Raw genomic sequence first — 114,705 nt, forward strand, 5'->3', positions numbered from 1 at the left:
ACGGGCCAACTGGCTGAGGTCGATGTGCTGTGCACCACCTTCGGCAATCGCCCGCGCGCCACTTTCGATGCGCGCCAGGGAAAGCAACTGATTGGCCAACTGGGTCAGGCGATCGGTACTCTGCGCTGACTCTTCCAGGGTGCTGCGCCAGACGTGTGGCTCCTGTGCCCGCAGGCCCAGCTCAAGCCGCGCCTTGAGCGCCGCCAACGGCGTGCGCAATTCGTGGGAGGCCTCGGCGATAAAATGCGCCTGCCGCTCGAATAAACCGCGCAGCCGGGCATTGAACTGATTGAGGGCACTGACCAACGGCTGCAACTCGCGCGGTAACTGCGCCTCCGGCAGCGGACGCAAATCATCACTGGCGCGCTCCGCCACCGCCCGGCGCAAACTTTCCAACGGTCGCAAGGCGGCGCTCACCGCAAACCAGACCAACAGCAAGGCGCTGAACGACCACAAGCCCATGCGCCACAGCGTGCCGAACAACAGCTCACGGGCCATGCGCTCACGCGCGTCCTGAGTCTCGGCCACGCGGATTTCAGCGATGCCAGTCAGCGCTGGCTCACTGACCGGCTGCAACAGGCTGACCACGCGCACGCTCTGGCCCCGGTATTCGGCATCGTAAAAATGTGCCAGCGCCGGATAATCATTGGTTCGTGGCGTACCTGGCGGGGCGGCCGGCAGACTTTCGTAACCGGAAACCAGCGCGCCGTTCAAATCCAGCACCTGGTAGTAGATGCGCCCGGCGCTGTCGTAGGCGAAGGTATCAAGGGCGATGTAAGGTACGTCGGCTTCCAGCTTGCCGTCGTCGGCGTACAACCCTTCGGCGATCGCCCGCGCCGAGGCCAGCAAGGTGCGGTCATAGGCCGTGTCAGCGGCGTGCCGGGCACTCCAATAGGCGCTCAAGCTGCTGAGCAACAGAATCAGCGCAAGCAACAGTGCCAGGCGACGTAACAGCCGCCCGCGCAGGCTGCCCGGCTCAGCCACCGACGGCCTCCAGCAGGTAACCCAAACCGCGGAACGTAACGATGCGCACGCTGCTGCCTTCAAGTTTCTTGCGCAGGCGATGGACGTAGATTTCGATGGCCTCGGCGCTGGCTTCTTCATCCAGGCCAAACACTTGGGCTGCCAGCTGTTCCTTGCTCATCACCCGCCCCGGCCGGGCGATCATGGCCTCCAGCACCGCTTGTTCGCGGGAGGTCAGACTGAGGCTTTTGTCCAGCAAGCTGAAACGCCGGGTGCCCAGGTCGTAAACCAGATCGCCACAGCGCTGCTGTTGCTCGCCGCCGAGTACGCTGCGACGCAGCAGCGCCTTGACCCGCGCCTCAAGCTCGCTCAGTTCGAAGGGTTTGGCCAGGTAATCGTCGGCCCCCAGGTTCAGCCCATGCACGCGGTCTTTCACTTCGCTGCGAGCGGTCAGCATCAGCACCGGCAGGGTTTTGCCACGCCCGCGCAAGCGTGCCAACACCTCGAAACCATCCATCCGTGGCAGGCCAATGTCGAGAATCGCCAAGGCGTACTCCTCGGTGCTCAGCGCCAGGTCAGCGGTCACCCCGTCGTGCAGCACGTCCACCGTCCAACCGGCACTCTTCAGCGCCTGGCTCACGCTTGCCGCCAGTTGCGGATGGTCTTCGACCAGCAGAATTCGCACCGTCACCTCCACCAAAGTCTGACTCAAAAACCGCTGCCGACAGCGTTGCTCGCGTTATGCGAGGGCAGGAGTTTACAGGCGCAGCCACCACTGTGAATTGCCCAAATGCCGGTGCATGCCGGCCGCAAAAGAATTTTCGTCGGTGAAAGCTTGGCGAAAGCTTGACCCCCTAGCATCGGTTTCGGGTGGCTCGAACCACCCACCAGAGCGGTTCGCACAGTGGTATGCAGCCGTGACAAAAACAACAATGGAACCCACACAATGCTGACAGCCTCACGTCAGGCGCTGCCGCCTGCTCATTTGCTAAGCCTAGCCGTCACCACGGCCCTGCTCGCGCCAGTCGCCCACGCCGACTTCATCGACGACAGCTCGGCCAGCCTGGAAACCCGCAATATCTATCTGAACCGCGACTTCCGCGAAGGTACTGGCCAATCCAAGCGCGAAGAGTGGGCGCAGGGGTTTATCCTCGACCTGCAATCGGGCTACACCGAAGGCACCGTCGGTTTCGGCGTCGATGCCCTCGGCCTGCTTGGCATCAAGCTGGACTCCAGCCCGGATCGCACCGGCACCGACCTACTGCCGGTGCATGACGACGGCCGCGCCGCCGATGAGTATTCCCACCTGGGCTTGACCGGCAAAGTCAAAGTCTCGGCCACGGAACTGAAGTTCGGCACCCTGATACCCGAATTACCGACCCTCAAGCCGAGCGACGGCCGCATCCTGCCGCAAACCTTCGAGGGCGCGTTGCTGACCTCCCAGGAACTGGAGCGGTTGACCTTCACCGGCGGGCAGCTGAACCAGGTCAAAGACCGCGCCTCCAGCAACAATGAAGACCTCGCGCTGAACAACAAGAACCGCCGTTTCGCCAGCGCCGCCACGGCCGATCATTTCAACCTGGCCGGCGCCGACTACCAGTTCAGCGACAGCATCACCGGGCGTTATCACTTCGCCGAACTGGACGACATCTATCGCCAACACTTTATCGGTCTGCTCGCCAGCCAAGCGCTCGGCCCCGGCACCCTGAGCGCCGATCTGCGCCTCTCGCTCAGCGATGAGGACGGTGCGGCCAAGGCCGGCACGATCGACAACCAGGCGCTCAACGGCATGCTCGGCTACGGTCTGGGTAGCCACAAGTTCAGCCTGGGTTACCAACACATGGGCGGCGATACCGGCTTCGCCTACGTCGATGGCACAGACCCCTTCCTGGTCAACTTCGTGCAGATCAACGACTTCGCCAACGCCGACGAGCGCTCCTGGCAGGCCCGCTACGACTACGACTTCGGCAAGCTCGGCTTCCCCGGCCTGACTTTCATGAGCCGTTACGTCAGCGGCGACAACGCGCAGGTGACCGGCAGCAACGAACGCGGCAAGGAATGGGAACGTGACAGCGAATTCAAGTACGTGGTGCAGAGCGGCGCGCTGAAGAACATCGCAGTACGCGTGCGCAACGCCACCCTCCGCTCCGACTTTGCCCGTGATGCCGATGAAACCCGCCTGATCGTCAGCTACAGCCTGCCGATCTGGTAACGCTAGCCCCACAATAAAACTCCACCGGAGAACCTGCCCATGAGACTCACCCTGACTAGCATCGCTTTAGCGGCAACCTGCCTGGCATTCGCCGGCCCGTTGCTGGCCGATTCCGCTGAACCCAAGCGCCCTGAGTGCATCGCCCCGGCCGCGCCCGGCGGCGGTTTCGATCTGACCTGCAAGCTCGCGCAAAGCGGCATGCTGGACGCCAAGCTGCTGAGCAAACCCATGCGAGTCACCTATATGCCCGGCGGCGTCGGCGCGGTGGCCTATAACGCCGTGGTCGCGCAACGGCCCACCGATGGCAATGCCATCGTCGCCTTCTCTTCCGGCTCGCTGCTCAACCTGGCGCAGGGCAAATTCGGCCGTTTCGACGAGAACGCCGTGAGATGGCTGGCGGCGGTCGGCACCAGCTACGGCGCTATCGCCGTGCGCAGCGACTCGCCGTACAAGACCCTCAACGATTTGGTCAAAGCACTTCAGGAAAATCCGGACAAGGTGGTGATCGGCTCCGGCGGCACCGTCGGCAGCCAGGACTGGATGCAGACCGCACTGATCGCGCGCGCGGCCGGCATCGACCCGCGCAAGCTGCGCTATGTTGCCCTCGAAGGCGGCGGTGAGATCGCTACCGCCCTGCTCGGCGGGCATATCCAGGTCGGCAGCACCGACATCTCCGACTCCATGCCGCACGTCCAGAGCGGCGGCATGCGCCTGCTCGCGGTGTTCGCCGAAGAGCGTATGCCAGAAGCGGCGATGGCCAACATCCCGACCGCCAAGGAACAGGGCTACGACATCGTCTGGCCCGTGGTGCGCGGCTTCTACCTCGGGCCAAAAGTCAGCGACGCCGAGTACAACTGGTGGAAGGACGCATTCGACAAAATGCTGGCTTCCGATGATTTCGCCAAGCTGCGCGACCAGCGCGAACTGTTCCCCTTCGCGATGACCGGCCCGGAACTGGATACCTACGTGAAGAAGCAAGTCGCCGACTACAAGCTGCTGGCTAAGGAATTCGGCCTGATTCAATAACCGACCGCGCGCTGGCCGGCCATGCCTCTCAATTATCGAGAAGGGCCGGACCAGCTCGCTCCTCTGCCTGTTCCCGCGAGGACCTACCCATGCTTTTCCAACGCTTGTTCACCCTGAGCGGGCTCATCGCCTGCGCGGTGCTCGCTGTGTTCGCCTGGCAATACCAGACGGCCTTCTCCTACGAGCCGGTCGGCCCGCGTGCCTACCCGTTGCTGATCCTCGGCCTGAGCGCAATCGGCCTGATCTACCTGACCATTCGCCCGACCCGCCTGAACAAAGGGTACGACGACCACCCGCTGGACAACGCCACGCTGCGCAAGATCGGCCTGTGCATCGTCATGTTGCTGGCCTATGCCGCACTGTTCGAGCCGCTCGGCCTGATCATCAGCAGCACCCTGATCGGCATTGGCCTAGCCATGCTCTACGGCGCGCCCTGGAAACCTGCGGTGCTGGTCAGCCTCGGCCTGGCGATTGGTCTTTACCTGCTTTTCGACAAAGTACTCGACGTACCGCTGCCGCTGGGTTTGCTCAGCGTGCTGGAGTGATGACATGGATACCTTAAGCTTGCTCGGTCAGGGGTTCGGCGTTGCCATGACCCCTTACAACTTGACCGCGGCCCTGATCGGCACCTTCATCGGTACCATTGTCGGCCTGCTGCCCGGCCTCGGCCCGATCAACGGCGTAGCGCTGTTGATTCCCGTGGCTTTCGCCCTCGGTCTGCCACCGGAATCGGCGCTGATCCTGCTCGCCGCCGTCTACCTCGGCTGCGAGTACGGCGGACGCATCTCCTCGATTCTGCTGAACATTCCCGGCGAGGCCTCGACCCTGATGACCACGCTCGACGGCTATCCAATGGCCCGCCAGGGCCTGGCCGGCGTAGCGCTGTCGCTATCGGCCTGGAGTTCCTTCGTCGGCGCGTTCATCGCCATCATCGGCATGGTCCTGTTCGCCCCGCTGCTGGCGCAATGGGCGATTGCCTTCGGCCCGGCGGAGTACTTCGTACTGATGGTCTTCGCCATTGTCTGCCTGGGCGGGATGGCCGGCGATAAACCGGTGAAAACCCTGGTTTCGGCGCTGCTCGGGCTGTTCCTGGCGACTATCGGCATCGACGCCAACAGCGGCGTGTACCGTTTCACCGGCGATAACGTCCACCTGGCCGACGGCATTCAGTTCGTGGTTTTGGTACTGGGCCTGTTCTCGGTCAGCGAGATTCTCCTAATGCTGGAGAAAACCCATCACGGGCAAACAGCGATCAAAGCCAGCGGCCGCATGATGTTCAATTTCAAGGAAGTCACCTTCACCTTCATGACCACCCTGCGTGGCGGCCTGATCGGCTTCGTCTTCGGCGTGCTGCCCGGCGCCGGCGCGACCATCAGCAGTGCGGTGGCCTATATGAGCGAGAAGAACCTGATCGGCCCGAAAGGCAAGTTCGGCCAGGGCGACATGCGCGGCCTGGCCGCACCGGAATCCTCCATCGGCGCCTGCGCCTGCGGCAATCTGATCCCCATGCTCACCCTCGGCGTGCCGGGCTCTGGCACCACCGCAGTGATGCTTGGCGCGCTATCGCTCTACAACATCACTCCCGGCCCGCTGCTGTTCCAGAACCAACCGGACATCGTCTGGGGTCTGATCGCGTCGCTGTTCATCGCCAACATCATGCTGTTGATCCTCAACGTGCCGATGATCCGCGTGTTCACCAGCATCCTCAGCGTGCCGAACTGGGCGCTGGTGCCGCTGATCGCGATCATCACCTCGATCGGCGTCTACGCCGTGCATGCGACGACCTTCGACCTGCTGCTGATGGTCGGCATCGGGGTTTTCGGTTACGTCTTGCGCAAGCTGGATTTCCCGCTCTCGGCGCTGCTGCTCGGCTTTGTGCTGGGTGGCTTGATGGAAGACAACCTGCGCCGCGCGCTGTCGATCTCCAACGGCAACCTGGGCATCCTCTGGGCCAGCCCGATCAGCATCGGTTGCTGGGTGCTGGTGGTAGCCATGCTGGTGCTGCCGATCGTCCGCATCCTGCGCAAGCGCGCCGCCCTGCGCCGCAAGCTGGCCAATGCTTGAAAGAGCTTGGCCTGACTGGTGGGGAACGCCGCTGGTCGGCCTGGCCGGCGGCTACCTGGCCAGCCTGGTCGGCTGGCCACTGCCATGGATGATCGGCTCGTTGCTGGCGGTGATTCTGGTGCGCTGCCTGGCGGGCTGGCAGTTGGCGGAAGTGCCCGGCGCCCGCAAATGCGGGCAATGGATCATCGGCATTGGCATCGGCCTGCACTTCACCCCAGTGGTACTCGAACAGGTGCTGTCGCATAGCGGCATCATCCTGGTCGGCGCGCTGATAACCACGCTGTCCTGCCTGATAGGCGTCTCGCTACTGCGCCGCAGTGGCGAGGATCGCGCCACCGCGTTCTTCGCCAGCATGCCGGGCGGCGCCAGCGAAATGCTCAACCTCGGCGCCCGCAATGGCGCCATCGCCAGCCGGGTCGCGGCCGGGCAAAGCCTGCGTCTGCTGCTGGTGGTGCTTAGCGTGCCCGCGTTGTTCCAGTGGCTGCTTGGTGCCGGAACGCCCGTACATCAAGCCGCAGCGGTGGATTGGCGCTGGCTCGCTCTGCTGTTCCCTGCCGGTGCGCTGGTGGCGGTGTGCTGGCAACGCCTGCGCCAACCGAATCCCTGGCTGCTCGGCCCGCTAGCGGTCAGCGCGGCGATCAGCCTCGGCTTCGATCTGCAGATCGGGCTGCCCGGCTTCGCTAACACGCTGGGCCAGTGGTTGATCGGCAGTGCGCTGGGTTGCCACTTCGACCGGCTGTTCTTTCGCAGTGCGCCCGCGTTTATCGCTCGCACCCTGCTGGCTACCGTCTTGATGATGCTGTTCGCCGCGTTCGCGGCTGAGGTTTTGAGCTGGCTGGGCGCGCTGGATCAGCAGGCGCTGATGCTCGGCATGATGCCCGGAGGCATCGCCGAACTCAGCCTGACCGCCGAGGCACTACAACTCTCGGTACCGCTGGTGACGGCGTTGCAGGTGTTGCGCTTGTTGCTCGTGCTGTTTCTCGCGGAGCCAGTGTTCAGGCTCTGGCAGAAACATCAGCCCTGACTCAGTTCCGGCAGTCGCCAGTCGATCGGCTCGAGGCCGTGTTGCAGGAGAAACTTATTGGTTCGGCCAAAGTGCCCGTTACCGATAAAACCGCGATGGGCGGACAGCGGCGAGGGATGCGGCGAGCGCAGGATCAGGTGCTTGGTCGAGTCGATCAGGCTTTCCTTTTTCTGCGCATGCGCGCCCCAGAGCAGGAAAACCAGGCGCGGTTGATGGGTGCTGACCACTTCAATGACCTTATCGGTAAAGAGCTGCCAACCCTTGCCCGCATGGGAGCCGGCGAGCGCACGCTCGACGGTCAACGAGGTATTGAGCAGCAACACGCCCTGCTCCGCCCAACTCTGCAGGCAGCCGTGCTGGGCGATCTCGATATTCTGGTCGCGCTTCAATTCCTTGTAGATGTTCAGCAGGGACGGCGGCGGTGCCACCCCCGGCTGCACCGAGAAGCACAAGCCGTGGGCCTGGCCGGGGCCGTGATACGGATCCTGGCCAATGATCACTACCTTGACCTGATCCAGCGGTGTCAGGTTGAGCGCATTGAAAATCAGCGGCCGCGGCGGATAGATCTCTTTGCCGGCCGCCGTCTCATCGCGCAAGAACTCGCTCAGCTCGCGCATATAGGGCTTGTCGAATTCCTCGCGCAGGGCGTTCTTCCAACCCGCTTCGAGTTTGATACGGTCATCCACGGCGTTCATCCATCCCCCCAACAGACCTGCGCGCAGCACGGCCTTGATACAAACAAAAAGGCTATGTACCCGTTAGCCGAGCTGCAACCCTTCGTAGGAGCGAGCAGCGCGAGCGAATGCCCTTCAAGCAAAAGCATCGCGGGCAGAGCCCGCTCCTACAGGTTGCGCGCTTTCCAATGCACGCACTGCACTAGCTAATTCAGACATAGCCAACAAAATCGGCAACCTAGAGAAGCGCTCCGGGCAAGTCAAGGCAAGTGCTGATACAGCGCTATCACGCCGTTGGATGCTGATTGCCCTAGCACGCCCAGCAGCCAAGACTGCTGCTGAACCTAAACCGGAGAGATGCCATGGATAGCCCTACCGCGATTACCCGCGAGCGTTTGGAAGAAGCCCTGCAACACTCGCCGTTTGCCCAGATGATCGGCTTCGAACTGACCGAGTTCGCCCCCGGCCAGATCACCCTTGAGGTATTGCCGCGGCGTGAACTGACCCAGCACCACGGCTTCGTCCACGGCGCAGTGGTGGGTTTCATGATCGACAGCGCCTGCGCCTGGGCTGCGGCCTCGGTGGTCGGCGATGTGGTGACCTCCGAGTACAAGGTCAACCTGCTGGCACCGGCAATCGGCGAGAAGTTGATCTGCCGCAGCGCCGTGATCAAGGCCGGCCAGCGCCAGGTGGTAACCCGCGCCGACGTCTTTGCCCTGCGCGACGGGCAGGAAAAGATCGTCGCCACCGGCTTGGCGACCATCGCACGCGTGTAGGTTGGCGCTGAGCAAAGCGATGCCCAACAAGGAGCCGCTTGCGGCTCCCCCAAGCGCTTACCCCTGGTGCAGCGCCCGGTAGTGACTGGGCGCCATGCCGACGACTTTGCGAAATAACCGCGAGAAGTAATACACGTCCTCGTAGCCCAATTGCTCGGCAACCTGGCCGATGCCCTGCTCACCCTCATCCAGTAGGCGGCAGGCGTGGGCCATTTTCAGCCGGATAAAGTCCTGGATCGGCGCATAACCGGTCAGCGCGCGGTAGGTCTTGGCGAAGTGAAAGCGCGACAACTTGAACTGCGCCGCCAGTTGGTCGAGGTTCAACGCGCCGTGCAGATGGGCGCGCATCACCGCCTGCACCGCGTCCACATCCAGCACCCGTCCAGACTTCAGCGTGGCCCTTGCCGGCAGGACCGCCAGCGAAGTCAGCAACACTTGCAGTTGGTGCGCTGCCAGAATGAAATGCGGCAGGCTCAGGCCTTGTCGGCGCAACCCAAGCAGCGCATCGAACTCCGCCAGCAGACGCGGTTGCACGCCAATTCGCCAGATCGGCCCCTTGCCCAGCGGGCGCATAAACTCCGCCGCCAACTCGCCCTCGAAATGCACCCAGTACAGCGTCCAGGGTCGGCTGGCGTCCGCGCCGTAGGCATGCGCGCGACCTTTCGGCAGCAAGATCAAATCACCGCCGCCGACCTCGAATCGTCCATCCTCGGTGTCCAACCAACCCTGGCCGGCGCGACAATAGAGCAGTAGATGATCCTCCGGCTGCGGGCGACTCATGCGATGTTCGCAAGCCTCCGGATAAAACCCGAGCGCCAGCGGGTAACAACCCATCGCCAACGGATGACGGGCCAGCGCCCGGCGTATGCGCGGCGGCGTGATAAAGCGCACACCATTGGCCGGCAATGGCCAGTTAGAGGTTTCGACGCTGCGGCTCATGCGGTTTCATCCTTCGACTCTGACGGTCCGAGCAATGATCAATCCCAAGATCGTCCATCCATCAACCAAGATCGTCAATCCTCAGCACGCCCAACAGTCGCTATAAATATTGGAAACCCCGTCCCGTGGAGAGTGCGATGAGCAAGGTAATTGCGCAGTTGATTGCAGGTGAGTGGACCGAGAGCCGTTCTCGCGAGCTGATAGAAGTGACCGACCCGGCGACTCAGGAAGTCCTGGTCTTGGCCCCCAAAGCCACCCACGAGGAAATCGAAGCCGCCATCGCCAGCGCCAAGGAAACCTTCCTCAGCTGGCGTGAAGTACCGGTATCCGAGCGTGCGCGCTTGATGCTGCGTTACCAGCACCTGCTCAAGGAACACCACGACGAGCTGGCGGAAATCCTCGCCAAGGAAACCGGCAAGACCTTCGCCGATGCCAAGGGCGACGTCTGGCGCGGGATCGAAGTCGTCGAGCAGGCCGCCAACATCGCCAGCCTGATGATGGGTGAAACCGGTGAAAACGTGGCCCGCGGCATTGATACCGCCAGCTGGATTCAGCCGCTCGGTGTCTGCGTCGGCATCACCCCGTTCAACTTCCCGGCGATGATTCCACTGTGGATGTTTCCGCTGGCCATCGCCGCCGGTAACACCTTCATCCTCAAGCCTTCCGAACAGGACCCCATGACCCCCAACCGGTTGGCCGAGCTGTTTATCGAGGCCGGCGCACCGAAAGGCGTGCTGCAGGTGCTGCACGGAGGCCGCGAACAAGTCGACGCCCTGCTCACCCATCCGGATATCCGTGCCATCTCCTTCGTCGGTTCGGTGCCGGTAGGCCAGCATATCTACCGCACCGGCACCGCCCACCTGAAGCGCGTGCAGGCCTTCGCCGGGGCGAAGAACCACATGGTGATCATGCCCGACGCGAATAAGGATCAAGTCCTGAGCAACCTGGTCGGTGCAAGCTGTGGCGCCGCCGGGCAACGTTGCATGGCGATCAGCGTGGCGGTCTTCGTTGGCGAAGCGAAAAACTGGATCCCCGAACTGGCCGGACAAATGGCCGAACTGCGCCCTGGCAGCTGGAATGACCCGCACGCCGCCTACGGCCCGCTGATCAGCCAGCAAGCCAAGCAACGCGTACAACGCCTGATTATCGAAGGCAAGGCCGAAGGTGCCGAGTGCCTGCTCGACGGCTCCCACTGCACAGTGCCCGGTTACCCCGATGGCAACTGGCTCGGCCCCAGCCTGTTCCGTGGCGTGACCACCAAGATGGGCCTGTACCGCGAGGAAATCTTCGGCCCGGTGCTGGTCTGCATGGAGGTCGAGAGCCTGGCAGACGCGATCAAGCTGATCAACGACAACCCCTACGGCAACGGCACTTCGATCTTCACCAGCTCGGGCGGTGCCGCGCGACACTTCCAGCACGACATCGAAGTCGGCCAGGTCGGTATCAACGTGCCAGTGCCGGTACCGCTGCCGTTCTTCTCCTTCACCGGCTGGAAAGGCTCGTTCTACGGGGACCTGCACGCCTATGGCAAACAGGGCGTGCGCTTCTACACCGAGACCAAGACCGTCACCAGCCGCTGGTTCGATGAGAGCCCGGTGAGTGGGCCGAATATGACCATTCATTTGAAGTAGGTGGGTTTATGACAGCCCGGTGAACGAGCTGAATATAAGCTTTCAGTTGAAGTAGGCTAGATAGAGGCGCTCGCGCCGAAACCCAGCTTGAGGCGCAGCTGGGTTTCGCTGCGCTCTACCCCAACCTACGATCTGAACTCCTGCGCATATGGAGAAGACATGGATTTCGACCTTTCTGAAGAACAACGCCTGCTGGTGGAGAGTGCGCGGGCTTTCGCCAGCCATGAACTGGCACCGCACGCCGCCGACTGGGATCGCGACCATCACTTCCCCGTTGACGTGATCCGTCGTGCCGCCGAACAGGGCTATCTGGCCTTGTATATCGGTGAGGAAGATGGCGGCTTAGGGCTCTCGCGGCTGTCGACTTCGCTGATCTTCGAGCAGCTATCGGCCGGTTGTGTCGCCACCACCGCCTTCATGACCATTCACAACATGGCCTGCTGGATGCTCGCCAGTTTCGCCGACCAGGCGTTGAAAGCCGTATGGCTGCCACGCCTGATCAGTGGCGAATTGCTCGCCTCTTACTGCCTGACCGAACCGGACGCCGGCTCCGATGCCGCGCACCTGCGCACCCGCGCCAAACGCGAGGGCGGCGAGTACGTCATCGACGGCAGCAAGTGCTTTATCTCAGGCGCTGGCAGCACCGAAGTGCTGATCGTCATGGCGCGCACCGGTGAAGACGGCGCCAAGGGCATTTCCTGCTTTCTGGTGCCGGCCGATGCCCCCGGCGTTCGCTATGGGCGCAATGAATTGAAGATGGGCTGGTGTGCGCAGCCAACCCGTTCGATCAGCTTCGAGGGCGTGCGCATTCCGGCGGGCAACCGCATCGGCCCGGAAGGCCAGGGCTTTGTCTACGCGATGAAGGGCCTGGATGGCGGCCGCCTGAATATCGCCAGCTGCTCGCTCGGTGCGGCCCAGGCGGCGCTCGAGCAATCGCTGCGCTATGTTGAGGAGCGCAAGCAATTCGGCAAGCCGCTGGCAGAGTTCCAGGCCCTGCAATTCAAGCTCGCCGACATGCTCACCGACCTTACTGCCAGCCGGCAAATGGTGCGCCTGGCCGCGCATAAACTCGACCATAAGCACCCCGAAGCTAGTCTCTACTGCGCCATGAGTAAGCGCTTCGCTACCGACCACTGCTTTGACCTGTGCAATGCGGCGCTGCAACTTCACGGTGGCTATGGCTATCTGAATGATTACCCTTTGGAGCGCTGGGTGCGCGACAGCCGCGTACACCAGATTCTCGAGGGCACTAACGAAATCATGCGTGTGATCGTGGCGCGGCGCCTGCTGGAGCAAGGCGGTATGCTCGATCAACTGCTGTAACGGGATCACCAGGCAGGCTGGGCAGAGCAACGCGAGACCCAGCCCGGTTTTTTTGCACATGCTGGGTTTCGCTGCGCTTTACCCAGCCTACGAAAGGGACAAATCGCTTATGAGCACCGCAGTAGAAGCCTACAACCCCGGTCTCTTCGACCTGACCCACAAACTGACGGTGGAAAAGCACGGGCACACTGCCCTGCTCACCATCAACCATCCGCCGGCCAATACCTGGGATCGCGAATCGTTGATCGGCCTCAAGCAGCTGGTCGAGCACCTCAATCGCGATGACGATATCTACGCCCTGGTGATCACCGGCCAAGGCAGCAAATTCTTCAGCGCCGGGGCTGACCTGAAGCTCTTCGCCGATGGCGATAAAGCCCGCGCCCGCGAGATGGCCCGGCGTTTCGGCGAAGCCTTCGAAACCCTGCGCGATTTCCGTGGCGTGTCGATTGCCGCGATCAACGGCTACGCCATGGGCGGCGGTCTGGAATGCGCCCTGGCCTGCGACATCCGCATCGCCGAGCGGCAGGCACAAATGGCGCTGCCGGAGGCCACAGTCGGCCTATTGCCGTGCGCAGGCGGCACCCAAGCGCTGCCCTGGCTGATCGGCGAAGGCTGGGCGAAACGCATGATCCTCTGCGGCGAACGCGTCGATGCGGAAACCGCTCTGCGCATCGGTCTGGTCGAGCAAGTGGTGGACAACGGGGAAGCCCGCGGCCATGCCCTGCTGCTCGCGGCCAAAGTCGCGCGGCAGAGCCCGGTCGCGGTGCGCACCATCAAGCCGCTGTTGCAGGGCGCCCGTGAGCGTGGGCCGAACAGTTGGCTGCCCGAGGAGCGCGAGCGCTTCGTCGACCTCTTCGATGCCGATGACACCCGCGAAGGCGTCAACGCCTTCCTGGAAAAACGCGATCCACAATGGCGCAATAAATAAACTCTTCAGGTCGGGCGCAGCACTACGGATGCGCCCGCCTTAGACCAGATCACCCGGACGAGACCCGCGAATAATGAACGTAACTTTCGAAGAGCGCGTGAGCCGGCACGGTGCCCGCATCGGCATCGCCAGCCTGGATGCCGAACAAAGCCTGAACGCCCTCTCGCTGTCGATGCTCGAGGCATTGGACGCCAAACTGCACGCCTGGGCCGAAGACCCGGCCATCGCCTGCGTGATCCTGCGTGGCAACGGGCCGAAAGCCTTCTGCGCCGGCGGCGATGTGCGCAGACTGGTCGATGCCTGCCGCGAGCATCCAGGCCAAGTACCGCCGTTGGCCGGGCGCTTCTTCGCCGACGAATACCGCCTCGACCACCGCATTCATACCTATCCCAAGCCGCTGATCTGCTGGGCCCATGGCTATGTGTTGGGCGGCGGGCTGGGGTTGATGCAAGGCGCGGGCATCCGCATCGTCACCCCAAGCAGCCGCTTGGCGATGCCGGAAATCAATATCGGCCTCTATCCGGATGTCGGCGGCAGTTGGTTCCTCAGCCGCCTGCCAGGCAAGCTCGGCCTGTTCCTCGGCCTGACCGCCACACAAATCAATGCCCACGATGCGCTCAATCTCGGCCTGGCCGACCGCTTCCTGCGTGACGAGCAGCAGGACGAGCTGATCCAGGGGCTACTGCAGCTTAACTGGCAAGAACAACCGGCCATGCAGTTGAACAGCCTACTCAAAGCCATGGAGCACGAGGCCAACCAGCAACTGCCGGAAGCCCAGCTGCTCACGCGGCGTAGCATTATCGACAACCTGCTCGATGTGGCCGACCTCCCCAGCGCCTGGCGGGCCATCAGTGCCCTGCAAAACGATAGCGACCCGCTGCTCAGCCGCGCAGCCAAGACCCTGGCAGCCGGTTGCCCGCTCACCGCCCACCTGGTGTGGCAGCAGATCAAACGAGCCAAACATCTGTCACTCGCGCAAGTGTTCCAGATGGAATACACCATGAGCTTGAACAGCTGTCGCCACCCGGAATTCCCCGAAGGGGTTCGCGCTCGCCTGATCGACAAGGACAACGCGCCGCGCTGGCACTGGCCGGACGTCGCCAACATCCCCGAAGCCGTCATCGAGGCGCACTTCCAGCCGACCTGGGAAGGACCGCACCCGCTGGCGGGCTTGTAAGCCACAGCAGGTATGTAGGGTGGTTAAGGCCAGTGGCCGTAACCCACCCTTCGGCCCAAGGGGCCGGCCGATGGAAACAGTTGCAGCAACGGTGGGTTACGTCGCTAAGGCGACTAACCCACCCTACACCTCCTTGAAACCTTGGCCACAAGAGGACCACAACAATGAAAAAAGTCGCCTTTATCGGGCTCGGCCATATGGGCCTGCCTATGGCTCGTAACCTGCTCAAAGCCGGTTTCGACCTCAAGGTCTTCGACTTGCAGCAAAGCGCCGTCGACGAACTGGCGGCCGAAGGTGCCCACGCTGCGAAAGACGCCCGCGATGCCGTGCACGATGCCGAGGTGGTGATTTCCATGCTCCCGGCCAGCCGCCATGTCGAAGGCCTGTACCTTGGCGAACAGGGTCTGCTCGGCTATATCACCCCGGGCAGCCTGGTGTTGGAGTGCTCGACCATCGCCCCCGAGTCGGCCAAAAAGGTCAGTAAAGCCGCCGCCGAAAGGGGCATCGAACTGCTGGACGCGCCGGTCTCCGGCGGCACCGCCGGCGCTGCGGCCGGCACCTTGACCTTTATGATCGGTGGCGAAGTCGGTGCGCTGGATAAAGCCCGTCCGCTGCTGAACGCCATGGGCAAAAACATCTTCCACGCCGGCCTGAACGGCGCCGGGCAAGTGGCCAAGGTCTGCAACAACCAGTTGCTCGCCGTGCTGATGCTCGGCACGGCCGAAGCCATGGCCCTCGGCGTTGCCAACGGTCTCGATCCAAAAATCCTGGCCGAGATCATGCGCCAGAGTTCCGGTGGCAACTGGGCGCTGGAGCGCTACAACCCCTGGCCCGGCGTGATGGAAAACGCCCCGGCGTCCAAGGGCTACACCGGCGGCTTTATGGCGGAGCTGATGGCCAAGGATCTGGGCCTGGCGCAGGAAGCTGCATTAGCCACCGGCAGCAGCACACCGATGGGCTCGCTGGCACTGAGCCTGTATCGCTTGCTGCTCAAGCAAGGCCACGGCCAGGAAGATTTTTCGGTAGTGCAGAAACTGTTCACGTAGGTTGGTGCTGAGCGCAGCGATGCCCAACAAAGAGTCGCCATGCGACTCCCTATTCACGGTCTCGAACTTGGCGGCCCGGCCTTGCAGGCCGGTTGTTGGGCATCGCCTTCGGCTCAGCACCAACGTACCGCTTTACGCGGCGCGGTCCTAGCGTTCCCGCAACGCCTCGGCACGGGCACGAATGATCGGCTTGAGCAGGTAGCTGAGAATGCTCTTCTTGCCGGTGATGATGTCCACCGAGGCGACCATCCCCGGAATGATCAGCAGCGGGTGCTCCACTGAACCCAGGTGGCTCGTATCGGTGCGCAGCTTGATCAGGTAGAAGCTGTTGCCTTCCTCATCGGTGATGGTGTCGGCACTGATCTGTTCCAGCTTGGCCTTCAAACCGCCATAGATCGTGTAGTCGTAGGCCGTGAACTTGACCACCGCTTCCTGCCCCGGATGCAGAAAGGCGATGTCCTGCGGGCGGATGCGGGTTTCGACCAGCAGGGTGTCGTCCAGCGGAACGATCTCCACCAGATCGCTGCCCGGTTGAATCACGCCACCGATGGTGTTGACCAGCAGTTGCTTGACGATGCCGCGTACCGGCGAGGTGACCAGCGTACGGTTGACGCGATCTTCCAGCGCCTTACCGGTGGCTTCGGTCTTGCTCAGTTCGGTGCGCGCCTCGTTCAGCTGGGCCAGAGCCTCGCTGCGGAAACGTCCACGGGTTTCGTCGATCTTGCGCTCGACTTCCTTGATCGCCGATTCGGCACGCGGAATCGCCAGACCGGTGGCGTCCATCAGCCCGCGATTTTCTACTTCGGCACGTTTGAGCCGCAGCACTTCGACCCGGGACATCGCCCCTTCCGCCACCAGCGGTTCGGACATCTGAATTTCCTGCTGCAGCAGATTCAGGCTGCTACGGTATTGCGCCTGCTTGGAAGCGAACTCGCGCAGTTCCTGCTTGCGCTGGATCAGCTGCTCTTCCAGGCCAGCCACTTCGTCATGCAGTTGCTGCTGGCGGCTCTCGTACAACGACTGTTCGCTGGCGGCCAGGCCGGGCGCCTTGGCTCGCGTCTCATCGGTGATAAGCAGCGGACGCCCTTCGGTCTCGGCGCTCAAGCGTTCCAGACGGAGCATCCAGGACAGGCGATCGGCCTCGGTTTCGCCGACATTCGAGGCGAAGCGGGTGTCGTCCAGGCGCAGCAATGGGTCGCCGATCTTGACGATCTGACCTTCGCGAATGAACAGCTCGGCGACTATGCCGCCTTCGAGGTTCTGGATCTTTTGCAGCTTGGAGGAAGGGATCGCCTTGCCGTCACCACGAGTCACCTCGTCGACCACCGCAAAGTGCGCCCATACCAGCAGGAACAGAAAGAAACCGATCAGGCACCAGATGGTCAGCCGCACCACGCGCGGCGCATCTTCGACCAGCGCCTTGCTGACCTCGGGCAGAGGCTGCCCGGCGACCGATTCGGAACCTTTGAAGTAACGCTGGAAGCTGGCTAGCAGCGGCTTAAGCAACACTGATCTGCCCCTTCTTCAAGGCTTCCATAACCGCATCTTTCGGACCGTCGGCAATGATCTGACCTTTGTCGATGATCACCAGACGATCCACCAACGCCAGCATCGAGGCGCGGTGGGTGACCAGCAGCAGCGTCTTGTTGGTGATTACCGCCGCCAGACGTTGCTTGAGATGTTCCTCGCCGGTGTTGTCCATGGCGCTGGTCGGTTCATCCAGCAGCAGGATCGGCGGATCGAGCAGCAGCGCACGAGCCAGGGCGACGTTCTGCCGCTGCCCGCCGGAGAGGTTCTGCCCGCGTTCGCCGACCTGCAGTTCATAGCCTTGCGGATGCAGCCGGGCGAATTCGTGCACCCCGGCGAGCTCGGCGGCCTGCAGCAACTGGTCGTTTTCCACATAGCGCGCGCCGGAGGCGAGGTTGTCGCGCAGCGTGCCGCTGAGCAATTGAATGTCTTGGGGCACATAACCGATGTTGTGGCGCAACTCGCTGATATCCAACTGACGGATATCCACGCCATCCACCAGCAAGCTGCCGGAGTCTGCCTGATAGAGCCCGACCAGCAGCTTGGCCAGCGAGCTTTTACCGGAGCCGCTGCGGCCGATGATGCCGATCTTCTCGCCCGGACGAATCACCAGGTTGATGTTCTTCAGCGCGGCGTTTTGCTGTTGTGGGTAGTTGAAGTCCAGCTGACGCATTTCGATGGCACCCTGCACGCTCTGCCGGGTCAGCGGCCGATCGTCTTCCTGGCGCTCTTGCGGCAGGTCCATCATGTGGTCGATCGACGTCATGGTCAGACGCGCCTGTTGATAACGCGTCAGCAGCCCGGAGAGCTGGGACAGCGGCCCCAGTGCGCGGCTGTTGAGCATGTAACAGGCAATCAGGCCACCCATGCTGAGGTTGCCGTCGATGATCAGGTAGACACCGAAAATGACCATCACCACACCGGCCAATTGTTGAATCAACTGGGTAACGTTCATCGCCAGACTGGAGAGCATGCGCACACGCAGCTCCAGGCCGCTGAGGGTGCCGATGGTCTGCTCCCACAGGTACTGGCGCTCGCTCTCGGCGTTATTCACTTTGACCGCATCGAGCCCGCAGAGCGTCTCGATCAAGCTGGACTGGCGCTCGGCCGAAAGCGCCATGGTGCGATCCATGGTCTCGACCAGGGGCTTCTGCAACAGCCAGCCGATCAACAGCGCCACCGGAAAGGCCAGCACCGGAATCCACACCAAATGCCCGCCGAGCATGGCGATCACCAGCAACACCAGCAAGGTGAAGGGCAGATCGATCAGGGTGGTCAGGGTCAACGAAGCGAGGAAGTCCCGCAGGGTCTGAAACTCATGGATGTTCTGCGCGAAGCTGCCGACCCGCGCCGGGCGATGGCGCATGGTCATGCCGACGATGCGCTCGAACAGCGTGGCGGAAATGATCAGATCGGTTTTCTTGCCGGCAAGGTCCAGGCACAGACCGCGCATGGTTTTGAGCAACAGATCGAACATAAATGCGCCGGAGATGCCAATGGCCAGGACCCAGAGGGTCGCAGTGGCCTGGTTCGGCACTACCCGGTCGTAGACGTTCATGACGAACAATGGCGCACCCAGACCGATCAGGTTGATCAGCAGGCTGGCGGCGACGGCATCGATATAGAGCCAGCGCGAGCGCTTCAGCGTGTCGCGGAACCAGGTGCGGGTCCGCGGGATCAGGTCACCGTGGTTGATATCGAATTTGTGTCGCGGTTGGGCGAAAAACACTTGGCCGAGGTAATCCTCGGCCAACAGTTCCAGCGACACTTTGACCTCGCCGCCCTCGCTCTCGCTGAGCATCAGCCTCGCCCGGCCATCGGCGTCCCAACCAAGCAGCACGGCGCTGCGGCCTTCTTGGAGCAGCAGCATCGCCGGCATTGCGATCGCCGGAATCTGCTCCAGGCGACGGCGTAAAAGCCGGCCTTGCAGACCGACCCTCGCCGCGGCGCGAGGCAGCAGCTCGGCAGTCAGACGCTGCTTGGGCAACGGCAAGCCGGTGGTCAGCGTCGCCCGGCTGGTGGGTTTCTGATGTAAGGCGCAGAGCGATAGCAGACTGTCCAACAAAGGATCGTCGTGCTGCCCGCGTGGATCATGATTGAGTTGCACTCGACTTACTTCTGATTCCACGCTGGCACTCTTTTCTTTAACGGATAAACGTTCAATTCAAACCGGGCAGGTTCACTTGCGTCTTCACTTCGTTCTGCACGACCGACGCTAACGGTGCTACTACGCCCTGACTCTTGAGCAACTCGCCAATGGTGGCTTTGATCCGGTACTGAGTAAACAACTCGGTATAGGTCACATCCGCCAAACGACGTTGTGCAGTGAACAGCTCGTTCTCGCTGTCCAGCAAGTCGAGCAGAGTACGCTCACCCAGGGTGAACTGCTTCTGATAAGAGCTGCGCACGCGGCTGCTGTAGTCGACGTACTGCGCGGCGATCGGTTTTTGCTCGCGAGCGTTGTACAGCGCGTTCCAGGCCAGGCCTACCTCTTCGTTGAGCACGCGCAACGCGTTGTTGCGTATATCCAGTGCTTCGTTGATCTGGTAGGCCTTGGATTCCAGGTCAGCCTTATTGCTGCCACCGGCGAACAGGTTGTAACGCATGCGCAACATGGCCTGCCAATCGTTGGCGTGACCGTTCTGGCCATCCACGTCGTTGTCCGCGCTGCGCGCCAGCTCGGCATCGAAGCGTGGATAGAAGGTCGACTTAGCCGCTTCGTACTGTTTCTCGGTCGCCGCCACATCGGACTCGGCCGAGCGCAGCAACGGGCTGTTTCCCAGCATCTGCCGCTTGGCATCGTCGAGGCTTTCCGGCAACTGGCCTGGCAAACCTTGCGGCAGGCTCAGCTCCGCCGGCGCGGCACCGACCACGCTGAGGTAGTTGGTACGGGCATCCGCCAGGTTGGTCTGTTCGGTGATCAAGTTGTTACGCGCTTGAGCCAGACGCGCATCGGCCTGATCGCGGTCGGCCGTACTGCCGACGCCGCGCGAGGTGCGCAGGCTGATCTGGTCATAGATGCGAAGGTGGCTTTGCAGGTTGTCTTCGGCGAGACGCACCATCTCCTGGCGTTTCAGCACTTCCAGATAGACCTGGGCCACATCCAGAGCAGTGCGCTCAGCGGTGCTCAACAGCGAGTAGGCACGCGAGTTGACCGTGGCCTGCTGGCGGCCGACTTCACTGGAAGTCGCGAAACCATCGAACACCATCTGCTGCAGACGCAGGCTGGACTCACCGCGGGTCAACGTTTCCCAATGATTATTGGAGCTGCCGGCACGGGTCGTCGGGTCATCGGTGCCTTCGCGGCCAATCCCACCGAGCAGATCGACTTGCGGCAGGTAACCACCCTTGGCGGCCTTGAGCTGGTAGTCGGCAGACAGCCGGCTGTTCACAGCGGCTTGTACTTCCGGATGAACATCCAAGGCCTCTTGCATTGCCTCAGGCAGGCTTTGGGATTGCACCTGAAAACTGGCGCCAAGCACTAAGGGCAGAGCAGTGAAGAAACGCATGCGCATTTATTAGCTTCCTTTGAGGCGATGAACGTCCATTTTTGAATGAAGATGCCACGACGAGAACAGGACTGAAGAGCCCATGGGCACTGCGTATACACGGTGCCAGCGCCTCTCGTTGAGATCGCATTACGCCTCAACAATATCAAAGTGACATGACGGGGCGGATTGTTTAGGATGGAGGCGGTTTGGTCAATACTTTGGCATAAACTTAATAACTAACGATCATAAGACAGTTATTTGACGTCAAAATTATAGCTAGATTTCACCTGCCTCTTCCCCGCTGCACAGGCATAACCAAGCCATGAAGCCGCATGGAAGTCACAAGCCAGTTCGAACACGGAGCGTCACCCATGAGCAGTGTTATTGCCATCGTCAAAAGCATTGTTGGCCAAGTCATCGCGCTTACTCCTGAAGGCGCTCAGCGTCTGCTTATCGAAGGTGACCGCCTGTTCAAGGGCGAGCAGCTGGTAACCGGCCCGCAGAGCATGGTCAGCCTGGAGCTGACCGATGGCCGCATCGTGGACCTTGGTCGCGACTCGCAATGGAGCAGCGCCGAGCTGGAGGCGCAGATGCCTGACGCGCAACAGTCGGCAAGCCTGTCCGCCGCCGAACTGCAGCAAGCCATCGCTGCCGGTGTCGACCCGACTCAAGAATTCGCCCCCACGGCTGCCGGCCCTGCGGGTACAGGCGGCGCTGGCGGTGCGGTCGGTGGCGGTCACAGCTTCGTTCTGCTGGAGGCGACAGCCGAGCAACTGGACCCGACCGTTGGTTTTGCCACGCAAGGGCTGGACTTCTCCGCCGATGCCTTGACCGAAGATCTCGGCACTAGCACGCAAGACAACGCCGCCACCGTCGGCAACACCGGGTCGGCCGGCAGCGACACGGTCGCCGTCGACACCTCGGCGCCGCTGGCGCCGAGCCTGACACTGAGCGACGACACCGGCACCTCGAATGCCGACCGGATCACCAAAGACGGCACCCTCAGCGTCGGCGGCATCGAACCCGGCAGCACGGTCGCATACAGCACCAACGGCACCGACTGGAGCAGCACCTTCAGCCCCAGCGAAGGCGCCAACACCGTTTATGTCCGGCAGACCGATAGCGCTGGCAACGTCTCCCCGGCGAGCCCGGCGCTGACCTTTACCTACGACACCAGCGCGCCGACCGTGCAGGTCGAGATCACCGAGGCCGCCCTCAAGGCCGGTGAAACCAGTGGCGTGACCTTTACCTTCAGTGAACCACCGGAAGGCTTCGCGCTCGGTGACCTCAGCTCGGCCCAGGGCACCTTCAGTAACCTGACCGCCACCGGCGATCCGCGGGTCTGGACCGCGACCTTTACCCCAACGGCGGATATCGAGAACACCGCCACCGTCGCCGTCAGCGCCGGCAGCTACACCGATACCGCCGGCAACGCCGGTTCGGCCGGCAGCGACACGGTCGCCGTCGACACCTCGGCGCCGCTGGCGCCGAGCCTGACGCTGAGCACCGACACCGGCACCTCGAACGCCGACCTGATCAGCCGCGACGGCACCCTCCGCGTCGGCGACATCGAGCCCGGCAGCACGGTCGCATACAGCACCAACGGCACCGACTGGAGCAGCACCTTCAGCCCCAGCGAAGGCGCCAACACCGTTTATGTCCGGCAGACCGATAGCGCTGGCAACGTCTCCCCGGCGAGCCCGGCGCTGACCTTTACCTACGACACCAGCGCGCCGACCGTGCAGGTCGAGATCACCGAGGCCGCCCTCAAGGCCGGTGAAACCAGTGGCGTGACCTTTACCTTCAGTGAACCACCGGAAGGCTTCGCGCTCGGTGACCTCAGCTCGGCCCAGGGCACCTTCAGTAACCTGACCGCCACCGGCGATCCGCGGGTCTGGACCGCGACCTTTACCCCAACGGCGGATATCGAGAACACCGCCACCGTCGCCGTCAGCGCCGGCAGCTACACCGATACCGCCGGCAACGCCGGTTCGGCCGGCAGCGATACGGTCGCCGTCGACACCTCGGCGCCGCTGGCGCCGAGCCTGACACTGAGCGACGACACCGGCACCTCGAATGCCGACCGGATCACCAAAGACGGCACCCTCAGCGTCGGCGGCATCGAACCCGGCAGCACGGTCGCATACAGCACCAACGGCACCGACTGGAGCAGCACCTTCAGCCCCAGCGAAGGCGCCAACACCGTTTATGTCCGGCAGACCGATAGCGCTGGCAACGTCTCCCCGGCGAGCCCGGCGCTGACCTTTACCTACGACACCAGCGCGCCGACCGTGCAGGTCGAGATCACCGAGGCCGCCCTCAAGGCCGGTGAAACCAGTGGCGTGACCTTCACCTTCAGTGAACCACCGGAAGGCTTCGCGCTCGGTGACCTCAGCTCGGCCCAGGGCACCTTCAGTAACCTGACCGCCACCGGCGATCCGCGGGTCTGGACCGCGACCTTTACCCCAACGGCGGATATCGAGAACACCGCCACCGTCGCCGTCAGCGCCGGCAGCTACACCGATACCGCCGGCAACGCCGGTTCGGCCGGCAGCGATACGGTCGCCGTCGACACCTCTGCCACTGCCGCACCGACGGTGACCATCAGCACCGACAGCAATGACGACGGCACGCTCAGCAGCTCCGAGCTCGGCTCCGCCACCAGCGTGGCCGTCAGCATCGGCCTGCCGGCCGGCGCCGTCGCCGGCGATACGCTGACCGTCACCGATGGCACCACGCCGCAGACCTTTGTCCTGACACCGGCACAAGTGCTGGCCGGCTCCGTCGCCACCAGCTTCGCCCGGCCGGTCGATGGCCAGCCCCTGAACGTCAGCGCCACCGTCACCGACCAGGCCGGCAACACCTCGGCCCCGGGCAGCGACAGCGCCATCGTTGGCGACACCACGGCCACTGCCGCACCGACCGTGACCATCAGCACCGACGCCAACAACGATGCCGTCCTCAGCAACAGCGAGCTCGGCTCCGCCACCAGCGTGGCCGTCAGCATCGGCCTGCCGGCCGGCGCCATTGCCGGCGACAGCCTGACCGTCAGCGATGGCAGCGGCACGCCGCAGACCTTTGTCCTGACCGACGCGCAGATCGCCGCCGGTGCGGTGATCACCAGCTTCGCCCGGCCGGCCGATGGCCAGCCCTTGAATGTTTCCGCCAGCGTCATCGATCAGGCCGGCAACACCTCGGCTCCCGGTAGCGACAGCGCAAGCGTTGGCGACACCACTGCCCCGACCGTGAGCATCGGCGCCATCGCCGGCAACGACGTGGTCGATGACAGCGAAGACAACAGCGTCACCATCGCCGGCACCACCAGCGGCGTCGAGAACGGCCAGCTGGTCAGCGTGATGATCGACGGCGTCGCCGTCGGCACCGCCACCGTGACCAACAACGTCTGGAGCCTCAGCGGCGTCGACCTCAGCGGCTATGCCGACGGCCAGACCTACAGCGTCACTGCCGACGTCAGCGATGCCGCCGGCAACCCCGCCGTGCAGGCCGAACGCGACATCCGCACCACCGACACCACTGCCCCGACCGTGAGCATCGGCGCCATCGCCGGCAACGACGTGGTCGATGACAGCGAAGACAACAGCGTCACCATCGCCGGCACCACCAGCGGCGTCGAGAACGGCCAGCTGGTCAGCGTGATGATCGACGGCGTCGCCGTCGGCACCGCCGCCGTGAGCAACAACGCCTGGAGCCTCAGCGGCGTCGACCTCAGCGGCTATGCCGACGGCCAGGCTTACAGCGTCACTGCCGACGTCAGCGATGCCGCCGGCAACCCCGCCGTGCAGGCCGAACGCGACATCCGCACCACCGACACCACTGCCCCGACCGTGAGCATCGGCGCCATCGCCGGCAACGACGTGGTCGATGACAGCGAAGACAACAGCGTCACCATCGCCGGCACCACCAGCGGCGTCGAGAACGGCCAGCTGGTCAGCGTGATGATCGATGGCGTCGCCGTCGGCACCGCCACCGTGACCAACAACGTCTGGAGCCTCAGCGGCGTCGACCTCAGCGGCTATGCCGACGGCCAGACCTACAGCGTCACTGCCGACGTCAGCGATGCCGCCGGCAACCCCGCCGTGCAGGCCGAACGCGACATCCGCACCACCGACACCACGGCCCCGACCGTGAGCATCGGCGCCATCGCCGGCAACGACGTGGTCGATGACAGCGAAGACAACAGCGTCACCATCGCCGGCACCACCAGCGGCGTCGAGAACGGCCAGCTGGTCAGCGTGATGATCGACGGCGTCGCCGTCGGCACCGCCGCCGTGAGCAACAACGCCTGGAGCCTCAGCGGCGTCGACCTCAGCGGCTATGCCGACGGCCAGGCTTACAGCGTCACTGCCGACGTCAGCGATGCCGCCGGTAACCCCGCCGTGCAGGCCGCACGCGACATCCGCACCACCGACACCAGCGCCCCGACCGTGAGCATCGGCGCCATCGCCGGCAACGACGTGGTCGATGACAGCGAAGACAACAGCGTCACCATCGCCGGCACCACCAGCGGCGTCGAGAACGGCCAGCTGGTCAGCGTGATGATCGACGGCGTCGCCGTCGGCACCGCCGCCGTGAGCAACAACGCCTGGAGCCTCAGCGGCGTCGACCTCAGCGGCTATGCCGACGGCCAGGCTTACAGCGTCACTGCCGACGTCAGCGATGCCGCCGGCAACCCCGCCGTGCAGGCCGAACGCGACATCCGCACCACCGACACCACTGCCCCGACCGTGAGCATCGGCGCCATCGCCGGCAACGACGTGGTCGATGACAGCGAAGACAACAGCGTCACCATCGCCGGCACCACCAGCGGCGTCGAGAACGGCCAGCTGGTCAGCGTGATGATCGACGGCGTCGCCGTCGGCACCGCCACCGTGACCAACAACGCCTGGAGCCTCAGCGGCGTCGACCTCAGCGGCTATGCCGACGGCCAGACCTACAGCGTCACTGCCGACGTCAGCGATGCCGCCGGCAACCCCGCCGTGCAGGCCGAACGCGACATCCGCACCACCGACACCAGCGCCCCGACCGTGAGCATCGGCGCCATTGCCGGCAACGACGTGGTCGATGACAGCGAAGACAACAGCGTCACCATCGCCGGCACCACCAGCGGCGTCGAGAACGGCCAGCTGGTCAGCGTGATGATCGACGGCGTCGCCGTCGGCACCGCCACCGTGACCAACAACGCCTGGAGCCTCAGCGGCGTCGACCTCAGCGGCTATGCCGACGGCCAGACTTACAGCGTCACTGCCGACGTCAGCGATGCCGCCGGCAACCCCGCCGTGCAGGCCGAACGCGACATCCGCACCACCGACACCAGCGCCCCGACCGTCACTGCCAGCCAGACCTTCAACTACGCCGAGAACCAAGTTGCCGGCAGCACACTCGGCGCCGTCGCCGCCAGCGACAGCGTCGGCGTTACCGGCTATCGCTTCAGCAACGGCACCCAGGTGTCCGCTGACGGCTTCTTCGCCATCAGCAACAGCGGCGCCATCACTCTCACTGCCGCTGGGGCCGCCGCCGGCGCGGCCACCAATGACTTCGAGACCGGGGCTAACAGCTTCACCGTCCAGGTCGTGGCCCTCGATGCCGCCGGCAACTCTTCTCCGGTCACCAACGTGACCCTCAACCTCACCAATCTGAACGAGGCGCCGGCAGGTACTGACAACACTTTCAGCATCAACGAAGACAGCAGCAAAGTCTTCGCCGCCAGCGACTTTGGCTTCAGCGATGTGGATGCCGGCGACAGCCTGCAAGCCGTGCGCATCGACGCTCTGCCGGGCGCCGGTTCGCTGACCCTGGGCGGCGTGGCCGTGAGCGCGGGTCAGGTGATCAGCCTGGCCCAGCTCGGCAGCCTGACTTTCACTCCGGCGGCTAACGCCAACGGCAACAACTACGCCAGCCTGAGCTTCTCGGTCCAGGACGCGTCAGGCGCGTTCAGCCCCGCGCCAAACACCCTGACCCTGAACGTCACGCCGGTGAACGATACGCCGGTCGCCACGGCGACCAGCGCCACCGCAGTGGAAGACGGCGCCGCGATCACCGGCCAGTTGGCGGCCAGTGACCTCGACCAGGACGCCATGCTGACCTTTAGCCTGAACGCCGCCGCACCGGCGGGTTTCAGCCTCGACAGCACGACCGGCAGTTGGACCTTCGACCCGAGCAACGCGGCCTACCAGGCCCTGGCTGCCGGCGAAGAACGGCAAATCAATGTGCCTTTCAGTGTCACCGACGAGCACGGCGCCGCCAGCCAAAGCGTGCTGAACCTCACCATCACCGGCACTAACGATGCGCCGCTGATGCAGGCCAGCCTGGGCAACGTGGCGGGCGTCATCACCAAGCCACAAACCCAGGCGAACCACAGTTTCGCCAGCGCCATCGGGCTGGACGGCTCCTTCGTCCAAGTCGCCAACGCGGATGTGCTGAACTCTACGACCACGCCTTTCGTCTCGATCAACTCGATCGGCAACGGCGCGGCGGACTATTACGTCTTCACGGTCACCCAGGCCGGCAGCACCGCGGTATTCGATATCGACCATGCGCGCGCGGCTGATGGCAGCGGGCTCGATTCGGTCATCCATCTCTGGGATGCAAACGGCACGCGCCTCACCTATAACGATGACGCCGCGATCACCTCTGGCGCCGGTGGTAGCGCACACGATTATGACGCCTACCTGAGCTACACCTTCGCCCAACCGGGCACCTACTATATTTCGGTCGGCAGCTATTTAGCGGGCACCGATCCGTTCAATCCGAACAACTCGATTTCGGCCGGGCTCGGCTATCAACTGCAAGTCTCGCTGACTAACGCCCTGACAGGCGCGACCGGCAGCCTGACCGAGCGGGTGGACGGCTCCGCCAATGAGAACAGCGGCAACCTGACCTCGAGCGGCGTGCTCACCTTCAGCGATGTCGATCTGATCGATACCCATACGGTCAACGCCATCCTGCAATCGGCGAGCGACTCCCTCAACGGCACCACCGCCGCGCGCGGCTCTTTCACCCCGGTCATCAGCGATCCGGCTAGCGGCGACGGCGCGGGCGAGATCAGTTGGACCTACACGGTCGCCGCCGGCGCCCTGGACGATCTGGCCGCCGGCCAGGCCCTGACCCTGGTCTACCGGGTCAGCGTCACCGACAACCACGGCGCCCAGAGCTACCGCGATGTGACCATCAGCCTTACCGGCACTAACGATGCCCCGGTTGTTGGAACAGGCTCAGCCATTGTTTCAGAAGAGGGTCTGACCGGCGCGAATGCAGACAGCTTGGGCAGTACGGACACCACCAACAGCTTGACGGTAACCGGCAACATCAGCATCAGTGACGTCGATGCCGGCAGCAGTTTCATCGTCACCCTCGGCGCACCGAGCACCGCCCTGACCTCCGGTGGGCAGAGCGTTCAGTGGTCGGGCAGTGGCACCAACCTGCTGACAGGCAGTGCTGGTGGCAAGACGATCGTCACTATCGGCATCGACAACCAGGGCAACTACAGCGTCGCCCTCGCCGGCCCGCTGGATCATGCCGGCACCAGCAGCGAGGACCTGCGTTCCTTCGGTGTGACGGTCAACGTCAACGATGGCTCGACCACTACCAGCAACACCTTGACCATTAATGTCGAAGACGACAGCCCGACACTGGGAACGCCGACCGGCGTCGAGTTGATGACCGCTGCCGGAACCATAGCCACAGGCAACCTTGGCCTGTCGATCGGCGCCGATGCAACAGGCTCTGAAGTCCAGTTTTCCAGCATTTCCGGTTCGGTCGATGCCACCGGCAACATTCTGGCCAGCACCTATGACCAAAACGGCACCCTGATCAGCAGCTCTACCTATCTGACCTACCAGGACAGTAAGCTGCATTACGTGAATGCTGCCGATGGCTCGCTGACCGCGATAACCAGCGATGGCACTGCCGTGTTCAAAGTTTCTGCCAATCCGGTTACCGGGGAATACCAGGTCACCAACTTCAAGACACTGGACTCGGCAATCGCCTCGATTTCCAACTTCAACATCTCGGGCGGTAACTCTGGGGTATTCCAACTGGGCGCCGGCAGTCATTTCGAGATGGTCGCCACTGCCACCACCAATGGCATAGTTTCGACGGTAAATACCTCCGCCAACTTCTTCGGGGTTGCGGCCGGTCAGTCAATCGACGCTGAGGACGTACTCAGTTTCACCTTGCGCGACGTCGACACGCAAGCCGCCACCACCATGACCTCGATGTCGTTCAAAACCGACAAGCTGGGCAATGGTGAAACTCTGACCTGGACCGCCTACGCAGCCGACGGAAGCAGCCTGGGCAACGGTACTGTAGCCGGACAGAATGGCAGCGATGCGAGCTTCACCGTCAGTACCAGCCTGTTGAACGGCCATGCATTCAGCAGCATCTCCCTCGGAGCTTCATCCGGCACCAGTTACAAGCTCATGATCAACGGAATCAGCGGCCACGCCAGTGCTTACGACCAATCCATCAAACTTGGCGTTGCTGGGGTGGATGGCGATGGTGACAGTACCACCATCAAGTCACTGAACATCGCCTTTGATGGCGGCTTCACTTCCAGCGAGAGCATTACCGGGACAAGCAGCAACGATGCGATCAATCAAGCAACAAGCACAACGAGCAAACTGATCAGCACCCTTGGCGGCAATGACTATGTCGAAGCCGGCGCCGGTAATGACTTCATCTACCTGGGGGACTCGGGCAACAACAACCACCCGGTCACTGGTCTGGCGGTAACCCGTGCTGATGTGAGCGCAACCAACCTGCTAAACCTGGATGACAGCGCCTTGCTGCTATCCGACAGTACGCTGAGCCTGACCGCCCGCATGACCAGCGCCAGTAGCAGCCAGCCCGCCAGCGAGTGGGCAGACCTCGGCCATGCAGGCAGTGGCAACGACCATGTCTTCGGCGAGGCTGGCGTTGACCTGATCTACGGTGGTGCGGGTTCCGACGTGCTTTACGGCGGCGCCGGGGTGGATGGACTACGTGGTGGCTCGGGCAATGACATCCTCGTCGGCGGCACCGGCAACGATGTCATGCGTGGCGATGCAGGTAAGGACTCCTTCGTCTGGCGTGCCGGCGATACCGGCAACGACGTGATCAAGGACTTCAGCGCCGCCCAGGGTGACCGCATCGACCTGAGCGATCTGCTGCCGGATAACGCCAGCAACGACATCCTCAGCTACCTGCAGGTGAACACCGCAACCTCCACCCTGCAGGTGAGCACCACGGGCAACTTTGCAGGTGGCGCAGATGTGACTATCCAGCTACAAGGGGTAGACCTGACCACCTACGGGGCCAGCTCGGCGCAGATCGTCAACTCGCTGATAGCCGGTGCCGATCCATTGGTGAAGGTCGACCAAAACTAACGACTTCGGTCAGCCCTTGCCCGCAGCCGTGCAAGTGCCTGCGGCTAAGGCAAACAGACAGAGCCAGAAGGATTGCCGATGTTCTACGTACAACGCGATGCCCGAGGTCTGCTGATGCGGGTCGAGGCTGTGGCTTTTACCGAGATGGACCAGACGCTGACCGCCGACGACCAGGAGGTACAAGCCTGGTTCGCCAATCAAACCGTGGAAACCAGCCTGTTGCAGCTGCAACAGAGCGATCTGGACATGATTCGGGTACTCGACGACTTGATTCAGGTCTTGATGAGCAAAGGCGTAATCCGCATCACCGACCTACCGCCGGCGGCGCAATCCAAACTGATGAACCGCACCCAGGCGCGGGAAGCATTGGGTGGGTTGAGTCGGTTGATCAATGATGAAGAGGCTGGGGTGATCTGAGGTCTTTCTCGTTCACCCCATGACCTATAGCTGGCTGTGAGATTGCCTCGCAGGTTGCACCCGTCCTACCAATCTATCGTGCTAAGCCTCCCTCTCCCCCAGCCCCTCTCCCAAAGGTAGAGGGGAGACAAGCAGGCAACGCAGATAAAAGGCCGAGAACAGCAGTCTTTAGCCCGGACTCGAGACCAAGCCTCACCGCCACTGCGCGGGTTCCCCAAACAAGCGCCCCTGTCCACCCTGGAAGCCCATCGCCCTCAGCACCTCCAACTCACCCTGAGTCTCGACTCGCTCCGCGATCAGCGGCAGGTCGATGCTATGGGCCGCGCGCTGCATGGCTTCGATAAACAGGCGCTTATCGTTTTCCTGATCGATGTCACGGATATAACTGCCATCGATCTTCAGGTAAGCCAATCCAAGACGCGCCAGGTTGCCGATCATGCTGAAGCGGCCACCGAAGTGTTGCAGGCTGAGAGAGAAGCCCAACTCGCGCAGGCGGCGGATCAACTGTTCAAGCACTGCCTGTTCCGGTAACTGCGACTCTTCCAATTCGAGGATCAAGCGCGGGCCGAGCTGTGGGTGCTGACGCAAGCGCTCCAGCATACGGTTCAGCGCTTGCGGGTCGCGCAGAGTTGCGGCGCAAAGGTTCAAGGCCAGCGGTTCGCTGTGCCCGGCCATCTGTTGCAGCACCAGTTCCAGCATCACCTGATCCAGCCGCGCCGACCAGCCAAAGCGCTCCAGCCAGGGCAGAAAGCGCCCAGCCGGGATGCTTTCACCCTGATCGTCGAGCAGGCGCGAGAGCACTTTGTAATGCAGCACGCGCTCGGTGTTGCGGCAGTCCACCACTGGCTGGAAGAACAGACGGAAGCGGCCCTCATTCAGCGCCTGATCAAGCAGGCGGTGCCAGACGTGCCGCTCCTCGCCGATACTCGGCACTTCACTGCGTTCGAGACGAACCCAGGTGTGCTCGCCAAGGCCCTCGGCCTGGGTCAGCGCTTCATCCGCCAGGCCAAGCAAGGATTGCGACGAGTCGCCGGGGTTGAACGAAGCGAGGCCCATATAGGCGACCGGCGTGCAATCCGAGGCACCGGTGGCGCGCAGGCTTTCCAGCGCCGCTTCCAAGCGCTGCACCAATTGTTCGGCCTCCTCTCGCACCAGGCCTGGCGCCAGCACGGCGAACTCGCCGCCGCGGCTGCGCGCGACCAGATCACTGGTTTCCGGATACTCCGCGCTCAGACGCAGCAGTTGTTCGCCCACCGCCTTGAGCAATTGGTCGGTGCGCTGCCCGCCCAAGCGCTGGTTCAGCCCGACCAGGTCATTCACCCGCAACAACAGCAGATAACCGGAGCAGGCATGTTCCTCTACGCTCAGCCGCGCATGCAGCTGCATGTCGAAGTAACGTCGGTTGGCCAGCCCGGTCAGGCTGTCTTGATAGGCGTCCTCACGGAGTTTTTCACTGCGTTCGGCCTGTTCCTGAAACAGCGTCTTGAGCTTCTCGACCATCTGGTTCATCGCTTGCACCACGCGCTTCAACTCGGGAGTGCGCGGCAGCTCCGGCAGGCTGAGAAACTCACGGCGAGCGATGGCGCGTGACTGCTCGACCATGTAATCCAAAGGTTTCAGCTGCCGGCGCAGCAGCACCGCGCCTAAACCTGCGCTGACCAGACCACAAAGCAGCAGCCAGCCGAGGCTACCCAAGGCGCTTTGCCAGAGCTTGGCGATGGCGAACATCGGGTGGCTGACCACCTCAACCCGCGCCGCCTGCGCCCAACCACGGCTGACAATGGCATCGCCGCCGGCCGACTGCAGGCCGATCAACTTCACGAACCACGCCGGCACCTGGGTTTCATTCGAAATCCCACTGCGCTCGACCATCACCTTGCCCGTGGCCATATCGACCACGCGGATGCTGGCGAAATAGCCGCTGTCGAAAATCGAACTGACCATCAATTCGACCATCGCCGGATCATCGATATTCGGCGTTAGCGACAGGCCCAACGCCGTGGCCGCATCCTGCGCGTGGGAGCGCAGTTGATTGACGTACTGCGCCCGCGAGCTTTTCAGGCTGACCATAAAACTGCCGCCAAAGGCGATCACGAGAAACAGACAAATCGCGATCAATAATTGCTTGAACAGGGACATCTCAGCTCCTACTTCTAGTAGACCGGCTCCGCGGGAAAGCCTTCCGTGCGCATTTTCTTCAACAGGTCTTGCCAACGCGACAAGCGCTTGCTGTCGCCTACCCGCTTGTTCCCACCCGATCCAGGCAGCCAGAGGCCTTCACCGTTGAAGGCATAGACCGGCAGCAGGTCGTTACGCTGACTGGCCGGCAGAATGGCCGGGTTTAGGTTGTCCAAGACCAGCGGGGTGGCTGCCGGGCTGGCGTAATAGGTCACGACCATGTGCGCCTGATTCAAGCGCAAGGCTTTGACATAGGTAATCCGCAGTTTTTCGCTGGCGACGCCCAGGTGCCGCAGGCTGAAATACTTAGCGATGGCGAAGTCTTCACAGTCCCCAGCGCCTTGGCGTAACGACTCGACCGGCGAGGCCCAATAATCGGTTTCATGCCAGAGACTTTGATCATCCTGAAAGCGCAGCTGCCGATTGAAGAAGCGGTTAACCACTCGCAGCTTTTCTAGCTCGCTGACCTGCGCATGACTAACCAGCAAGCGCTGCCAGTCATCGATGCGCTGGCGCCCCTCACCCAGCGGACCATAGAGCACCTCCGCCCGCCGACTGATCAGGGAAAAATCCCAGTCGGCATGCAGGCTGCTCAGCAACAAGCACGTCAGCAGGCTTGAGCTGGCTGTGGTCAGCCATAGGCAGCAGCGGCTGCGGGGGAATGCGAAACGTACCGCCACTGCGCGTAGTCCATGCGGTCAAATTGAAAGCGTGCGGATGGTGCGTGTTGCACCGAAAAAAGACAATGGCACATTGCAATCAACCACGCCGTGACGAAAGAGGCAGAAGCCTGGACAGCCCCAGCCCCCATGGTCAGACTGCTCAGCATCCAGCCAAGGAGATGCTTCTTGAACCTGTTTTTGCTGCGCTACCGCTTCCGCCTGTTGTTCGCCAGCAGCGTCTGTCTCACCGTCATCGTGGGCTGGCCACAACCACCTAAGTGGTTGGAGTTGGGTGCCTTATTGCTGTTGGTGTTGGCCGGGATCAATACCTTGCGCCATCGGCAGGTGTTCCTGCGGCTGGTCGGCACCATTGGCACACTCAATCTGTTACTGCTGGCTTTCGGCAACTGGCTGACACTGCCGGCGCCGATCACCAACGGCCTGGCGCTGATCTTTCTGTACCTGGCGCTGTTCTTCACCCTGTTCCGCCGAGTGACCCACGAGCGACCGGTCACCAGCGAACTGCTCTACGGCATGACCGCGCTCTACTTGCAAATTGCCCTGGCCTTCGCCTTCGGCTATCAAGTCATCGGCGGCTTCTGGCCGGACGCGTTCTACAGCGAGCAAGGCCCGCTGCAGTTGGATGACTTCATCTATTTCAGCCTGACAACCCTGACCACCCTGGGTTACGGCGATATCCACGCCATCGGCCCCGCTGCCCGCCTGCTGGCAGTCAGCGAAGCCGTGGTCGGCGTGCTGTTCATTGCCCTGGCGGTAGCGCGCAGCCTGAGCTTGCTCAACGACAAGGACGAAAGCTTCTAGACTGGCGCACCCAGCGAACTGCGCGCGGTTAGCGCAGGCTGCGCAGGTGCAACACGCCAAATAACAGCACTTGCAGACGCTCCAACCAAGGCAACGGACGCACGGCCAAGCGGCGGTTGTACAGCAACACCTCAGCGATATGCACCAGCAGCATGACTCCGGCGATCAGCGAGATTGGCCCTTGAAGTGGTCGACCAAAGGGAAACAGCAAATTGAGCACTGCCATCAGCCAAAACATGGCCACCGCACCCTTGGCGAAAGACCCGATATTCAGTGTGCAAAGCTCCGCTTGAGTGTTGGGAAGACCCGTAGCAGTTTGCCGACCCGCTCGATGGCTGCCGTCTGCACTTTCGATTGGAACAGCGCGCTGGTTGGACAGTTGAACGCCCAAATCGCGGCCACGCTGCATACTCCAGATGCACCCCGGCGCCTGGGCCCCCGCTTGCACGGGAGCCCAGGAAATCGGTTTTCCCAGAGGTCGCTTAACTCAGCGCACCGTCAGCGCGAGGGGTGCCTCGGCGAAGTCGAAGCAGCCAAGGAAGGTCTTGATATCCAGCAGACTGCCATCGACCTTCACATCCCCCAGCACGGCCCCCTTGAGTAGGCTGTTCTCGCCGCTGATCACCGTGTCCAGGTAGGTCTTGTCGAGGGTCAGCTTGAGTGTGGTGCCAGCCGGAATGCCCTGGTGCAACTGCACCACACCACGACGAACCTCCAGTGCCCACTCTTCCTTGATATCGGGGAAGCTGAAGCCCAGGGTCAACTGCACATCGTTGGCCTGGTCCGGGTCGACGCGGGTGACCCAGTTCTGCAGGAAGATGTTCACCGGCAGGTTCTTCAGCATGTCCGGCGAGAGGAAGGTGCCGCGCAGACGCTGGGCCAGTGCCAGTGACTGCTCTTCGCCCAAGGAGCCCTCCAGCTCCATGGCGCTCATCAGGTACCAGTTGCGCCAGTTGATATTCATCTGCGCATAGCCGAGCTTACGGAAACTGCGCGCCTTGATATCGCGCGCCAGCTTGTCCTCATGGTCGACGCGAATCGCATAGCCCGCCAGCTCGGCCGCCCACTGATAGTCGCCCTTCAGATAGGCATCGCCAGCTGCCAGCAGCACCTTGTCGCGGCCACCCATCATGCCGATCAGGCGCTTGTCCTTCTCCACTGGCGGGGTTGGATCGAGATCCACCGGGTCACCCTGGAACCAGCCGAGGTAGCCTTGGTAGATCTGCCGCACGCTGTGTTTGACCGTGCCATAGTACTCACGCAGATAGGGTGCATAGCCGGCCAGGTGCGGCGGCAGTTTGACCTTCTCGACCAACTCGTCCGGGGTCAGGCCTTTGTTCATCCAGCGCACGGTCTGGTCATGAATATAGGCAATACCGTCGCGGGTCATGCGCAGCACTTCCTCGACCTTGTCCTGGCCAGTTACCGGCCGGCCGTGCAACGGCACCATGTATTCGGCATTGAAGCTGCGCAACAGATCGAGGCTGTTAACCCACAGCACCGGATCGCGGAACTTGGTGCCGCGCAGGGTGTGGATGTTTGGCAAGGTGGGCCCCTGGTCGACTTCCGCGCTGATCAGCACGCGGTTGTCCGGCAGGTACATGACGATCTCGTCCGGCGCCTCACTCGGCGCCCAACGAAACTGCACCTTGAGGCCGGCGATCGTGGTGTCCAATTGTTGTTTAAAGGTGATGGTCGGCGGAATAAAGGAGCTTGCCCCGCCTACGGCAATCGGGCCGATGCCGCCGTTCATGTCCTTGCGGTCGGCGGCATTCAGCATGGCTCCAAAGGTGTAGGCCGAGCGCATGCCGAGAATCGGCCCGACCAGCGCACCCTGAGTCACCACGTTTTCCAGCAGGGTATCGTGGGCGTAGATCTGCACCTCGCCGCTTTTCACTTGCTCTTCGGTGACGAAGCCTTTGACGCCGTTGATATGGTCCGGGTGGAAGTGGGTGTAGACGATGGCCTTGACCGGCTTGTCGGTGACCTTGCGGAACTCGGCGAAGACCTTGCGCGACTCCTCCACCGACTCGCCGGCGTCGACAATGATGAGCCCGTCCGGCGCCACGATCATCACGCTGTTGGCGATACTCCAACCCACCGCCGAGTAGACGTTGTCGGCGACTTTGTAGATCTGCTTGTTGAACACCTTGGTGTGCTCGGCCAGCTCGGCGTTGATCGAAGGTTCGATGCGCTCTTCTGGCAGATCTGCCAGGGCAGTCAACGGTAAAGCCGCAGCCAGCAACAGGCCACTGAAACGAGTTAGGGAGTTCATAGGCGTTTTTATCAGTTGTTGTTATAGACGCTGGCAGACTGGCAAAGGCAGACTGATAATTCCAATGCAAAATTATCCAGCTTTTAATGCGAGTTCTGCATGAATGATCTACGCCAGCTTCGTCACTTCGTCGCCCTTGCCGAGCACGGCCATTTCGCCCGCGCCGCCGAGTCGGTCAATCTCAGTCAGCCGGCCCTCTCGCGCAGCATTCAGGCGCTGGAAGCCAGCCTCGGTTGCCGCCTGCTCGATCGCGGGCCGCGTAACGCCGTACTGACAGCCTACGGCCAACTGGTGCTGGAACATGCCCGGCGCCTGCTGGGGGCTAGCCGCTCCCTGCAAAATGCCGTCAGCCAGCTAGGTAACCTCGAAGCGGGTGAGTTGCGCCTGGGGGCCGGCCCCTACCCCGCCGCGCGCCTGGTGCCGCGCGCACTCGGGCAGTTTGCTCGGCAGTATCCCAAGGTTCATGTGCAGTTGATCATCGAGGATTGGCGCAGCCTGCGGGAGCGGCTAATGAATGAAGCCATCGAGTTGTTCGTGGCCGATACCCGCGAGTTGCACGACGACCCGCAATTGGCCATCGAGCCCTTGCAGACGCATCCCGGCGTGTTGTTCTGCCGCCCTGGCCATCCGCTGTTGAAACAGCCCAACGTGAGCATTCGCACGCTGGCCGACTACCCGCTGGCCGGCACCCAGTTGCCCGAGCAAGTCGCCAGCGCACTGCGTCAACTCAGTGGCCGCGAGCAGCTATTGGGGATTCAATGCGACAACTTCATGGTGCTCAAAGCCCTGGTCGCGGAAAGCGACGTGCTGAGCATGGCGCCCTGGGATGTGATTGCCGAAGATGTCGAGGCCGGTCGCCTGGACGTACTGCCAATGGCGCCAGGCGAGTTGCCTCAGCGCTCCGCTTACGGCCTGGTCAGCCGCGCCGGGCATAGCCTGTCGCCCGCGGCGCAGGCCATGCTCGAACAACTCCGGAAAGAGGATGCAGCGTTTCCTGCAGGCTAGTAACGGTTCTTCAGCGACCAGCCACTGTGGTTGTCGCGAAGCGGGTTCTGATGGGCTGTACCTGAAACTGCTGGCGGTCGTTCTGGCCCCAGGTCCGCAGGCGTGGGGTGAAGTCGTGGCGGCGCTCGTGGAAGTTGTCGAAGCGCCGGTCAAAGCGCCGGTCGAAGCGCCTGTCGAAACGATGATCTATTCGATGATCGAAGCGCTTGTCGAAGCGCCGGTCGAAGCGATGATCCATTCGATTATCGAAGCGCCTGTCGAAACGATGATCTATTCGATGATCGAAGCGCCTGTCGAAGCGCCTGTCGAAGCGATGATCCATTCGATCGTCGAAGCGCCGGTCGAAGCGCCTGTCGAAACGATGATCCATTCGATGGTCGAAACGACGGAAGTCATGCCGGTGGTGGTCGAAGCGACGATGATCGGAAAGGTAGTAAGGGTAAAAGAACGGCGAGTCATAGTAGAGGTGTATTCGATAATCGCCGCGGTTGTAATAGCGGGGATAGCCGCTGTAGCCGTCGTAGCCATACACCGCGCAACCACTCAGAAACAGACCCACCACCGCCAGCAGCATAGATCGGCAGAACATGATGGCGGCCTCCTTCGACCGCTAAGGGGGCGGCACCAGTGAGTACCGGCACCTACAATCACCTGTACCAAATTTGACAGCGCAGGCACCAGCAGAGTGCTGAGCGGGGTTTGGCCATATTCTGTCGCCAGTTGTTTCAAGCCCCGGCAAGCCGTACCAAAATGACTCTCCGCGCTTCATGAGCGGGCATAAGTCATCGCGAAAAAAACCGGCCCTCCGCCTACGGCCTGGTCTGCCGCGCCGGGCACAGCCTGTCTCCCGCGGCGCAGGCCATGCTCGAACAACTCAGGAAAGAGGGTGCGGCGTTTCCCACACTTGCCGGCTAATTCCACTGCCGACGGTCATGATCGCGGTTGTGGTCTCGGTCGTGATCGCGGTCTCGGTTGTGATCGCGGTTTCGATCATGGTCGCGGTCGCGGTCGCGCCGTGGCGAGCCGACCTGATTGGAAGGCCGGTAACCGTGCCCACGGTCATGAGCTTGCGGCATCTGATAGCCACCCCGATCCCCCTGCTCCCAACCGCGCCTGCTTGAGTGCCTGGTTGGGCTGTAATAGCGCGGTGCCGGTGGCTGATAGCGCGGCGGCGCGACATAACGCTGCTGCTGATATTGGTGATGATCGTAGCGACGCGAGTCGTAACGCCGGGTGTCATAACGCCGAACGTCATGGCTTCGAGAATCGTAACGGCGGTTGCCGTAATCGTAATAGCGCGGGCTGGGGTAAACGTCATAACGCCGCACGTTGTAGCCATTACTGTAGTTGTGACCGCCGTAGCCACCGCTGTAGTAGCGGGGGTAGCTACGATCATCGTCATAGTCATAAACCGCACAACCACCCACAAACAAACTCAACACCGCCAGCAACATAGATCGGCAGAACATCATGGCGGCCTCCTTCGACCGCTAAGGGGGCGGCACCAGTGAGTACCGGCACCTACTATCGCTCCCGCTGAGTTTGACAGCGTGGGCCCAAGCAGAGTGCTGAGCGTGGTTTGGCCATATTCCGTTGCCAGTTGTTTCAAGCCCCAACAAGCCACACCACAGGCTTGGCGCAATGCTCGCCGCTGCGCTGTTTAGCCGGCCTGGCTTATGCGGGGCGCGGGCATTGGCACCCCGATTTGGGGTGTTCCTCGCCTGGAACATGAGGTGCTGGAAACTGTCCAATTTTGCATCTGGTTGAGGTTCGGAGTGCCAGCAAGAATTGCCTTAGGCACCAGGCGCCTAAGGCAATCCAAGGAGTATTCCAATGCGTGATTTAACAGTGATGCTGCTGGGAATGGTGCTGTTATTGACTGGCTGCAGTTTCAGCGCGCCGGGCGTACATGCGCGGATCGGCGAACCTGACGAAATTCACGTCGATATAGGGGGTGGCGGTGGCGGTGGTGGCTACTTCTGCCCACCGGGGCACCGCATGAAAGGTAACTGCTAATGAAGGCGTGGCTCGGATTGATCCTCGCGGCATTCTTGATGGCCACGCAGCCAGCTTGCAGCCTGCGTTTACCAGGCATCGGCATTGATATCGGCTATGTTGACGGCGGCCCGCCGCATTGCCCGCCGGGGCAGGCGAAGAAAGGTCGCTGCTAAGTCGATACTTTCGCCATGGACAGTTGTCCAACGCAGTGTGAACAGCAGCGAAGGCGAGCATCCGCTGGTCTTCCTAACTTTTGCGGTCAGAGGAGGCCGCCATGCTCTTTCGATCTTTGCTTATTGCCATACTGGGGTTGAGTCTTAGCTCTGGCGGGGCCTTCGCCCATGACAGCCGTTACCATGGCTACCCGCGTTACAACGGTGTTTGGGTCTATCCCGATTATCGCCACCGTTATGAGATCCACCTCTACTACAACCCCTACCGCTATCGCCATCCAGAATACTATCGAGACTTTCGTCACGATGGGCGCCACAGTCATCGCTATGATTGGCGCTACGATCGTCGCGATGATCGTCATCAGCAGTTTCGTCATGATATGCGGCGGGGCTGGGGTCAGCAGTGGCGTGGCGATTACCGCTACTAAGGCAAAACGCACCACGACGACGAGGGTGAATGCCTTCGTCGTCGCGAGTGCCTGAGGCCGCCCGCGGCTAGCGCCAAGCTGGAGGAGGGGGGTATTTGCTCTGGCAGTTCGGGGCGGGCCGGCGTGCGAGTATCCATGTTGGGCTGTTTCAGCAGCGGTTGGCCGGCGTCAGAAGAGCGGCACGCCGAGGTGAACCTGCAAGGGCTCGATGGCAAATTGCGGGTCGTCGTGCAACTCGCAGGGATCGGCTACGAACAACTCGATGGCCTCATTCAGCAGTCGTTCACGCAGGCTGCGCCAATCCTCGATGATAAATTGCACGCCCCCCATGGGATACCGCGGGCAAGCCGCACCAAAATGAATCTCTGCGCTTCATTAGCGAGCATAAGTCACCGCGAAAAACCCAGCCCCCCCACCTGCAGCCCTGACCTGGCAGGGTTCTCACGACTTGGCACGGCTCTCGCTTAGCAGTGGTTGTGCAGGAGTCACCCGAACCCCTGGGTTCGCGGCACTACAATTTGCAATGGATGACTAGGGTTCCGGCTCGCCGACTTATGAATGCAGGCGAGTGGCTGGTCCGAGAGTTATCGACCTCCAGTAGAGGTTACACGGCGGGACAAAAGCCCGGGAGACGAACGCCATGCCGCGTTGCGCCTGCCCGCTTTTTTCTCGAACTGGAGGTTCCTCATGCGTAAGTCCCGTCTGTTCGCCCGCCGTTTGTTATCAATAGCCGCCGCCGGCCTTACTGCCGCCATCAGCCTCACGTCCCAGGCGGAAACAAAAGACAAATTCAGCGTCTGCTGGACCCTCTACGCCGGCTGGATGCCCTGGGAGTATGCCGCCGCCGAAGGCATCGTCGAGAAGTGGGCGAAGAAGTACGCCATCGCCATCGATGTGGTGCAGCTCAACGACTACGTCGAATCGATCAACCAATACACCGCCGGCCAGTTCGATGGCTGCACCATGACCAATATGGATGCCCTGACCATCCCGGCGGCGGGTGGCGTAGATTCCACGGCGTTGATCGTCAGCGACTTCTCTAATGGCAACGACGGCATCGTCATCAAGGGCGAAGGCAAGACTCTGGCCGACCTCAAGGGTCAGCCAGTCAATCTGGTCGAGCTGTCGGTTTCCCACTACTTGCTGGCTCGCGGCCTGGAAAAAGCCAAGCTGAGCGAGAAAGACCTGACCGTGGTGAACACCTCCGACGCCGACATCGCCGCCGCCTTCAATACCGGCGAGGTGAACGCCGTCGCCACCTGGAACCCGATGCTGGCCGAGATCAATGCCAAGCCTGGCGTGAGCGAAGTGTTCAACTCCAGCCAGATCCCTGGCGAGATCATGGACATGATGGTGGTCAACAGCCAGACCCTGAAAGACAACCCAGCCCTGGGCAAAGCGCTAACCGGAGCCTGGTTCGAAATCATGCAGTTGATGAGCACCGACACCCCCGCCGCCACCGCGGCGCTTGAGCATATGGCCAAGGCTTCGGGCACTGACCTGGCTGGTTTCAAAGCCCAACTGGCGACCACCAGGATGTTCTACAACGCCCAGGACGCCCTGGCCTTCGCCACCAGCCCGAAACTGCCGGCGACCATGGACAAGGTTGCGACGTTTTCCTTCAGCCATGGCCTGCTCGGGGAAGGCGCAAAAGACGCAGGCGCAGTCGGCATGAGCTTCGCCAGGAACGTCGTTACCGGCGACAAGGGCAACGTCAAGCTGCGCTTCGATCCGAGCTACGTGCAGTTGGCTGCCGAAGGAAAACTGTAAGTCCGGTTCGTGGATCCCCGCATTCGCGAGGATGACGAAGATCCGTCATTCCCGCGCAGGCGGGAACCCCAAAAAAAGAGATCACCATGCGCCTGATCAATCGTCACCCAGACCATGCAGGAAGACTGCTGCTGATACTGCTGCCGTTCGCCTTACTGCTGTTCGCCTACTTCATGGGCTCGGTCGCACGGCTGACGGAAAACCCCAACGACAAACTGCTGCCCAGCGCGGTGCAGATGACCGACGCGGTCAAGCGCCTGGCCTTTAGCGAGGACAAACGCAGTGGCGATTACCTGATGTGGCAGGACAGCCGTTCCAGCCTGCAACGCCTGGCCATCGGCCTCGGCATCTCGGCGCTGCTCGGTCTGTGCCTGGGTATCGCCGCTGGCACCCTGCCGCTGTTCAGTGCACCGCTGTCACCGTTGCTGACAGTCCTATCGATGGTGCCGCCACTGGCGATCCTGCCGATCCTGTTTATCGTCTTTGGCCTCGGCGAGCTGTCCAAGGTGATGCTGATCGTCATCGGCATCACCCCAGTGCTGGCGCGCGACCTGGAGCAGCGCGCCCGCGAGATTCCGCAGGAGTTGCTGATCAAGGCGCAAACCCTCGGCGCCTCGACCTGGACGCTGATCCTGCGGGTGATCCTGCCGCAGCTGATGCCACGCCTGCTGATTTCCCTGCGTCTGGTGCTCGGCTCGGCCTGGCTGTTTCTGATCGCCGCCGAGGCCATTGCCTCCACCGATGGCCTCGGTTACCGGGTGTTTCTGGTTCGGCGCTACCTGGCGATGGACGTGATCCTGCCGTACGTCGCCTGGATCACCCTGCTCGCCTGGTCGATGGACCTGGGCCTCAAGCAGCTCACCCGCCTGGCCTTCCCTTGGTATGAAGGAGCCAAGGCATGAGCACAGTAAAAAACAGAACCGACGCGAGCGAGTCGAGGACAAGGCGCCCGGAGCACAGTAACCGGAGTGGACTAGCAGTCCATGAGGATTGCGAGCACCGCGCAACGCAGTCAACGGCTCGCGCAGCCGGTTCTTTCATCGAAGTGAAAAACGTCTGGCAACAGTACGACGACCAAGTCGTCCTGGAACGCCTCAATCTGACCATCGCCGAAGGCGAATTCTGCACCCTGGTCGGCGCCTCCGGCTGCGGCAAATCGACCTTCCTGCGCCTGCTGCTGGGCCAGGAGACCCCAAGCCGCGGCGAGATTTTGCTGAATGGCAAACAACTGATCGGCGAACCGGACGCCAGCCGTGGCGTGGTGTTTCAGCGCTACTCGGTGTTCCCTCACCTGTCGGTGTTGGACAACGTCGCCCTCGGCCTGGAGTTGCCGCGCTCGCCGCTGCTCGGTCGGCTGTTCGGCAGCGCCAAGCGTGAGGCCCGCGAACAGGCGGCCGCGCTGTTGCACAAAGTCGGCCTCGGCCACTCCCTGGACAAATACCCGAGCCAACTCTCCGGCGGCATGCAGCAGCGCTTGGCGATTGCCCAGGCGCTGATCATGCAGCCGCGCGTTTTGCTTCTCGACGAACCGTTCGGCGCCCTCGACCCGGGCATCCGCAAGGACATGCACGGACTGCTGCTGGAGCTGTGGAAGGAAACCCAGCTGACCGTGTTCATGGTCACCCATGACCTGTCCGAAGGCTTCAGCCTCGGCACACGCATCCTGGTGTTCGACAAGATCCGCCACGACCCCCATGCGCCGAACGCCTACGGCGCGCGCATCACCTACGACATTCCCCTGAATACCGACCGCCGCGTCACACGCGCCGCCGTCGAAGCCTTGCCGGCGACTGTCACCGGCAACCTGCAACCTGCCTATCAAGGAGCCTGACGATGAGTGCTGCTCTCATTCTGCGACCCAGCCTTTACGAAGAAATCGTTCCGGGCGGTGGCCACACCTCGTTCGTCCTCAAGCGCGGCCAACTGCTGCGCATCACCGACCTCGAAGGCGGCGCCAACGTCAGCCTGCTGTTGCTCAACGCGGTGGAGAAAAGCGAACGGCTGAACCTGCCGGATAGCCTCAAGTGTCAGCACACCGCCAAGCTCAGCGCCGGCCATTGCCTGTACTCGGATATGGGCCGCGTACTGGCCGCCATCACCGCCGACACCTGCGGCTGGCACGACAGCTTTGGCGGTGTACTGAACGCCGCGGAAGTGCAGGAAAAGTACGGCGCCGGTCGTTATCAGGAACTGCGCAACGGCTACTTCCGCAATGGCGTGGACAACCTGCTGGTGGAAATGGGCAAGTGGAACCTGAGCCTGCAAGACCTGCTGATGACCCTCAACCTGTTCAGCAAGGTCACGGTCGATGCCGACGGCTGCTTCCACTTCGAAGCCAACCACGCCAAGGCCGGCGACTACCTCGAGCTGTATGCGCCGATGGACACGCTGGTGGTGCTCACCGCGCTGCAACACCCGATGGACCCGAACCCGCAATACGCGCCTAAACCGGTGCAACTGAACTGGAGCAAAGTCGCCGACGGCATCAGCGTGCTCTGCCGCACTTCGCGCCCAGAGAACGGCCGCGGCTTCCATAACACCGAACGTCAGTACATCTAAAGCTTCGTCATTCCCGCGAAGGCAGGGACCCAGTAAACAGCAGCAGGTACGAGGTGAACGACATGACTCTTAGCCACAGCGAGAAACACCCGGAAGCCGCCGCTTACCGCGCCACCATTCCGGCCGGCGAACCCTTCCTGACCGAGGTCAAGGCTGGCCAGACTCTGCGCCTGCTCGACCTGGAAGGTAACCAGGCGGTCGACACGCTGTTCTACAGCGCCCGCAACCCGCGCGAGCGTTATGACGTGCAACGTACCCTGCGCAAACAGAATCGCGTCTACCTCACCACCGGCAGCGTGCTGTATTCCAACCTCGGCAACCCGATGCTGACCATCAGCGCCGACACCTGCGGCCGCCACGACACCCTCGGCGGCGCCTGCGCGCAGGAGAGCAACACCGTGCGCTACGCCCTGGACAAACGCTACATGCACAGCTGCCGCGACAACTTTCTGCGCGCCAGCCTGCACGACGGCCGCCTGAACAAGGCCGACATCAGCGCCAACATCAACTTCTTCATGAACGTACCGGTCACGCCGGAAGGCGGCCTGACCTTCGAGGACGGCATCTCCGCCGCCGGCAAGTACGTCGAGTTGGTGGCGCATATGGACGTGCTCGTGCTGATCTCCAACTGCCCGCAACTGAACAACCCCTGCAACGGCTACAACCCCACTCCGGCGCAGGTGCTGGTATGGGACTGATCGGCCAACGCCTGCGCCACTGGTTGTTCCGGCTGTGCCAGAGCCGCTCGGGGCAGTGCCTGCAGCAACCTCACAAGGAGCGCGAATCCCTGTAGGAGCTAGCTCTGCTAGCGAACGCAGTCGACCCAAGAGCTTCGCGAGCAGAGCTCGCTCCTACGGGGCCGGCATTGCTTTCTCTGAACGTAAAGCATCCCAACCACGGACGACCGTGGTGCTGACCGAATAGCAGCGGGACGGCCCGCCCCACATGAGTAGCCCCTCATGTTCAGCAAACTCCTGATTGCCAACCGCGGCGCCATTGCCTGCCGCATCCTGCGTACCCTGCGCGCTCTTGAGGTCAAGGGCGTGGCCGTCTACTCCGAAGCCGACGCCGCCAGCCTGCATATCCAGCAGGCCGACGAAGCCTTCAGCCTCGGCGAAGGCGCGGCCGCCGGCACCTATCTTGCCGTCGAGAAAATTCTCGCCGTGGCGAAGCAATCCGGCGTCCAGGCCATCCACCCCGGTTACGGCTTCCTCTCGGAGAATGCCGCGTTCGCCGAAGCCTGCGAAGCCGCCGGTATCGCCTTCGTCGGCCCGACGCCGGAACAACTGCGGGTATTCGGCCTCAAGCACACCGCCCGCGCCCTGGCCAAACAGCACGGCGTAGCGATGCTGGAAGGCACCGAACTGTTGGCAGACCTCGCCACCGCGCTCAAGGCTGGCGAACAGGTCGGCTACCCGGTGATGCTGAAAAGCACCGCCGGCGGTGGCGGTATCGGGATGCGTGTATGCCGCTCCGCCGAGGAGCTGAGCGACGCCTTCGAAGTGGTGAAGCGCCTGGGGCAGAACAACTTCAGCGACTCCGGCGTATTTATCGAGAAGTACATCCAGCGCGCCCGTCATCTGGAAGTGCAGGTGTTCGGCGACGGTCACGGCGAAGTCCTGGCCCTCGGCGTGCGCGACTGCTCGGTGCAGCGGCGCAACCAGAAAGTGCTGGAAGAAACCCCGGCGCCCAACCTGCCGGCCGGTATGGCCGAGGAGCTTTGCGCCGCTGCGATCAAGTTGGCCAAGGCCGTCAACTACCGCAGCGCCGGTACCGTCGAGTTCGTCTACGACAGCGTGGCGAGCCAATTTTACTTTCTCGAAGTGAACACCCGCCTGCAGGTCGAGCACGGCGTGACCGAGCAGGTCTGGGGCGTCGACTTGGTCGGCTGGATGATCCAGCTCGCCGCTGGAAATCTGCCGCCACTGAGCGAACTGGCGCAAGGCGTGAAGCCCCATGGCCATGCGATTCAAGCGCGCCTGTATGCCGAAGATCCGGGCCGCGATTTCCAGCCGAGCCCTGGCCTGTTGACCGCGGTGAACTTCCCCGCGGCCGATGGCAAGGCCCTGCGCATCGACACCTGGGTTGAAGCCGGCTGCGAAATCCCGCCCTACTTCGACCCGATGATCGCCAAGCTCATCGCCTGGGCGCCAACTCGCGATGAAGCCAGCGCCGGGCTGCACAGAGCCCTTGGCGACAGCCTGCTGTATGGCGTGGAGACCAACCGCGATTATCTGCGGCAAATCCTCCAGGACGCCCCCTTCGCCAGCGGCAATCCCTGGACGCGCTGCCTGGAAGAGCTGGTCTACCAGGCCGACACTTTTGAAGTGCTCAGCGCCGGCACCCAAACCACCGTGCAGGACTTCCCCGGCCGCCTCGGTTATTGGGCAGTCGGCGTGCCACCCTCCGGGCCGATGGACGACCGTGCCCTGCGCCTGGGCAATCGCCTGCTGGGTAACGCCGAAGGTGCCGCAGCGCTGGAAATCACCATGAACGGCCCCACCCTGCGCTTCAATACCGACGCGGTGGTGGCAGTGACCGGTGCAGAGATTCCACTGACGCTGGACGGCCATGCGCAGCCGCTAAACACCACGCTATTCATTCCGGCTGGCAGCACCCTGAGCCTCGGCACCCTCGCAGGTCCTGGCGCCCGCTCTTATCTGTGCCTGCGCGGCGGCCTGCAGGTGCCGGAGTACCTGGGCAGCAAAAGCACCTTCACCCTTGGTCAGTTCGGCGGCCACGGCGGCCGAGCCCTGCGCGCCGGTGATGTGCTGCACATCGACAAACTGAGCGATGCCGAAGCCGGTGCCAGCCTGCCGCCTGCCCTGCACAGCGACTTGCCGGCCGTGCGTAGCATCCGCGTGATCTACGGTCCCCATGGCGCACCGGAATACTTCACCCCGGCCTACATCGCGACCTTCTTCGCCACCCAATGGGAAGTGCATTTCAACTCCAGCCGCACCGGCGTACGCCTGATCGGCCCAAAACCCGAGTGGGTGCGCGAGAGCGGCGGCGAAGCCGGCTTGCACCCCTCCAACATCCACGACAACCCCTACGCCATCGGCGCCGTCGACTTCACTGGCGATATGCCGGTGATTCTCGGCCCGGACGGCCCGAGCCTGGGCGGCTTCGTCTGCCCGGTGACGATCATCGAGGCGGATCTCTGGCAGCTTGGGCAACTCAAGGCCGGGGATAAGGTGCGGTTTCTGCCGGTGGATATCACCACGGCGCGGGAGCTGGCGAAGGCGAGAAAACAGGAATGCACGACTCTCTCCCCTCTCCCGCTTGCGGGAGAGGGGAGCAGTAGGAACCTGACCTCCCCCATCGTGCTCGACATCGGCGCGGACGGCACCCGGCTGGTCGCACGGTTATCCGGCGACACCCACCTGCTGGTGGAAATCGGTGCGCCGGAGCTGGATCTGGTACTGCGTTTCCGTGGCCATGCGCTGATGCAGGCACTGGAAAGCAAAGCTCTGCTTGGGGTGATCGACCTGACCCCCGGCATCCGTTCCCTGCAAGTGCATTACCAGCCGGAAACCCTGGCGCTGGCCGACCTGCTCGGCATCATTGCCGGCGAATGGGATGCCGTTTGCGCCGCACAGGGCCTGCAGGTGCCGTCGCGCATCGTCCACCTGCCGCTGTCCTGGGACGATCCGGCCTGCCAGTTGGCGATCGAGAAATACATGACTACCGTGCGCAAAGACGCGCCCTGGTGTCCGAGCAACCTGGAGTTCATCCGCCGCATCAACGACCTGCCGAACCTTGAAGAGGTCTACCGCACCGTGTTCGAAGCCAGCTATCTGGTGATGGGCCTCGGCGACGTTTACCTCGGTGCGCCGGTCGCCACGCCGCTGGACCCACGGCATCGGCTGGTCACCACCAAATACAACCCGGCGCGCACCTGGACGGCGGAGAATTCGGTGGGCATCGGCGGCGCCTATATGTGCGTATACGGTATGGAAGGCCCCGGCGGTTACCAGTTCGTCGGCCGCACCCTGCAGATGTGGAACCGCTACCGCGAAGTCGCGGCCTTCGACGGCAAACCCTGGCTGCTGCGCTTCTTCGATCAGATCCGCTTCTACCCCGTGGGGGCCGAGGAGTTGCTGCAGATCCGCCGCGACTTCCCACTCGGTCGCTACGACCTGAAGATCGAGCAAAGCGAGCTGAAGCTAGCCGACTATCAAGCGTTCCTGGCCAAGGAAGCCGAGAGCATCGGCGCCTTCCGCAGCCAGCAGCAGGCGGCCTTCAATGCCGAGCGAGAACGCTGGAGCGCCAGCGGTCAGGCACATTTCGACAGCGAGGAAGCGGCTCCTGACCTAGGCGATGACGCCCCGCTCGCCCTCGGCCACCACTCGATTGAAAGCCATATCGCCGGCAACCTCTGGCAGGTGCAGGTCGAGGCCGGCAGTGCGGTGAAAGCCGGTGACGTGTTGGTGATTCTCGAGTCGATGAAGATGGAAATCCCGCTGACCGCACCGCGTGACGGGGTGGTGAAAGAAGTCCGTGTACAACCGGGCTCGCCGGTGCGCGCCGGACAGAGGGTCGTCGTACTCGCAGAAGCCTAAGTCCCCCACACCCGCTGCTCCCCTCGCCCGTTTACGGGAGAGGGGCTGGGGGAGAGGGTTCTCGCCACACATCCCTCTCCCTAACCCTCTCCCTGAAGGGAGAGGGAATAGTTGAATCCCGAGAAGGAATACCGCCATGACCAACGATTTCGACCTGCGCCTCGACGCCCTGCGTGCCGCCTACAAAGACGCCAGCACTACCCCGCGCCAACTGATCCTGGCCCTGCGCGACAAAGCCGCCGCACTGAACCCGGACTACCACCTGTTTATCCACCTGCTAAGCCGTGAAGAGCTGGAGCCTTACCTGGCCGCGCTGGACGGCAACGCGCCGGACAGCCTGCCGTTGTTCGGCATCCCCTTCGCCATCAAGGACAACATCGACCTGGCCGGCATCCCAACCACCGCTGCCTGCCCAGCCTTCGCCTACCTCCCCGAGCGCTCGGCGACTGTGGTCGAACAATTGATCGCCCTGGGCGCCGTGCCGCTGGGCAAGACCAACCTCGATCAATTCGCCACTGGCCTGAATGGCACCCGCTCGCCTTACGGCGAATGCCCGAACAGCGTGCTGCCGGAGTTTCCCTCCGGCGGCTCCAGCGCTGGCTCCTCGTTGGCCGTGGCGTTGGGCGTAAGCAGTTTTGCCTTGGGCACCGACACCGCCGGCTCCGGCCGCGTGCCGGCGGCGCTGAACAATCTGGTCGGCCTCAAGGCGACCAAGGGCTTGCTCTCCACCGCCGGCGTAGTGCCGGCCTGCCGCACGCTGGACTGTGTGACCTATTTCACCGCCACCGCCCGCGAAGCCAGCCAACTGCTGGCGCTGACCGCCAAGCTCGACCCGCGTGACGAGTACAGCCGCGTCAACCCATTGTGGAACGATGCCAGCGCCTTCGGCAGCCCGCGCCCATTCCGCTTCGGCGTCCCGCGTGCCGAGGATCTGCAATTCTTCGGCTGCACAGAAGGCCCCGCGCTCTTCGAACAAGCCCAGCAGACCCTCAAGGACTTCGGCGGCGAAGCGGTGGAGGTCGACTTCTCGCCCTTCCTCGAAGCCGCCCGGCTGCTCTACGAAGGGCCGTGGGTTGCCGAACGTTACAGCGTCGCCGGCGAGCTGCTGGAGCAGGCCCCCGAGGCCGTGCTACCGGTGATTCGCGCCGTGCTGGCCAAGGCACCGGCCGTCACCGGCGTGCAAACCTTCCGCGCCCAGTACCGCCTGCAAGCACTGAAAGCCGTTTGCGACAAAGCCCTGCGAGGGCTCGATTGCCTGCTGACGCCGACCATCGGCCGGCCGGCGACACTGGACGAGTTGCACGCCGAGCCGGTGCTGCGTAACTCCGAACTGGGTTACTACAGCAACTTCATGAACCTGCTGGACTACGCCGCCGTCGCAGTGCCGAGTGGCTTCATGCGCAACGGCCTGCCCTGGGGCGTGACCTTGTTCAGCCGCGCCTTCACCGATCAATACCTGCTCAGCCTGGCCGACGCCCTCCAGCGCCAGCGCGACTTGCCGCTACCGGGCGAGCGCAAGTTGGAGCTGTCTGCGCCAACCAGCACTGCGCGCAACGACCTGGCTCGCATCGTGGTCTGCGGCGCGCACCTGGACGGTCTTCCGCTGAACTGGCAGCTCACGCAGCGCGGCGGTCGCCTCGTCGAGGCCACCCGCAGCTCGCCGGACTACCAACTGCATGCGCTGGCCGGCGGGCCGCCGCTGCGCCCGGGCATGCTGCGCGTCGCCGAAGGCGGCGCGGCCATCGACGTGGAAGTCTGGGAACTGCCGAGCAGCGAGCTGGGTTCCTTCCTCACCGGCATCCCCGCTCCGCTTGGTCTGGGTAAGGTGCAGCTCGAGGATGGCCGTTGGGAAAGCGGCTTTATCTGCGAGCCTTATGGCCTGCAAGGCGCCACCGATATCAGCCATTTCGGCGGTTGGCGCGCCTATCTAACCAGCAGGGGTTAATAGCTAGTGGCCTGTGTGGCTAGTTCCATTAGTCAATTTCGGCGCCTGAAGCCCCGATACTGCGTTGCCGCTCCTCGCCATAGCCCAGCTATGACTCGTCACGGCGCCTTGTCTCAGGACTCCAGGCATCCGAACTTGAGTTAACCAACTAGCCGTACAGGCCACTAGAACCCACGCCTCAGCGCAGTGGCAATAACCACCTCACGCCGCAGCCCGGAGGTAATCCGGGCTGCGGCCAGGCAGCTCGGTCAGCCCCCTCGGCAACCGCTCGGCGCAGCCACTTGCATCGAGCCGCCGAGCGCTGCACCCTGAGCGCCCTTGCCGCCGCCACCCGCCACCCCATCGGTATGACCATCACCCTCGATCCATCCCGTTGCCCGCTCTGCGGTCTGTCCAACACCTGTACCCATGCCGACCCGGCAACGGCGAGTCAGCCGTGCTGGTGTTTTTCGCTGGCAGTCGAACCGCTGGCACTGCAACGCATCCCGTCAGCCTTGCTGAACCGTGCCTGTCTCTGCCCACGCTGCGCGCAAAACCTGCCGGCGGCAGCGGCCGGTTCACGGCCAAACTGATGCGCCTCGACCGTTTCCTCAGCAACCTGCCCCGGCTCAACCGTCAAGACGCGCGCCTACGGCTGGCCGCTGGGCACGTGCAGGTGGATGGCGTCACGGTGACCGATGGCCGCTTCGAGGTTCGCCAGTTCAACCGCGTGGAACTGCAGGGCGAGGTGCTGCAAATCGGCAAACCCGCTCGCTACTTCATGCTGCACAAACCCGTGGGCTACGTCAGCGCCACCGAGCATCCCGCTCACCCGACGGTGCTCGACCTGCTGGATGAGCCGGACAAGCACGAGCTGCACCTCGGCGGTCGCCTCGACCTGAACACCACCGGCCTGCTGCTGATCACCAATGATGGTCAATGGTCACGGCGCATTACCTTACCCAAGGTCAAACTGCCGAAGGTCTATTACGTCGAGACGGAACAACCGATCACGTCCGAGTACGCAGAGGTGTTCGCTCGCGGTCTGTATTTCCAGTACGAAGACCTCACCACCCTGCCCGCCGAACTGCAGATCCTCGATACCCGTGCCGCCCGCCTGACGCTTTTTGAAGGCCGCTACCATCAGGTCAAGCGCATGTTCGGTCATTTCCAGAACAAAGTAGTGCGACTGCATCGCGAGAGCATGGGGCCGCTGCGACTCGATCAGAGTCTGGCGCCAGGCGCATACCGCGCACTCTTAGGCGCGGAGCTTGCTCTGCTCTGAGGTCATCCGAGCCAGCCGCCCCCACACCGCGCCCTTGAGCGCTCACGCGTTTGCTGCCCGCGAACCGCGACGTTAAGCTGCAACCGCTCCCCGCCGAGGAACGTGCTGAATGAAGACCCTGCTTGTCGCGCTGCTCCTGATCATCGCTCCGACCCTGACCAGCGCCACGCCGATCAAGGCACCGACACCTGCCGCACTCAAGGCCCAACTCGAAACGCTCAAGCCCGGCCAGTTCCTCTGGGACCCGCAAGTCTCACCGCAGGGACCGGTCACCGTAGTGGTCAGCCTCACCGAGCAGCGCGCCTACATCTATCGCAATGGCATCGTCATCGGCGTGAGCACGGTGAGTACCGGCCGCAAGGGTCGAGAAACCCCCACCGGAGTCTTCACTGTTCTGCAAAAGAGCGTTGAGCATAAATCCACTCTCTATAACAGCGCGCCGATGCCCTACATGCAGCGCCTGACCTGGGATGGCGTCGCCCTGCATGCCGGCAGCCTGCCGGGCTACCCCACCTCGCATGGCTGCGTGCATCTACCCCTGGCCTTCGCCAAGAAGCTCTACGAGATCACCGGTTTCAGCTCCACCACGGTGATCATTTCCGATGCCCATAGCGCGCCCGTCGAGGTCTATCATCCCGGTGTGCTGGCGCCCATGGTTGCGAATGGCAAGCCGCAAGCCACACCGATCAGTGCCGGCGAGATGTTCTGGAACGATCCGGAGAGCGGCCAAGGGCCACTTTCCGTGCTGATCAGCCGCGCCGATCGGCGCGCCTATGCCTATCGCAACGGCCAGTTGGTCGGCACAACTGCGCTGCAGTCCCTCGACAAGCCGGGGCAGACCGGCATGGCGGTGTTCTCGCTACTGCAAAAACCGACGCCGGCCCAACTCACGTCCTCGGCACCGCTACACTGGTCAGCGGTGCAACTGAGCAACCCGGAGCATGGCCTGACGCCCACCGAGCAACTGGGCAAGATCAGCCTGGCCCCGGAGTTCGTTCAACATCTGCGCCAGGCGATGGATGTCGGCACGACCCTGGTGATCACCGATTGGCCCTCCACGCGGGAGACCCGCAGCGCGGCCAATTTCACCGTAATCAGCACCGATGAACATGCGCCACAGCAAGAGCCGATCAAAAAACAACCGGCAGACTGAACAAAAATCACGCACAATGCCGGCTTTTTGCAGAATACCCACAGAAGCCCCATGGGGAATTCACACTCATGTCGATCTTTTGCAAGATAGCCGCAACCCTAAGGCTCGGTGTTGCCGGCGCCAGCCTGTTCGCGGTCTATGCCTGGCAAAGCGCTGCTGCAGCCAGCCTACCCAGCGCCAAGGAACTGCAACACCTGGCGCCGACGGCCGACCTCTCGGCCCTGCAACTGGCGCTGACCGCCTATCAGTGCGCAAGCAGCAGCCAGGACGACCCCGATGAATTGCTGACAGTGATTGATTATTCAAAACCGTCACGGGACAAGCGCCTCTGGGTCTTTGACCTGAAAGCGAAAACGCTGCTGTTCGAGGAATGGGTCGCCCACGGCAAGAACAGCGGCGCCGATCTCGCCACCTCGTTCTCCAATGTGCCAAACAGCTACCAGTCCTCCATCGGCCTGTACCGCACCGGTCAGACCTACAGCGGCAAGCATGGCCGCTCGCTACGCCTGCAAGGGCTGGAGCCGGGCTTCAACGACAACAGCGAATCGCGCGCCATCGTCATGCACGCCGCCGCCTATGCCGACCCCAAAGTCGTCCCCGGCCTCGGTCGTCTGGGCCGCAGCCAGGGCTGCCCTGCGGTGCGACCGGCGATTGCCGGCCCGTTGATCAATACCCTGCAACGCGGCAGCTATGTGTTCGCCTACTACCCGCAACAGAACTGGCTGAAAAGCTCGCGCTTCCTCGCCGCGCAAAGCTGCCCACAGGTCAGCGAAACGCTGGCCAGCCTGCAGAAGTGATGAGTTAGCAGGCGGTTGAACAAGATAACGAGCGACGACTAGGGCCGCACCCGTTCCCTTTTCAACGACCTGTTAGCGAGCGTCCAGCGCATCCAGATAGGGCTGGATATCCACCGCGTCGGGCTGTTCCGGGCGGAGGAATTTTTCGCCGTACTCGCGATACACGCCTGAGCTGAGAAATAGCCGGAACAGCTCCCCATCGATATGGTCGTCACGAGCCATGACGCTGAGAATCCTCACCGACTCGGGAAGGGTTTTCGCAGCCTTACAGGGGCGATCGGGACGGTCGGCCAAGAGCCGTTCAACCACCGGCAGCGGATGCACCGGCAACAACGCCAGACGCTCGGCCTCTTCGTACGACAAACCGATACGATTGTCGAAGTGCCTGAGCCAGCTGCGCCGTCGGAGAGGGTTAACAGTCGCCAGAGGAAAATCCAGCATCATGTCGCACTCGCCTGCTAGAAACCTTCATTCGCAAATGCGCACGGCACGCCGTGACTTCCTTGCAATCCTTGGAAAGTTTAATACGCATGGGAGATAACGCCGGCTTTATCCACGAATGGTTATGAGAAAAGGCTTTATCACGCTTGCCAGCCCCTAGACTTACTGCTTAAATGCAAACCATAAGGTCAACCTGTGACCAATGAGTCACAAAGACCATCTAAGCGTTTCTGCGGTTGCTTGCGCTCTGCGCATAGTGGATTCCTGCCTGGTTCAAAGACGCTGCTCCCCGCCCTCAAAAGCGCTGGGAATTGCCGTCCTGTTCGATCCTAACTGCTTGAAAATAAATAACTTATAAAATCCTCCAGCCTGACATCCGTTTGTCATGTCCAGGCGCTTATCTGACTGCCATACATAGCCCGGTAAACGGTCCTGCCGCTTACCTTGTCTTACCTGCGCCAGGAGGAAAACGACATGAGGCCAGAAACCGCTGTCGTTAAGGTTCACAGCCAATACAACGTTCACACCGAGTTCTACGCTTGCCCAGCCGCTCGCAAGACCATCATCCTGGTCAATGGCTCGCTGGCGACCACAGCCTCATTCGCGCAGACCATCAAATACCTGCAACCGCAGTTCAATGTGGTGCTCTACGACCAGCCGTATGCCGGCCAGTCAAAGCCGCACAACAGCCACAAGCAACCGATCAGCAAGGAAGATGAAGCCGAAATTCTGCTGGAGTTGATCGAACATTTTCACGTCGATTACCTGCTGTCCTTTTCCTGGGGCGGAGTCGCCTCCTTACTCGCTCTGGCACAGTGCCCGGCACGGATCGAGAAGGCAGTGATCAGCTCCTTCTCGCCACTGCTCAACGCACCAATGCTGGACTACCTGGAGAAAGGCCTGGGCTATCTGCATGCCGTGGATCGCGAGAACATGGGCCAGCTGGTCAACAGCACCATCGGCAAGCACCTGCCGTCCTTGTTCAAACGCTACAACCATCGCCATATCAGCAACCTCGACGAGCACGAGTATCGGCAGATGCACGCCCATGTCCATCAGGTGCTGAAACTCGACGACCACTGCCACATGACCTGCCTCGCCGGCATCGAGATTCCACTGCTGTTCGTCAATGGAGAGCACGACGAGTACACCAGCCCAGCAGATGCGCGGTTGTTCGCCCAGCACGTTAACGATTGCCAATTCAGCACCATCAGCAACGCCGGGCATTTTCTCGATATGGAACACAAAGGCGCCTGGCTGCAGTCGCAGCAGGCACTGCTGGGTTTCCTGCAAGCCTCGCCAAACGGGCACCAGCAACGCCGGCTACGGCTTGCCGAGACCACGGCGATTGCAGTTTGAGGGTGGCCAAACAGCTGTAGCTGCACCGACTCGCAGAAATTTGCGTTCGGTGCAGGCTTCATTTCCCGCGCGACTTCTGGTACAAAGGCCCCCGCAAAAGCGGGCGTCGTATAATGGCATTACCTGAGCTTCCCAAGCTCATGACGAGGGTTCGATTCCCTTCGCCCGCTCCATGTCACAGCTGAAACCGCTCTAGCACGCGGCTTTTACGGCAGATATGGGAGAAATCGCAACGTAGCAATCACGACGCACCGCCAAAATCCCCCATCTAATCTTCAGCCGCGACAGCGGTTTTCAGCATGTCCGCACCCTGCCCAAGCCTTGGTGAAGGACCCACGCTCCCCAAACAGCTGCGCTGGCCGCTCGGCCAGAACTACGAAATCGCCTGTGATGTCGCCCGCCAACTGAATCTGACCTTCGACGATTTGCCGCGCCTGATGGCCGAGCGCGGTCTCGGCGCCGACTTCCTGCTGCGGGCCCTGGAGCAGCTCTATCAACAGCACCAGCGCGTGATGGCGAACATGCGCACCCCGCTGGGCTCCTTGATCTCTCCGCTGGAGTTGGGCACGACCTCGCTGGAACAGGGCTTCGAACGCCTGGCGCTGATCGAGCGGGTTTCAACCGCGCTCTATACCGATTCCGCGTCAGGTGAATACACCCTTGCCCTGGCAGGTGCCAGCGTCGCTCAAAAGCTCGACCTGCTCGACCTGCTCGACTTCAAGCGTTTCGAGAGAATGATTTTTTCATGTTTGATCTCTGGCCTGCCCTCTGCTTTTTACAGCTCCTGTCAGAGCCGCTGACCTTGATCTACGCTGCTATCCTTCCTTAGAAGCCACGCTTCCTGGACAATCACCTGGCGAGCATCTGACCCCCGCATACCGGCCGGCATTAGGGTCATGGCGGGTCAAAGCGGGAGTCGTTCAAGATGTACTATGTATTGCTTCAGTCGCAGCGCTGTGAGCTCAAGGTCTATGGGGCATTTTAAGCGCTTAGACCTAACCTGGATTCTGAGACTAGTAATTACCGGTCTTATTACCCTCGTCCTGCAGGCCGGCAGCCAGGGAGCCGAGCAGGCCGCCGAGACCAGCACCCGTGCCGGTTTGACTATCTGGCCCGAGCCGAAACCGGTGCCGGAAGTCAAATTCGTCGATGGCGAGGGCTCGCCGCACACCCTGACCGACTTCAAGGGCAAGGTGGTACTGCTCAACGTCTGGGCAACCTGGTGTGGCCCATGCCGCCAGGAGATGCCGACCCTGGATCGGCTGCAGGCGCAGCTGGGCGGCGCCGACTTTCAGGTGCTGGCTCTTTCCATCGATGACGCCGGAACGGAGGTCGTGCGGGACTTCTACCGCGAGATCGGCATTCAGCACCTCAAGCTCTATATCGACGACAGCGCCCAAGCGATCCAGAGCCTCAACGCGTTCGGCCTGCCGATCACCTTGCTGTTGGATCGCCAGGGCCGGGAGGTGGGTCGCAAGCTCGGTGCTGCCGAATGGGACAGCCCGGAGGTCATCGAGTACCTGCGCGAGGTCATCGCTTCAGCCCAGAGGAATTAGTCGGCGATGAGTCTGAGTAACATCGGCATCCTGAGCGCCTTTGCCGCCGGGATGGTCTCGTTCCTGTCGCCCTGCGTGCTGCCGCTGGTGCCTGGCTATCTGTCTTACATCGCGGGCCGCTCGGTGGACGAGCTGCAGGCCTTGGAAAGCCGGCGGGAGCGGCTCGCCGTGATCGGCATGAGCCTGAGCTTCGTACTCGGCTTCGCGTCGGTGTTCATCGCGTTGGGGGCCAGCGCCACCGCCATCAGCCGGCTGCTACTCGCCTATCGGCAGGAAACGAACCTGATCGGCGGACTGATCGTGATCGCATTCGGACTGTTCATGACCGGCCTGATCAACCCACGTTGGCTGCATTTGGACGTGCGCTTCGTCCACCGGCTCAAATCCACGGGCGGCCCATTGACCGCTTACGTCCTGGGCATGGCTTTCGCCTTCGGGTGGACGCCCTGCATCGGCCCCATCCTGGGCAGCATCTTGACGGTGAGCGCCTCCAGCGGCGCCACCGGCGTCAACGGCATCGCCCTGCTGTCCGTCTACTCGCTGGGCCTGGGGATGCCGTTCCTGTTGACCGCCCTGTTCACCAACCATTTCCTGGCCCACATGAAGCGGCTTCGCCGCTGGAGCCGGATGATTCATATTGGCTCCGGTGTCATCCTGATCCTCATGGGAGTGACCATGGTAACCGGCCAACTTTCGGCCTTCGCTTATTGGCTTTTGGAAGTGTTTCCGGTGCTGGGTAGGATCGGCTAGCTGTGATCGCGGATCATGCTTTCATGGAAATAGGCCAAACAACGTTCATGGCCGACGACCACGCGCTATAGCTCAGCGATAACGAAGGAAAGGGCATGTCAGAACTGTTGCTTGAGAACGAGCCGCTTATCCGCATCAGCTTGTTTCTCGGCATTCTTGTCACGTTGGCGGCATGGGAGGTGGCGGCGCCCCGGCGGCGGCGGGAAATTCCCCGCTTGCTGCGCTGGACCAACAACCTCGGCGTGGTCGTGATCGACACGATCCTTGTCCGCCTTACCTTTCCCGTCGCTGCGGTCGGTCTTGCGTTGCTTGCTGAGGAGCGTGGCTGGGGCCTACTTAACCTGTTCGAGCCGCCTGCCGGGCTCGCCTTACTGGTTTCGCTACTGTCGCTCGATCTCGCGATTTATCTTCAGCATGTGATGTTCCATGCGGTCCCCGCCCTCTGGCGGCTGCACCGAATGCATCATGCCGACCTGGAGTTCGATTTCACGACGGGGTTGCGCTTTCACCCCATCGAGATCCTGCTCTCGATGGGCATCAAGTTCGCCGTGGTCGTCTCGCTCGGACCGCCCGCCATGGCGGTGCTTGTCTTCGAGGCTCTGTTGAATGCAACTTCGATGTTCAACCACAGCAACGTACGCATTCCGCTCGGGCTGGATCGCGTCTTGCGCTGGATCGTCGTCACGCCGGACATGCACCGCGTCCACCATTCCATCCACCCGAAAGAGACCAACAGCAATTTCGGCTTCAACCTGCCTTGGTGGGACCGACTGTTTGGAACCTACCGTGCCCAGCCGCAGGAAGGCCACGAGGGCATGTCCATCGGCATCGAACAGTTCCGCAGCACCCGTGATCTCTGGCTCGACCGGATGTTGATTCAGCCCTTGCTCGGCACGGCAAACGACTATCCCATCAATCGCGAGGAGGACAAGAAGTGAATCGGCACCGCCTCTTCCCCACTCTGCTGCTTATTGCGGGTATCGCCTTTTCGTAGCGAAATTTCTCGCCTGTACTTGGCTCGGCAATGCAGGCCGCGAGGTCTTCGTCGCCGCCGCTTCCGCGATACACCACGGTCTTGTCAGCTTGCCCTCGTAGCCCATCATCTCTTGCCCTACGTGAATCAGCAGGCTCCCACTTCGCTCGACCAGGGCGGTGCGGACTCGCCCAGCAGTTGCGTGATCGCTTGACCTTGCCCCAATGACAAGGTCCACCCTTGCGCTAGAGAGCTATTTCCGGAGGTTGATGATGACCAGCGCGCTCCCCACTTCCACTGCCGCCCTGCCCGCCGGTTCAGTCCAGCAATGGACGTTCGGCGTAGCCGGCATGACCTGCGCGTCCTGCGTGGCACGTGTCGAGAAGGCATTGACCCAGGTGCCGGGCGTTGCCACCGCCAGCGTCAACTTGATCAGCGAAGCGGCCACGGTCGAAGTGGATGCCGATGTCGCGCTGGCGCCCCTGCTCCAGGCGATAGTGGGCGCGGGCTATCGTGTGAAGGAAGACGAACTGGACTTGGCCATCAGCGGTATGACCTGCGCCTCGTGCGTCGGGCGCGTCGAAAAGGCCCTGCTGAAGGTGCCGGGTGTGCTGTCGGCCACGGTGAATCTGGCCAGCGAGGCGGCCCGGGTCCGGGTGGTGTCCGGCGTGGTATCGCTGGCGGCGCTGATCCAGGCGGTAGCGGCCGCCGGCTACGAGGCTCGCGTCCCGGCTACGGAAGTGGCTGTCTCCGCGCCGTCGCACCGCGACTGGTGGCCGGTGGCTGTGGCCGCCGCGCTGTCCTTGCCGCTGGTGGTGCAGATGCTCGCCGCGTTGTTGGGGACGCAGTGGAGCCTGCCAGGCTGGGTGCAGCTGCTACTGGCCACACCTGTGCAGTTCTGGCTGGGCGCGCGTTTCTATCGGGCCGGCTGGAGGGCCTTGCGCGTCGGCAGCGGCAATATGGACCTGTTGGTGGCGCTCGGCACCAGTGCGGGCTACGGGCTGTCGGCCTACTTGCTGGCGACGCATGCCGGTCCCGGCGTCCCGCACCTCTATTTCGAGGCTTCCGCGGTAGTCATTACCCTGGTCTTGCTCGGTAAGTGGCTGGAAGCGCGCGCCAAGCGCCACACGGGAGACGCCATTCGTGCGCTGCAGGCGCTACGACCGGACACTGCCCGCGTCCGGCGCGACGGGGTGGAGTACGAGGTGCCGGCGAGCTCACTGATCGTCGGTGACCTGGTGGCGGTGCGGCCGGGCGAGCAGGTGCCGGCGGACGGCGTGGTGCACGAAGGGCGCAGCCATCTCGACGAGTCGCTGCTGACCGGCGAGAGCCTGCCGGTGGCGAAAGGTGAAGGCGACCCGGTGACCGGTGGCGCGATCAATGGCGAAGGTTTGCTACTGATCGTGACCACAGCGGTCGGCGCGGAAAGCACCCTGGCCCGGATCATCCGGCTGGTCGAAAACGCCCAGGCGGCCAAGGCGCCGATCCAGCGTTTGGTGGATCGGGTCAGCGCCGTCTTCGTACCGGTGGTACTGGTGGTCGCGGCCATGACCCTGCTGATCGGCTGGTGGCTGACCGGCGAGGTGGCTGGCCCGCTGATCAACGCGGTGGCGGTGTTGGTGATCGCCTGCCCCTGTGCGCTGGGCCTCGCCACACCGACCGTGATCATGGCCGGTACCGGGGTCGGCGCGCGCTACGGCATTCTGATCAAGGATGCGGAAGCCTTGGAGATCGCGCACCGGGTGAGCGTAGTGGCCTTCGACAAGACCGGCACGCTGACACTGGGCAAACCCCAAGTGACGGCGCTGGAGGCGGCGGATGGCAATAGCATGCGCTTGCTGCAACTCGCCGCATCGGCGCAGGTCGGCAGCGAGCACCCGCTGGCGCAGGCACTTCTGGACAGAGCCCAGCAAGAGGGCGCGACCTTATTACCGGCATCCAGGGTCACGGCGCTGCCGGGACGCGGCCTGGCGGCCTCGGTCGCAGGCTGCGATCTGCGTCTGGGCAGCACGCGGTTGATGCAGGAACTCGGCGTCGATCTGTCGCCGCTCGCGGCTTGCGCGGCGGCGCTGGCCCAGGCCGGCAATAGCGTGTCCTGGCTTGCCGACCTGTCCGAGCAGCCGCAGTTGTTGGGCCTGATCGCCTTCGGCGATGTGCTGAAGCCTTCCGCACGGCAGGCTGTGGCGCGCTTGCACAAACTGGGTATCCGCACCGTGATGATCACCGGCGACAACCATGGTGCGGCCGCTAGCGTGGCCAGACTGCTCGGCCTCGACGAGGTGCGCGCCGAGGTGCTGCCGGGCGATAAGGCCGCCGTGGTGCAAGCGCTGAAGGCTGATGGCGCGGTAGTGGCGATGGTCGGTGACGGCATCAACGATGCGCCGGCACTGGCGGCGGCCGACGTCGGCATCGCCATGTCGACCGGCACCGACGTGGCCATGCACACCGCCGGCATCACCCTGATGCGCGGCGATCCGGCGTTGGTGGCGGATGCGTTGGCACTGTCCCGCCAAACCTACGGGCGGATTCTGAAGAGCCTGTTCTGGGCCTTCGTCTACAACCTGGTCGGCATTCCGCTGGCGGCGATGGGACTGTTGAATCCGGTGGTGGCCGGCGCGGCGATGGCGTTGTCCAGCGTCTCAGTGGTCACTTACGCCTTGCTGCTGAAACGTTGGCAGCCGGCACAGCGAGAGCTGGACTGACTCGGTGGCGCACCGAGCGGGAGGAGCAAATGAACATCGGCGTAGCGGCAAGCGAAAGCGGTTTGTCCGCCAAGATGATCCGTTATTACGAGCGTATTGACCTGATCTCGTCCTCACGGCGCACGCAGGCTGGCTATCGCGTCTACCGCGAGCAAGACGTACAGGTTTTGCGTTTCATTCACCATGCGCGGGATCTGGGCTTCTCGGTCGAGCAGGTTCGTACCTTGCTGGCGTTGTGGCGGGATCGAGCTCGTTCCGACGACGAGGTTGAGGCCATCGCCCGAGGCTACCTCGAGGCATTGAATGCCCGTATCGCCTTGCTGCAGGCCATGCGCGAGGCCCTGTCGTGCCTGGCCGATCATTGCGATGACATGGGGTACCCAGTTGGGCCATTGCTGGATGACCGCCCCCCCACTACCTGACTGAAAGGAGAGCATCATGACTTGCGATAAATCCACAATGATTCGGCTGGGCATCGGTGCTGTCATTATCCTGGCGGCTGCGTATGTCTTGTTCCCGGCTTTTCAAGCGTGGATCGTGACAGCCGCGCCGGTCTTGCTGTTGCTGCTGTGTCCGCTAATGATGGTGTTTTGCATGCGCGGCATGCACAAGGATGCACCCGCTGCCGACGACACACAGAAGGTAAAACCAGTCGAGCGCAACCCCAACGACACACCGTGATCTGGAACTGCTTTCATGACCCATAAGCTGACTGAGGGCAGAGGCGCACTTCTATACCTGCATTTGCTTGAGGCGAGGACAACCGCTTGATCCACGAACACATCCATACGGGTTCTTCCTTACGGATCAGTAATTGTACGGCCCGTTTCCAGCGGCTAGACTCCCCCGCATGAAACGCTATCTGCGACTTTGCCTCGTTTTCCTGATTAGCCTGGCGCTTCCCCTCAGCGGGATGGCGGGCATTCAGGTGCAGGCAGAGCCTTGCCCGATGAAAACTGCGGGCATGGCGAAGATGGCGCCTGAAACCAGTACGGATGCGGGGCAGGACTGCTGCCAGGATATGGGCAGTCCCTCCGATCACGGCAAACCCTGCAAGCCCGGCCAGGAATGCAAGAGCGGCAGTTTGCTGCAGGTGTCGTTCGTGAAGCCTGCCAACCGCTTGTCTAGTCCCCTCGTGCTGTCCCTCTCCAGCGACTTCCTGCCTGTCCAGGCCCCTTCCGGGGTATGGCGACCTCCCCGCGTTTGATTCCTGTACCAAACTGAATGCCATCCCGCAGCAGCGGGATGGCTGGCCTGCACGCGCGTCCGAGCGGCGCGCAGCAGATCATTACAGGAATCCAGAACATGAACTCCAAACGCTATTGCACCGGGTGGCCCGTCGTGGCTGCCCTGGTGGCAACCGTGCTGGCATTGCCGAGCCTGGCCGACCCCCTGACACTCGATGAAGCCTTGCGGCTGGCCGAAGACAATGCCCCCTCGTTGACTGCCCAGGCGGCCAAACTGGAGGCGGCCAATAGCGCTGCCATCCCGGCCGGCGAATTACCCGATCCGAAGTTACTGCTGGGCGTGCAGAACTACCCCATCGGTGGTCCCGATCGCTGGAGCATTGATCAGGACTTCATGACCATGCAGATGGTCGGGGTCATGCAAGAGGTGCCCAACCGTGACAAGCGCCGGGCGCGCATCGAGGTTGCCGAGGCGGCCGTTGATCGAGCCACGGCCGAAAGCCGGGTCGAGCGCCTCAACGTCCGTCAGGCCGCCGCTCTAGCCTGGATCAGCAGCTACTCGGTGGAGCGCAAACAGGCGCTGTTCCAGGATTTCTTTCGCGAGAATCGCCTGCTCGGCGATGCCGTCCGCGCACAGATCGCCGGCGGCCGTGCACAGGCCGCCGATGCCGTGACGCCGAAGCAGGAGGCGGCCCTATTGGCGGAGCAAGAGGACGAACTGATCCGCTTGCGCGCGCAGGCCCGTGCAGCCCTGCGGCGCTGGATCGGCCCGGCCGCCGATGAGCCGCTGGCCGGCAGCTTGCCGGAGTGGCCCATCGATGCCTCAGGTTATGCCCATAAGCTGCAACACCACCCCGCGCTGACGGCCTACGAACCGATGACCCGCGAGGCGCAAGCCAAGGTGCACGAGGCGGTGGCGGAGAAGAAGTCCGACTGGAGCTGGGAACTCGACTACCAGCGCCGCGGCCGTGAGTTCGGCGACATGATGAGCGTGCAGCTCAGCTTCGATTTACCGCTATTTCCCGGCTCCCGGCAGAACCCCAAAATCGCCGCCAAACATGCCGAGCTGAACGCGCTTGCGGCCGAGCGCGAAGTCCTCGCCCGCGAGCATGCCCAGCAGCTGGAAGATGATCTTGCCGAATACCAGCGCCTGAACCGCGCCGTGCGCCGCAGCCAGGACAGCCTGTTGCCCCTGGCCAAGGAAAAGGTGGAGCTGACCATGGCTAGCTACCGCGCCGGCAAAGGCGACTTGGCGCCCGTCATCGCCGCCCGGCGCGAACTGATCGAGGCGCGCCTCAAACATATCGACTTTGAAGAGCTGCGAGCCCTGACCAGCGCCCGCCTGTATTTCACTTACGGGGAGAATCACCAATGACTGCGCGAATCTGGCAAGGCGCCTTGCTGGCCGGCTTGTCGGTCGCCCTCGGCATTGCCGGCGGCTACTGGTTCGCCCTGCAGCGCCCGAGCGGCATGCCGCAGATGGCTGCCGAATTGGCGGCAACGGCGACGGACGAACGCCCGGTGCTCTATTGGTACGACCCGATGTACCCGCAGCAAAAGTTCGACAAGCCGGGCAAATCGCCCTTCATGGATATGCAACTGGTACCCCAATACGCCGATGCGGCAGCGGACAGCGCGGCCATCAGCATCGACCCCAGCCTGACCCAGAATCTCGGCGTGCGCCTGGCCCCGGTCACCCGCGGGGCCCTCGCCAGCAGCCTGGAGGTGGTCGGCGTATTGGCGTTCAACGAACGGGATATCGCAGTGGTGCAGGCGCGTACCGCTGGCTTTGTCGAGCGCGTCTATGCCCGTGCGCCCGGCGATCTGCTGACGGCCAATGCGCCGCTGGCCGACCTGTTGGTGCCGGAATGGGCCGCTGCCCAGGAGGAGTTCCTCGCGCTCAAGCGCAATGGCGACGCCGGTTTGCTGGCGGCGGCACGCCAACGCCTGCGCCTCACCGGCATGCCGGCGGCGCTGATTGCCCAGGTGGAACGCAGCGGCAAGACCCAGCCAACCCTGACCCTCACCAGCCCGATTGGCGGTGTGTTGCAGGAGCTGGATGTGCGTGCGGGGATGACCGTGGCGGCTGGCGACACCCTGGCCCGCGTCAACGGCTTGAGTAGCGTCTGGCTCGCGGTGGCCGTTCCGGAGGCCGAGGTTGGAGCGATTGCCGTTGGCCAGGCGGTCGAGGCACGTCTGCCGGCCTTCCCAGGGGAAGTGCTCGGCGGCACGGTCAGCGCCGTTCTGCCTGAGACGAATCCGGACAGCCGCACGGTTCGCGTGCGTGTCGAACTGCCCAACCCCGACGGCCGCCTGCGGCCAGGCTTGACCGCGCAGGTGCGCCTGAACCGGTCGACTGAACAAAGCCTGTTGTGGGTGCCGAGCGAGGCGGTCATCCGCACCGGCCGGCGTGCCCTGGTGATGCTCGCCGAAGACGGTGGGCGCTACCGCCCGGTCGAAGTACAGCTCGGACGCGAAAACGAAGGCAAGACGGTGGTGCTGCAAGGTCTCGAGGAAGGCCAGCAGGTGGTCGCCTCCGGACAATTCCTGCTCGATTCCGAGGCCAGCCTCAAGGGCATAGTCGCGAGTACTGCGCAAATGCCGGAACCTGCCACAGCAGCCCCCGTCCTGCATGAGGCCGAGGGGCAAATCGTCGAGATCACTAACCAGGGCGTGACCCTCGCCCATGGTCCGTTCAAGACGCTGGGCATGCCTGGCATGACCATGACCTTCCCGCTAGCCGACCCCGCCCTGACGCAGGGGTTCAAGGTGGGTGACAAGGTACGTGTGGCGGTGCGCCAAACCGACGATGGGCTGTTGATTGAGCGCCTGCAGAAGCTCGGAGGCCAGCCATGATCGCCGCCCTGATTCGCTGGTCGGTGGCCAACCGCTTCCTGGTGTTGCTGGCCACGCTGTTCGTAACGGCCTGGGGTGTCTGGTCGGTGCAGAGCACCCCCATCGATGCGCTGCCGGACCTCTCCGATGTCCAGGTGATCATTCGCACCCCCTATCCCGGCCAGGCGCCGCAGATCGTCGAGAATCAGGTCACCTATCCGCTGGCCACCACCATGCTCTCGGTGCCGGGGGCGAAGACCGTACGCGGCTTCTCCTTCTTCGGCGACAGCTTCGTCTATGTCATCTTCGAGGATGGCACCGACCTCTATTGGGCTCGCTCGCGGGTGCTGGAGTACCTCAGCCAGATCCAAAGTCGCCTGCCGGCCAGCGCCAAGCCGGCCCTGGGGCCGGATGCCACCGGGGTCGGCTGGATCTACCAGTACGCTCTGGTGGATCGCAGCGGCGGGCACGACCTGGCGCAACTGCGCGCACTGCAAGACTGGTTCCTCAAGTTCGAGTTGAAGACCCTGGCGAATGTCGCGGAAGTGGCGACCGTCGGCGGCATGGTCAAGCAGTACCAAGTGCTGCTCGATCCGCTCAGGCTGGCCGGCCTGGGCATCACCCAGGCCGAAGTGATAGAGGCCATAGGCCGGGCCAACCAGGAAACCGGTGGTGCCGTGCTGGAGATGGCGGAGGCCGAGTTCATGGTGCGCGCTTCCGGCTACCTGAAGACGTTGAATGACTTCCGCGCGATTCCACTCAAGCTCGGTGCCGGCGGCGTGCCGGTGACTCTCGGCGACGTGGCGACTATCCAGCAGGGACCGGAGATGCGCCGCGGCATCACCGAACTCGACGGCGAAGGCGAGACGGTCGGCGGCGTGGTGATTCTGCGCAGCGGCAAGAACGCCCGCGAAACCATTGCCGCGGTCAAGGCCAAGCTCGACGAACTGAAGAGCAGCCTGCCGGCCGGGGTGGAAATCGTCACCACCTACGACCGCAGCAAGCTGATCGACCGCGCCGTGGAAAACCTCAGCCACAAGCTGCTCGAGGAGTTCATCGTTGTCGCCCTGGTCTGCGCGGTCTTCCTCTGGCATTTGCGTTCATCCCTGGTGGCGATCATCTCGCTGCCGGTTGGCATACTCATCGCGTTCATCGTCATGCGCTATCAAGGGATCAACGCCAACATCATGTCCCTTGGCGGAATCGCCATCGCCATCGGCGCCATGGTCGATGCCGCGGTGGTGATGATCGAGAACGCCCACAAGAAGGTCGAGGCCTGGCACGCGGCCCACCCCGGGGAAGAATTGGAGGGCGAGCATCACTGGCATGTGATGACCGAAGCCGCGGCTGAAGTCGGTCCGGCGCTGTTCTTCTGCCTGCTGATCATCACCCTGTCGTTTATCCCGGTGTTCACCCTGGAAGCCCAGGAGGGCCGCCTGTTCGGCCCGCTGGCCTTCACCAAGACCTATGCCATGGCGGCGGCGGCCGGCCTCTCGGTGACCCTGGTGCCGGTGCTGATGGGCTACTGGATTCGCGGACGGATTCCCAATGAAGAACAGAACCCGCTGAACCGTTGGTTGATCAGGATCTACCAACCGGCCCTCGATGCGGTGCTGCGTCGCCCCAAGGTCACCCTGCTGGTGGCAATGTTGGTCTTTCTCAGTGCGCTGTGGCCAATCTCGCGGCTGGGCGGCGAGTTCCTCCCGCCGCTGGATGAGGGCGACCTGCTCTACATGCCTTCGGCCTTGCCGGGTTTGTCGGCACAGAAAGCGGCGCAGTTGCTGCAGCAGACCGACCGCCTGATCAAGACGGTACCGGAAGTCGAGCATGTGTTCGGCAAAGCCGGACGCGCCGAAACCGCCACCGACCCGGCGCCGCTGGAGATGTTCGAAACCACCATCCAGTTCAAACCGCGCGAGCAATGGCGACCCGGCTTGACCCAGGAGAAGCTGGTGGAGGAACTGGATCGGGTGGTCAAGGTGCCGGGGCTGACCAATATCTGGATACCGCCGATCCGCAACCGCATCGACATGCTCGCCACCGGGATCAAGAGCCCGATCGGGGTGAAGGTCGCCGGTACCAACCTGACGGAGATCGACCAGGTCACCCAGGCAGTCGAGCGCGCGGCCAAGACCGTTCCGGGCGTGAGTTCGGCCCTGGCCGAGCGCCTGACTGGCGGGCGCTACATCGATGTGGACATCGACCGCCAGGCTGCCGCCCGTTACGGGCTGAATATCGCCGATGTGCAATCGATCGTGGCCAGCGCCATCGGTGGCGAAAATGTCGGGGAGACCATCGAAGGGCTGGCGCGCTTCCCGATCAACGTGCGCTATCCCCGTGAGTGGCGCGACTCGCTCGGTGCCCTGGAGCAACTGCCGATCTACACCCCGCAGGGAGGCCAGATCACCCTGGGCATGGTGGCCAGGATCAAGGTCAACGATGGGCCGCCCATGCTCAAGAGCGAGAACGCGCGGCCTTCCGGCTGGGTGTATATCGACGTGCGTGGCCGGGATATCGCCTCGGTGGTCGCCGACCTGCGTCGAGCCGTCGGCGAGCAGGTCAAGCTGCAGCCGGGCATGAGCCTGAGCTACTCGGGGCAGTTCGAGTTTCTCGAACGGGCCAACGCGCGGCTCAAGCTGGTGGTGCCGGCGACCCTGCTGATCATCTTCGTGCTGCTCTACCTGACCTTCGCCCGCTTCGACGAGGCCTGTTTGATCATGGCCACGCTGCCGTTCGCTCTGACCGGCGGGGCATGGTTCCTCTACCTGCTGGACTTCAACCTGTCGGTGGCCACCGGCGTCGGTTTCATCGCGTTGGCCGGGGTCGCTGCCGAGTTCGGCGTGATCATGCTGCTCTACCTGAAGAACGCCTGGGCCGAACGTGAAGACACCGGTGACAACACTGAGCGTGGACTGGTCGCAGCGATTCGTGAAGGTGCCGTACAGCGCGTGCGGCCCAAGGCCATGACGGTGGCGGTGATCATCGCCGGCCTGCTACCGATCCTCTTGGACAGCGGTACCGGCAGCGAGGTGATGAGCCGGATCGCCGCGCCCATGGTCGGTGGCATGGTCACCGCGCCCTTGCTTTCCCTGTTCGTCATTCCGGCGGCCTACCGCTTGATGCGCCGTCGGCACCTCCCCGCTGTATCCGCCAACCGTCAAGGAAAAACCGTATGAAGAAAACCCTGATCGCCGTTACAAGCGCAATGGTCTCGCTATCCCTTCCCGTCCTCGCCGAGGACATGCCGGGCATGAAGATGAACGACATGCCCATGGAGGGTATGCAGATGAAGCAGGACGTGAAGCAGGCGCCCATCGCCAAGGCCGAGGGCACGGTCAAGGCCATCGACACCAAGAAGAGCATCATCACCCTCGCACATGGCGCCGTCCCGGTCTTGCAGTGGCCAGCCATGACCATGGGCTTCAGCGCAACTGCGAAGCAACTGGCGGAACTGAAGGTGGGTGATCGAGTGGAGTTCGAGTTTCGTGCCGAAGGCATGAACGCCTCGATCGTGTCCATTAAAGCAGTGCAGTAACAGCGCTATGGATGGCTGGCTCGACGCTCACGCCTTGATGTCGAGCCAGCCATCTCGCAGTTCATAGACAGAGTTAACCGCTGGAGGACCTGTTGCTATGGCTGCCCGCACGTTGGTGAGCTGATTATTCTGCCAACCTCTTGTTTTGCTCCTTTGGTTTGGAGGTTGGCCCTAGGCCCCTGAATAAGGCGCCATTTTTATGGGTGCGCCCACTGCACTGAGTTCCGCAGTGATTACGTTGCTAGCTTGAAATAAACACGAAATAGGCATTGGCATGTATCCATGGTTTGCCCAGTTCGCGAGCGGGTATATCCGCAGAAAACCGTTTGGTCTTGGGCACCTAGCATCGCCACTACTGGATGAGGCCACCAACAGCCTCCAGCCGACTACAGACGACATGCCCGGCAGCCCGCCTTATCGAACGATCATGGAGAACTGACGATGAATCTGACACAGACTCTATGCAGCGCGATCCTGGGCGGGTTGTTGACCATCCTCGCCGCCTGTAGCGCCTCGACGGTTACCCTGACGCACGTGCACGGGCTGGCGTTCAGCCCGGATGGCCAGAAGTTATCCATTCCCAGCCACCACGGGCTGGCCGTCTACAGCGATGGTCGCTGGAGCAAGGCAGCCGGACCGGAACACGACTACATGGGTTTTTCTGTGACCCGCCAGGCGATCTATAGCAGCGGTCACCCGGCCCGTGGCAGCGGTCTCAGCAACCCGTTCGGCCTGATCAAGAGCAGCGATGGCGGGCGCACCTGGCAGAAGCTCGGCCTGGAAGGCGAGTCGGACTTTCACCTGTTGGCCAGCGGTTTCGACAGCGCAGCCCTCTACCTGTACAACACCCGCCCGAACTCGCGGATGAGCACCGCCGGCCTCTACTACAGCCTGAACGACGGTGCCAACTGGCAGCGCGCTTCAGCGTCGGGGGTGAGTGAGGCTCCAACCGCCCTGGCGGTGCACCCGACCAATAGCCAGATGGTCGCGGTGGCGACCAACAACGGGCTGTACCTATCGTCCGACTCCGGAAACGATTTCCAGCCGATCATCCAGAACGCACAGGTACTGAGCGCTACCTTCAGTCTTGACGGCAAGAGCTTATGGTTTGGCAGCTACAGCAACGCGGCACAGCTATCAAAGCTGGATTTGAAGACACTCCAAGTCACCTCGCTCAGTGTGCCAACATTGGACCAGGATGCCGTCTCCTACCTCGCGCAGAATCCTGCCAAGCCGCAGGAGTGGGCAATGGCGACGTTCCAGCGCGACATCTACCTGTCGCATGACGAGGGCAAGACCTGGAAAGCGATCGCACAGGCAGGCCAACCCTTGGAATGAGCAAAGGCAGGGAGCAGCCCGCCCCGAGGCATTCTCAATGGTCTAAGTGAAGCATCAAGCGGATAGGAAATACGCGTCACGTGTGACAGTCATGTTCCGCCTCAGGCCATCCGGGGCAAGGAAAAGTGCTTCGGCGCCACCAGACTAATCCTGATGTGCGAAGAGCAGTGATCGGAGAAACCCACGCCAGTCCTGCAGGCGCGGAAAGAACTTCGGCACGCTCTGCCGATAGGCCTGATAGGCCTCGCCGAAGCGCTCGGCCAACGCCGATTCTTCCCGCCTGGCCAGGCGAACATAGGCGAAGATAATTACCGGGAACAACAGCAACGTGATGACCGTCGGCCAGTGCACGATTTGCCCGAAGACGGCCAGCATGATCCCTGTATATTGCGGGTGCCGGACCAGCCCGTAGACCCCCTGTGTGGCCAGCCGGCCCTCCAGACTGGCGCGGTAGACCTGGACCCAACCGCGGATCAACAGCACCAGACCAACAAGGATAAATACTCCACCCAACAGCATTTCCAGCATGGCCCCAGTGCTGCCGTAGCCCAGGAGGGTTGCCCAGAGATGGCCGGAGAAGCCCGTCAGCGGAAGATCGATACCCAGAAAACCGGTCAGCAGATAAATAGTTAAAGGGAAGCCGTACATCTCGGCGTATAACGCGATGATGAACGCTTGTACCAAGCCGGCGCCCATCCACTCACGCCAACTGCGTGGGGCGACGAAGCGATAGAGTAGCCAGGATGCGATCAGCACCGCGACCAGCACCCAACCCCAGTGTCCATAGTGCATGGCAAAGTCGTCCATGGTCAGGCTCCTTCTAGATATCAGCAGAGGATCGGCATTTAGCGCCGAGACCTGGAACCAACATGGAAGCTTCTGGGTAGCGACACCGTTAGTACGGTTTCGCTACCCAGAGCTTATTTCTCATGCCCCCCTACCTGAGGGCACAGAGACGGGCGACAAGAGATCCGGCCTCTATTGCGCCATCTTACTGTCGCCTTGAGGGGCCTCCTTGCCCATGTGCTTGTTCATGTTCTCCATCATTGCATTGCAATTTTTCATCATCGAGGACATCTCCTGCATCATGTCCATCATCGGCATTTTACTGCCTTCCATCATTTGCATGTCCTCCCCCTTCATCATGTCGGAACTGCCCTGAGCAGTGTTCTTAGACTGCTCGGCAAAACCCGTGGAGACTGCTCCAAGAGTTATAAGGGCGGTGAGTACAGCGGTGTGGCTAATGGAGTTACGCATGGCGGCTCTCCTGGTCAACGACCTTGGTTTCTGACAGGCTCCGTGCAACTAACGGCTGATCCGGAGTTTTTTGCTCGCAGGCGGTTTCTCCACCCATGTTTTTCATGCAGAGCCCGATCATCAATAGGCAGGGCAGAATAGAAAGCAGAACAGGCAGAGTGGCTGCTGCAAACAGGCTGTGGAGGTTAAAGAGCAAGGTGAACGCTATTGCAACGGCTAACCCTGCAAGCAGCGGGTGACGTTGCAATAGGCCTTTTAGGTACAGCGTCATGTTCTTGATCATGGTGTATCCCTCAAAGTTTATTCAGGCATTTATTGCCTTCCATATTCCAGTCACAGAGCTAGAGGCCAGCACATACCTACTGGGTCATGTAGAGCCAGGCTTTAGCTCCGTCAAAGGCGTAGATTTCGAACGGTTTCTGTTGGGTGCCGCTCATGCCGGGCGAGCCGGCGGGCATACCTGCCAGGGTGATACCGCGAATTGCTGGGCGCTCCGTCAGCAACTTGTTGACGGCCGCAAGCGGGACGTGGCCGCCCACGACGTAGCCATCTATCGTCAAGGCATGGCAGCCTGCCAAAGAGGGAGGGACGCCGGACGCCTTGTTGACGCGCTGAAACTGTGCAGAATCCGCGATGACCGACACCTTGAAGCCACCTTCGCGCAGGTACTCCGCATATTTATCGCAGCACTTGCAGCTTGGATTCTTATAAAGAACGGCTTCTTCAGGAGCAGCATGGGCGACCGGCATCGCCAGGGATGCGAATGCCAACAACATCCCACCCAAAAACGTGAATGATTTGTTCATGGTAAATACCCAATGCTTTTCCCTTGACGACAGACGTCTTAGTTGCAGGAGCCATGCTTGTATCTCGATGTTCTCTTGACTGCATTAGCCGGAAGAACAAGCGAGCATATTCAGGACCTGATCAGGACAGACTGGCGATCTTGGGTGGGAAAGGATCGGGAGCAACCGCCATGCGGCCGCGGATGGGCATGTAGCAGTAGTTCTGCGCAGAGGCTAGGGTAAGCGAGGGCTCGGCAGGGTGAGCGATAGGCCCCGCATAGGGAGTGGCACAGCTTATCGAACAAGCGATTTGGCTCTGGATGTCCGGGCAGGCATCGGCCTGATGAGAGTCGATCTGCATGCTCTGCGCCGCCGCGCAATTGAGGGAAACGCTCGAAGGTTCGGATTTAAACATCAAGACCTCGCCCTGTGCCGCCACGAAAAACAGCAGCAGCACCATTAGCAACTTGATCAGCGTTTTATACTGCCTTCGCGCCATCACAACACATCGCTCCCTCAACTCTGGAAGAGCACCCTTTGAGGCTAGCGCAAAAGCCCGCCCGTGTCACAGTCGGAGCAAGACCTTTCAGCAAGTGAAGACCAGCCGGCCATGAGTCTGAGCTATTCGGGGCAGTTCGAGTTTCTCGAACGGGCCAACGCGCGGCTCAAGCTGGTGGTGCCAGCCACCCTGCTGATCATCTTCGTGCTGCTCTACCTGACCTTCGCCCGCTTCGACGAGGCCTGTTTGATCATGGCCACGCTACCGTTCGCCCTGACCGGCGGGGCGTGGTTCCTCTACCTGCTGGACTTCAACCTGTCGGTGGCCACCGGCGTCGGCTTTATCGCGTTGGCCGGGGTGGCCGCCGAGTTCGGTGTGATCATGCTGCTCTACCTGATTACCGCCTGGAAAAACCCCTGTCTTCAAGGACATCTTCCAAGTCAAAAACAGTAAATACCTCCTTATATTCATTCGCTCCCAGCCGCGACAACGGTTTTCAGTATGACCGCCCCCCTCAAACAAGACTTCCATTCCCAAGCAAAAGCGCATGCACCCATTCTCGTAAATGCTGAATCAATATTGTTTGCTTCACAGCTAGAAGCGCCGAGCCTGGAAAGCTGGCCGGAAAATCACCCCATGAAAGTCGACCACCCAACACAAATACTCAGCCCAGGATATCGTTCAACACTTCGTAGATGCTCCCAGTGGCGATAGCTATCCGGATTACATCACGACCGATTTGCTGCCATTCATAACCGTCACCTACAAAGTTGTAGCCGTAGACTCATCGACAACTCACTCAACATGCCCCGCCAACCCTACGGGTGCGCCGAAACACCCTACCCTCAGCGCCGAAAGTCTGTGCAAAGGCGCGTGCTGCTAAGTGGCCGCGCTGTTGGTTGCGGCGCTAAGCTCTGCCGAATTTACTTTGCGTTGACGTCAACAATGTAATGATCAAGATCACAGCGAGAACGCCTGAGAGATAGATTTTTTTGGTGTCCTCGCTATAATCGAACGTGAAAAGCTACATATAGCTACAAATAAAATCAGCAACTATGTTTAATATATGTGACTGATCTCATTGCGGAGCGAAGGCTATGGACACGCTTCCCTTCGCTCGCTCGAATAACGATAAACAGGGCATGACAACAGCCCTGCTCTTGGTAGCTAAAGCAGTGAGGCTGCACGCCTCACGCACTGCCAGAACACTTTAAGACCAACGGGAAACTACGTGACGAAAGACGAACTGCGCGCCGAACTCGAGCGCCAGGCGCAGCGTTACAAGGAAGTTTACGGCGGGGAAGTCATTACCTACGCCGCCCAGCCGGATCCTGAGCGCAAGCCCTGGCGCAAGAAAGCCAGCCTTCTCGATCAAGCCTTTGAGAAAGAGCTGCAGAAAATCGAAAAAGACCAACAAGCCAAAATCGATGAGCCAAACGACTAACGATTAGAGCGCCTGTGAAAGTTCGCCCAACTTGCCACAGCGATCTTCGCGGGTATGGCGACTCGCTCGGAGCATCCGCCAAAGTCAGACAGGCTCGTAGGGTGGATTAGCCGCGCAGCGGCGTAATCCACCGTTCCGTGAAAAACGAACAGCCCGCACAGAGCGAGGGGTTCATTCAAAACCGACGCTTGGCAATCACGCGGTTCGCGGTGGAAGCCCCTATGGGGATTCCACCCTACGATCCGTCATACGGTCATGGCCGAACGGTCTTAACGACGCTTGCCGCCCAAAAGCGAGCCCATCAACCCACGCACCAGCTGTCGACCTAATTGGTTGGCGGCTTGGCGTACGGCCGTCTTCATCATTTGCCCGGCCAGGCTGCCAAGCAGATCGCCGGCCATGCCGCCCAGCCCACCTTCCGACGCGCTGCTTTTACCTTGTGCAGTAGGCGCCGGCACCGCTTCTTCAGGCAATGCCGCGCGCGCCGCCAGCAGCTCGTAAGCGGACTCACGATCAATCGGCTTATCGTAGCGCCCGGCTTGTGGCGACTGCCGGACCAAGGCCACGCGCTCAGCCTCACTGAGCGGGCCGATGCGTGACTGCGGCGGTGCGATGGCCACCCGCTGCACCATCGCCGGCGTACCCTTCTCTTCCATGGTGCTGACCAACGCTTCGCCAATGCCTAGCTCGGTGAGTACCGTCAGCGTATCGAATGCCGGATTGGCCCGGAAACCATCGGCTACCGCACGCAAGGACTTCTGCTCTTTGGCCGTAAAGGCGCGCAAACCATGCTGAATGCGCAAACCGAGCTGCGCCAGCACATCGTCTGGCAAGTCACTCGGCGATTGAGTCACGAAATAGACGCCGACGCCTTTCGAGCGGATCAGTCGTACCACTTGCTCCAAGCGCTCCTGCAACGCCTTCGGCGTGCCAGCAAAAAGCAGGTGTGCTTCGTCGAAGAACAGCGCCAACACCGGCTTATCCGTATCACCGCGCTCAGGCAGTTGCTCGAACAGTTCGGCCAGCAGCCACAACAGGAAAGTCGCGTAAACCTTTGGCGCCTCATGTACCAACCGGCTGGCATCCATCAAATGAATACGCCCACGGCCATCGGCATCAGGTTGGAGAATATCTTCCAACTGCAAAGCCGGCTCACCGAACAAGGCTTCGGCGCCCTGCTGCTCAAGGGTCGCCAGACGACGCAAAAGCGCCTGGCTTGAGCCGCCGGTGAATAACGCGCCATCCTCACCAAGCAATTCGGGATGATCTTTCAGGTGGTTGAGCAGGGCCTTCAGGTCTTTCAGATCGAGCAGCAACAAACCTTCGCGATCCGCCACCTGAAACGTGGCATACAGCGCGGCCTGCTGACTGTCGGTGAGTTCCAGCAGATTGCTCAGCAGCAGCGGGCCCATCTCACTCAACGTGGTGCGCAGCGGATGGCCGCTTTGCCCATGGATATCCCACAGAGTCAGCGGATAAGCCTGCGGGCGGTGATTGAGCCAAGGCATCCCGGCGATACGCTCCGCCACCTTGCCCTGCGGATTGCCGACGGCGCCGAGACCGCAGAGGTCGCCTTTGATATCCGCGGCGAACACCGCCACCCCGGCATCACTGAAGGTCTCGACCAGGCGCTGCAAGGTCACCGTTTTACCGGTGCCGGTGGCGCCCGCGATCAGGCCATGGCGGTTGGCCAGGCGCAGTGCCTGGCCGACAGGCTGACCGGAGGGATCAGCTCCGAGAACGAATTGGTTAGCTACGGGCATCTTGCCCTCCCTGGGTTAAAGCTTTGTGGGGTTGCTGCCGACACAGGAGGCGACCCCGCTGCGTCCAGCAGGATGCTTCCGCCTTGGCGGCAAGCAGCGGATTAAGACTGGAGCCTGACCTTCCTGGACGCAAGAAAACCATGACAAAAAGCTTGAAATTCAGCCACAAGATCCTGATCGCTGCCTCCCTGGTGGTCATCGCCGCCTTTTCGCTATTCACCTTGTATAACGACTACCTGCAGCGCAATGCGATCCGTGACGACCTGGGAAACTACCTGCACGAGATGGGTGACGTCACCGCGGGCAATATCCAGAACTGGCTGTCCGGGCGCATCCTGCTGGTGGAAAGCGCGGCCCAGTCGATCGCCAGTGACAACGCACCGGACCATGTAAGCCGCCTGCTCGAGCAGAAAGCGCTGACCTCGACCTTCGCCTTCACCTACCTGGGCAGCGCGGACGGCAGTTTTACCATGCGCCCGGACAGCGCCATGCCGGATGGCTACGACCCCCGCAGTCGGCCTTGGTACAAGGACGCCATGAGTGCCGGCGGCTCGACGCTGACCGAACCCTATATCGACGCCGCCACCAGCGAGCTGATCATCACCATCGCGACCCCCGCCAAATCTGCTGGCGTAGTCGGCGGCGACCTGAGCCTGCAGACCCTGGTGCAGATCATCAACTCGCTGGACTTCAACGGCCTGGGCTATGCCTTCCTAGCCAGCGCTGACGGCAAAATCCTGGTGCACCCGGACAAGAGCCTGGTGATGAAAAGCTTGAAGGACGTGTTCCCCAAGGACACGCCACGGATCAGCTCCGAGCTCAGCGAGACCGAGCAGAACGGCGAGACCCGCATCCTCACCTTCGCCCCGATCAAGGGCCTGCCTTCAGTGAACTGGTACATCGGTCTGTCCATCGACAAGGCCAAGGCCTACTCGATGCTCAGCGAGTTTCGTACCTCGGCCATCATCGCCACCCTTATCGCCGTGGCGATCATTATCTTCCTGCTCGGCATGCTGATCCGCGTATTGATGCAGCCGCTACACGTGATGGGCAAAACCATGCAGGACATCGCGCAAGGCGAAGGTGACCTGACCAAGCGCCTGGCTATCCAGTCCCAGGATGAGTTCGGCGCACTGGCCAGCTCCTTTAACCACTTTGTTGAACGGATTCACTCGTCGATTCGCGAGGTCTCCTCGGCCACGGCGCAGGTCAACGAAGTGGCCAAATTGGTAGTCAATGCCTCCAACTCGTCGATGCTCAACTCCGACGAGCAAGCCAGCCGCACCAACAGCGTTGCCGCGGCGATCAACGAACTCGGCGCTGCCGCCCAGGAGATTGCGCGCAACGCCGCCGATGCGTCGAACCAGGCCTCCGACGCTCGCCTGCTGGCCGAGGATGGTCGCCAAGTGGTGGAGAAGACCATCCAAGCAATGAACGAACTGTCCGGCAAGATCAGCGTCTCCTGCACCAATATCGAGACGCTGAACGGCAAGACCGTGGACATCGGACAAATCCTCGAAGTGATCAAAAGCATCTCCCAGCAGACCAACCTCCTGGCCCTCAACGCGGCAATCGAGGCGGCGCGAGCCGGCGAAGCAGGCCGCGGCTTTGCCGTGGTGGCGGATGAAGTGCGTAACCTGGCCCACCGCACCCAGGAATCGGCACAGGAAATCCAGAAAATGATCGAGGAGTTGCAAGTCGGCTCCCGCGAATCGGTTACCACCATGACCGAGAGCCAGCGTTATAGCGAGGAAAGCGTGGAGATTGCCAACCAGGCCGGTGAACGCCTGAGCAGCGTGACTCACCGTATTGGCGAGATCGACGGCATGAATCAGTCAGTGGCGACTGCTACCGAGGAACAAACCTCAGTCGTTGAATCACTCAACATGGACATCACCGAGATCAACACCCTTAATCAAGAGGGTGTGGAAAACCTCCAGGCGACCCTGCGCGCCTGTGGCGATCTGGAGCAGCAAGCCTCGCGCCTGAAACAGCTGGTGGACAGCTTCCGCATCTAACGCTTTTACTGGGTCCCCGCTTTCGCGGGGATTACGTGCGTAGGAGTTGAAATCGGTGCGGATCGGTTCAACTCATTCCAAAGCTCGGCAGCATCGGGAAAATCGGTGCCGGTTTCCTCGCTCATTGCCTCAGGGTCGTAACGGCTCAGGCAGCCCTCGCCCAAGGTCGGCGGCGGGTTTGAGGTGGCACGCTCAAGTGGATCAGTCATGGCTTGCCTCTTGGGCCGATATCGACCAACTCAAGCTCTCTACGCCCGTCGATCAGTCGAACACCACGGTCTTGTTGTCATGCACCAGCACGCGGTCTTCCAGGTGATAACGCAGGCCACGGGCCAGCACCATCTTCTCGACATCCTTACCCAGCCGAACCATTTCCTCGACGCTGTCGCGATGGCTCACACGCACCACATCCTGCTCAATGATCGGGCCGGCATCGAGTTCTTCGGTAACGTAGTGAGAAGTCGCACCGATCAACTTTACCCCGCGCAGCGAGGCTTGGTGGTAAGGCTTCGCGCCAATGAACGACGGCAGGAAACTGTGATGGATATTGATTACCCGGTGAGCGAACTCGCGGCACAACTCCGGCGGGAGGATTTGCATATAGCGGGCAAGCACTACGGCATCGGCTTGCAGCTCCTGCACTAAGCGCGACACTTCGGCGAACGCCGGCTCTTTGTTCTTCGGCTCGACCGGCACATGGTAATAAGGAATGCCGTGCCACTCGACCATACTGCGCAAATCGTTATGGTTGGAGATGACGCAGGGAATTTCACATTCCAACTCATCGCTATGCCAGCGGTGCAGCAAATCGGCCAGGCAGTGCGACTCACGGCTAGCCATCAACACGACGCGCTTCTTTTGGGCCGAGTCAGTGATCCGCCACTCCATAGAGAACTCGCGAGCAATCGGCGCGAAGGCCTGCCGAAACCCCTCGAGATCAAAGGGCAAGGAGTCCGCACGAATCTCATGGCGCATAAAGAACCAGCCACTTTGATTGTCCGAATGGTGGCTCGCTTCAGTGATCCACCCGTTGTAGGTGGCCAGAAAATTACTGACCTTGGCGACGATACCGACGCCGTCGGGGCAGGCGATTACCAGCCGAAAAGTGCGCATGCGGGAAACTCCAGAAACTTCACAAAGGCGGCCATTCTAGCCACAGCCCAGGAAAACTTCAGTAATCCGCGAGCTCGGGCAAAGACGGAGAAGGCCACAGACAGCGCAATCAATCAATTCAAGGTTCGACTGAGCACGTGCCCGATAAACGCCAAACACCCGCAGCCGAGCCATAATCCATGCCCGCGCTAGGGTTTTGCTCAGCATATATGTCCACTTGATGAAGGCCGTATTTAATTCAGCAAATGGCTCCAAGCCGATTTAGCGGGCTGAATACAGGTCGCAGCTAGAACATCGTCGGAATAATTGGCGCAAAACTTTTCAAACATGTTTACTTGCAGAAAGTGCCTGACTATTATTACTAACACTAAGCCACTGCCACCCCTCTCGATTCAAGGTAAAGCACATGTCGCTGATCAATGAGTACCGCGCTACAGAAGAAGCCATCAAGGAACTCCAAGAGCGCCTGAAAAACCTGTCGCAAGACGACAAGCTGAAAAAAGAACTCGAGTTCGAAGGTAAACTCCGCACGCTGATGGGTGAGTACCAGAAGTCCCTGCGTGACATCATTGCCATGCTTGACCCGGACGCTAAAACGAGCAAATTACCGCGCGCGACTAAAGCTACCGGCACCAAGCGCGCGCGCAAGGTCAAGCAGTACAAAAACCCGAACACTGGCGAAGTGATCGAAACCAAAGGTGGCAACCACAAGACGCTGAAAGAGTGGAAAGCCAAGTGGGGTGCCGCGGTAGTAGAAGGCTGGGCCACTCTGCTCGACTAAGCACTGCACTGCGCGCCTAATTCCAGTACGCAATAAAAAACGCCAGCACTTCTGGCGTTTTTTATTGCCTGGCGATTACATCTCTAGCGCTGACACGCAGCACAAGAGCGCTAGTTATATGCCGTAGCGCTGCCGCAGTTGCAGTGCATACTCACGCCACTCGCCCAACAGCAATTGCTGCGTAGCCGATGAGTTATCCAGCGCTTGCGCCAGCGCCGCATCAAAACTCATCAAGGTATTAGGTGCGCCCCATTCCGGCGCACTCAGACGCCGCTGACAGAATTCTCGCCAACGTTTTTGCTCAGGCTCCGACAAAGTTTCCGGAAAGTTGCGCGCCCGGTAACGAAACAACAACTCCGGCAGGCGCCCGTCATCGAACGGCCAGTCTTCCCGGGCTAACCGTTGCGGCTCGGCGCAGCGCACTTGCTCACACAAACGGCGATCGCGATCACCAAGAAAGCCGTCATATAACTGCTGTTCTGGATCTTGGCTCGGCGCAAACTCATCCGCGTTATAGAGTGCTACCAACTTATCCTTCCAAACCGGCTGCGCCTCACGCAGCAATGCAGCGCGCGCCTCACACTCTCCCATATCGATTTGTAAACGCTGTCGATCACCGTCACGTAGCACACTCAACGGCGCCAGAACCGGACAGCGATTGACATGCAACAACTTCAGCGATACCGGCAACTCACCTTCCGCCAACTGCTCCCGCCGGGTGTACAGCAGCCGCCGCAGGCTGTCGGCATCCTGCTCCAGCAACGGCGCCGGATCAGCCTGTAGATCGCAGACGATCAGGGCATTGCGATTGCGTGGATGCCAGGCCAGCGGCAGAACCACCGCCAAGTAATGCCGGGCGGCCGCAAAGCGCCCGGAAATATGCACCAGCGGCTGCAGCAAGCGGATCTGGTCGAGCACACGCTGCTTGCTGCGCAGTTGGTAGAGGTAATCATAGAGTTTCGGTTGCTTGGCGCGGATCAGTCGCGCCAGCCCGATTGTGGCGCGCACATCGGACAACGCATCGTGGGCCTGACCGTGGTCAATCCCGTTCGCGGCGGTCAAACGCTCCAGTTTGAGCGTGACCCGGCCGTCCTCTTGCGGCCATTCGATACCTTCCGGCCGCAACGCATAAGCGGTACGCACCACGTCGATCAGATCCCAACGGCTATTACCGCCCTGCCACTCACGCGCGTACGGCTCGAAGAAATTGCGATAGAGGCTGTAGCGTGTCACTTCATCGTCGAAGCGCAGGCTGTTATAGCCCGCCCCGCAAGTTCCCGGAGCGGATAATTCGGCATGCACACGCGTCATGAACTCCGCTTCGCCCAAGCCCTGCTCGGCGAGCCGGCTTGGGGTGATCCCCGTGATCAGGCAAGCCGCCGGGTGCGGCAGGATGTCGTCGCTCGGCCGGCAATAGAGGTTGAGCGGTTCGCCGATTTCGTTCAGCGCCTCATCCGTGCGAATTCCGGCGACCTGCAACGGGCGATCACTGCGCGGGTCGATACCAGTAGTTTCGTAGTCGTACCAGAAGATGCTCGAGGTCACAGTCGATTCCTAAAACGGAGGGCTGCGGCAGTCTAGCATCCACCGTCATCAAGCCGCCGGGCAGGCGTTCAGCAGCATAAAGTTTGATACCCCGCACAGCCGCGCCATCCCTTTAACCATGCGTCTTGTCGGCCACTGGCCAGTACCGCTAGCATGGTCGAGACTGGAAGTTCACCCCTCATCACAAGGACGACCAACATGAGCGACTCCCTCGCCCCAAATCCGTATGCAGCTCCGGCCAGCAACCTGCAAGAGCCAACTGTAGGCAGCCAGGTGCCGACCATCGCCGAAGCCTTAAGCCGTGGTTACAACTTCAATATCGGTGACCTGATCAGCGAGGCCTGGCAGCGCACCAAAGGCACCAAGGGCATCATCCTCGGCGGCTTTGTCATCTATTACGTGGCCATCTTGGTGATCACTACGATCCTCGGCTTGGTCTTCGGCTTTGTCGGCCTCGAAGCTGAAGAAGGCGGCGGCGCCACCCTAGTGGTCAGTCAACTGCTGATTGGCCTCATCGGCTCGGCCCTCACCTACCCCTTCCTGGCCGGCATCATGATGACGGGCATTCGCCGGGCCGCCGATCAGCCGCTGAATTTCAACGAGATGTTCAGCTACTTCGGCCTAGCGCTGCCCCTGATCGTCACGGCCCTCATCATGATGATCCTGATGTATGTCGGTCTGCTGCTTCTGGTCATTCCAGGTATTTACCTGAGTGTGGCTTATATGCTCGCCATTCCGCTGGTGGTGGAGCGCGGCCTGTCGCCCTGGCAGGCGCTGGAAGCCTCGCGCAAAGCCATCAGCCAACACTGGTTCAAGGTATTTGGCCTGCTCCTGCTGCTCGGCCTGATTATGGCGGTGAGCATGATCCCGCTGGGGATCGGCCTGATCTGGAGCATCCCACTGTTCGTGATCAGCATGGGCGCGCTCTACCGCATCATCTTCGGCGTGCTGCCAGCCGCCAAATAAGCCACGCATAGGCTCTGGGCCGTTAATACGGCCCGGTTGGTTGCTTCCCCGCCTGGTGCTCGCTAGCATCGGGCTTTCCTCGACGCAGTTCGCCGATGCCTCTCACGTCCGCCGCCAAGTTCCACACTGGCACGCCTACCGGCGTGACGCTGGACACCCGCTTTCAGGTGGAAACCCCGGAAGGTATCGACCTCATTCTGCGTCCCGCCGGCCTGGTGCCGCGTGCTCTCGCCTTCGCCATCGATCTGGCGATCCGCGGCCTGGTGCTACTGGTGATGTTCGCTACCCTCGCCTTGCTCGGCCAACTCGGCATGGGACTCGGAACGATCCTGCTGTTTCTTGTCACTTGGTGGTACATGGTGCTGTTCGAGGTGCTCAACCAGGGGCGCTCACCGGGCAAACAGTTAATGGGCCTACGCGTCGTTCACGATGATGGCACGCCGGTCGGCTGGGCCGCTTCGCTGACCCGTAATCTGCTGCGCTTCGTCGATATTCTGCCGTTCGGTTACACCCTGGGCATACTCAGTTGCCTCAATCACCCGGCCTTCAAACGCTTGGGCGATCTGGCCGCTGGAACCTTGGTGATCTATCGCGATGCCCCGCTAAAGCGCCCGCCACTCCTGGTCGCCGAACCTTTGCGCGCGCCCTTCCCTTTGAGCCTCAGCGAACAGCGTGCGCTGCTGGGCTTTGCCGAGCGCCAGGCAGAACTCTCCAGCGCCCGCCGTACCGAGTTGGCGGCGATTCTCGCCGAACCGCTAGCCGTACCCGCTGAGCAGGCTGAAGCGCAGATCAACCGCATCGCCTGCGGCTTGGTGGGACCAACATGAAACAGAGCTTGTTCGAAAGCCGCCACCAGGCCGATTGGCAACGCTTCACCCAACTGCTCGATGCGCTGGAACGCGGCAAGGCCGAGAGCAAGACCTGCCAAGGGTTCGCCTCCGACTACCGACATCTTTGCCAACAGTTGGCGTTGGCCCAAGAGCGGGGCTATAGCAGCCACCTTATCGATCAACTGCAACTACTGGCCATGCGCGGCCATCAGCAGTTTTACCGGCACCGTAGCCACCTCGGTGCGCAGTTGATTGGTTTTGTCCTCGGCGGCTTTCCCCGTCTGGTACGCGCCGAATGGCGTAGCGTGCTGGTCGCCAGCCTATTGTTCTTCGGCAGCCTGATCGGCATGGGGTTGCTGGTTTATCTGTTCCCCGATCTGGTTTACAGCGTAATCGCCCCCGAACAGGTGGCCTCGATGGAATCCATGTACGACCCCGACAGCACGCGCATTGGTCGTTTCGGCGAACGCAACTCCGGCGACGACTGGATGATGTTCGGCTTCTACATCATGAACAACATCGGCATCTCCTTTCAGACCTTCGCCAGCGGCCTGTTGTTTGGCCTCGGCAGTTTGTTCTTCCTGCTGTTCAACGGCCTGATGATCGGTGCCGTGGCCGGTCACTTGACTGAGATCGGCTATAACCAGACCTTCTGGTCCTTCGTCATCGGCCATAGTGCCTTCGAGCTGACCGGCATCGCGTTGTCCGGTGCCGCTGGCCTCAAACTCGGTTGGGCGTTACTGGCGCCGGGCCGGTCGACCCGTACTGAAGCTTTACGCTTGGCGGCAGGACGTAGCGTTCAGCTGGTCGGCGGGGTGATCCTGTTTCTGTTGATCGCCGCCTTTATCGAGGCGTACTGGTCATCCATGACCCACACCACGCCGCTAATCAAATACCTAGTCGGCGCCGGGCTGTGGCTGCTGGTACTGGCCTATTTTGTCTGCGCTGGACGGGCTGCCCATGCGTCTGACTGACGCCAGCGTGGTGATTCGCCCGCGGAGCGCCTGGGAGGCCCTGGACCTGGGCGTACTCCTGGCGCGCCGCCATGCCAGCCTGCTGATGGCCAGCTGGGCGCTGGTGACCTTGCCGATGTTCGCGTTGCTCAGCCTGCTGCTGTGGAACTACCCGAGTTGGGCCCTGTTCTTGTTCTGGCTGTTGAAACCGGCCTACGAACGCCTGCCGCTGCACATTCTTTCGCATGCCTTGTTTGGCGATACGCCGACACTCAAGCAAGCGCTCAAGGCCTGGCCGCGCTTGCTCAAGCCGCAACTGCTGGCCAGCCTGACCTGGCGCCGTCTGAGCTTGACCCGCAGCTTCGATTTGCCGGTGCTACAGCTCGAAGGCCTCTCTGGCCAAGCACGCAGCCAGCGGCTGATCGTCCTCGGCCAGCGTGACGCCGGTGCCGCAACCTGGCTGACCCTCGTCGGCATGCACCTGGAGGGCGCCCTGTGGCTGGGCCTGATCACCCTGTTCTACCTGCTGCTGCCACAGCAGATCGAACTGGACTGGAGCTGGCAGAGCCTGATCGACGCCAGCTCCGGCGAGTGGCGATGGCTGGAGCACCTGTCCAACCTGCTCTACGCGTTGCTACTGATCATCTGGGAACCGGTCTACATCGCCTGCGGTTTCACCCTCTACCTGAACCGCCGCACAGCTTTGGAAGCCTGGGATATCGAGCTGGCCTTCCGGCGCCTGCGCCAGCGCCTTACTGGCGTCGCCTACGCCCTGCTGCTCGGCGCCGGCCTGCTATTTTTGCAATCACCCAGCCCCGCCTGGGCTGCGCCGGCCAGCATTACGCCGCCCAATATCAGTAGTTGCCCGCTGCCCAGCGAAGACCCGCTGGGGCCACAGGCCGAACGCCTGCAGCAGCAACCACTGACCAGTAAAGCCGCGCAGGCCAGCATCGGCGCCCTGCTTGACCAGCCGCCCTTTGAGAATCGCGAAACCGTGACGCGCTGGCGCTTTGCTGAAGCAAGCAATCCGAAAGATCCGAGCGAGGCCGACAGCCAAGGCCTGGCCAGGCTGATCAAGCACGTCCTCGACCTGCTCGGGTTCTGGAGCAGCATGGATAAGGTCGCGTTGCTCTTCAAAGTGCTGCTCTGGGGGGGCGTCATAAGTTTGTTGGTACTACTGGGGTGGCACTACCGCGACTGGCTGAGCACCTTCGCCGGCCGTTTTGCTTCGCCGCAGCGGCGCCAACCGGCCATGCCGGCCATGTTGTTTGGCCTGGAAGTCGCGCCGGAAAGTTTGCCCGAGGATGTCGCCAGCGAAGCCGAACGGCTCTGGGCAGAGCAGCCGCGCGAAGCGCTCGGCTTGCTCTATCGCGCGCTACTCAGTCACCTGCTGCACGACTTCCGCCTGCCGCTAAAGGGCTCGCACACCGAAGGCGAAGTCCAGCAACTGGTGCAAAGCCTAGAGCAGGCCGAGCTGAGCCGCTTCACCCAGGTGCTGACGCGCCACTGGCAGAACCTCGCCTATGGCCACCGACTGCCACCGGAAAACCTCAAGCGCGGTCTCTGTGAAGGTTGGCGTCGGCTATTTCATCAGGGTGCCCACACATGAGCCGGCGCACGTCCTTCTTCCTTGGTGCCGGCCTGTTCCTCGCCCTAGGTCTGCTGGGCATCTATCTGCTCAGCCGCGTATCGCCCTACCAAACCACCATCAAACACGGGCCCGCACCGGAAGTTGCCGCCAATCCCTATCTGGCCGCTGAGCACTTTCTCCGCAGCCGGGGCTTGAGCGTGCAGCGTACCGACGGCCTGGAGGTTTTGCCCTCCTTGCCGAGCCAAGGGCAAACACTGCTGCTGCTCGGCGCGCGTAAGCATATGACTCCGCGGCAAGCCGAACGCGTACTGGAGTGGGCCGCCAAAGGCGGTCACCTGCTGTTCGTAGCCGAGCGCGTGTGGGACGAGGACGCAGGTAAAAGTGGCGACCTGCTGCTTGACCGCCTGGAAATCCAGCAGTCCCTGACAGAAGACCTCGACGAAGAAGACGAAGAAACCAGCGAGGCTGACGCAGACAGTGCCCAAGCGCCGGCAGACCAAAACGCTGCAAGCGAGGAGGACAACGCGGCCTCGGCACCCAGCAACGAGCAGGCGCCTGACGCAGATGAGTCGAGCCCGACAGACGAGCAGAGTGTTGATGAGGACCGCTACCCGGAGTTGACCAAGCTGTACCTGGAGAACGAGAAAGCTCCGGCGTACATCAGCTTCGATACCGACTTTCACCTCTACGATGCCAAGAATCAGGCTCAGGCCTGGGCCAACAGCAGCGACTCCACCCACATGCTCCAGCTCAACCACGGCGACGGGCTGATCACCGTGCTGACGGACAGCTGGATCTGGCAAAACCGCGACATTGGCAACTACGACAACGCCTGGCTGCTCTGGTATCTGACCCAAGACAGCGCCGTCACCTTGCTCTACCGCGCCGACCACGACGACTTGGCCAGCCTGCTACTGCGAAACTTCCCCGAAGCGCTGGTGGCGCTGGCGCTGCTCATCGCCCTGACGCTCTGGTCGGTCGGCCTACGCCAAGGGCCGTTGCAAGCCCCGGCCAGCCGCGCACGTCGGCAATTGGCAGAGCACCTGCGCGGCAGTGCTGATTTTATCCGCCGTTGCAGCGGCCAGCAGAGCCTGCTGCAAGCTCTGCAACGCGACATCCAGCGTCAGGCACGCCGCCGTCACCCCGGTTTCGAACGCCTCGATGTCGCGGCGCAATGGCAGATTCTCGCTCGCCTGACCCGTCTGCCGACCAGCGCCATCAGCCAAGCCATGCGCCCGCTGCCCCCGCAGCGCCTTTCCGCCACCGACTTCACCCGCCAGGTCGCCCACCTGCAAACCCTTAGGAATGCCCTATGAGCGAACAGACGCCCGAACAGCCAATAACAGAAACCACTGCAAGCGCGGCTGCCAACCCGGCGGCGGCACCTGCAGCCAATCCGGCAGTGCAACGGCAACGCGCCAGCCAGCTGGCCCAAGCCCTGCGCCAGGAACTGCAAAAGGCCGTGATCGGTCAGAGTGCGGTGATCGACGATGTGCTGACCGCCCTGATCGCTGGTGGCCACGTGCTGGTCGAGGGCGTGCCCGGGCTCGGCAAAACCCTGCTGGTACGTGCTCTGGCGCGCTGCTTCGGCGGCGAGTTTTCGCGCATTCAGTTCACCCCCGACCTGATGCCCAGCGACGTCACCGGACATGCCGTGTATGACCTGCAGTCCGAGCAGTTCAAGCTGCGCAAGGGCCCGGTATTCACCAACCTGCTGCTGGCCGATGAAATCAACCGCGCCCCGGCGAAAACCCAGGCGGCGCTGCTGGAAGTCATGCAGGAGCGCCAGGTGACCCTGGAGGGTCGTGCGCTGCCGGTGCCGCAACCCTTCATGGTGCTGGCCACGCAGAATCCCATCGAGCAGGAAGGTACTTATCCACTGCCGGAAGCCGAGCTCGACCGCTTTATGCTCAAGCTGCGCATGGACTACCCGTTGGTCGACGAGGAACTGAGCATGGTCCGGCAGGTGAGCCGCTCATCCAAGGCCGACATGCTCGAGGTCACGGCACTACGCACCCTGCTGCAAGCCAAAGATGTGCAGGCCCTGCAGAAGATCGCCAGTGAGCTGCCGCTGGATGAGCAAGTCCTCGACTACGCCGTCCGCCTGGCCCGCGCCACCCGTAGTTGGCCGGGTCTGGCCATCGGCGCGGGACCGCGCGCCTCGATCGCCCTGGTGCGTGGCGGCCGTGCGCGGGCGCTGTTGCGCGGTGGCGACTTCGTGATCCCGGACGATATCAAGGGCTGCGCCCTGGCCGTGTTGCGCCACCGCATACGGCTATCGCCGGAACTGGATATCGAAGGACTGTCGGTCGATCAGGTGCTCCAGCAGTTGCTTGATCAGGTCGCAGCGCCACGCCTATGAAACGTCCCGCATGAAACCGTCCCGCACACTGTTAGTGCTGCTCGGCGGCCTGCTCGGCGCAGCCATCTTGCTCGGCGCCTTATCGGCGCTGGGAGTCAAGCTGCCCGCAACTCTGCAGCCACTCTGGTGGGGCCTGTTGCTCGCCCTGACGCTGATTGCGCTGGTCGATGCTGTCTGGCTACACCGCCAGCCCTCACCGCACCTGGAACGCCAATTACCGGGCAACCTGTCGCTAGGCCGTTGGGGCGATGTCCAGCTGACGGCCCACCACCGCTTCAGCCAGGCGCAAACGCTGGAGGTGTTCGACCACGTGCCCGCCGGTATGGAGTTCGAACACCTGCCGCAACGCATCGAGTTGCACCCCGGCGAGCGGACTCAATTCAGCTACCGTGTGCGCCCGCTCGTGCGCGGGCACTACAGTTTTCCCCGCTGCGAGCTCCGCCTGCCCAGCCCGCTGCGCCTGTGGCAGGGCCGACGCTACCTCGAACTTGCCGCTGAGACCCGCGTCTATCCAGACTTCGCCCGCCTCTATGGCGCCCAGTTGATGGCGGTGGACGACTGGCTCAGTCGGCTCGGGGTGCGCCAGCGCCCACGCCGCGGCCTGGGGCTGGAATTCCATCAACTGCGCGAGTTCCGCGACGGCGACACCCTGCGGCAGATCGACTGGAAAGCCACCGCACGCAAACGCACCCCGATTGCCCGTGAATACCAGGACGAACGCGACCAGCAAATCATCTTCCTGCTCGATTGCGGTCGCCGGATGCGCAGCCAGGATGGCGATCTCTCGCACTTCGACCACGCCCTCAACGCCTGCCTGCTGCTCAGCTATGTAGCCCTGCGCCAGGGCGATGCAGTGGGGCTGGCGACCTTTGCCGGTGACCAGCAGCGCTTCCTGCCGCCGGTCAAAGGCCCGGCACAGCTCAGCGTTTTGCTCAACGCCGTCTACGACCTGGATAGCAGCCAGCGCCCGGCCGACTTCGCCGCTGCGGTGGACGCCCTGCTCGCCCGCCAACGCCGCCGCGCGCTCGTCGTACTGGTGAGCAACCTGCGCGACGAAGACGACGAGGAATTGCTCAGTGCGCTCAAACGCCTGGGGCGCCAGCATCGCGTACTGCTCACCAGCCTGCGCGAAGAAGTCCTCGACAAGCTGCGCCAGGCGCCGGTGCAAGGCTACGAAGATGCCTTGGCCTACTGCGGCACCGTGGATTACCTGAATGCCCGCGCCGGCCTACACGAGCGGCTAGCCGCCCATGGGGTGCCGGTACTGGATGCACGGCCAAGCGAACTCGGGCCAGAGCTGGTCGGGCGTTATCTCGCGTGGAAGAAAGCTGGGGTGTTTTGATCTGGAATAGAAGCGCTACGCCCGCCTACAGATTAGTAGGGTGGAATCCCCGAAGGGGCTTCCACCGCCGCTAGTCCGATTTGGTGGGTTACGCCGCTGCGCGGCTAATCCACCCTACCTGCTCACCCGCCTGAGCGTGGCGTTATACCGATGCGGCTAACGGGTGGAAGCTGAAATACAGGCGTAAGGCATCAACCATCTCGACATAGTCCGCCGGTGGCGCGACCAAGGCGAAACCGGAATCGTAGCCGCCCGGGGTGACATCTTCGCGGCACCACTGACAGGTGGCCGAGAAGTCGATGAGGTGTTGGCCAGCCTGCCCAGGAATCTTCAAACACATGTCGAAACGCGCGCCCACCAGCATCGGCAGTTGGCTGATCAGCATCAAACCATCCAACGAGACGTTGCCGATGTAACCCATCGGCTTATCGGTAATGCGGTTGAAGACCTTCAGGTAGTAAGGCAGCTGATGGCGTTCGATTCGGCGTTCAATTCGCATGATGGCAAATCGCTATAAATGGCAACTAAGTATGGTCGCACTCTTACAACCGAGCCAGTCTCAACCACAGCGGTCGGCCACGCGGTCGGTCAATTGGCGACGAGCGGCGTCTATCTGGGTATCGCTGTAATAGACCCGCTGGCCCTGCGCATCGGTTGAATAGTAACGCCCCCCATCGGCTAGCTGCGCCAGCCTATTGCGTAGCTCACGGCACTCTTGCTCACGCTTGTCCTGGCGCTCTGCCGCTTGGGTCGAAGCCCGCTCCTGCTCCTGCCGACGCGCCTCATAAAACTTCTCGGTGCGCGCCTCGCGCTCGCGGGTGGCGGCATCGCGTTCGATCACCTGCGGCTTGACCACAATCTGTTCGGCACCCGCAGCCGGGCGCTGATCGAAGTGCACCTGTCCCTGAGCATCGGTCCAACGGTAGATCTCCGCTGCGGCCAATCCCGGCCACAACAGTACACAACACCACAGGTAACGCATGGCTTTCCTCCCTGAAATAAGACTTGAGCTTAGCGCTGTGCAGCAGCCACTCAAGCAGGCCACGACCGGCGGCTAGACCACGGCCGAACGGTCATCACAATGACGCTGCAGAGGCCTTGGCCGGCTCCGTCCGGTGGCCGAGTTGCTGCAAGGTGTCCAGGCGGGCACGGGCACGGTACGCATACTCGCTCGTCGGGTAGCGAGCGATGATGAATTGATAGGTCTGCGCCGCGTCGACAAACAACTTCTCGCGCTCCAGGCATTGGCCGCGTAGCAACGAGATTTCCGGCTGCAGATAGTTACGTGAGCGGCTCTTACGCTCCGCCTTCGACAACTCCAGCATTACCCGATCGCAATTGCCGCGACTGTACTCGTGATAGGCATTGTTCAGATGGTAATCGAGCGACCAACGGGTGCAGCCAGCAGCACTCAGGGCCAAGGCCAGAACTAGAAAAATTCGCATGGGCATATCCTCCGATGTGCAGTTTATCGACCGTCTCGGCAAAAACTGCAGATTCCAGAATGCAGCATATCCTCCGATTGGAACTGCACCGCAGCGCTTGGCTCGCAGCGCTGGCGCTGACTAGACTGGCCGCACCCGGCCCAGGTGCCAAGGAAACATCATGCCCACTCGCCTCGCTCTGTTGGTCTGCTCTGCCTTGCTGGCCGCCTGTTCTCCCACCACGCCCTTGTTTATCGCCCAGGTCACCACCCACGAGGTGGCCGAGTACAAGACGCTGAAGAGCAACCGCATGACGGCGGCGATAGAAGAGGAAGGCGATCTGCTGACTTACAGCGCCATGGCCATCCGCGATGCGAAAAGTGCCCAGGCCGAGCAAACCTACCTGGCCGGCTACCACGACAAAAAACTCAGCCCTGAAGTCCGCGCCATCGCGCTGTACCAGATTGGCCTGATTTATATGAGCCGCTACAACGATGAGCGCAACGACGAGAAGGCACTCAACTGCTTTTATCAGGTGCAGAACGAGTTTCCGGGGACGCGTGCAGCAATGCGCAGCACTGCTCGCATCGAGTTGATCCGCCAGCGCGCCCAGGAACCGGTGCAGAAAACCTCGCGCGAGCTGCTGGCACATTGGCAACCCAGCCAAAACCTCGACCTCTACCAAGCCAGTCTCGACCCGGATATGACCCTGCTGTCGCGTCGCGCGGTGCTCAAGGATCGGGTTGCAGAAGCCGAAGAACTCTACCAACTGGCCCTCAGCGATAGCGGCGTGCAGGCGGACATCAAGGCAAAAGCGCTCTACCAGTTAGCCCTGATGTACCTCGCCCCCGACAACCCCCACGCCAATCGCGACAAGGCCATCGCTTACCTGCGGCAGTTGCTGGTGCAGTTTCCGAGCAGCGAACTGACCAGCCAAGCGTCGCGCCATTTGGATCAGGCACTTAACCAGGCGACACCCTAAGCTGTCACGTTCAAGCCCTGGCGGCGTCTTTTACCGCCATGCAATGTTGCCATTCCTCGCCATAACTGGCTATGACTCGTCGTGGCGCCTTGCCTGGCGATAAAATCCACTCGCCATCCCCTCGCCAAATTTATGCGCCGAGGTACTAGGCTTAGTGCACCGAGACCGATGCACTCAAGCCTTTGCAGCACACCGATCGGCAATCTCGCAGAGCGCTTTTGCGGCGACGCGCCAGGTCCTGCCGGAGCTACAAACCGTTGTTTTAGGTAGTGCAGCGGAACAATGACTACAGCGCCGCAGCATAGTAGCCTCGCACTCTGCTCGAACCCTGGAGTCCCTCGCATGACCTTCCGTCGCACTAAAATCGTCGCCACCCTCGGCCCGTCCAGCAACTCCCCTGAAGTGCTGGAACAGCTGATCCTCGCTGGCCTGGACGTTGCCCGCCTGAACTTCTCCCACGGCACCCCGGACGAACACAAGGCGCGGGCGCGCCTGGTTCGCGAGATCGCCGCCAAGCATGGCCGCTTCGTCGCGCTGCTCGGCGACCTGCAAGGGCCGAAGATTCGCATCGCCAAATTTGCCGATAAACGCATCGAGCTGAAGGAAGGCGACACGTTCCGCTTCTCCGTCACGCATCCGCGCGATGCCGGTACCCAGGAAGTGGTCGGTATCGACTACCCGGACCTGATCAAAGACTGCAAAACCGGCGACGAACTGTTGCTCGATGATGGCCGGGTGGTGATGCGCGTCCAGTCGACGACTGCCGACGAGCTGAACTGCAAAGTCCTGATTGGCGGGCCGCTGTCCGACCATAAAGGCATCAACCGCCGTGGCGGAGGCCTAACGGCTCCAGCGCTGACCGCCAAAGACAAGGCCGACATCAAGCTCGCCGCGGAAATGCAGCTGGATTACCTGGCGGTGTCCTTTCCGCGCGATGCCGCCGATATGCAACTGGCCCGCCGCCTGCGCGACGAAGCCGGTGGTAGCGCCTGGCTGGTGGCGAAGATCGAACGCGCCGAGGCGGTGGCCGACGACGAAACGCTGGACGGCCTGATCCGTGCCAGTGATGCGGTGATGGTCGCCCGCGGCGATCTCGGCGTTGAAATTGGCGACGCAGAACTGGTCGGTATCCAGAAGAAAATCATCCTCCACGCGCGCCGCTACAACAAAGCGGTGATCACCGCGACGCAAATGATGGAGTCGATGATCAGCAGCCCGATGCCGACTCGTGCGGAAGTCTCCGACGTCGCTAACGCCGCGCTGGACTTCACCGACGCAGTGATGCTTTCAGCCGAAAGTGCCGCCGGTATGTATCCGGTAGAAGCCGTGACCGCCATGGCACGCATTTGCGTCGGTGCCGAAAAACACCCGACCAACAAACGCTCCAGCCACCGCCTGGGCCAGACCTTCGAGCGCTGCGATGAAAGCGTCGCCCTGGCGGCGATGTACACCGCCAACCATTTCCCCGGTGTGAAGGCGATCATCAGCCTGACCGAAAGCGGCTACAGCCCGCTGATCATGTCGCGCATCCGCTCCGAGATCCCGATTTTCGCCTTCTCTCCGCACCGTGAAACCCAGGCCCGTGTGGCCTTGTTCCGCGGCGTCTACACCGTGCCCTTCGACCCAGCGGCACTGCCGGCGGACAAAGTCAGCCAGGCAGCGGTCGACGAACTGCTCAAGCGCGGCGTGGTACAGAAAGGCGACTGGGTCATCCTGACCAAGGGCGACAGCTACCACACCACCGGTGGCACCAACACGATGAAGATCCTGCATGTCGGTGATCCGTTGATTTAAGCGCAGCCGTTGTTAATGAAAAGGGCCGCTCAATGAGCGGCCCTTTGCTTTTGTAGGGTGGGTGAAACCCACCATCGACATCAAAGGTGTCGCGATTGCCGACGCGTTGCGCCGGTTGGTGGGTTGCACCCACCCTACGCCCTACGCAAATTTGGAGAAGTCCGGTTTGCGCCGCTGCATAAAGGCCGATAACGCCTCGACGGCTTCCGGCGAACGCAGGCGCTGACCGAACAACTCGCCCTCTTCGGCAATCACCTGCCGCAGCGCTTCGCGGCCCGGCGCTTTCATTAAGCGCTTGCTGACCTCCACCGCCGAGGGCGCCAATTGCTGGAAGCGCAGCGCCATCTCACGGGCTTTAGCCAAGGTGGCCGCGCCATCCTCCAAGGCCGCATTGGCGATACCCCAGGCAACCGCCTGTTCACCGCTAAAGGACTCACCCAACAGCAGTAGTTCAGCCGCTTTGGCCTGACCGAGCATCTGCGGCAGGATCAGGCTGGAGCCGAACTCCGGGCACAGACCGAGGCTGACGAAAGGCATTTTCAGCGTGGCATCGCGGCTGACATAGACCAGGTCACAATGCAGCAGCAGCGTGGTGCCGATGCCGACGGCGGCGCCAGCGACGGCCGCGACTACCGGTTTCTTCATCTCGAACAAGGCGCGCATAAAGCAGAAAACCGGACTATCCAGCCCTGTTGGCGGCGCCTGGAGGAAGTCGGCGACATCGTTGCCACTGGTGAAACACTCGGTGCTGCCGCTGATCAGCACCGCGCGCACGCTCGGGTCGGTATCGGCGGCTTCCAGCACCTCAGCCATGCGGCTGTACATCGCGCGGGTCAGCGCATTCTTCTTATCCAGGCGATTCAGGCGCAGGGTCAACAGACCCTCTTCGCGCTCAACGACTACATGCTCGCTCATATCAATCCTCGGGTAGCGCCCGTGCTCAGAACCTGTTCGATATCTGTCTACGCTTGTTCAGGCAAGGCGCTCGACTAGATCTTGAACAGGTTCTCAGCGCGCGTGGGGCAAAAACAGGTCAGCGAGCATCTGGTTGCGCGGCAGACCAGCCAAATAAAGCCGGCGGGCGAAAGTTTCGACGCTGGCAGGGTGGCCGCAGAGTAAGGCGAGGGTTTGTCGTGAAACAAGCCGCAGTTCAGCCAAAGCCGCTGGCAACTCGGCCGCACTGAGCAGTTCGACCTGCAGTTGCGGGTAGCGGCGGGCTAACTCGGCGAGTTCGGCGGCGAGGTAATGCTCGGACGCGTCGTGAGCCAGATGGATCAGCCGAATAGCGCCCTGATGATCCTGCCGCAAGGCTTCGCGCAGCACCCCGTACAGAGGCGCCAAACCGGTGCCGGCGGCCAGCAGCCAGAGCGGTCGCGCCTGCCAGTCCGGGTCGTAATGCAGGGCGCCGCTAAGCAACTCGCCTAAACGCAGCCTATCTCCAGCGTTGAGTTGGCGCGCCGCATCGCTAAAGGCGCCGCTTTGCCGGCAATCCAGATGAAACTCCAGCCAGGGATCTTCACCCGGCAGGCTGGCCAGGGAGTATGGCCGCGCCACGCCCGTCGTGCTCCACAGGACCAGGTGCTGACCCGCGCAATAGCGCAACGGTCGCTCGGGAAGCAAACGCAGACGCAGCACACTGGGGCTAAGCCAGGTACAGCTGTCGACCCGTGCCGGCAAGCCATCGCGCACGGGGTCGAACACTTCAACACTCAGGTCTTCGACCACTCGGCATTGGCAAGCCAGGCGCCAACCCTCCTCACGCCGCTGCGCCGCCAGCGCCTCGGGTTTGGCATCCAGCGGTTCGCCACGCACACAACGGACCAGACAGGCATGACAACTACCCGCGCGACAGCTGTAGGGCACCGCGATACCCGCGCCGTGCAGGGCATCCAACAGATTACTGGCCGGGGCCACCGTGCAACGCTGGCCGGCGACATAGAGCTCAGGCACCGCTGCCCTCCCACGCTGCATCGCAGCGGTTACGCCCGCCACGTTTGGCCCGGTAAAGCGCCTGGTCGGCCCGGTGCAGCGCCTCGTCGAGATCATCCCCCATGGCCAGCAAGGTCATGCCGGCAGACAAACTGATGCTCTCCACCTGCACCCCGACCGGCTTGGCACTGGCAAACGCTTCACGCAGGCGCTCACAGCAGGCGGTGAACTGATCGGCATCGGTATTGGGTAACAACAACACAAACTCCTCACCGCCATAGCGCGCCAAAATATCGCCATCGCGCAGGCACGCCTGCGCCACCGCGGCGAAAGTTTGCAGCACGCGATCACCGGCCGCATGCCCGTGAACATCATTGATCCGTTTGAAGTAATCCAGGTCGATCAGCGCCAAACCATGCTGGCGCCCTGGTCGAAGGCCAGCCAGCTCCCGCGCGGCAAGCCGGAGGAAATGCCGACGATTGAACAGTCCGGTCAGTTCGTCCGTCGCGACCAGATCTTCTAGCTGGCGCATCATGCCGCGCAGGGTGTCCTGGTGCGCCTGCAAAGCGAATCTCCGCTGCCGCATGCGTTGGCGCAGCCCCTGCACATAACCGGCAAACAGGCTCAGCCAAACCAGCACAAAAAACAACGCACAGACTTGCAGCAGCGCCAGCCCCGGATCGGCCAGGCGCATTTGGTAGGCATCCCAGAGGTTGATGCCGGCGAAGCCGAAAAAAGCCAAAGCCGCGCACCGGGCAAAGATCCGGGGCTGCAGCTGAAATACGCCAAACAACAGAATCAACGCGTAGATCACCAGTAAGGTGCCACGGGCACTATCGAGGTTGGAAAGCAGGTAGGTATGCCAAGCCAGGGCTAACAGCACCTGCGGCTCGGTCAGGCTGGGATCGCGGAAGCGCAGGTTGTAGCCACTGATAAACACGACAAACAGAATGACTTGACTGAGTACCACCAGAGCGCAGCTGATCAGCGCGGTGGACAAAGGGGCGCGGTACAGATCACTGAGCACCGTGATCCAGAACAAGAGCAAACTGAGGCCGTAGGTTGCCACCGCCATGCCAAAACGCTTCAGCAACAGGCTTTGCAGGGCTCTATGTGTGACCCTTTCACTTGCGGTGCTCATGGGCTCCATCCCGTACTGGCATCTTGCCGCCACTCTACAGCTGTGATCACACAATGCCTAGTACGCTGACTGGTACGTTAACCGACCAAGGCCTATTGTCGGCGGGTGCGCCGGTGGCGGCCACCGCGTTATACTGCCGCGCCTTTTTTGCCTTGCCTTTTTTCCTTGAGAGCCTGCGCCGGGTCGTGGTCCGGCGCGCCTTGATGTTCCCGTGTTTATAGAGGAGCGCGCCGCATGACCGTGATCAAGCAAGACGACCTAATTCAGAGCGTCGCCGACGCCTTACAGTTTATCTCGTACTACCACCCGGTAGATTTTATTCAGGCCATGCATGAAGCGTATCTGCGTGAAGAGTCGCCGGCCGCGCGCGACTCCATGGCGCAGATCCTGATCAACTCGCGCATGTGCGCGACCGGTCATCGGCCGATCTGCCAGGACACCGGCATCGTCACCGTCTTCGTTCGCGTCGGCATGGACGTGCGCTGGGATGGCGCCACCATGGGCCTGGACGACATGATCAACGAAGGTGTACGCCGCGCCTATAACCTGCCGGAGAACGTCCTACGCGCCTCTATCCTCGCCGATCCGGCAGGCGCCCGGAAGAACACCAAGGACAACACTCCGGCGGTGATCCACTACTCCATAGTCCCGGGTAACACCGTGGAAGTGGACGTGGCGGCCAAGGGCGGCGGCTCCGAGAACAAATCGAAGATGGCCATGCTCAACCCATCCGACTCGATCGTCGACTGGGTGCTCAAGACCGTGCCGGAAATGGGCGCCGGTTGGTGCCCGCCCGGCATGCTCGGCATTGGTATCGGCGGTACCGCCGAGAAAGCCGCGGTAATGGCCAAGGAAGTGTTGATGGAATCCATCGACATCCACGAGCTGAAAGCCCGCGGCCCGCAGAACCGCATCGAAGAGATGCGCCTGGAGCTGTTCGAGAAGGTCAACCAACTGGGCATCGGCGCCCAGGGTCTGGGCGGTCTGACTACCGTCCTCGACGTGAAGATCATGGACTACCCGACCCACGCCGCCTCCCTGCCGGTGTGCATGATCCCCAACTGCGCCGCCACCCGTCACGCGCACTTCGTGCTCGACGGTACTGGCCCCGCCAGCCTGGAAGCACCGCCGCTGGATGCCTACCCGGAGATCGTCTGGGAAGCCGGCCCGTCGGCCCGGCGCGTCGACCTCGACAGCATCACCCCAGAGGACGTGCAGAGCTGGAAGCCCGGCGAAACCATCCTGCTCAACGGCAAGATGCTCACCGGCCGCGACGCCGCGCACAAACGCATGGTCGAGATGCTGAACAAGGGTGAAACCTTGCCGGTCGACCTCAAGGGTCGCTTCATCTATTACGTTGGCCCGGTCGATCCGGTACGCGAAGAAGTGGTTGGCCCAGCCGGCCCGACTACGGCGACGCGGATGGACAAGTTCACCCGGCAGATCCTCGATCAGACCGGCCTGCTGGGCATGATCGGCAAGTCCGAACGCGGCCCAATCGCCATCGAAGCGATCAAGGACTACAAGGCCGTCTATCTGATGGCAGTCGGCGGCGCCGCTTACCTGGTCGCCCAGGCGATCAAGAAGTCCAAGGTGCTGGCCTTCCCGGAACTCGGTATGGAAGCCATCTACGAGTTCGAAGTGAAGGACATGCCGGTGACCGTCGCGGTCGATGCCAAAGGCGAGTCGGTACACATCACCGGCCCGGCGATCTGGCAGAAAAAGATCAGCGAAAGCCTGGCGGTGGAAGTGCAGTAAGCGCTTTAACCGTTAAACAAGAAGCCCGGCCAAGTGCCGGGCTTCTTGTTGGACTATCAGCCCTCCGATACAGGGTGCGTGGTGGGCTAAAGCCCACTCGACAGGGCGCGCGGAACCAAGCTCAGTTCCGTCACGCGCCGCTGGCTGAGATAACGGGTACAGCTAACGCGTAGGAAGGAGGCGAAGTTCAGCACCTCGCCGCGATAATCCATGACCTCCTCGTACAGCTTGCTGATTAACTGGTTGGTGGTCATGCCATCGACTGCGGCGATTTCCGCGAGGAGGTCCCAGAACTGGTTTTCCAACCGCAGGGTAGTGACCACGCCGCAGATGCGCAGCGAGCGAGAACGGGACTCGTAGAGAATCGGGTCGGCCTTGACGTAGAGCTCGCACATGGTGAACGTCCAGTGTGATGCGGTATTCGTAGGAGCGGTCTAGAGGCTGATCGTGGTTCCCAGCAGCGCCAGGAAACCCGCCAGCCAAGTCGGATGTGCCGGCCAGGCTGGAGCACTGACCAGATTACCTTCCACATGAGCGTGACTGACTTCGATATCGACATACTCGCCACCGGCCAACCGTACTTCCGGCGCGCAGGCAGGATAGGCACTGCACTCACGACCTTTGAGCACGCCCGCCGCCGCCAGCAATTGCGCACCGTGGCAGACAGAAGCAATCGGCTTGTTGGCCTTATCGAAGGCTTTTACCAGCGTCAGCACTTGCTTGTTCAAGCGCAGGTATTCAGGCGAGCGACCACCTGGGACGACCAGGCCGTCATAATCTTTCACCTTGACCTTGGAGAAGTCGAAATTCAGGGCGAAGTTATGCCCCGGCTTTTCGCTGTAGGTCTGGTCGCCTTCGAAATCATGGATCGCGGTGCGCACCGTCTGCCCGGCAATCTTGTCTGGGCAGACCGCATGCACGGTATGGCCAACCATCTGCAGGGCCTGGAAAGGCACCATGGCTTCGTAATCTTCGACGTAGTCGCCGACCAGCATCAGAATCTTTTTCGCGGCCATCTGGCTTCTCCTGGCTAAGATTGGGGGCAGATGAATTATCCCACCTGCCCGGAGCGGACAGGTAATAGGCTAGTACTACCTGCAAGCTTTGAGCGCGCCTCTGCGTCTGCCCCCTAAACCTCTCACGACAAACGGGCCAACCATCGGCAGCGAGTGCCAGTAGCTAGCAAAGCCGAGAGCCGAGAGCCGGCTCACGAGTGTTAGCGCGAAAAGCCGCTACGGCCGGATTACTTCGCCGTAGCAAGCAACCGCTTGAGCTCGCTGCGCACCATGCTGGCGTATTCGGGTGGCGACAGCGTACCGAGCTGAGCACGCATCCACTCTTCCCACTTGCCTTTTCTCTTCGCCTTTTCGCCGAGAATCCGTCCGGCTTCGACTTTCGAGCGCGACAGATTGGCCTGCCACATTTCGTAGAGACGCGACTTCTGTTCCTCGATGGAAGAGCGCGCGTCACCGGGTTGATTGGCCAAGTTGAAGCTCATCGAGCACTCCTGCGAGTGAAAAAGGGGCGCGCATTCTACCCAGCTTGGCAGAGATGACCAGAGCTTCATGCGAGTTGACCCACCTGGCGATCGCCAGCTGAAAGCCTGTCTTTGCAACAGGCCCGCCGCGCTTTAGATGCCGATTTTATCCAGTGCCTTACCCACCCCACGCCAGAAGCCACGCTGGGTTCGAACACGCTCGCCACTCGCGGCAATCTGCTCGAACGGCTGCACTTCGTGGGTGGTGCTGATTTCCTCTTGCGCCAGGCTTTTCGAGACCAGTTGCAACGGCCCGTCCCCCGCACTCGGCGCGCCATTGCTGGCGGGTGGAGGATTCAACTCGTCGTAGCGCAGGTAGTAAATGCCGCCGGCCTCGGCATCCAGGGCAAAGCTGGCGATACGGGTGAAGTCCAACGGCCCGTCGGCTAATAGCGTCCAGTAGCTGCCAAATAGCGGCCGACGCATTTCCAGCTGATAACTGGCGATATCGAACTCCAGTACCAGATAACCGCTACTCGGCAGGCTGCCGATCAGTTGATTGTTGAGGAACAGGCCCGGAGCCTCCAGCTCCTGATCGGCCCAGTCGCTTTGCGGACGATAGAGGTAGACCAGGGCATGGTTGTCATCGCTCAGTGTGTGTTTTGTGAACACCGCGCCATCGCTGGCGCCGAAGAACGCGCCTGGCGTGGAGCAACCGGCCAGGGCGGCCAGCAGCAACGGGACGAACAGGTGATGGTGGCGGCGCATGCGCGCGTCCCTCTTGTGGTTATTGGCCGAGCATAGCCAGCTGGCTAGCGCGCAGCACCCGACAAAAGGCTGGGCAGCACCCGCCGTGTGGCTTAGCGGCGCCTATCGAGCAGGTTCACCACCAGCCGGTCCAACCAGCCCCACACTCGCTGCTGCACGCGCCGCCACCATGGCCGCGCCTTCCAGCGCTCCAGGGTGATTTCTCGACTGTTGGCAAAGTCTGTGGCAAAGCTGGCGGCGACCGCATCGGCCAGCGCCGGGTCCAGCGCTTCGAGATTGGCCTCAAGGTTAAACCGCAGGTTCCAGTGATCGAAGTTGCAGGAGCCCAGGCTGACCCAATCGTCGACCAGCACCATCTTCAAATGCAGGAAACTCGGTTGGTACTCGAAGATCCGTACCCCGGCCTTGAGCAAGCGCGGGTAGTAACGCTGACCGGCGAAACGCACCGGTGGATTATCCGTACGCCTCCCGGTCAGCAGCAAGTGCACCTCCACGCCCCGCGCGGCAGCTCTGCGTAGCGCGCGGCGGACTTTCCAGGTCGGCAGGAAATACGGCGTCGCCAGCCAGATCCGTTGTCGCGCGCTATGTAGCGCGCGCACCAGCGACTGCACGATGTCCCGATGCTGCCAGGCATTGGCATAGGCCACACGGCCCAGGCCTTCGCCCGCGGGCGGGCATGGCGGCAAACGCGCCAGCCCAACCTCCTTGGGTGGTTTCCATGCGAGGCGTGTCAGGCAAGCCTGCCATTGCCGGTCAAACAAGCACTGCCAGTCGACCACCAGCGGCCCGGTCATTTCCACCATGACCTCATGCCAGGCGCTGGTGTCTTGGCCTGGCGTCCAAAACGCGTCGGTGACTCCGGTGCCGCCGACAAAAGCCCGCTGGCCATCGACCAGCAGCAGTTTGCGATGATCCCGGTAAAAATTGCGCAGGCCCCGGCGCAGGTTGATCGGGTTGTAGAAACGCAGCTCTACCCCCGCCTTTTGCAGACGCTCACGCTCACGCGAGAGAAGCCCCAGGCTGCCGTAATCATCGAACAGGCAGCGCACCTGCACGCCGCGCTCGGCTGCCGCGCAGAGCACCTGCACCAGCGCCTCGACACAGGCACCCGCCTCGACCAGATACAGCTCCAGCTCGACCTGCCGCTCGGCCCGCGCAATAACCTCAAACATGCGCGGAAAGAACGCCGGGCCGTCGATCAATAAGTCGAAGCGATTAGCACTGCGCCACGGGAAGACCGCGCCGGGCATCAGGTGGCCTTCCCGCGCAGTAAGGCGGCGCGTTGCGGCAATAGTCGTTGCTCATTTGCACTGGCCAAACATTTCTCCCTACTCCCTGGCCTACACCCTCTACAGAACCTAGCGCACCGTGAAGATCAACACCGCGCCAACCGGTACCGACAGGCTGATGGCAGATAAACCCGCCACCTGACGTAGCGACTCGAGGCCCGCTGCCAGACCGAAGTCCTCGGCCTGCAGCACCAGCGGCGCCAGGGTCACCACTTGAAAGCGCTGATCATCCAGGCGCGTGGCCAGCAATTCGGCATCGTAACTGTGTTCCTGGCCATGCAGTTTGACCGTCAGCGGCAGGCGCAGCTCCAACTGGGCTCCGGGCGCCAGGTCGGTGATCGGGCGCAGATCGAGCTGCGCAGTCACCTCTGCTTCGGCAAAAGCCGCGGTATCGAAAAGCAGCGTACGCAAACGCTCATCGCGCAGGGGAACGCCTGTGCTGACCGAGTCCAGCTCGACGCGCAACTGCGCCAGGCCAGCGTTATTGATCTTGCCGTGCAGCGTGAGGAAGCGATGAACTTCGGAGAAGTTGCCGATTTTAGTCGAGATAAACGACAGGCGCGAAGACTCATTGTCCAGATACCAGCCGGCCTGTACCGGCAAGGTAGCGCAGGCCGCGAGTAGGAAGGCAAACAGTTTGGGCATCAGAACTCTCGGGCAGCAGACTCAGGCGGCACGATAACCGCCCGAGTCGACCTTGCAAACCCGAGGATTGCGCAAAACCGTTGGCGCTGAGCCAGAGGCGATGCCCAACAACCGGCCTGCAAGGCCGGGCTTCTAAATATTGAGACCGAGCATTGGCAGTCGCGGGGCGACTCCTTGTTGGGCATCGCTGCGCTCAGCACCAACCTACGCGCCAACCAACACCGAGCCGTTTGCAAACGGCCTATCAGGACTCCGGCAGCGCTGCCGCTGCTGGCAGCAACTGGCAACCCTGCCGCGGACCGAGCCAGGCTGCCGTTTGGCTGCTACCGAGGCCCCGCGCGGTGACCCGCTTGTTGGCCACGTCATCGAAGAAGCCACTGGTGGGTACGTACTGTTTGACGTAGCCCAGACAGTAATCAGCCGGGTTATCCATCACATAACGGCAGGAGCAGTACTCCTTGGCCGAATAAGCTCCAATGATGCCGGGGAACGCCGCGAGGTGAACGCGGTTCTGCCAGCCGAGCAAGGCCAGCGCAACCAAGATCAGCAGTAACAGGCTGGTGAACGGACGACGTTTGATAAAGGCGCTCATTGGTTGGCCTCCGCAGCGAAAGCCGCCTTCGCGAGTTTCAGCAACTGATTGTGCTGGTAGCTTTTGTCGCGGTCATCGCCATAACGGACGATCACCAGCTTCTCGCTCGGCACCACATACAGCGCCTGTCCCCAGTGGCCAAGAGCGGCGAAGGCATCCTCCGGCACATCGGGCCATGGCTTGGCAGCACCGGCCACTGCAGCGTTCAACCACCACTGACCACCCGGCACCGCCTCACCGGATGTCTCGGCAGACGGCTGGTAATTGGCGAACGGCGTGCGATTGAACGCAATCCAGGCCTTCGGTAATAGCTGGCGCTCGCCCCAGCGCCCGTCGCGCTGCATCAACAAGCCGACCCGGGCCAAATCGCGGGCGGTCATGTAAGCGTAGGAAGACGCGACGAAGGTGCCGCTGGCATCGGTTTCCCATACGGCACTGGTGATTCCAAGCGGATCGAACAGCGCGGTCCACGGGTAATCCTTATACGCCGGCTCGCCGACCATGCCCTTCAAGGCTGCCGAAAGCAGGTTGCTGTCGCCACTGGAATAGCGAAAGCGAGTGCCGGGCGCGACTTCCTGGTCGATGCTCGTCGCATACGCTGCCATATCGGCGCGACCACGGGTGTAGAGCATCGCCACCACGGTGGATTTCAGTGGCGCATATTCGTAATCCTCCTGCCAGGCCAGACCGGAGGCCCAGTTCAGCAGATGCCCAAGCTTGACGTCTGGATGCTCGGCGAACGGCGGGTAGAACTTGGCCACCGGATCATCCAGTTTGAAGCGCCCGTTGCCATAGGCCGTACCCAGGGTGGCGGCCATCAGGCTCTTGCTCACCGACCAGGTCAGGTGCGGAGTTTCGGCTTTGGTCGGGCCCGCGTAACGTTCGTAGACGATTTCACCATCGCGGATGACCAGCAGCGCATCGGTGCGGATGCCCTTGCGAGTCGCGTCATCGCGGGCGGGAAAAGCATAAGCCTCCAGGGCCTCGATGGCCGAGCTGGGCGCGGCGGCTGCGGCCACCCAATCGGCGGCAGGCCAGGTTTCGGCGTTAACCAGGCTGGCCGTGGCACTCAGGCAGGTGGCGAGGCATAAGCGACGGAACAGGTGGGCGGGCATTGAGCAGCCTCTGGTTGGCAGAAGGGGCAAACCCTAGCACGGGCCAGATGACGAAAAACAGCGCCGAACGTACCGCTATTGTGGGGTATTCGGCGCGCTTTGTCCGCGGCCAGAGCGGTCCTGGACTCAAGCCAGCGCTAACGCCGCCAGCGCGTTTTCCAGGCGTTTGGCCCTTGGTCCACGGGCGATTTCCAACAGATTGCAGTCGCGCTGCCAGAGTGCCGCCAACTCCAAGGGGCCAGCGGCAAATGCCGCCGTCAGCTCGGCTTTCAGCGCGCCGAACTGAGCGAATACGCCAGCCAACAACAGATGGCTCGCCGGCGCCGTGGCGCTCTGCCGAGCCACTTCGGCGCAACCACTGAGTACACCCAGCAAGCGCAATCTGAGCTCCTGCGGCCAGCCGTGCTCTTGACCGATGCCATACAGCCAAGCGCCGATGGCACTAAGCACGTGCAGGTCTTCGAGGGTGCGGAAAGGTTTCACGTAAGCATCCCAGCCATCGCCCGCCAGGCGTTCGCACTGGGCACCGTCCAGATGCAAGCGGGCGTGGCCGATATCCGGCATCAAGGGCAACGCCGGCAAGGGCTCGATGCGCACGCCCGGCGCGCCGCTGTAGGCCACGCATAAGGCCAACTGCGGCGCACCACCATTCATCTCGGTACGCGCGGCCACCAGCAGCCAGTCGGCGGCCTCGGCGGCGGTGACGAAATCCTTGCGCCCGTGCAGCGTCAGCCCGTCCAGGCGCGTGTGCATATCCGCCGGGCGCACGGTTTTGTTCTCAGTCACGCACAACGCGCCGAGGGACCAAGGGGCCGACGGCCACAACGCCCGCAACGCCCCCTGATAGCCAGCGAGAAAGGCCAAGCCCGGCGTGGCCGCCAAACGCCCGCCGAGCAGCGCCAACTCGAAAGGGCTGACGCCTTTCCCGAGCTGCGCCAGCAACGCGGCATACCAATCATCCAGGGCGGGCACTGCGGGCAAGCGCTCACGAGTTTCGAGCAGTCGTTGCCAGTACATGGGGGGACTCCTTGTTCTCTGTCATACAAGCATCACCAAAGTTTAATGGGGGTGACACCGGGGCTACCTAACGTGAGCTTGCACAACAAAGACGCTTGGCCGCAACCCGCATAAGGCTGGCTAACCAGGCCGGGTGAAAACGTAGCGAGCGAAGGTTAGACAAGGCGAAATCAGGCGAAGACGCGGAGTTTACGAGCTGTAAATGAGCAGCCTGAGCCTGATTTCAACGCCGTATAACCGAGCGCAGCAGTTCTCACACGGCCTGTAACGGAGGCTCATAGATGACCCAGATTGCCCGCACTCGTGACAGCAACACCCAGGAACGCCGCCTGCAGGCCGAGCGCCTGATTGGCCTGGGCGCACTACGGGAAGCCCAGGCGCTGCGCTTTAGCGTATTCAGTGCAGAGTTCGACGCCAAACTGAAAGGCGCCGAACTCGGCCTGGACATGGATGACTACGACAGCCACTGCGCGCACATCGGCGTGCGCGATCTGAACAGCGGGCGCCTGGTCGCCACTACCCGCCTGCTCGACCATCACGCGGCGCGTAGCCTCGGCCGTTTCTACAGCGAAGAGGAGTTCAGCCTGCACGGCCTCGCCCATCTGCAAGGCCCGGTCCTGGAGATCGGCCGCACCTGCGTCGACCCGGCTTACCGCAACGGCGGCACCATCGCCGTGCTCTGGGGTGAGCTGGCCGAAGTCTTGAATGAAGGTGGTTACAGCTACCTGATGGGCTGTGCCAGCATCTCCATGCAGGACGGCGGCATCCAGGCCCAGGCGATCATGCAGCGCCTGCGCGAGCGTTACCTGTGCACCGAACACCTGCGCGCCGAACCGAAAACCCCGCTGCCGGCGCTGGATCTGCCGGGCAACGTCATCGCGGAAATGCCGCCGCTGCTCAAGGCCTATATGCGCCTGGGCGCGAAGATCTGCGGCGAGCCCTGCTGGGACCCGGACTTCCAGGTCGCCGACGTGTTCATCTTGCTCAAGCGCGACGAGCTGTGCCCACGCTACGCCCGCCACTTCAAGGCCGCCGTGTGATGGGCAAGCTGCGGCTATGGCTGCGCATCATCCGTCTGCTGGCGGTGATCGGACTGGGGCTGCTGCTGGCCAGCTGGATGAGTTTGCTGGAGCGCTTAAAACTGCGCGACCTGCGACACACCCGGCAACGCCTGACCCGCTGGTACCTGCTGCGTCTGAGCGCGGCGCTGCCCTTCAAGGTCGAGGTCCAGGGCGAATTGCCGCGCCAGCCGATGCTGTGGCTCAGCAACCATGTGTCCTGGACCGATATCCCGCTACTCGGGATGTTGGCGCCGCTGTCCTTCCTGTCCAAGGCCGAAGTGCGTAGCTGGCCGGTGGCGGGCTGGCTGGCGAAAAAGGCCGGCACCTTGTTCATCCGTCGCGGCTCGGGCGATAGCGGTCTGCTCAACCGGCAGCTGGCGGAACATCTGCAACAAGGTCGCGACCTGCTGATTTTCCCGGAAGGCACCACCACCGATGGCCGCGCGTTGCGCAACTTCCACGGGCGCTTATTGAACAGTGCCATCGAGGCCGGCGTGCCCTTGCAACCGGTGGCGATTCGTTACCTGCGCGACGGCCAGCTGGATTGCGCGATTGCGCCCTTTATCGGCGAGGATGACCTGCTCTCGCACCTGATTCGCCTGCTTTCCAGCGACTTGGCCGCCGTCCAGGTACAACTGCTGACGCCCATCGCCACAGCCGAACTGTCGCGTAGCGAGCTGGCGAAACAGGCTCATCAGGCCGTCAGCAACGCGCTTTACGGTGAAGCCGAACAGTTGCGTAGCGCCGCTTGAGTTGCGCTTGGAAAGGGTCCGATTCGGCGCATTACGCCGAATCGATTTGCATGCGCGCAAACGCCTGCAAATCCGGGTAAAACAGCCGGAAGTCCTCGCTGAGCGGCTGGTACAAGGCTTCCAGCTCATATAGCGCGCCATCTAGCATCTGTGGCCGTGACAACCGCCGACTCATCCCCAGCAGCACCCGCTCGAGTACCGCGAACTCCCGATAGCTGCCTAGCCAGTCCTGCGCCGCCATGCGTGGGGCGACAAAGGCAAGGCGCTCCGGCAGCTCGGGCTCTCTTAACAGCACCCCGTAAACCCGTGTGGTAAAGACCTGCAACGGCTCGTCGGCGTAGTCCTGCCAGTGCAGCGCCAGGCAATGATCGAAGAACAGGTCGAGCAGAATCCCCGCCGTACGCCGCCGCTCAGCCGGAAAGCGCGCCTTGGCCAGCAACACTCGCGGATGACTGTCGGTGAAAACATCGATGCGCCGATGCAGACGGATCGCCGCCTCGATATCCGCCGGATAGCGCCCAACCAAGGGGCCTTTGACGAAGTCGCCGTACAGGCTGCCGAGCAATTGTGCCGGCTGCTGGCCGCCCAGATGAAGGTGTGCGAGATAGTTCATGGCATCAAGCTTACTGCCGGACAGCCATCCTGGGTATCGGCGGTCACGGCCGCTGAGCCCCGCGTTGCCGGCATCAAGAATATCGATAGTCAGTATCGGCGCAAACAATCTGCATATCGTTAAATGACGATATACAGTTCGCTTCATCGCGATATAGCGGTATGCAACCGCACAGGTGTCCGAACATGACCATCGACCTCGACGAAATCATCAAAGCCCTGGCGCACCCGGTGCGCCGCGACATGCTGCACTGGCTGAAGGACCCGGAAAAGTATTTCGTCGAGCAGGACCACCCGTTCGAGATCGGCGTTTGCGCCGGCAAGTTCGACCAGCGCACCGGTCTCTCGCAGTCCACCGTTTCGGCGCATCTGGCGACCTTGCAGCGCGCCGGGCTGGTGACTAGCCACAAAGTCGGCCAATGGAACTTCTTCAAACGCAATGAAGCGGTCATTACCGAATTCCTTCGCCAGATGAGCGAAGAGCTGTAACTCACAGCCTCCTGCCATAACCACCCACTTCAAGGAGCAGGTACATGCCTCCTGCGCTTTTCGTCCTCGCTTTGTCCGCGTTTGCCATCGGCACCACGGAATTCGTGATCATGGGCCTGTTGCCCGAGGTGGCCGCCGACCTCGGCGTGTCGATTCCCGGCGCGGGCTGGCTGGTGACCGGTTACGCCCTCGGCGTGGCCATCGGCGCGCCGTTCATGGCGCTGGTCACCTCTAGCTGGCCGCGCAAGGCCGCGCTGTTGGCGCTGATGAGCATCTTCATCGTCGGCAACCTGTTCTGCGCTCTGGCCAGTGACTATCAAATGCTGATGCTGGCGCGGGTGATTACCGCGCTCTGCCACGGCGCCTTCTTCGGCATCGGCTCGGTCGTCGCCGCCAGCCTGGTACCGGCCAACCGGCGTGCTTCGGCGGTGGCGCTGATGTTTACCGGGCTGACCCTGGCCAATGTGCTCGGCGTGCCGCTGGGCACCGCGCTCGGTCAAGCCGCCGGCTGGCGCTCGACCTTCTGGGCGGTGACCGTGATTGGCGTGCTCGCCTTGATCGGCCTGTGGCGCGTCTTGCCGGCCAAGCCCGACGAAGAAAAAGCCGACCTGCGCAGCGAACTGCGTGCCCTGCGCGGCGCCGGCCTGTGGCTGGCACTGAGCACCACGGTGCTGTTCTCTGCGGCGGTGTTCGCCCTGTTCACCTATATCGCGCCCTTGCTCGGCGAAGTCACCGGCGTTTCGCCAACTGGCGTGACCTGGAGCCTGCTGCTGATCGGCCTCGGCCTGACCCTCGGCAACGTCCTCGGCGGACGTTTGGCCGACTGGCGCCTGGCGCGGACGCTGATGGGCGTGTTCATCGCCCTGGCGCTGATGTCGACGCTGTTCGCCTGGACCAGCCAGATGCTGATCCCGGCCGAAATCACCCTGTTCTTCTGGGCGGTCGCCGGCTTCGCCGCGGTGCCGGCCTTGCAGGTCAATGTGGTGGCCTTCGGCCAAGGCGCGCCGAATCTGGTGTCGACCCTGAACATCGGTGCCTTCAACCTCGGCAACGCCCTGGGTGCCTGGGTCGGCGGGCTGGTGATCAGCCACGGCTTTGGCCTATCCCAAGTGCCGCTGGCCGCCGCAGTGCTGGCCGTACTGGCCCTGGTCGCCACCCTACTGACCTTCGCGATCGGGCAAAGAACCGATCTCGAGCCGCTACTCGACTGATTACTTCACTCATTACCCCCGACCGGAGAACCCACCAGATGGCTACCCTTTTCGACCCCATTACGATTGGCGACCTGCAACTCAAAAACCGCATCATCATGGCGCCGCTGACCCGCTGCCGTGCTGACGAAGGCCGCGTGCCGAATGCCTTGATGGCCGAGTACTACGCCCAACGCGCATCGGCCGGGCTGATTCTCAGCGAAGCCACCTCGGTGACTCCGATGGGAGTCGGCTACCCCAATACCCCCGGCATCTGGTCCGATGCGCAAGTACGCGGCTGGAGCAATATCACCAAGTCCGTGCACGCCAACGGCGGACGGATCTTCCTGCAACTGTGGCACGTTGGGCGAATCTCCGACCCGTCGTTCCTCGACGGTGAAGCCCCGGTCGCACCGAGCGCCATAGCCGCCAAAGGCCATGTCAGCCTGCTGCGCCCACAGCGCGAGTACCCAACCCCGCGCGCCCTGGAGACCGAGGAAATCGCCGACATCGTCGAGGCCTACCGCCATGGCGCCGAGAATGCCAAGGCCGCGGGTTTCGACGGTGTGGAAATCCACGGTGCCAATGGCTATCTGCTCGACCAGTTCTTGCAGGACAGCACCAACCGGCGCAGCGACCAGTACGGAGGCTCACTGGAGAACCGTGCCCGTTTGATGCTGGAAGTGACCGACGCCGTGCTCTCGGTGTGGGACGCCGGCCGCGTGGGCATGCACCTGGCGCCGCGTGCCGATAGTCACGATATGGGCGACTCCAATCGCTCGGCGACCTTCAGTTATGTGGCACGCGAGCTAGGCAAACGCGGCATCGCCTTTATCTGCACCCGCGAGAAGCAAGGCGAAGACAGCATCAGCGCCGAACTGAAAGAAGCCTTTGGCGGCGTGTTTATCGCCAACGAACGTTTCACCAAGGAAAGCGCCAATGCCTTGCTGGCCAGCGGCGCGGCGGATGCCGTGGCCTTTGGCATTCCCTATATCGCCAACCCGGACCTGCCTGCGCGCCTGGCGCAGGACGCGCCGTTGAACGAGCCGCGCCCGGAGACCTTCTACAGCGCAGGCCCAGTCGGCTACCTCGACTACCCGCGTTTGTAAGGCTGCACCGCTGACGAAAAAGCCCCGCGAATGCGCAATGCTGTTCACTTAGGCAACGTGCGCCTGGGCTCCCCTCTCCCGTTTACGGGAGAGGGGCTGGGGGAGAGGGTAAATAGCGGGCAAAAGTGAATTCATTTGGCATGCACCCCTCTCCCTAACCCTCTCCCCAGAGGGGCGAGGGGATAGAAGGCGAAGACGCATGCTTAAGTGAACAGCATTGCCGTGAATGCGGGGCTTTTTTATGCGGAGTAGGTTGGTGCTGAGCCGAAGGCGATGCCCAACAACCGGCCTGCAAGGCCGGGCTTCCAAGTTCGAGACAGTGAATGGGGAGTCGCTCAGCGACTCCTTGTTGGGCATCACTGCGTTCAGCGCCAACCTACCGCCAACCTACCGCCACCTACCGCGCGTTGAGCTGCTGTTGCAGGTTCTGCACCTGGCTTTGCAGGGCGCTGATGTTGCGCGTCATCTGCGCGCGGAAGGCATCGAACTCGCTGGTGTTGTTGGCTGCCGGACGGTTTTCCTGCTCGCTCTTGAGCACCAGCAGATCCTGCTCCAGACGGCTGATGGCCTGGTTCGGGTTACCGAGCTTTTTCAACGCATCGACTTCGCTGCCCAGGCTCTTGAGCTGGCTGTCCAGCTTGGCTTGCTCGTCTTGCGCAGCTTTCAGCGCAGTCTGCTCGCCAGCCAGGCTTTTCAGCTTGCCATCCAGTTGGCTGGCGGAGTCCTGCTGCGCCTTCAGGTCGGAGGCCAATTGCTCGACACGCTTGCTTTGCTCGTTTTGCTGGGTGCTGACGGTTTGCTGCTGCTTGCTAAGCTCAGCCACCTTGCCCTCCAACTGTTTGACCTTGAGCCGGAGTGCTTCGCTGCCGCTGGTCACGCTGGACTCGGTGGCCACCACCTTGCCGGAGATGTCCTGAATTCGCCCAGCCGCTTCCTCGCTGATCCGAGCGAAGCTTTCCTGGGTGGCAACCAGTTGCTGACTCATCAGATCGATCTGCTGGTGGCTCCACCAACCGAGGCCTCCCAGGGCAATCACCAGAGCCCCCACCAACGCCCACAACGGCCCGGTACTGGCGCTTTTCACAACCGCCGGCGCGTTGCCGCGACCATGGGTGGGGCTGCGCTCGGCCGACTCAAGCTCATGGCCGTAGTCGTGATCGCGTGCATCGGTGGTCAGGCTGGGCACGCTATCCAGCTCGTCGAGGGCATCGTTACGCATGGGTAAACCTTCAGGGGCACACAAAGAGGGCGAGATGACGCGCAGTATACCGGTTCGCGCGCAGTGCTTCAGCGTCGCGCCAAGCCAGTGCGCGGCGCACCGACGAGGCGCGCGAACCTATCCATCGACCATCCCCAGGCCGCGCAGTTCCTCATTCTGTGAACTGGTACAGCATTTGCTAAACCCTTTGCGGGAACTGACGAAGTGTCTGCGCAGCATCTTTGCTGGGCTAGGCGTTGCCGGCCGCAGAGCTGCCTGTCACCGAGTCGGCCGACTTCGAGCTCGCTGGAACTCACGTCATTGGGGGAGAGATCGCATGGAACTGACCAAGGCTATACTCGACTGCATGCAGCTGCTACGCCGCCGCTTACGCCAGGAGCAGGCGCTGGACATCCGCCTGAGCCAGCCTGGCGCAGTAATGAGCATGCTGGCGGCCTGCGCCGACTCGACAATCGATGAAACCCGTGAGCTGGGCGAGCGCCTGAGCCAACTCAGCGGCCTGCGCCTGGCGCCGCCACCACCGCCGGTGCTGAGCGAAGCCGAGTTGATCGAGAAGTACACCCAGTACGCCGGCCCGCTGCGCGGCTGACTCGATCAGGCCTGCTGCGCGGCTTTCCACCATTGGCAAAACTCGTCCAGCGCGGTCCACACGCTAACCTGCGGGTCATAGTCCAGATACTGTTGCGCGCGGCTGATGTCCAGCGAGAAGTCCTTGGCCATCACCGCCACGCCGAGGCGGAACAGGCTGGGCTCCGGGCGCCCCGGTAGCACTTTGCAGAATGCTTCGTTCAGCGTCGCCGCCGCGTAAGCCACGCCATAGGGCATGTGCCGGGTGACGGGCGGCAGGTCGAGTTGGCGCAGCACGTAATTGACCGCATCCCAGAGTGGCACCGGCGCGCCGTTGCTGATGTTGTAGACCTTGCCCAGCGCCGGCCCGGCAGCCAGCAGGCCACTGAACAGGGCATCGTTGAGATTCTGCATGCTGGTGAAGTCAACCCGATTCAGGCCGTTGCCGATGATCGACAAGCGTCCCTTGCGCTGCATATTGATCAGCCGCGGGAAGATGCTGGTGTCGCCGGCGCCGGTGACGAAGCGTGGGCGATAGGCAATCACCTCCAGGCCGAACTCCTCGGCGCCGAAGACCTTTTGCTCGGCCAGGTATTTGGTCGCTCCGTAATGATCGGAAAAACGCTTGGGCACTTGCTCTTCCTTGATCCCGACATGCGCCTGGCCATCGAAATAGATCGACGGCGAGGACAGATGCAGCAACCGTCGCACATTCTGTTTCAGGCAGCCCTCGACGACGTTTTCGGTGACCGCGACATTCGCCTGATAGAAGTGCTGGTAGTTACCCCAGACGCCCACGGCACCGGCGCAATGCACCACGGCCTCGACATCCTGGCATAGGCGCTGGACCAACTGAGGGTCGGACAGATCGCCCTGGATAAACTCGGCACCACGCTTGACCAGATGCTCCACCGCCTCCGGCCGCCGGCCATTGATCCGCACCGTCAGCCCCTGCTCCAGAGCGAAACGGGCAAAGCGCCCACCGATAAAACCGCTCGCACCGGTCACCAGAATCTTCATTGCCCGCCCCTGTGGTTGTAATTATGCCCACGACTTTAGCAAGGACCTGCAGTCTTGTGCTGTGGCGTCGCGAGCCAAGCCTCTGACTTACGACGCCGAACTTTAGGCATTCGACTTGGCGTCGGGCATGGCGTTGAATGGCGGCTTCCCTGCAAAAGGACGGCAGCATGCGCAAGAATCTCTGGATGATTTACGGTGCCAACGGCTACACAGGCCGCTTGCTGGCGCAGGAGGCCGTGCGCCAAGGCCTGACCCCGATCCTCGGCGGACGCAATGCGGCGGCAGTCGAGGCCTTGGCGAATGAGCTGAATCTATCCGCGCGGATCTTCGACCTCGCCGATGCAACTGCCAGCCGTGATGCGCTGAATGGCGTGGCAGTCGTCGCTCACTGCGCCGGGCCCTTCTCCGCCACCAGTGCACCGCTGATTGCCGCCTGCCTGGCCAGCGCCACGCATTACGTGGATATCACCGGCGAGATTGCCGTGTTCGAACACGCCCATACCCAGCATGCGGCTGCGCAAGCGGCAGGCATCGTTGTATGCCCTGGGGTCGGTTTCGACGTAATTCCCACCGACTGCCTCGCTGCCTGCCTGCAAGCAGCGCTGCCGGATGCCAGCCACCTGGCCCTGGGCTTC

At 62.2% G+C, this 114,705-nt stretch carries 105 protein-coding genes, 1 tRNA gene, 2 pseudogenes and 1 riboswitch (2 of these 109 cut by a window edge); of the genes and pseudogenes, 66 read left to right on the top strand and 42 right to left on the bottom strand.

Annotated features, from left to right (window positions below; all coding sequences use genetic code 11):
• Together D3879_RS13575 and D3879_RS13580 are read right to left on the bottom strand one after the other, a co-directional pair.
• A protein-coding gene (locus D3879_RS13575) for a sensor histidine kinase (protein ID WP_119954738.1) crosses the window boundary here: on the bottom strand, positions 1-984 show its 5' portion. The gene continues 414 nt to the left of window position 1, outside the view; only the first 984 of its 1,398 coding nucleotides appear in the window; its start codon is at positions 982-984; its stop codon lies beyond the left edge, outside the window.
• The gene (locus D3879_RS13580) at positions 977-1,648 is read right to left on the bottom strand and encodes a response regulator (protein ID WP_119954975.1); all 672 of its coding nucleotides are present in this window, start codon (positions 1,646-1,648) and stop codon (positions 977-979) included. The genes D3879_RS13575 and D3879_RS13580 overlap by 8 nt, the downstream gene beginning before the upstream one ends.
• 261 nt (positions 1,649-1,909) lie before the next feature.
• Between D3879_RS13580 and D3879_RS13585 the strand changes: the two genes are divergently transcribed.
• The 5 genes from D3879_RS13585 to D3879_RS13605 all read left to right on the top strand — a co-directional run bounded on the left by D3879_RS13585 (position 1,910) and on the right by D3879_RS13605 (position 7,289).
• Positions 1,910-3,175: an OprD family porin gene (locus D3879_RS13585; protein WP_119954739.1), complete on the top strand. Its 1,266-nt coding sequence runs from the start codon at positions 1,910-1,912 to the stop codon at positions 3,173-3,175.
• Between the two features lie 33 nt (positions 3,176-3,208).
• The gene (locus D3879_RS13590) at positions 3,209-4,201 is read left to right on the top strand and encodes a Bug family tripartite tricarboxylate transporter substrate binding protein (RefSeq protein ID WP_177412433.1); all 993 of its coding nucleotides are present in this window, start codon (positions 3,209-3,211) and stop codon (positions 4,199-4,201) included.
• Positions 4,202-4,290: 89 nt separating this feature from the next.
• A complete protein-coding gene (locus D3879_RS13595) occupies positions 4,291-4,746 on the top strand; it encodes a tripartite tricarboxylate transporter TctB family protein (RefSeq protein ID WP_119954741.1) in 456 nt (151 codons plus the stop codon).
• 4 nt (positions 4,747-4,750) lie between these two features.
• Positions 4,751-6,265 carry a tripartite tricarboxylate transporter permease gene (locus D3879_RS13600; RefSeq protein WP_119954742.1) on the top strand — a complete coding sequence of 505 codons (1,515 nt, stop codon included), beginning with the start codon at positions 4,751-4,753 and terminating at the stop codon, positions 6,263-6,265.
• Positions 6,258-7,289, top strand: a complete 1,032-nt coding sequence (locus D3879_RS13605; RefSeq protein WP_119954743.1) for an AbrB family transcriptional regulator — start codon at positions 6,258-6,260, stop codon at positions 7,287-7,289. Before D3879_RS13600 ends, D3879_RS13605 begins: the two co-directional genes overlap by 8 nt.
• On the opposite strand, the gene ung is transcribed toward D3879_RS13605, so the two are convergent.
• The gene (ung, locus tag D3879_RS13610) at positions 7,280-7,984 is read right to left on the bottom strand and encodes a uracil-DNA glycosylase (protein ID WP_119954744.1); all 705 of its coding nucleotides are present in this window, start codon (positions 7,982-7,984) and stop codon (positions 7,280-7,282) included. The genes D3879_RS13605 and ung overlap by 10 nt on opposite strands.
• Positions 7,985-8,325: 341 nt before the next feature.
• On the opposite strand from ung, the gene D3879_RS13615 reads away from it, so the two are divergent.
• Positions 8,326-8,739 carry a PaaI family thioesterase gene (locus tag D3879_RS13615; protein ID WP_119954745.1) on the top strand — a complete coding sequence of 138 codons (414 nt, stop codon included), beginning with the start codon at positions 8,326-8,328 and terminating at the stop codon, positions 8,737-8,739.
• A 57-nt stretch (positions 8,740-8,796) separates the two neighbouring features.
• On the opposite strand, the gene D3879_RS13620 is transcribed toward D3879_RS13615, so the two are convergent.
• Positions 8,797-9,678 (bottom strand): helix-turn-helix transcriptional regulator, encoded by an 882-nt coding sequence (locus D3879_RS13620; RefSeq protein ID WP_119954746.1) that lies wholly within the window; start codon positions 9,676-9,678, stop codon positions 8,797-8,799.
• A gap of 137 nt (positions 9,679-9,815) precedes the next feature.
• Between D3879_RS13620 and D3879_RS13625 the strand changes: the two genes are divergently transcribed.
• From D3879_RS13625 to mmsB, 5 genes are all read left to right on the top strand, one after another.
• Positions 9,816-11,309, top strand: a complete 1,494-nt coding sequence (locus D3879_RS13625) for a CoA-acylating methylmalonate-semialdehyde dehydrogenase (RefSeq protein ID WP_119954747.1) — start codon at positions 9,816-9,818, stop codon at positions 11,307-11,309.
• Positions 11,310-11,468: 159 nt separating this feature from the next.
• Entirely contained in the window at positions 11,469-12,632 is a 1,164-nt protein-coding gene (locus tag D3879_RS13630) for an isobutyryl-CoA dehydrogenase (RefSeq protein ID WP_119954748.1), read from the top strand.
• Positions 12,633-12,741: 109 nt separating this feature from the next.
• Positions 12,742-13,560, top strand: coding sequence for an enoyl-CoA hydratase (locus tag D3879_RS13635; protein ID WP_119954749.1), 819 nt, complete (start codon positions 12,742-12,744; stop codon positions 13,558-13,560).
• Between the two features lie 73 nt (positions 13,561-13,633).
• The gene (locus tag D3879_RS13640) at positions 13,634-14,737 is read left to right on the top strand and encodes an enoyl-CoA hydratase/isomerase family protein (RefSeq protein WP_119954750.1); all 1,104 of its coding nucleotides are present in this window, start codon (positions 13,634-13,636) and stop codon (positions 14,735-14,737) included.
• A 164-nt stretch (positions 14,738-14,901) separates the two neighbouring features.
• Positions 14,902-15,783 carry a 3-hydroxyisobutyrate dehydrogenase gene (gene mmsB / locus D3879_RS13645; protein ID WP_119954751.1) on the top strand — a complete coding sequence of 294 codons (882 nt, stop codon included), beginning with the start codon at positions 14,902-14,904 and terminating at the stop codon, positions 15,781-15,783.
• A 147-nt stretch (positions 15,784-15,930) separates the two neighbouring features.
• On the opposite strand, the gene D3879_RS13650 is transcribed toward mmsB, so the two are convergent.
• From D3879_RS13650 to D3879_RS13660, 3 genes are read right to left on the bottom strand one after another with little or no spacing between them, the layout of a single operon-like run.
• Positions 15,931-17,289 (bottom strand): HlyD family type I secretion periplasmic adaptor subunit, encoded by a 1,359-nt coding sequence (locus tag D3879_RS13650; RefSeq protein ID WP_420800927.1) that lies wholly within the window; start codon positions 17,287-17,289, stop codon positions 15,931-15,933.
• Positions 17,282-19,438, bottom strand: a complete 2,157-nt coding sequence (locus tag D3879_RS13655; protein ID WP_119954753.1) for a type I secretion system permease/ATPase — start codon at positions 19,436-19,438, stop codon at positions 17,282-17,284. Before D3879_RS13655 ends, D3879_RS13650 begins: the two co-directional genes overlap by 8 nt.
• Before the next feature lie 31 nt (positions 19,439-19,469).
• Positions 19,470-20,825 (bottom strand): TolC family outer membrane protein, encoded by a 1,356-nt coding sequence (locus D3879_RS13660; RefSeq protein ID WP_119954754.1) that lies wholly within the window; start codon positions 20,823-20,825, stop codon positions 19,470-19,472.
• 347 nt (positions 20,826-21,172) lie between these two features.
• On the opposite strand from D3879_RS13660, the gene D3879_RS13665 reads away from it, so the two are divergent.
• Positions 21,173-30,184, top strand: coding sequence for a retention module-containing protein (locus tag D3879_RS13665; RefSeq protein WP_158592083.1), 9,012 nt, complete (start codon positions 21,173-21,175; stop codon positions 30,182-30,184).
• Between the two features lie 78 nt (positions 30,185-30,262).
• On the top strand, positions 30,263-30,601 hold the full coding sequence (locus D3879_RS13670; RefSeq protein ID WP_119954756.1) for a tryptophan synthase subunit beta: 339 nt from the start codon (positions 30,263-30,265) through the stop codon (positions 30,599-30,601).
• Positions 30,602-30,793: 192 nt separating this feature from the next.
• Here D3879_RS13670 and lapD read toward each other — a convergent pair whose 3' ends face one another.
• Both lapD and lapG read right to left on the bottom strand, forming a co-directional pair.
• Positions 30,794-32,740 carry a cyclic di-GMP receptor LapD gene (gene lapD, locus D3879_RS13675; RefSeq protein ID WP_119954757.1) on the bottom strand — a complete coding sequence of 649 codons (1,947 nt, stop codon included), beginning with the start codon at positions 32,738-32,740 and terminating at the stop codon, positions 30,794-30,796.
• Between the two features lie 14 nt (positions 32,741-32,754).
• A complete protein-coding gene (lapG, locus tag D3879_RS13680; RefSeq protein WP_119954758.1) occupies positions 32,755-33,459 on the bottom strand; it encodes a cysteine protease LapG in 705 nt (234 codons plus the stop codon).
• Between the two features lie 168 nt (positions 33,460-33,627).
• Here lapG and D3879_RS13685 point away from each other — a divergent pair, with 168 nt between their 5' ends.
• Entirely contained in the window at positions 33,628-34,263 is a 636-nt protein-coding gene (locus D3879_RS13685; protein ID WP_177412402.1) for a potassium channel family protein, read from the top strand.
• 28 nt (positions 34,264-34,291) lie between these two features.
• On the opposite strand, the gene D3879_RS27055 is transcribed toward D3879_RS13685, so the two are convergent.
• Positions 34,292-34,537 (bottom strand): DUF1145 domain-containing protein, encoded by a 246-nt coding sequence (locus tag D3879_RS27055; protein ID WP_274381377.1) that lies wholly within the window; start codon positions 34,535-34,537, stop codon positions 34,292-34,294.
• A 213-nt stretch (positions 34,538-34,750) separates the two neighbouring features.
• Positions 34,751-36,538, bottom strand: coding sequence for an alkyl/aryl-sulfatase (locus D3879_RS13695; RefSeq protein WP_119954761.1), 1,788 nt, complete (start codon positions 36,536-36,538; stop codon positions 34,751-34,753).
• Between the two features lie 99 nt (positions 36,539-36,637).
• On the opposite strand from D3879_RS13695, the gene D3879_RS13700 reads away from it, so the two are divergent.
• Both D3879_RS13700 and D3879_RS26310 read left to right on the top strand, forming a co-directional pair.
• Positions 36,638-37,543: a LysR family transcriptional regulator gene (locus D3879_RS13700; RefSeq protein ID WP_119954762.1), complete on the top strand. Its 906-nt coding sequence runs from the start codon at positions 36,638-36,640 to the stop codon at positions 37,541-37,543.
• The gene (locus tag D3879_RS26310) at positions 37,521-38,174 is read left to right on the top strand and encodes a hypothetical protein (RefSeq protein WP_147411142.1); all 654 of its coding nucleotides are present in this window, start codon (positions 37,521-37,523) and stop codon (positions 38,172-38,174) included. The genes D3879_RS13700 and D3879_RS26310 overlap by 23 nt, the downstream gene beginning before the upstream one ends.
• Positions 38,175-38,454: 280 nt before the next feature.
• Here D3879_RS26310 and D3879_RS13710 read toward each other — a convergent pair whose 3' ends face one another.
• Positions 38,455-39,015 (bottom strand): hypothetical protein, encoded by a 561-nt coding sequence (locus tag D3879_RS13710; RefSeq protein WP_147411144.1) that lies wholly within the window; start codon positions 39,013-39,015, stop codon positions 38,455-38,457.
• Positions 39,016-39,376: 361 nt separating this feature from the next.
• Here D3879_RS13710 and D3879_RS13715 point away from each other — a divergent pair, with 361 nt between their 5' ends.
• The 3 genes from D3879_RS13715 (at position 39,377) to D3879_RS13720 (ending at position 40,142) form a co-directional block, all read left to right on the top strand.
• Complete coding sequence (locus D3879_RS13715) at positions 39,377-39,559, top strand: hypothetical protein (protein WP_119954765.1); 183 nt, start codon at positions 39,377-39,379, stop codon at positions 39,557-39,559.
• Positions 39,559-39,714 (top strand): hypothetical protein, encoded by a 156-nt coding sequence (locus D3879_RS26685; protein WP_177412403.1) that lies wholly within the window; start codon positions 39,559-39,561, stop codon positions 39,712-39,714. Before D3879_RS13715 ends, D3879_RS26685 begins: the two co-directional genes overlap by 1 nt.
• Before the next feature lie 101 nt (positions 39,715-39,815).
• Positions 39,816-40,142 carry a hypothetical protein gene (locus tag D3879_RS13720; protein ID WP_147411146.1) on the top strand — a complete coding sequence of 109 codons (327 nt, stop codon included), beginning with the start codon at positions 39,816-39,818 and terminating at the stop codon, positions 40,140-40,142.
• A 168-nt stretch (positions 40,143-40,310) separates the two neighbouring features.
• Here D3879_RS13720 and D3879_RS26540 read toward each other — a convergent pair whose 3' ends face one another.
• Positions 40,311-40,463, bottom strand: coding sequence for a hypothetical protein (locus D3879_RS26540; protein WP_158592084.1), 153 nt, complete (start codon positions 40,461-40,463; stop codon positions 40,311-40,313).
• Between the two features lie 199 nt (positions 40,464-40,662).
• Positions 40,663-40,775: riboswitch (guanidine-I (ykkC/yxkD leader) on the top strand.
• Between the two features lie 54 nt (positions 40,776-40,829).
• On the opposite strand from D3879_RS26540, the gene D3879_RS13730 reads away from it, so the two are divergent.
• The 11 genes from D3879_RS13730 (at position 40,830) to D3879_RS13780 (ending at position 54,195) form a co-directional block, all read left to right on the top strand.
• Positions 40,830-41,912, top strand: a complete 1,083-nt coding sequence (locus D3879_RS13730; protein ID WP_119954767.1) for a putative urea ABC transporter substrate-binding protein — start codon at positions 40,830-40,832, stop codon at positions 41,910-41,912.
• An 86-nt stretch (positions 41,913-41,998) separates the two neighbouring features.
• Positions 41,999-42,814, top strand: a complete 816-nt coding sequence (locus tag D3879_RS13735) for an ABC transporter permease (RefSeq protein ID WP_119954768.1) — start codon at positions 41,999-42,001, stop codon at positions 42,812-42,814.
• Positions 42,811-43,743, top strand: a complete 933-nt coding sequence (locus D3879_RS13740; protein ID WP_119954769.1) for an ABC transporter ATP-binding protein — start codon at positions 42,811-42,813, stop codon at positions 43,741-43,743. The genes D3879_RS13735 and D3879_RS13740 overlap by 4 nt, the downstream gene beginning before the upstream one ends.
• Positions 43,744-43,745: 2 nt before the next feature.
• On the top strand, positions 43,746-44,471 hold the full coding sequence (locus D3879_RS13745) for an urea amidolyase associated protein UAAP1 (protein ID WP_119954770.1): 726 nt from the start codon (positions 43,746-43,748) through the stop codon (positions 44,469-44,471).
• Positions 44,472-44,533: 62 nt separating this feature from the next.
• Positions 44,534-45,169 (top strand): urea amidolyase associated protein UAAP2, encoded by a 636-nt coding sequence (locus D3879_RS13750; protein WP_119954771.1) that lies wholly within the window; start codon positions 44,534-44,536, stop codon positions 45,167-45,169.
• A 261-nt stretch (positions 45,170-45,430) separates the two neighbouring features.
• Entirely contained in the window at positions 45,431-49,036 is a 3,606-nt protein-coding gene (gene uca, locus D3879_RS13755) for an urea carboxylase (RefSeq protein ID WP_119954772.1), read from the top strand.
• Between the two features lie 136 nt (positions 49,037-49,172).
• Positions 49,173-50,981, top strand: a complete 1,809-nt coding sequence (gene atzF / locus D3879_RS13760) for an allophanate hydrolase (protein ID WP_119954773.1) — start codon at positions 49,173-49,175, stop codon at positions 50,979-50,981.
• A gap of 347 nt (positions 50,982-51,328) precedes the next feature.
• Positions 51,329-51,553 (top strand): cysteine-rich CWC family protein, encoded by a 225-nt coding sequence (locus tag D3879_RS13765; RefSeq protein ID WP_119954976.1) that lies wholly within the window; start codon positions 51,329-51,331, stop codon positions 51,551-51,553.
• Complete coding sequence (locus D3879_RS13770) at positions 51,553-52,245, top strand: pseudouridine synthase (RefSeq protein ID WP_119954774.1); 693 nt, start codon at positions 51,553-51,555, stop codon at positions 52,243-52,245. Before D3879_RS13765 ends, D3879_RS13770 begins: the two co-directional genes overlap by 1 nt.
• A gap of 109 nt (positions 52,246-52,354) precedes the next feature.
• The gene (locus D3879_RS13775; RefSeq protein WP_119954775.1) at positions 52,355-53,398 is read left to right on the top strand and encodes a L,D-transpeptidase; all 1,044 of its coding nucleotides are present in this window, start codon (positions 52,355-52,357) and stop codon (positions 53,396-53,398) included.
• 68 nt (positions 53,399-53,466) lie between these two features.
• The gene (locus tag D3879_RS13780; protein WP_119954776.1) at positions 53,467-54,195 is read left to right on the top strand and encodes a murein L,D-transpeptidase catalytic domain family protein; all 729 of its coding nucleotides are present in this window, start codon (positions 53,467-53,469) and stop codon (positions 54,193-54,195) included.
• Positions 54,196-54,267: 72 nt separating this feature from the next.
• Here the strand turns inward: D3879_RS13780 and D3879_RS13785 are convergent, their stop codons facing one another.
• The gene (locus D3879_RS13785) at positions 54,268-54,639 is read right to left on the bottom strand and encodes a hypothetical protein (RefSeq protein WP_420800912.1); all 372 of its coding nucleotides are present in this window, start codon (positions 54,637-54,639) and stop codon (positions 54,268-54,270) included.
• A gap of 471 nt (positions 54,640-55,110) precedes the next feature.
• Here D3879_RS13785 and D3879_RS13790 point away from each other — a divergent pair, with 471 nt between their 5' ends.
• The 15 genes from D3879_RS13790 to D3879_RS13860 all read left to right on the top strand — a co-directional run bounded on the left by D3879_RS13790 (position 55,111) and on the right by D3879_RS13860 (position 70,871).
• Complete coding sequence (locus tag D3879_RS13790; protein WP_119954777.1) at positions 55,111-55,995, top strand: alpha/beta fold hydrolase; 885 nt, start codon at positions 55,111-55,113, stop codon at positions 55,993-55,995.
• A 99-nt stretch (positions 55,996-56,094) separates the two neighbouring features.
• A tRNA-Gly gene (locus D3879_RS13795) sits at positions 56,095-56,168 on the top strand.
• 126 nt (positions 56,169-56,294) lie between these two features.
• Positions 56,295-56,795 carry a hypothetical protein gene (locus D3879_RS13800; protein ID WP_119954778.1) on the top strand — a complete coding sequence of 167 codons (501 nt, stop codon included), beginning with the start codon at positions 56,295-56,297 and terminating at the stop codon, positions 56,793-56,795.
• Between the two features lie 171 nt (positions 56,796-56,966).
• Positions 56,967-57,551 (top strand): TlpA family protein disulfide reductase, encoded by a 585-nt coding sequence (locus D3879_RS13805; protein ID WP_119954779.1) that lies wholly within the window; start codon positions 56,967-56,969, stop codon positions 57,549-57,551.
• A 6-nt stretch (positions 57,552-57,557) separates the two neighbouring features.
• The gene (locus D3879_RS13810) at positions 57,558-58,301 is read left to right on the top strand and encodes a cytochrome c biogenesis CcdA family protein (protein ID WP_119954780.1); all 744 of its coding nucleotides are present in this window, start codon (positions 57,558-57,560) and stop codon (positions 58,299-58,301) included.
• A gap of 95 nt (positions 58,302-58,396) precedes the next feature.
• On the top strand, positions 58,397-59,239 hold the full coding sequence (locus tag D3879_RS13815) for a sterol desaturase family protein (protein ID WP_119954781.1): 843 nt from the start codon (positions 58,397-58,399) through the stop codon (positions 59,237-59,239).
• A gap of 307 nt (positions 59,240-59,546) precedes the next feature.
• A complete protein-coding gene (locus D3879_RS13820; RefSeq protein WP_119954782.1) occupies positions 59,547-61,976 on the top strand; it encodes a heavy metal translocating P-type ATPase in 2,430 nt (809 codons plus the stop codon).
• A gap of 29 nt (positions 61,977-62,005) precedes the next feature.
• On the top strand, positions 62,006-62,398 hold the full coding sequence (locus D3879_RS13825; protein WP_119954783.1) for a MerR family DNA-binding protein: 393 nt from the start codon (positions 62,006-62,008) through the stop codon (positions 62,396-62,398).
• Positions 62,399-62,414: 16 nt separating this feature from the next.
• Positions 62,415-62,657 (top strand): DUF2933 domain-containing protein, encoded by a 243-nt coding sequence (locus D3879_RS13830; protein ID WP_119954784.1) that lies wholly within the window; start codon positions 62,415-62,417, stop codon positions 62,655-62,657.
• 169 nt (positions 62,658-62,826) lie between these two features.
• Entirely contained in the window at positions 62,827-63,183 is a 357-nt protein-coding gene (locus D3879_RS13835; protein WP_119954785.1) for a hypothetical protein, read from the top strand.
• 98 nt (positions 63,184-63,281) lie between these two features.
• On the top strand, positions 63,282-64,538 hold the full coding sequence (locus D3879_RS13840; protein ID WP_119954977.1) for a TolC family protein: 1,257 nt from the start codon (positions 63,282-63,284) through the stop codon (positions 64,536-64,538).
• Entirely contained in the window at positions 64,535-66,019 is a 1,485-nt protein-coding gene (locus tag D3879_RS13845) for an efflux RND transporter periplasmic adaptor subunit (RefSeq protein ID WP_119954786.1), read from the top strand. Before D3879_RS13840 ends, D3879_RS13845 begins: the two co-directional genes overlap by 4 nt.
• Positions 66,016-69,174 carry an efflux RND transporter permease subunit gene (locus D3879_RS13850; protein WP_119954787.1) on the top strand — a complete coding sequence of 1,053 codons (3,159 nt, stop codon included), beginning with the start codon at positions 66,016-66,018 and terminating at the stop codon, positions 69,172-69,174. Before D3879_RS13845 ends, D3879_RS13850 begins: the two co-directional genes overlap by 4 nt.
• Positions 69,171-69,533, top strand: coding sequence for a copper-binding protein (locus D3879_RS13855; RefSeq protein WP_119954788.1), 363 nt, complete (start codon positions 69,171-69,173; stop codon positions 69,531-69,533). The genes D3879_RS13850 and D3879_RS13855 overlap by 4 nt, the downstream gene beginning before the upstream one ends.
• A gap of 441 nt (positions 69,534-69,974) precedes the next feature.
• Entirely contained in the window at positions 69,975-70,871 is an 897-nt protein-coding gene (locus D3879_RS13860; RefSeq protein ID WP_119954789.1) for a F510_1955 family glycosylhydrolase, read from the top strand.
• 144 nt (positions 70,872-71,015) lie between these two features.
• Here D3879_RS13860 and D3879_RS13865 read toward each other — a convergent pair whose 3' ends face one another.
• The 5 genes from D3879_RS13865 to D3879_RS26545 all read right to left on the bottom strand — a co-directional run bounded on the left by D3879_RS13865 (position 71,016) and on the right by D3879_RS26545 (position 73,415).
• The gene (locus D3879_RS13865) at positions 71,016-71,678 is read right to left on the bottom strand and encodes a methyltransferase family protein (RefSeq protein ID WP_119954790.1); all 663 of its coding nucleotides are present in this window, start codon (positions 71,676-71,678) and stop codon (positions 71,016-71,018) included.
• Between the two features lie 171 nt (positions 71,679-71,849).
• A complete protein-coding gene (locus D3879_RS13870; protein WP_119954791.1) occupies positions 71,850-72,128 on the bottom strand; it encodes a hypothetical protein in 279 nt (92 codons plus the stop codon).
• Positions 72,121-72,411, bottom strand: coding sequence for a hypothetical protein (locus tag D3879_RS13875; protein ID WP_119954792.1), 291 nt, complete (start codon positions 72,409-72,411; stop codon positions 72,121-72,123). Before D3879_RS13875 ends, D3879_RS13870 begins: the two co-directional genes overlap by 8 nt.
• A 76-nt stretch (positions 72,412-72,487) precedes the next feature.
• Positions 72,488-72,934 (bottom strand): DUF411 domain-containing protein, encoded by a 447-nt coding sequence (locus D3879_RS13880; RefSeq protein WP_119954793.1) that lies wholly within the window; start codon positions 72,932-72,934, stop codon positions 72,488-72,490.
• A 121-nt stretch (positions 72,935-73,055) separates the two neighbouring features.
• A complete protein-coding gene (locus tag D3879_RS26545; RefSeq protein ID WP_158592085.1) occupies positions 73,056-73,415 on the bottom strand; it encodes a hypothetical protein in 360 nt (119 codons plus the stop codon).
• A 99-nt stretch (positions 73,416-73,514) separates the two neighbouring features.
• On the opposite strand from D3879_RS26545, the pseudogene D3879_RS13885 reads away from it, so the two are divergent.
• A pseudogene (locus tag D3879_RS13885) lies at positions 73,515-73,820 on the top strand (efflux RND transporter permease subunit); the annotation flags it as partial.
• A gap of 256 nt (positions 73,821-74,076) precedes the next feature.
• On the opposite strand, the pseudogene D3879_RS28020 reads toward D3879_RS13885, so the two are convergent.
• Positions 74,077-74,172: pseudogene (locus D3879_RS28020) on the bottom strand (anti-virulence regulator CigR family protein); the annotation flags it as partial.
• Positions 74,173-74,643: 471 nt separating this feature from the next.
• Between D3879_RS28020 and D3879_RS13890 the strand changes: the two are divergent.
• The gene (locus D3879_RS13890) at positions 74,644-74,856 is read left to right on the top strand and encodes a hypothetical protein (RefSeq protein ID WP_119954794.1); all 213 of its coding nucleotides are present in this window, start codon (positions 74,644-74,646) and stop codon (positions 74,854-74,856) included.
• Positions 74,857-75,125: 269 nt separating this feature from the next.
• On the opposite strand, the gene D3879_RS13895 is transcribed toward D3879_RS13890, so the two are convergent.
• Positions 75,126-76,619, bottom strand: coding sequence for a helicase HerA-like domain-containing protein (locus D3879_RS13895; RefSeq protein ID WP_119954795.1), 1,494 nt, complete (start codon positions 76,617-76,619; stop codon positions 75,126-75,128).
• Between the two features lie 140 nt (positions 76,620-76,759).
• On the opposite strand from D3879_RS13895, the gene D3879_RS13900 reads away from it, so the two are divergent.
• Entirely contained in the window at positions 76,760-78,637 is a 1,878-nt protein-coding gene (locus D3879_RS13900; RefSeq protein ID WP_119954796.1) for a methyl-accepting chemotaxis protein, read from the top strand.
• Between the two features lie 5 nt (positions 78,638-78,642).
• Here the strand turns inward: D3879_RS13900 and D3879_RS13905 are convergent, their stop codons facing one another.
• Entirely contained in the window at positions 78,643-78,846 is a 204-nt protein-coding gene (locus D3879_RS13905) for a hypothetical protein (protein ID WP_119954797.1), read from the bottom strand.
• Between the two features lie 52 nt (positions 78,847-78,898).
• Positions 78,899-79,750, bottom strand: a complete 852-nt coding sequence (gene purU / locus D3879_RS13910) for a formyltetrahydrofolate deformylase (RefSeq protein WP_119954798.1) — start codon at positions 79,748-79,750, stop codon at positions 78,899-78,901.
• A 406-nt stretch (positions 79,751-80,156) separates the two neighbouring features.
• Between purU and mvaT the strand changes: the two genes are divergently transcribed.
• Positions 80,157-80,531 carry a histone-like nucleoid-structuring protein MvaT gene (gene mvaT, locus D3879_RS13915; RefSeq protein ID WP_119954799.1) on the top strand — a complete coding sequence of 125 codons (375 nt, stop codon included), beginning with the start codon at positions 80,157-80,159 and terminating at the stop codon, positions 80,529-80,531.
• 114 nt (positions 80,532-80,645) lie between these two features.
• On the opposite strand, the gene sbcB is transcribed toward mvaT, so the two are convergent.
• Positions 80,646-82,076 (bottom strand): exodeoxyribonuclease I, encoded by a 1,431-nt coding sequence (sbcB, locus tag D3879_RS13920; protein ID WP_119954800.1) that lies wholly within the window; start codon positions 82,074-82,076, stop codon positions 80,646-80,648.
• 198 nt (positions 82,077-82,274) lie between these two features.
• Here sbcB and D3879_RS13925 point away from each other — a divergent pair, with 198 nt between their 5' ends.
• From D3879_RS13925 to D3879_RS13955, 7 genes are all read left to right on the top strand, one after another.
• Entirely contained in the window at positions 82,275-83,042 is a 768-nt protein-coding gene (locus D3879_RS13925; RefSeq protein WP_119954801.1) for a DUF975 family protein, read from the top strand.
• A gap of 95 nt (positions 83,043-83,137) precedes the next feature.
• Entirely contained in the window at positions 83,138-83,869 is a 732-nt protein-coding gene (locus tag D3879_RS13930) for an RDD family protein (protein WP_119954802.1), read from the top strand.
• Positions 83,866-84,846 carry a stage II sporulation protein M gene (locus D3879_RS13935; protein ID WP_119954803.1) on the top strand — a complete coding sequence of 327 codons (981 nt, stop codon included), beginning with the start codon at positions 83,866-83,868 and terminating at the stop codon, positions 84,844-84,846. Before D3879_RS13930 ends, D3879_RS13935 begins: the two co-directional genes overlap by 4 nt.
• Positions 84,833-86,434 (top strand): DUF4129 domain-containing protein, encoded by a 1,602-nt coding sequence (locus D3879_RS13940; protein WP_119954804.1) that lies wholly within the window; start codon positions 84,833-84,835, stop codon positions 86,432-86,434. Before D3879_RS13935 ends, D3879_RS13940 begins: the two co-directional genes overlap by 14 nt.
• Positions 86,431-87,732 carry a DUF4350 domain-containing protein gene (locus tag D3879_RS13945; protein WP_119954805.1) on the top strand — a complete coding sequence of 434 codons (1,302 nt, stop codon included), beginning with the start codon at positions 86,431-86,433 and terminating at the stop codon, positions 87,730-87,732. The genes D3879_RS13940 and D3879_RS13945 overlap by 4 nt, the downstream gene beginning before the upstream one ends.
• Positions 87,729-88,778: an AAA family ATPase gene (locus tag D3879_RS13950; RefSeq protein ID WP_119954806.1), complete on the top strand. Its 1,050-nt coding sequence runs from the start codon at positions 87,729-87,731 to the stop codon at positions 88,776-88,778. Before D3879_RS13945 ends, D3879_RS13950 begins: the two co-directional genes overlap by 4 nt.
• Before the next feature lie 10 nt (positions 88,779-88,788).
• Positions 88,789-90,120 (top strand): DUF58 domain-containing protein, encoded by a 1,332-nt coding sequence (locus D3879_RS13955; RefSeq protein ID WP_119954807.1) that lies wholly within the window; start codon positions 88,789-88,791, stop codon positions 90,118-90,120.
• A gap of 142 nt (positions 90,121-90,262) precedes the next feature.
• On the opposite strand, the gene D3879_RS13960 is transcribed toward D3879_RS13955, so the two are convergent.
• The 3 genes from D3879_RS13960 to D3879_RS13970 all read right to left on the bottom strand — a co-directional run bounded on the left by D3879_RS13960 (position 90,263) and on the right by D3879_RS13970 (position 91,565).
• A complete protein-coding gene (locus D3879_RS13960) occupies positions 90,263-90,619 on the bottom strand; it encodes a PilZ domain-containing protein (protein ID WP_119954808.1) in 357 nt (118 codons plus the stop codon).
• 60 nt (positions 90,620-90,679) lie between these two features.
• The gene (locus D3879_RS13965; protein ID WP_119954809.1) at positions 90,680-91,102 is read right to left on the bottom strand and encodes a DUF4124 domain-containing protein; all 423 of its coding nucleotides are present in this window, start codon (positions 91,100-91,102) and stop codon (positions 90,680-90,682) included.
• 94 nt (positions 91,103-91,196) lie between these two features.
• Positions 91,197-91,565 carry a tetratricopeptide repeat protein gene (locus D3879_RS13970; protein WP_119954810.1) on the bottom strand — a complete coding sequence of 123 codons (369 nt, stop codon included), beginning with the start codon at positions 91,563-91,565 and terminating at the stop codon, positions 91,197-91,199.
• Positions 91,566-91,725: 160 nt separating this feature from the next.
• Between D3879_RS13970 and D3879_RS13975 the strand changes: the two genes are divergently transcribed.
• Positions 91,726-92,526 (top strand): outer membrane protein assembly factor BamD, encoded by an 801-nt coding sequence (locus D3879_RS13975; RefSeq protein WP_119954811.1) that lies wholly within the window; start codon positions 91,726-91,728, stop codon positions 92,524-92,526.
• A 342-nt stretch (positions 92,527-92,868) separates the two neighbouring features.
• Entirely contained in the window at positions 92,869-94,320 is a 1,452-nt protein-coding gene (gene pyk / locus D3879_RS13980; protein WP_119954812.1) for a pyruvate kinase, read from the top strand.
• A gap of 141 nt (positions 94,321-94,461) precedes the next feature.
• Here pyk and D3879_RS13985 read toward each other — a convergent pair whose 3' ends face one another.
• From D3879_RS13985 to D3879_RS13995, 3 genes are all read right to left on the bottom strand, one after another.
• A complete protein-coding gene (locus tag D3879_RS13985; RefSeq protein WP_119954813.1) occupies positions 94,462-95,235 on the bottom strand; it encodes an enoyl-CoA hydratase in 774 nt (257 codons plus the stop codon).
• Positions 95,236-95,328: 93 nt separating this feature from the next.
• The gene (locus D3879_RS13990) at positions 95,329-96,270 is read right to left on the bottom strand and encodes an iron-sulfur-binding ferredoxin reductase (RefSeq protein WP_119954814.1); all 942 of its coding nucleotides are present in this window, start codon (positions 96,268-96,270) and stop codon (positions 95,329-95,331) included.
• Positions 96,263-97,390: a GGDEF domain-containing protein gene (locus tag D3879_RS13995; RefSeq protein WP_119954815.1), complete on the bottom strand. Its 1,128-nt coding sequence runs from the start codon at positions 97,388-97,390 to the stop codon at positions 96,263-96,265. The genes D3879_RS13990 and D3879_RS13995 overlap by 8 nt, the downstream gene beginning before the upstream one ends.
• A 234-nt stretch (positions 97,391-97,624) precedes the next feature.
• Here D3879_RS13995 and D3879_RS14000 point away from each other — a divergent pair, with 234 nt between their 5' ends.
• A complete protein-coding gene (locus tag D3879_RS14000) occupies positions 97,625-99,148 on the top strand; it encodes a fumarate hydratase (RefSeq protein ID WP_119954816.1) in 1,524 nt (507 codons plus the stop codon).
• An 86-nt stretch (positions 99,149-99,234) separates the two neighbouring features.
• On the opposite strand, the gene D3879_RS14005 is transcribed toward D3879_RS14000, so the two are convergent.
• From D3879_RS14005 to D3879_RS14045, 9 genes are all read right to left on the bottom strand, one after another.
• Positions 99,235-99,543: a ribbon-helix-helix domain-containing protein gene (locus tag D3879_RS14005; RefSeq protein ID WP_119954817.1), complete on the bottom strand. Its 309-nt coding sequence runs from the start codon at positions 99,541-99,543 to the stop codon at positions 99,235-99,237.
• A gap of 39 nt (positions 99,544-99,582) precedes the next feature.
• Positions 99,583-100,164 (bottom strand): DJ-1/PfpI family protein, encoded by a 582-nt coding sequence (locus D3879_RS14010; RefSeq protein WP_119954818.1) that lies wholly within the window; start codon positions 100,162-100,164, stop codon positions 99,583-99,585.
• Between the two features lie 227 nt (positions 100,165-100,391).
• The gene (locus D3879_RS14015; protein ID WP_119954819.1) at positions 100,392-100,646 is read right to left on the bottom strand and encodes a hypothetical protein; all 255 of its coding nucleotides are present in this window, start codon (positions 100,644-100,646) and stop codon (positions 100,392-100,394) included.
• Between the two features lie 132 nt (positions 100,647-100,778).
• On the bottom strand, positions 100,779-101,393 hold the full coding sequence (locus tag D3879_RS14020; RefSeq protein ID WP_119954820.1) for a DUF2846 domain-containing protein: 615 nt from the start codon (positions 101,391-101,393) through the stop codon (positions 100,779-100,781).
• Positions 101,394-101,485: 92 nt separating this feature from the next.
• Positions 101,486-102,643 carry a phospholipase D-like domain-containing protein gene (locus tag D3879_RS14025; RefSeq protein WP_119954821.1) on the bottom strand — a complete coding sequence of 386 codons (1,158 nt, stop codon included), beginning with the start codon at positions 102,641-102,643 and terminating at the stop codon, positions 101,486-101,488.
• Between the two features lie 108 nt (positions 102,644-102,751).
• Positions 102,752-103,327 (bottom strand): YceI family protein, encoded by a 576-nt coding sequence (locus tag D3879_RS14030; RefSeq protein ID WP_119954822.1) that lies wholly within the window; start codon positions 103,325-103,327, stop codon positions 102,752-102,754.
• Between the two features lie 244 nt (positions 103,328-103,571).
• The gene (locus tag D3879_RS14035; protein ID WP_119954823.1) at positions 103,572-103,919 is read right to left on the bottom strand and encodes an amidase; all 348 of its coding nucleotides are present in this window, start codon (positions 103,917-103,919) and stop codon (positions 103,572-103,574) included.
• Positions 103,916-105,034 carry a serine hydrolase domain-containing protein gene (locus D3879_RS14040; RefSeq protein ID WP_119954824.1) on the bottom strand — a complete coding sequence of 373 codons (1,119 nt, stop codon included), beginning with the start codon at positions 105,032-105,034 and terminating at the stop codon, positions 103,916-103,918. Before D3879_RS14040 ends, D3879_RS14035 begins: the two co-directional genes overlap by 4 nt.
• A 126-nt stretch (positions 105,035-105,160) precedes the next feature.
• The gene (locus D3879_RS14045) at positions 105,161-106,051 is read right to left on the bottom strand and encodes an acyl-CoA dehydrogenase middle domain-containing protein (RefSeq protein ID WP_119954825.1); all 891 of its coding nucleotides are present in this window, start codon (positions 106,049-106,051) and stop codon (positions 105,161-105,163) included.
• Between the two features lie 281 nt (positions 106,052-106,332).
• Here D3879_RS14045 and olsB point away from each other — a divergent pair, with 281 nt between their 5' ends.
• Both olsB and D3879_RS14055 read left to right on the top strand, forming a co-directional pair.
• A complete protein-coding gene (gene olsB, locus D3879_RS14050) occupies positions 106,333-107,091 on the top strand; it encodes an L-ornithine N(alpha)-acyltransferase (protein WP_119954826.1) in 759 nt (252 codons plus the stop codon).
• Complete coding sequence (locus D3879_RS14055) at positions 107,091-107,864, top strand: lysophospholipid acyltransferase family protein (protein WP_119954827.1); 774 nt, start codon at positions 107,091-107,093, stop codon at positions 107,862-107,864. The genes olsB and D3879_RS14055 overlap by 1 nt, the downstream gene beginning before the upstream one ends.
• Before the next feature lie 31 nt (positions 107,865-107,895).
• On the opposite strand, the gene D3879_RS14060 is transcribed toward D3879_RS14055, so the two are convergent.
• Positions 107,896-108,477 (bottom strand): acyl carrier protein phosphodiesterase, encoded by a 582-nt coding sequence (locus D3879_RS14060; RefSeq protein ID WP_119954978.1) that lies wholly within the window; start codon positions 108,475-108,477, stop codon positions 107,896-107,898.
• A gap of 185 nt (positions 108,478-108,662) precedes the next feature.
• On the opposite strand from D3879_RS14060, the gene D3879_RS14065 reads away from it, so the two are divergent.
• Genes D3879_RS14065 through D3879_RS14075 form a run of 3 tightly spaced genes read left to right on the top strand, consistent with a single transcriptional unit; the run spans position 108,663 to position 111,264 of the window.
• Complete coding sequence (locus D3879_RS14065; RefSeq protein ID WP_119954828.1) at positions 108,663-108,965, top strand: ArsR/SmtB family transcription factor; 303 nt, start codon at positions 108,663-108,665, stop codon at positions 108,963-108,965.
• Positions 108,966-109,009: 44 nt separating this feature from the next.
• Complete coding sequence (locus D3879_RS14070) at positions 109,010-110,176, top strand: MFS transporter (RefSeq protein WP_119954829.1); 1,167 nt, start codon at positions 109,010-109,012, stop codon at positions 110,174-110,176.
• Between the two features lie 38 nt (positions 110,177-110,214).
• Positions 110,215-111,264: an alkene reductase gene (locus D3879_RS14075; protein ID WP_119954830.1), complete on the top strand. Its 1,050-nt coding sequence runs from the start codon at positions 110,215-110,217 to the stop codon at positions 111,262-111,264.
• Between the two features lie 397 nt (positions 111,265-111,661).
• Here the strand turns inward: D3879_RS14075 and D3879_RS14080 are convergent, their stop codons facing one another.
• On the bottom strand, positions 111,662-112,483 hold the full coding sequence (locus tag D3879_RS14080) for an ATPase (protein ID WP_119954831.1): 822 nt from the start codon (positions 112,481-112,483) through the stop codon (positions 111,662-111,664).
• A gap of 316 nt (positions 112,484-112,799) precedes the next feature.
• Here D3879_RS14080 and D3879_RS14085 point away from each other — a divergent pair, with 316 nt between their 5' ends.
• Positions 112,800-113,072, top strand: a complete 273-nt coding sequence (locus D3879_RS14085; protein ID WP_119954832.1) for a hypothetical protein — start codon at positions 112,800-112,802, stop codon at positions 113,070-113,072.
• 5 nt (positions 113,073-113,077) lie between these two features.
• Here the strand turns inward: D3879_RS14085 and D3879_RS14090 are convergent, their stop codons facing one another.
• Entirely contained in the window at positions 113,078-114,070 is a 993-nt protein-coding gene (locus D3879_RS14090) for an NAD-dependent epimerase/dehydratase family protein (RefSeq protein WP_119954833.1), read from the bottom strand.
• A gap of 167 nt (positions 114,071-114,237) precedes the next feature.
• Between D3879_RS14090 and D3879_RS14095 the strand changes: the two genes are divergently transcribed.
• On the top strand, positions 114,238-114,705 hold the start of the coding sequence (locus D3879_RS14095) for a saccharopine dehydrogenase family protein (RefSeq protein ID WP_119954979.1). The gene runs 591 nt beyond the window's last position; 468 of the gene's 1,059 nt are visible here — the first part of the coding sequence; the start codon lies at positions 114,238-114,240; its stop codon lies beyond the right edge, outside the window.

It is taken from the genome of Pseudomonas cavernicola (assembly GCF_003596405.1).
Classification (GTDB): domain Bacteria; phylum Pseudomonadota; class Gammaproteobacteria; order Pseudomonadales; family Pseudomonadaceae; genus Aquipseudomonas; species Aquipseudomonas cavernicola.

Bases quoted from the DNA above. Each gene is read 5' to 3' on its own strand.
- D3879_RS13585 (WP_119954739.1), top strand. From the start codon at position 1,910: ATGCTGACAGCCTCACGTCAGGCGCTGCCGCCTGCTCATTTGCTAAGC.
- D3879_RS13595 (WP_119954741.1), top strand. From the start codon at position 4,291: ATGCTTTTCCAACGCTTGTTCACCCTGAGCGGGCTCATCGCCTGCGCG.
- D3879_RS13600 (WP_119954742.1), top strand. From the start codon at position 4,751: ATGGATACCTTAAGCTTGCTCGGTCAGGGGTTCGGCGTTGCCATGACC.
- D3879_RS13605 (WP_119954743.1), top strand. From the start codon at position 6,258: ATGCTTGAAAGAGCTTGGCCTGACTGGTGGGGAACGCCGCTGGTCGGC.
- ung (WP_119954744.1), bottom strand. From the start codon at position 7,984: ATGAACGCCGTGGATGACCGTATCAAACTCGAAGCGGGTTGGAAGAAC.
- D3879_RS13615 (WP_119954745.1), top strand. From the start codon at position 8,326: ATGGATAGCCCTACCGCGATTACCCGCGAGCGTTTGGAAGAAGCCCTG.
- D3879_RS13620 (WP_119954746.1), bottom strand. From the start codon at position 9,678: ATGAGCCGCAGCGTCGAAACCTCTAACTGGCCATTGCCGGCCAATGGT.
- D3879_RS13625 (WP_119954747.1), top strand. From the start codon at position 9,816: ATGAGCAAGGTAATTGCGCAGTTGATTGCAGGTGAGTGGACCGAGAGC.
- D3879_RS13630 (WP_119954748.1), top strand. From the start codon at position 11,469: ATGGATTTCGACCTTTCTGAAGAACAACGCCTGCTGGTGGAGAGTGCG.
- D3879_RS13635 (WP_119954749.1), top strand. From the start codon at position 12,742: ATGAGCACCGCAGTAGAAGCCTACAACCCCGGTCTCTTCGACCTGACC.
- D3879_RS13640 (WP_119954750.1), top strand. From the start codon at position 13,634: ATGAACGTAACTTTCGAAGAGCGCGTGAGCCGGCACGGTGCCCGCATC.
- mmsB (WP_119954751.1), top strand. From the start codon at position 14,902: ATGAAAAAAGTCGCCTTTATCGGGCTCGGCCATATGGGCCTGCCTATG.
- D3879_RS13660 (WP_119954754.1), bottom strand. From the start codon at position 20,825: ATGCGCATGCGTTTCTTCACTGCTCTGCCCTTAGTGCTTGGCGCCAGT.
- D3879_RS13665 (WP_158592083.1), top strand. From the start codon at position 21,173: ATGAGCAGTGTTATTGCCATCGTCAAAAGCATTGTTGGCCAAGTCATC.
- D3879_RS13670 (WP_119954756.1), top strand. From the start codon at position 30,263: ATGTTCTACGTACAACGCGATGCCCGAGGTCTGCTGATGCGGGTCGAG.
- lapD (WP_119954757.1), bottom strand. From the start codon at position 32,740: ATGTCCCTGTTCAAGCAATTATTGATCGCGATTTGTCTGTTTCTCGTG.
- D3879_RS13695 (WP_119954761.1), bottom strand. From the start codon at position 36,538: ATGAACTCCCTAACTCGTTTCAGTGGCCTGTTGCTGGCTGCGGCTTTA.
- D3879_RS13700 (WP_119954762.1), top strand. From the start codon at position 36,638: ATGAATGATCTACGCCAGCTTCGTCACTTCGTCGCCCTTGCCGAGCAC.
- D3879_RS26310 (WP_147411142.1), top strand. From the start codon at position 37,521: ATGCAGCGTTTCCTGCAGGCTAGTAACGGTTCTTCAGCGACCAGCCAC.
- D3879_RS13710 (WP_147411144.1), bottom strand. From the start codon at position 39,015: ATGATGTTCTGCCGATCTATGTTGCTGGCGGTGTTGAGTTTGTTTGTG.
- D3879_RS13715 (WP_119954765.1), top strand. From the start codon at position 39,377: ATGCGTGATTTAACAGTGATGCTGCTGGGAATGGTGCTGTTATTGACT.
- D3879_RS26685 (WP_177412403.1), top strand. From the start codon at position 39,559: ATGAAGGCGTGGCTCGGATTGATCCTCGCGGCATTCTTGATGGCCACG.
- D3879_RS13720 (WP_147411146.1), top strand. From the start codon at position 39,816: ATGCTCTTTCGATCTTTGCTTATTGCCATACTGGGGTTGAGTCTTAGC.
- D3879_RS13730 (WP_119954767.1), top strand. From the start codon at position 40,830: ATGCGTAAGTCCCGTCTGTTCGCCCGCCGTTTGTTATCAATAGCCGCC.
- D3879_RS13735 (WP_119954768.1), top strand. From the start codon at position 41,999: ATGCGCCTGATCAATCGTCACCCAGACCATGCAGGAAGACTGCTGCTG.
- D3879_RS13740 (WP_119954769.1), top strand. From the start codon at position 42,811: ATGAGCACAGTAAAAAACAGAACCGACGCGAGCGAGTCGAGGACAAGG.
- D3879_RS13745 (WP_119954770.1), top strand. From the start codon at position 43,746: ATGAGTGCTGCTCTCATTCTGCGACCCAGCCTTTACGAAGAAATCGTT.
- D3879_RS13750 (WP_119954771.1), top strand. From the start codon at position 44,534: ATGACTCTTAGCCACAGCGAGAAACACCCGGAAGCCGCCGCTTACCGC.
- uca (WP_119954772.1), top strand. From the start codon at position 45,431: ATGTTCAGCAAACTCCTGATTGCCAACCGCGGCGCCATTGCCTGCCGC.
- atzF (WP_119954773.1), top strand. From the start codon at position 49,173: ATGACCAACGATTTCGACCTGCGCCTCGACGCCCTGCGTGCCGCCTAC.
- D3879_RS13765 (WP_119954976.1), top strand. From the start codon at position 51,329: ATGACCATCACCCTCGATCCATCCCGTTGCCCGCTCTGCGGTCTGTCC.
- D3879_RS13770 (WP_119954774.1), top strand. From the start codon at position 51,553: ATGCGCCTCGACCGTTTCCTCAGCAACCTGCCCCGGCTCAACCGTCAA.
- D3879_RS13775 (WP_119954775.1), top strand. From the start codon at position 52,355: ATGAAGACCCTGCTTGTCGCGCTGCTCCTGATCATCGCTCCGACCCTG.
- D3879_RS13780 (WP_119954776.1), top strand. From the start codon at position 53,467: ATGTCGATCTTTTGCAAGATAGCCGCAACCCTAAGGCTCGGTGTTGCC.
- D3879_RS13785 (WP_420800912.1), bottom strand. From the start codon at position 54,639: ATGATGCTGGATTTTCCTCTGGCGACTGTTAACCCTCTCCGACGGCGC.
- D3879_RS13790 (WP_119954777.1), top strand. From the start codon at position 55,111: ATGAGGCCAGAAACCGCTGTCGTTAAGGTTCACAGCCAATACAACGTT.
- D3879_RS13800 (WP_119954778.1), top strand. From the start codon at position 56,295: ATGTCCGCACCCTGCCCAAGCCTTGGTGAAGGACCCACGCTCCCCAAA.
- D3879_RS13805 (WP_119954779.1), top strand. From the start codon at position 56,967: ATGGGGCATTTTAAGCGCTTAGACCTAACCTGGATTCTGAGACTAGTA.
- D3879_RS13810 (WP_119954780.1), top strand. From the start codon at position 57,558: ATGAGTCTGAGTAACATCGGCATCCTGAGCGCCTTTGCCGCCGGGATG.
- D3879_RS13815 (WP_119954781.1), top strand. From the start codon at position 58,397: ATGTCAGAACTGTTGCTTGAGAACGAGCCGCTTATCCGCATCAGCTTG.
- D3879_RS13820 (WP_119954782.1), top strand. From the start codon at position 59,547: ATGACCAGCGCGCTCCCCACTTCCACTGCCGCCCTGCCCGCCGGTTCA.
- D3879_RS13825 (WP_119954783.1), top strand. From the start codon at position 62,006: ATGAACATCGGCGTAGCGGCAAGCGAAAGCGGTTTGTCCGCCAAGATG.
- D3879_RS13830 (WP_119954784.1), top strand. From the start codon at position 62,415: ATGACTTGCGATAAATCCACAATGATTCGGCTGGGCATCGGTGCTGTC.
- D3879_RS13835 (WP_119954785.1), top strand. From the start codon at position 62,827: ATGAAACGCTATCTGCGACTTTGCCTCGTTTTCCTGATTAGCCTGGCG.
- D3879_RS13840 (WP_119954977.1), top strand. From the start codon at position 63,282: ATGAACTCCAAACGCTATTGCACCGGGTGGCCCGTCGTGGCTGCCCTG.
- D3879_RS13845 (WP_119954786.1), top strand. From the start codon at position 64,535: ATGACTGCGCGAATCTGGCAAGGCGCCTTGCTGGCCGGCTTGTCGGTC.
- D3879_RS13850 (WP_119954787.1), top strand. From the start codon at position 66,016: ATGATCGCCGCCCTGATTCGCTGGTCGGTGGCCAACCGCTTCCTGGTG.
- D3879_RS13855 (WP_119954788.1), top strand. From the start codon at position 69,171: ATGAAGAAAACCCTGATCGCCGTTACAAGCGCAATGGTCTCGCTATCC.
- D3879_RS13860 (WP_119954789.1), top strand. From the start codon at position 69,975: ATGAATCTGACACAGACTCTATGCAGCGCGATCCTGGGCGGGTTGTTG.
- D3879_RS13865 (WP_119954790.1), bottom strand. From the start codon at position 71,678: ATGGACGACTTTGCCATGCACTATGGACACTGGGGTTGGGTGCTGGTC.
- D3879_RS13870 (WP_119954791.1), bottom strand. From the start codon at position 72,128: ATGCGTAACTCCATTAGCCACACCGCTGTACTCACCGCCCTTATAACT.
- D3879_RS13875 (WP_119954792.1), bottom strand. From the start codon at position 72,411: ATGATCAAGAACATGACGCTGTACCTAAAAGGCCTATTGCAACGTCAC.
- D3879_RS13880 (WP_119954793.1), bottom strand. From the start codon at position 72,934: ATGAACAAATCATTCACGTTTTTGGGTGGGATGTTGTTGGCATTCGCA.
- D3879_RS13895 (WP_119954795.1), bottom strand. From the start codon at position 76,619: ATGCCCGTAGCTAACCAATTCGTTCTCGGAGCTGATCCCTCCGGTCAG.
- D3879_RS13900 (WP_119954796.1), top strand. From the start codon at position 76,760: ATGACAAAAAGCTTGAAATTCAGCCACAAGATCCTGATCGCTGCCTCC.
- D3879_RS13905 (WP_119954797.1), bottom strand. From the start codon at position 78,846: ATGACTGATCCACTTGAGCGTGCCACCTCAAACCCGCCGCCGACCTTG.
- purU (WP_119954798.1), bottom strand. From the start codon at position 79,750: ATGCGCACTTTTCGGCTGGTAATCGCCTGCCCCGACGGCGTCGGTATC.
- mvaT (WP_119954799.1), top strand. From the start codon at position 80,157: ATGTCGCTGATCAATGAGTACCGCGCTACAGAAGAAGCCATCAAGGAA.
- D3879_RS13925 (WP_119954801.1), top strand. From the start codon at position 82,275: ATGAGCGACTCCCTCGCCCCAAATCCGTATGCAGCTCCGGCCAGCAAC.
- D3879_RS13930 (WP_119954802.1), top strand. From the start codon at position 83,138: ATGCCTCTCACGTCCGCCGCCAAGTTCCACACTGGCACGCCTACCGGC.
- D3879_RS13935 (WP_119954803.1), top strand. From the start codon at position 83,866: ATGAAACAGAGCTTGTTCGAAAGCCGCCACCAGGCCGATTGGCAACGC.
- D3879_RS13940 (WP_119954804.1), top strand. From the start codon at position 84,833: ATGCGTCTGACTGACGCCAGCGTGGTGATTCGCCCGCGGAGCGCCTGG.
- D3879_RS13945 (WP_119954805.1), top strand. From the start codon at position 86,431: ATGAGCCGGCGCACGTCCTTCTTCCTTGGTGCCGGCCTGTTCCTCGCC.
- D3879_RS13950 (WP_119954806.1), top strand. From the start codon at position 87,729: ATGAGCGAACAGACGCCCGAACAGCCAATAACAGAAACCACTGCAAGC.
- D3879_RS13955 (WP_119954807.1), top strand. From the start codon at position 88,789: ATGAAACCGTCCCGCACACTGTTAGTGCTGCTCGGCGGCCTGCTCGGC.
- D3879_RS13960 (WP_119954808.1), bottom strand. From the start codon at position 90,619: ATGCGAATTGAACGCCGAATCGAACGCCATCAGCTGCCTTACTACCTG.
- D3879_RS13965 (WP_119954809.1), bottom strand. From the start codon at position 91,102: ATGCGTTACCTGTGGTGTTGTGTACTGTTGTGGCCGGGATTGGCCGCA.
- D3879_RS13970 (WP_119954810.1), bottom strand. From the start codon at position 91,565: ATGCGAATTTTTCTAGTTCTGGCCTTGGCCCTGAGTGCTGCTGGCTGC.
- D3879_RS13975 (WP_119954811.1), top strand. From the start codon at position 91,726: ATGCCCACTCGCCTCGCTCTGTTGGTCTGCTCTGCCTTGCTGGCCGCC.
- pyk (WP_119954812.1), top strand. From the start codon at position 92,869: ATGACCTTCCGTCGCACTAAAATCGTCGCCACCCTCGGCCCGTCCAGC.
- D3879_RS13985 (WP_119954813.1), bottom strand. From the start codon at position 95,235: ATGAGCGAGCATGTAGTCGTTGAGCGCGAAGAGGGTCTGTTGACCCTG.
- D3879_RS13995 (WP_119954815.1), bottom strand. From the start codon at position 97,390: ATGAGCACCGCAAGTGAAAGGGTCACACATAGAGCCCTGCAAAGCCTG.
- D3879_RS14000 (WP_119954816.1), top strand. From the start codon at position 97,625: ATGACCGTGATCAAGCAAGACGACCTAATTCAGAGCGTCGCCGACGCC.
- D3879_RS14005 (WP_119954817.1), bottom strand. From the start codon at position 99,543: ATGTGCGAGCTCTACGTCAAGGCCGACCCGATTCTCTACGAGTCCCGT.
- D3879_RS14010 (WP_119954818.1), bottom strand. From the start codon at position 100,164: ATGGCCGCGAAAAAGATTCTGATGCTGGTCGGCGACTACGTCGAAGAT.
- D3879_RS14015 (WP_119954819.1), bottom strand. From the start codon at position 100,646: ATGAGCTTCAACTTGGCCAATCAACCCGGTGACGCGCGCTCTTCCATC.
- D3879_RS14020 (WP_119954820.1), bottom strand. From the start codon at position 101,393: ATGCGCCGCCACCATCACCTGTTCGTCCCGTTGCTGCTGGCCGCCCTG.
- D3879_RS14025 (WP_119954821.1), bottom strand. From the start codon at position 102,643: ATGCCCGGCGCGGTCTTCCCGTGGCGCAGTGCTAATCGCTTCGACTTA.
- D3879_RS14030 (WP_119954822.1), bottom strand. From the start codon at position 103,327: ATGCCCAAACTGTTTGCCTTCCTACTCGCGGCCTGCGCTACCTTGCCG.
- D3879_RS14035 (WP_119954823.1), bottom strand. From the start codon at position 103,919: ATGAGCGCCTTTATCAAACGTCGTCCGTTCACCAGCCTGTTACTGCTG.
- D3879_RS14040 (WP_119954824.1), bottom strand. From the start codon at position 105,034: ATGCCCGCCCACCTGTTCCGTCGCTTATGCCTCGCCACCTGCCTGAGT.
- D3879_RS14045 (WP_119954825.1), bottom strand. From the start codon at position 106,051: ATGTACTGGCAACGACTGCTCGAAACTCGTGAGCGCTTGCCCGCAGTG.
- olsB (WP_119954826.1), top strand. From the start codon at position 106,333: ATGACCCAGATTGCCCGCACTCGTGACAGCAACACCCAGGAACGCCGC.
- D3879_RS14055 (WP_119954827.1), top strand. From the start codon at position 107,091: ATGGGCAAGCTGCGGCTATGGCTGCGCATCATCCGTCTGCTGGCGGTG.
- D3879_RS14060 (WP_119954978.1), bottom strand. From the start codon at position 108,477: ATGAACTATCTCGCACACCTTCATCTGGGCGGCCAGCAGCCGGCACAA.
- D3879_RS14065 (WP_119954828.1), top strand. From the start codon at position 108,663: ATGACCATCGACCTCGACGAAATCATCAAAGCCCTGGCGCACCCGGTG.
- D3879_RS14070 (WP_119954829.1), top strand. From the start codon at position 109,010: ATGCCTCCTGCGCTTTTCGTCCTCGCTTTGTCCGCGTTTGCCATCGGC.
- D3879_RS14075 (WP_119954830.1), top strand. From the start codon at position 110,215: ATGGCTACCCTTTTCGACCCCATTACGATTGGCGACCTGCAACTCAAA.
- D3879_RS14080 (WP_119954831.1), bottom strand. From the start codon at position 112,483: ATGCGTAACGATGCCCTCGACGAGCTGGATAGCGTGCCCAGCCTGACC.
- D3879_RS14085 (WP_119954832.1), top strand. From the start codon at position 112,800: ATGGAACTGACCAAGGCTATACTCGACTGCATGCAGCTGCTACGCCGC.
- D3879_RS14090 (WP_119954833.1), bottom strand. From the start codon at position 114,070: ATGAAGATTCTGGTGACCGGTGCGAGCGGTTTTATCGGTGGGCGCTTT.